This window comes from Ochrobactrum sp. EDr1-4, from assembly GCF_049199085.1.
In the GTDB taxonomy this organism is placed as follows: domain Bacteria; phylum Pseudomonadota; class Alphaproteobacteria; order Rhizobiales; family Rhizobiaceae; genus Brucella.
In genome coordinates, this window is record NZ_JBLZOF010000002.1 from 805,542 (window position 1) to 920,884 (window position 115,343).

A 115,343-nucleotide genomic window follows, 5' to 3' on the forward strand; every position below is an offset into this window, starting at 1 on the left:
AAAAGCGCAAAGAGTATGAAATGTGGCTTAAGCGCCGTGATGACTTCGTAAACAAGGCGCAGGATTCGCTGGTCGATATTATATCGAAAATGAAACCGGATGCGGCGGCAGCGCAGATGTCACTGATTGGCGATGAAGCGGCGGCGGCATTGATCCTCAAGCTCAATCCGCGTGTTTCGAGCATTATCCTCAATGAAATGCCGCCAGAAAAGGCTGCTAAACTTGCGCGCGTTATTGTTGGATCGCAGCGCACTGCCGTAGCAGCGCCGCCCAAACGGGAGCAGCGCGCGCAGGCAGAAAACGGGAGTAGCGTGCAATGAAAACAAGCATGAACAAAGCTCCGTTTGCCGCTTTGCTGATGGTTCTGGTGGCCGGTTGTGCCACTAAACCGGAAGAGATTGGCCGTGCGCCTGATCTTTCACCTGTTGCGGCTAATCTTGGTGTGCAGAACAATCCGCAATATAGCGGCTATCCGGTTCGACCGAGCAAGGCGTCCTATTCGCTATGGGACCAGCGCTCGACGAATTTTTTCAAAGATCCGCGCGCGCAGGAACCCGGCGATGTGCTGACCGTGATCATCTCGATCAATGATCGCGCCAATATGGATAACAAGACGGATCGCGAGCGCATTTCCAAAGGTCTTTATGGCGCTGGCGCATCGTTTGATACCAGCAGCCTGTCGGGCGCTTTTGGCGGTGGTGAAATGGATGCTTCGGTCAACACACGTTCCAACAGTACCTCTAAAGGTAAGGGCACGATTGAGCGCAGCGAGGATATTCGTCTTCAGATCGCAGCCATTGTCACCGACACACTTCCAAACGGGAACCTGATCATTCGCGGTTCGCAGGAAGTCCGCGTGAACAATGAATTGCGCGTGCTCAACGTGGTCGGGGTTGTGCGGCCGCGCGATATTTCGGGTTCCAATACGATCTCGTATGACAAGATCGCTGAGGCACGCATTTCTTACGGTGGTCGCGGACGCTTGAGCGAAATTCAGCAGCCGCCTTATGGTCAGCAAATTCTCGACCAGATTTCTCCGTTCTAAAGCCAATGAGCATGAGCGACACCTCCTCTCAGAAAGATAGTAAGTCAAAAGGGTCTATGATGGGCCTTTTGGCTGCGGTAGCGATACTCACTGCTATTGCGGGCGGTGGTGGCTGGTATCTGGGAGAGATAATTTCTGCCGGACAGAAGGCAAATGCACCTGCCAGCGGCAAGGAAGACAAGCCAAAGCAGGGCGAATTTGAATCGCGCAGCATTGGAACTGTGGTGCCATTGCAGCCGATTGTCACCAATCTTGGCATCCCGCAAAACACATGGGTGCGCCTTGAAGCATCGCTTGTTGCTAAGCCTGGTCGTGAGATTCCGGCGGACATGGCTGCCAGTATCGGTGATGATTTTGTTGCATTCCTGCGCAGTGTTAATCTGATGCAATTGCAAGGCGCGGCAGGTCTTGCCTATTTGCGCGCCGATCTTGAAGAACGGGCGCGTCTGCGATCCGAAGGCGCAGTCGAGCGCATCTTTATTTCGACATTGGTCGTTGAATGAAAAAAGCTCTTGGTCTTGGCGCTCTCCTGACGCTTGTCTTTACTGTTTCGGCCCATGCTCAGCAGGGCTTGTCACTTGAAAACCTGTTGCCTGCGGGCAGTGGTGCTGCAAGCGGTCAGATCGTTCAGCTATTTGGCTTACTTACGGTGCTTTCAATTGCGCCGGGCCTGCTGATTATGGTGACGAGCTTCACGCGCTTTGCCATTGCGTTCTCACTATTGCGTTCTGGCCTTGGCTTGCAAACAGCCCCTGCCAGCATGGTGATGATTTCGCTTGCGCTTTTCATGACGTTTTATGTGATGGCACCGGTTTTTGACCGGGCGTGGAACAATGGCGTTGAGCCGCTGATGCGCAATGAAATTACGCAGGAAGTGGCGTTCAAGGAAATTTCGTCACCGTTTCGCGATTTCATGATGGGCCAGGTCCGCGACAAGGACTTGCGGCTATTTGAAGACCTTGCAGAACCTTCATTCCGCACGGGCGAGGATGGTATTGTTGATTTTCGCGTGCTGGTTCCGGCTTTCATGATCTCGGAATTACGCCGTGGGTTTGAAATCGGCTTCCTGATTGTGCTGCCGTTTCTTGTGATTGATCTTGTTGTGGCAACGCTGACCATGTCGATGGGCATGATGATGCTGCCGCCAACCGTTATATCACTGCCGTTTAAAATCCTGTTTTTCGTGTTGATTGATGGCTGGAATATTCTGGTCGGAAGCCTGATACGATCATTTTCCTAGCATTTTTTTGGGAAAATACGCGATCCGTTAAAATGCGGACCAGCATATTAATATTCTGTTAACAATTGCCGCATAGTAGTGATGGCATGATGGGTCCCGCGCGTTTCGCGGTGACAGGCATGATGCCGCTCCACCATGCCGGTAATTTTTGAATCCGGCCTGTCCCTCATCCTGTTTTTTTACAAGGGGCACTACAATGTCTAGCATTCTTACAAATTCGTCGGCTCTGACCGCTCTCCAGACACTTTCGTCGACCAACAAGTCGCTGGAAACCACGCAGAACCGCATCTCGACCGGCCTTCGTATCGGTGAAGCTGCTGACAACGCTTCTTACTGGTCGATCGCAACTTCGATGAAGTCCGATAACAAGGCCAACTCGGCTGTTCAGGACGCTCTCGGCCTCGGCGCTGGCAAGGTTGACACTGCATACACTGCAATCAACGACATCAAGGACCAGGTTGACAAGATGAAGTCGCTTCTGGTTAGCGCGCAGGGCGCAAGCCTTGAAGACCAGCAGAAGGTCGCAACGGAACTTAAAGCCATCCAGTCGCAGATCAAGTCGTCGGCCAGCAACGCGAACTACGCTGGCTCGAACCTGCTCGTAAGTGCTGCGAACACTGATGGTTCGGATGATCTTAAGGTTGTCGCATCTTACAACCGTACTGGCACCACTGTAACGATCGACACTGTTGACGTTGCCGCTGCTGACGTACAGGTTTTTGCAGCTGCCGACGGTACAGGTGGTATTGCTGGTGGTCTGGTCGCCACAACCTTCTTCGATCCTTCGACGACACGCGTCGATGACGCTGGCATCAAGACTGCACTTGACGCAGTTGAAACGGCTCTGTCGGAACTCACCACTGGTGCGGCTACGCTTGGTGCTGCTAAGGCACGTATCGACACCCAGAAGAGCTTCATTTCGAAGCTTTCTGACTCGGTGGAAAAGGGCGTTGGCGCATTGGTTGATGCTGACATGAACAAGGAATCGGCTCGTTTGTCGGCTCTTCAGGTTCAGCAGCAGCTTGGTGTGCAGGCTCTCTCGATCGCTAACTCGTCGAGCCAGTCGATCATGTCGCTGTTCCGCGGCTAATCAGCTCGTCTATATAATTTACAGTCAGGGGCGCGGGATTTATTCCGCGCCCCTCTCTTTTGCGGCTCTGCATTTCCCGCCGCCACTTTCGCGCAAGCTTCGCGATCTATTTTGCGTTCATCAGGATGGCGGTGGTGTGAATGCAGCAGAATTTCCAACAATTGATCGAACAGCTTAGGGGAACGCTCGGCAAGCTTGGCGCGCGAAAACTTATAGCGCTCGGACTTGTCGGTGCTGCGCTGATGGGCACGATCCTCTACACCAGCTTTTATCTCAGCCGCCCTTCCTATGAGACGCTTTATGTGGGCCTTTCGCGTGATGACGTGAACCGTATGGGTCTGGCGCTTGGCGAAGCGGGAATTGCCTTTGATGTGAAATCGGACGGCTCATCCATTCTGGTGCCAATTGGCAAAGCTGAACAGGCGCGTATGTATCTGGCTGAAAAAGGCCTGCCAACGTCGAACAATGCCGGTTACGAACTGTTTGATAATATGGGGTCTCTTGGCCTCACGTCATTTATGCAGGAAATTACCCATGTGCGGGCGCTTGAAGGCGAGATCGCCCGCACCATTCAGGCTATTCGCGGTGTGAAGGCCGCACGTGTTCATATTGTTCTTGCAGAAAAAGGTTCGTTCCGCCGTGGTGATCAGAAGCCGTCGGCTTCTGTTGTTATTCGTGCGGAGGGTGGTTTTGCAGCCGAATCCGCACAGTCGATCCGCCAGCTCGTGGCTGCGGCTGTCCCGGCACTTGCCGCATCGGATGTAACTGTTCTCGATACCAATGGACGTCTTCTCGCATCTGCGGGTGAAGCCGCGAATGGTGCAGCATTGATGACCGCCTCGCTTGAACAGCAGGTTGCGGGCAATGTCGACGAAAGCATCCGCAAAGCGTTGGCACCCTATCTTGGCATTGGTCATTTCCAGACCAGCGTTCAGGCTTCGCTTGATACAGACCGTCGCCAGACCAATGAAACGAGCTTTGATCCTGAATCGCGTGTAGAGCGCTCAGTGCGCGTTGTGCGTGAAAGCGGCGATAACCGTAATTCACGTAGTGATAATGCCGCTGGCGTCGAGCAAAATATTCCGCAGGAGGAAATAGCGAGCCGCAACGGTGAAAGTTCGACTGAGAAGACGGATCGCCGCGAGGAACTCACCAATTACGAGATGAACACCAAGACTGTATCGACAGTCAGCGATGGTTATTCCGTCAAGCGGCTTTCGATTGCAGTCGTAATTGATCAGGCGCGTTTGCTCGCAACCGCTGGGACAACACCGCCACCAGCCGATTTTGTTGACCAGCAGATCACAAAAATACGCGATCTGGTCGCCACGGCAGCTGGGCTTAATCTGGATCGCGGTGATGTTATCAATGTTACGGCGGTCAATTTCATGAATGCTTCCGGTGCCGATATGGAGCCGGTTTCAACGCCATGGTCAGATACGCTGCTGCGTCAAAGCGGGTCCTATGTGAATGCGCTTGCAATCCTCGGTGCAGTCGCATTGCTGATCTGGTTTGGCCTTCGTCCGCTTTTGCGTGAAACAAGTGCTAAGCCGGCTGGAACGGAAGTTGCAATCCGTGAGCCGGCCGAGGTGGCAGTCCCGAATTTTGTTGCCGACACGCATAATCTCGTGAGTTCTGAATCGACAAAGGCTGTCATTGGTGGGCCAGAAGCCTACGCCGATCAAATGAAGAGCAGCCTTAGTGATCTGCGCCAGCGCATGCGTATGCCTGCAAAGCTGCGCCTTGAGCAGATGATTGAAATGGATGAAGAACGAGTGGCAGCTGTTCTCAAGCAGTGGATTCATGAAACATCTTCCCATCAGCAAGCGAGTCAAACAGGGCGTGCCGCAATGCCGGAGCTTGAGGCAGCCTGACGATGAACACGCTCGCGCTTAGCCGCTATTTGCCTGATTTTTCAACACATCATATCGACGATGAGGTGATTGAAATTATCGCGGCCCCGGTTGCAAGGGCGCCGTTGGTTGCAGACCCGCGCGTTGATTTGTCGTCAAAACCTCTCGCAGATAAGCCGTTTAAAGATGAGCAGGCCGAAATTGCTCAGATCCTCGCTTTTGAGGAAGAAAAGCGTTTGGCGTTTGAGAGCGGGCGTGAAGACGGACACAGGGAGGCGGAAGCGCTTTATGCGGCGGAAAAGGCACGCCTACTGCGCGAGCATGAGGCTGAAATTGAAACACTGCGCGCCGGATTTTCTCGTGAACAAGCAACCCTTCTGGCAGTTGGGCTGACGCAAGGTATGACTTTGCTTGAACGTAATTTATCGCAGCAAATGTCAGAAATTCTTGGTTTTCTTTATGCTGAGAAACTCGAGCAAGATGCTGTTCTGGAATTTGCGCGACGCATTAGTAAGCTTGCACTCGAAGGCGAAGCGCCTGAAATTCATGGTCCCGTGCATTTGCTGGAACCATTGCGTCACCACGCCGATCTATTGCCTTATGGCTGCCAGTTCATTGAGAACACATCCAGCGAAGTTTCATTTTCATTTGGAGAACGGGTGCTTGAAACACGTATTGCTCCAATTCTTGAAGAGTTAAAGGCAACCGTCCGATGAGCATTGATCCGGAGACTAAGCGCGAGATCATCATTGTGCGTCGCGGTAATCGGGACGATGATGACGGACATCATGGTGGCGTCTGGAAAATCGCCTATGCCGACTTCATGACGGCTATGATGGCCTTCTTTCTTGTTATGTGGCTTATCAATGCTGCTAACGAGGAAAGTAAGGCGGCTGTCGCCAGCTATTTTAATCCGGTTAAGCTGATGGATCGACATTCCAGCCCGAAAGGCGTGCAGGATGTTGACCAACAGGAAGGCCGTGTGCGTTTCGATAGTGACCAGAAGGTGGATGATAGCACGAAGGTTATCAATGAAACCTCGTCAAATGCGGTGAGCCAGCAGGAAGAAAGCCGGATGTTCCGCGAACCTTACGCTGTACTTTCTGAACTTGCCCATGAAACGGGTGTTTTGCAAAATCAGTCTGCCAAAGGCGAGGGCGGCATTGCGCAATCCGGACCACAAACTGGCTCGGATGGCGGTGACGCTTATCGAGATCCGTTTAGCCCTGATTATTGGTCTAGCAAAGCTGCGGAAACGCTGACCCAGCCGGAAGCAACACCTGCCACGCCGCCAGAAAAAACAGCGGATGCAGAGGTTGAAGAAAAGCCAGCAGAAAGTCAGGAAGAGCTTATTGCCGAATTAAAGCAAGCAGCGACCGGGGATACATCAAAAGCGGAGGGTGACACTCAGAAAACTGAGCCGATGCCCGATGTCAGCGTCGTGCCAGTGGATGGTGGCGTGATGATCCAGCTGACTGACAAGATTGATTTTGGCATGTTCACAATTGGCTCTGCAAAGCCTGATGCACGCGTCGTGGCCATAATCGAGCGCATTGCACAGGTGATCTCCCGTCAGCCGGGTGAGGTCATTATCAGCGGTCATACCGATGCACGACCGTTCAAGAGCGCGAGCTATGATAACTGGCGGCTTTCTTCAGCACGGGCACAAATGGCTTATTACATGCTGGTCCGTGGAGGGCTTGATGAGAAACGTGTGCTGCGTGTCGAGGGATATGCTGATCGGCAGCCGAAAAATGTGAGCGACCCGAACGCCGCTGAAAATCGACGCATCGATATTTTTCTCAAGTCTAATCCATGAAGAAGATCATTGTTCGCACTGGACTGGCGATGCTTGTGGGATTGCCACTGCTGTCTGGCGCAGTGATCACATCGGCAAAAAGCGCGCCCAATGCTGAACAGCCGCAGTTTCCGGTGCTTGAGCCTTATAAGCTCGTTCGTTCTCTGCGCATGCTTCAGGATCAGCTTGTCACAGGCAAGCCTGAAGCCGTTGTGATGCTCAACAGGCTTCTCAGCTTTGTCAGCGCGGATATGCAGCGTGCTCCCGACGCCTTCTGGGAAAAGCCAGAAAATATCTATGCTGCTATTATCTACCTGTTTAATGGTGGTAATCCGGGCGCTGTACGCACGGTCCTTTCTGGTACGAAGGATGGTGTGGTTCCGGCTGAACTCGTTAAGGGCGCTTTGGCCTATGCTTCCGGGCAAAATATTGAAGTGGTAAAACTTTTTTCAGTGCCACTTGCTGCCGATGTTCCGGTTGAACTTAAAGCTTCTATCGTTTTGGTTACGGCCAATCAGATGGCAGCATTTGATGCTGCCACGGCTTTACAGCGATTGGATCAGGTGAGGCTTAGCAGCCCCGGGACGCTCTTTGAAGAGGCTGCGATCCGCAGATCTATGCCGATTGCAGCAAAGCTTGGTGATGCCGATAAAGTCAGGCTTCTGTCGAGGAACTATCTGCAACGCTTTCCCCGCTCGCCCTATATGCGCGATTTCATGCAACAATTTATTGATGCGGCGCTGAAATTGAATGATCGCATCGACAATGCTGAATTGGTCAAGCTGGTTGGAACTGCTGATCCGGTTATGCAATATTCGCTTTATCTGCAACTCGCGCGCGGAGCACTGGTTGACGGACAGACAGAACGTGCGCGGTTCATGTCGGCAAAGGCACAGAAATTTGCAGATATGCTCAAGGACGACCCGAGCCGGGCTAATCTTTATGCGGCTGCAAGTGGGGTCGCCTCCAATGAGGCCGGGGTCGCCTTGAATGAGCTTTCACAGATTTCGCCAGACCGTTTGCAGGAGCGAGACCGTAAGTTGTTAAATGCAGCGAAAGCGATTGGCTCAGTGGTAACGCGCAAGCCTGATGCGGATAATGAGGAAGCGGAAACTACAAAATTAACCACCGTTCCCGTAATGCCCGTTGCTGATGATAAGCTGCCTTCTGAAACGGTGGTTCGTGCGCAGCCAACACCCTCTGCGAATGCGGGTTGGGCACCCGCGCCCAAGCAATCAGAAGATGATCTTCAAAAGACCTTGGAAGATGCGCGCAACAAGATTGCAGAAATAGATGCTTTGCTGGGAAAGAACGTTCAATGAGCATGGATATTTTGACCGGAGCGGGCGGGCGCGTATCATCACCGACAAAAAGCACTGCCGCTCAGAGCGGTAAAATCGACACGGCTGATCAGGAAATGTCTGATCCGGCAAAACTGTTTGGTGCATTGCTGGAGAAATCAGACAGCAAAGAGACCGATCGATCAGAGCAGAATGACGAAGGCGAGGTGGATGACAGCGATATTGCCTCCCCAGATAGCCCGCGTCAGTCACAAACCTATTTTATATCGCAACCGCTTTTCAGTCTGACAAAAGACTTCTCTGCACATGCTGACAAAGACGCTGCGTTACAAGCCGTTGGCGATAGCAAGACTAACGCTCTCCTGGCGATGCATTCTGGATCAGAAGGCGAGTCTCGCGGTACGGCGATAGCTGATGTGGCTAATACGAATATGCAAGAAAAGGCTGTTGCTTCTGGCATGAATTCGCTGGCGGCTGATTTTGGCAAAAAGTCAGCCACTGCTGCCGCCACACAGAATAAAACCGATGCCAAGTTGGGATCTGAAAGTGCGCCAGACAGAACTCAAGTCAACGGTGCTCTTAATGATGCTTCGCCGATAGAAGGCATGCCAGCAGAGCAAACGGATGCGCCAGATAATAGCTCTGTGGCTGCATCTTTCGCAGATGGGGGCAACGTGTCGGAGCGTATGGGTGTGCAACAACAGCCGCAGGTATCGCGCGCTCCTGTTCCGCTTGAGGTGAAGTCCGCGCCCACAAGCCCTCAGGCTGCGGTTCGCATTGATGATGTTCAGGTGATTTCTGAGCGAAGCTTTGGCGCGGTTAAAACATTGCAGATCAGGCTTGATCCCGTTGATCTTGGTCAGGTAACCGCACGCATTCGCGTGGTTGCCGACACTATTGAAGTGCACTTGATTGCAGATAAGCCGCACGCTGCTGAAGCGCTGGCTGCTGATCGCTCTATGATAGAAAAGGCACTTAAAGTCGCTGGAGTGACGGATGATTCAAAGATTACCGTCAGCGTTGCTGAACGAGGCGCGGTCAATGTGCAGCAATCCTCATCAAGCCAGAATGCAGCACAGCAACAAAGCAATCAATCCCAGGGCCAACAGGGTCAGCAAGGATTTGGTATGCAAAGTGGAATGGATGGCCGCAACGGATCTCAGGGTGGTTCGCAAGCGCAGTTTCTGGGCGGAGAAAGCAGGCAGAATGGTCATTCCGCTCAACAAGAGCGTAGCGATTACGACGCGCGTCGTGGGAGTAGTGAGGCAGCTAACGAAGCTGGTCTTGTTACTAACGGCCGCCGCAACGGTTTGGTTGTGTGAAGCATCTCAAGCGCGTGCTGAGAATGTCTGCGAGCAGGAAATGCATCGCGCATCCGCCCGTTATGACGTGCCTTTGGGGATACTCTATGCCGTCGGTTTGACGGAAACGGGACGAAAAAATTCGCTCCAGCCTTATGCAATGAATATCGAAGGCCGTGCTGAATTTTTCACGTCACAATCGGCTGCGTTGAGGCGCTTTGAAGAAGTGCATTCACACGGCGTTAAGCTCATCGATTTGGGGTGCATGCAGATCAATCACTATTATCATAGTGAGGCTTTCCCATCGGTTGCTGCAATGCTGCAACCATCAATGAATGTCGATTATGCAGCGCGTTTTTTAAAACGCCTTCGCGAACGTGAGGGCAACTGGACAATGGCTGTTGCGCGCTATCATGCAGGGCCGAATAATGACCCGGCTCAGAAGCGATATGTTTGCCGCGTTATGACGAATATGATCGCGACAGGCTTCGGCAACTGGACAGAACCGGCGAAAAAATTTTGTGCGGGGTGATAAGCGGTCGCTAAAAAATAGGCGCCTCAACCAAACAGGGTAATCGCATCAACTTTAGGCTTACAACTTATGAGTGCACTTATCCTTTAGTCCAATTATATCGATTAAATTCGCAAGCCCTTGTAATGAATCGTTAAACTCAATGACGTGTTAACTATTTGTTAACGCTTTGCGCACAGTAATGTCATATGAGATGCAATCTCAGCGATTCCCCCAATATTAAATCTAACTAATTCACCTCCCAATTTATTGGTAGCTAGTAGTTGTAATTGTCGCTGACTCCCCCCGCCAGTTAGGTCTGTAAAAGACGGGTTAACATATTGATTCGGAAGGCGGGCCGATGATCGTAGTTGTAGATGAGCGGGATATTGTGACCGAGGGGTACTCCTCTTGGTTTGGTCGTGAAGGTATCTCCACGACTGGCTTTCGCCCATCTGATTTCAACGATTGGGTAGAAACAGTTCCCCACCATGACATCATGGCCGTTGAAGCATTTCTGATTGGCGAATGTGCTGGACAAAATGGTTTGCCATCCCGCATTCGTGAGCGTTGCAAAGCGCCCGTTATCGCCGTCAATGATCGCCCTTCACTTGAACATACGCTAGAGCTTTTTCAATCAGGCGTTGACGATGTTGTGCGCAAACCCGTTCATGTGCGCGAAATATTGGCCCGCATTAATGCCATACGCCGCCGGGCTGGTGTGTCAGGCTCTAGCACAAATGATGGCACAGTTCTCGGTCCAATCACCGTCTTCTCTGACGGGCGCGATCCGCAAATTAGTGGTGCCGATTTTATCTTGCCGCGCCGCGAGCGTCGCATTCTGGAATACCTGATTGCCAACCGTGGTCGTCGTCTGAACAAATCGCAAATATTCAGCGCGATTTATGGCATTTTCGATAGTGAAGTCGAAGAAAACGTCGTCGAAAGCCATATCAGCAAGCTGCGCAAGAAGTTGCGAGAGAAACTTGGTTTCGATCCGATCGATTCCAAGCGTTTTTTAGGCTACAGCATCAACATAGAATAAGTATCATATCCCCCCAAACTTGCATGAACATGCCAGGACGACAGTTTCACGCAAGCGTGGAGCGCTAGCCTTGTCGCAGATTTACGATTTTTCAGGAGCTGCCAATGAGCCTCTACGGTATGATGCGGACCGGTGTTTCAGGCATGAACGCACAGGCCAATCGCCTGTCAGCGGTCGCAGACAATATCGCGAATGCCAGTACTGTAGGCTATAAACGCGCAGATACGCAGTTCTCCTCGCTGGTGCTGCCGAGCACGTCTGGTCAGTATAACTCCGGCTCCGTTATGACCGATGTTCGCTATGGTATCTCAGATCAGGGCGGGATTAGGTCCACGTCTTCCACGACAGATCTAGCCATTGATGGCAATGGTTTCTTTGTTGTGCAAGGTGCTGATGGTACAAGCTATCTGACACGTGCCGGTTCCTTTGTACCTGATAAGGACGGTTTTCTCGTTAATACAGCAGGATATTATCTGCTGGGCGCCGGTGCTGATGAAAGTGCTGGCGGACTGACCATGGCAGGGCTTGGAAAGATTAATGCCAATGCGGCTGATCTGAAGGCCGAGGCCAGCACATCAGGAACTTTCACCGTTAGTCTGCCATCGGGTAGCGCAGTTCCGGCTGCTGGTGCATATAATCATAAGACTTCGCTCGTTTCTTATAATTCTCAGGGCGAAAAAATCACGCTGGATGTCTATTTTTCGAAATCAGCAGACAATACGTGGGATGTCTCGATTAAGAATGCTGCCGATGGTGTGGAAGTCGGTGCAACGACGCTGACATTTGATCCAGCCAACGGCAATTTGCTGACCGGCGGCAATGCAACCGTTGATCTCACTGGCTATAATGGTTCATCGCTCAGTCTCAACCTTGGGGCGTCAAAAGAAGCTTCAGGCGATTATACAATCTCTCAGGCCGTCATTAACGGTCAGGCAAAGTCCTCAATGAAGAGCGTTGATGTCGCCAATGATGGCTCTGTTGTCGGGATCTATGAAAACGGAACACAGGTGGTTCTGGGGCGCATTCCGCTTGCCAAGGTTGCAAGCCCGGATCGCATGACAGTCGTCAGCGGTAATGTGTTTCTCGCCAGCGCTGACTCTGGCGAAGTGACACTTGGCTTTCCGCAGACCAGCGGTATTGGCAAGGTAATGTCGGGAACGCTTGAAGAGTCCAATGCTGATATTGCGCAGGAGCTCACGGACATGATCGAAGCCCAGCGGAGTTATACGGCCAATTCCAAAGTTTTCCAGACTGGCTCAGAACTCATGGATGTTCTGGTCAATCTCAAGCGCTAATCGAAATGATTTCCCGGGGCAAATATTCGGGAAATCAAGTCATGACTTCGTCGGAATCCATTCTGGCACACGCGTAAAACGGGTTTCGGTCCTACGACTACGAAGTAAATTAACACGTATAGCGGTTCACTCTGTCCAAGCGACAAAGCGTTCCGCCGGTAAATGGGGAAAAAATGTCACTTAGTTCTGCTCTATCGACAGCCAAAAGCTCGCTTGCGGCAACGTCCAAGCAGACTTCGGTTATCTCCCGTAATGTTGCGGGCGTAAACGATCCTGACTATTCTCGTCGCTCGGCATCATTGGTGTCTGGGCCCTATGGTTCCCTTTACGTCAATATAAGCCGCTCGGCCGATACGGCGTTGTTTAACCGCTACATTCAATCCAATAGTGCGGCATCATCTTCTTCTATTCTTGCAGGCGGTCTTGACCGCCTTTCATCAATTTATTCAGCTGATAAATATTCGTCTTCGCCGTCAGCGCTGATCGGTGATTTGCGCGATGCATTGCAGACCTATGCCTCTTCACCGTCCAATTCAGCGCTGGGTAACAGCGTTGTTTCTACCGCTGAAGCACTTGCCAATGCGCTGAACGATGGCACCAAGCAGATACAGTCACTGCGCAATGACGCGGACAATGAGATTGCGGATTCTGTAGCCACAATCAATGATGTGCTGGCTAAATTTGAGAAGGTCAATCAGCAAATTCTTGGCGGAACGCGCGCCGGAACCGATGTTTCAGATTTCCTCGACCAACGCGATTCACTGCTCAAGCAGCTTTCTGGCGAGATCGGCATCACAACGATGACTCGCGGCGATAATGACATGGTCATATTCGCTGAAAACGGCGTGACACTGTTTGAAACCTCGGCGCGGAAGGTGAGTTTTACGCCTTCGAACGGTCTGTCTGCCGGTGCTTTGGGCAATGCTGTTCTGGTCGATGGTGTACCGTTGTCGCATGAGACATTCGACCAGCCATTCGGTACGGGGCGGCTGAGTGGCCTTCTGCAACTGCGTGATCAGATTGCACCGCAGTACCAGATGCAGCTTGATGAAATCGCGCGCGGTCTGGTCAATATGTTCGCCGAAACCGATCAGAGTGGCGCGGGTGGTTTAAGCAAAACGGGTCTGTTTAGCTGGTCAGGTTCTCCAGCGACGCCTGGCGCGGGCTTTTCATCCGGTCTTGCAGGTACAGTGAGTGTTTCGTCTGCCTTTATCTCATCGCAAGGTGGTAGCTCTCTCTTGTTGCGCGATGGTGGTGCGAATGGTGCCGATTATAAATATAATAGTGATGATGCAGCCGGTTTCAGCGACCGGCTTCGGGCTTTGAATGAAGCTTTCAGTGGATCAATGACGTTTACCGGCTCGACGGGGTTGAATTCGACCGCCAGTCTGAACGATTACAGCGCATCATCAATTAGCTGGCTGGAAGGCAAGCGCCAGACCGCCAACTCGAATTTTTCTTATAATCAGACAGTTGCAGTGCAGGCCGACCAGGCTTTGTCCAACGCCAATGGTGTCAATATTGATACCGAGATGGCGTTGCTTCTTGATCTGGAACATTCTTATCAGGCTTCAAGCCGGGTGTTGACGACCATCAACTCCATGCTTGATGACCTTCTCAACGCGGTGTGAGTTTCATGAAAGCGCAATCGATTTCGACATATGGTGCGTCTGCCGCACTCAGGGCTTTGGTGAACCAGAATAAGGCTGAACTGGTCAAAGCCCGTCAGGAAGCGACGACCGGGAGCGTCTTTGATGTAGGCCTGTCGCTGGGCGCGAAATCCGGACAGACGATATCCTTGCGCAAAGAATATGATCGTCTCGACGTGCTCACCGATATGAACAAGCTTGTTCAGCAGCGCATGACAACAACGCAAACCACCACGACCGCGATTATCGAGAAGGTTCAGAATTTTCTTGGCGACCTGACCGGCGCGAGTAACACCGCTGAAAGCATTGCGACGTCGGCACAGTCGGCACGCGCTATGCTTGATTCAGTCACCGGACATCTCAATACCAGCTATAATGGCGAGTATATCTTTTCCGGCGTCAACACCGATGTGAAGCCGCTTAACGACTATACGCAAGGTGGAGACGCTCAGAAGGCTGTCCAAAAAGCGTTTGCAGATCATTTCAACTTTGCGATGGACGATGCCCGCGTTGCTGACATCACAGCAGATCAGATGAAAAGCTTTCTCGAAGGCGATTTCGCTGAACAGTTCAACGACACCAATTGGGATCTGAATTGGTCCAATGCGTCTGATACCGTTATCAAGAGCCGTATTTCGCCAACGGAAACAGCATCAACATCGATTTCTGCCAATGCCGATGGTTTCCGTAAGGCAATCATGTCAGCGGTTATGATTGCAGAATTCGCCAATATCGGTCTTAATAGTTCCGCATTTGGTGCTCTGACATCTCAGGCTTTGACGACGACCTCGCAGGCAATCACCCAGACGACCTCCGAACAGACGACACTTGGTCTCGCTCAGTCGCGCACAACGGATGCGATAACACGCATTGCCGCGCAGCAGAAAATTCTCAATGATTCAGTGAATAATCTTGAAGAGGTCGATCCATATGACGCATCAGTGCGTGTTAACGCATTGATGACCCAGATGGAAACATCCTATGCGCTGACGGTGAAGTTGCAGAATATGAGCCTGCTCAACTACCTCAAATAATCAATGTCAGGCGCGCGAGCGCCGACAAATAAGCCCGGTCTTCGTGAGAGCATGAGGCTCCCGCAAGTAAGGGTATTGATAAGCGGAGATGCCATGTATCAGATGCGCTACGAAGATGTCATGAATGACGATATGGCGAGCGCCAAAGAACGCGAGCAGATGCTTTTTGACCGCTCAATTAGCATGCTTGAGGCGGCAAAGCTGAATGGTTCGGGCTCACGCGAAGGCATCGATGCGGCTTATTTCGTTAACCGGCTTTGGACTGTCATTATTGAAGATCTGGGATCTGTTGAAAATACGCTCCCGAAAGAGCTAAAAGCTGCAATTATTTCAGTCGGCATTTTTATTATTAAAGAAGTCGAGCGAATCCGACAGGGCGAAAGCGACGATTATGATACGGTGATTGAACTCACCAGTTCGATCCGGAACGGTTTGTGAAATGGTCGATAACGCCAAGCCAACAATCCGTCTATCGCTTCGCTCAGGCGAGAAAATTTACATCAATGGCGCAGTTTTGAAGGCAGACCGCAAGGTCTCTCTTGAGCTTCTCAACGATGCGACATTCCTTCTTGAAAACCACGTCTTGCAGCCTGAAGATACAACGACACCGCTGCGTCAGCTTTATTTTGCAGCGCAGATGATCCTGATTGAGCCTGCAATGCGTGAGCAGGCACATAATGCCTTTGCGCATATGCTCAAGAGTATGTTTTCAACGTTCAGCGATGCATCCATTCTCAAAGCTCTCAAAGAAATTGATGAGCTTGTCCATAATGGACGTGTGTTTGAGGCGATGAAATCTATCCGGGCACATTACCCGCGCGAAGCAGAACTTATGAATATCGGGGCACCAATCGTGCCTGTCAGCAAAGCAGATAATGCGGTGGAGGCAAGCTTATGACGACGACGCCTGCTGTCGGAAACAACACGACAAATACGACCAACACTTCCTCCAACAGTTCGGCTGCGGCAAAGGCGAGTGTTGATTATAATTCGTTTCTAAAGCTGCTGGTCACCCAGATGCAAAATCAGGATCCAACGGCTCCGATGGATGCGACGCAATATGTCTCGCAGCTGGCAACCTTCTCAAGCGTAGAGCAGTCTGTGCAGATGAACTCCAAGCTTGAAACGCTGATTGCTAATTCGTCACTGTCACAGGCAGAGGGCTGGATTGGCCGCACGCTGACCAATGCCGATGGTTCTGTTTCGGGTGTGGTAAAGTCTGTAACGATCCAGTCAACGGGTATGCTTGCTGAACTCGCAGACGGCAAAACCATGTTGATCGGGCAGGGCGTCAAAGTAAGCTAGAGCGTGTTTTGATCTGATTTATCAGATCGAAACGTCTCAAGTGTTTGTTTGAACATGTTTCTTATCCGAAAACCGGTTCCCGTTTTTAGGGATGCGCTCTAAAGGCAAAAAAGTGAACGAAGCGGATGCACTAGACATTGTCAATTCGGCGGTTTGGACCGTGTTGATGGCAAGTGGTCCTGCTGTACTGGCTGCGATGCTGGTCGGTATTGGTATTGCATTGTTTCAAGCATTGACCCAGATTCAGGAAATGACGCTGACTTTCGTGCCGAAGATTGTCGTCATTTTCGTTGTTCTGGCTTTGACAGCGCCTTTCGTAGGCGCACAAATCAATGCTTTCACGCTGCTCGTCTATTCGAGGATCGAGAAGGGCTTTTAATATAATCTGCGAGCGCGACGAAGCCCTCGCGCAAGCTTCGCATTCTATGGTCCGTCTGACAATAGGAGACGGACGTGCAGCAGGCAGTAGCTAAGCCTTTCACAAAACGCGGAATTTTGACTGGCAGCGACATGGGTCTGGCTGCTGGTATTATCATTATTCTGACGGTGCTCTTTTTGCCTGTTCCGGCGGTCTTTCTGGATATTGGGCTTGCCTTTTCGATCGCCTTCTCTGTCCTAATTCTGATGGTATCGCTGTGGATTCAGCGCCCACTTGATTTCTCTGCTTTCCCGACGGTGCTGCTAATTGCAACGATGATGCGCTTGTCGCTCAATATTGCGACGACGCGTGTGATCCTCACCCATGGTAATGAGGGTTATCTCGCGGCTGGCCATGTTATTCACGGATTTTCGCAATTCGTGATGGGCGGCGACTTCGTTATCGGCCTTGTTGTTTTCACGATCCTGATCATCGTCAATTTTCTCGTCATCACCAAGGGCGCAACGCGTATTGCGGAAGTAGGCGCACGCTTTACGCTCGATGCTATCCCCGGCAAGCAGATGGCGATTGATGCTGATCTGTCGTCGGGCCTTATTGATGAAAAAGAAGCGCAGCATCGCCGTCGCGAACTCGAAGAAGAAAGCTCGTTTTTCGGTTCGATGGATGGTGCATCGAAGTTTGTTCGTGGTGATGCGATTGCCGGTCTGATTATTACGGCGGTCAATATTTTCGGTGGCATTATCATCGGTGTAACCCGTCACGGAATGGATATTTCGCAAGCGGCGGACGTTTTCACAAAGCTGTCTGTTGGCGATGGTCTCGTGACGCAAATTCCAGCGCTGATCGTGTCACTTGCAGCGGGTCTTCTGGTTTCCAAAGGCGGGACGCGTGGTTCTGCCGATCAGGCGATTTTCGGTCAGCTTGGTGCTTATCCAAAAGCACTTTTGATCGCTTCATTCCTGATGTTTGTGCTGGGCATTTTACCGGGTCTTCCAGCATTCCCATTCTTCTTGCTTGGTAGCGTGATGGCTTTTGTGGGCATTGCAGTTCCGCGCAAGCAGGCAAAGCTGCGTGATGCGCAAGCTGCGGAAGCGGAACTTAAACAGCGCGAAGCGGATGAAAGCGAACGCAACTCCGTCAAGGCGTCGCTGGAAACAAGCCAGATTGAACTCTGCCTTGGCAAGCAGCTCTCAGCCCGCTTGATGGCATCGCAGCAGGAACTGGCGCATCGCGTTGCCAAGATGCGCAAGAAATTTGCACAGGAATACGGCTTCGTCATTCCTGAAATCAAGGTGACAGACGATCTTTCACTGCCGCCCAAAAGCTACCGTATCAAAATCCACGGCACAGCCGTTGCAAACCATGAACTGCGCGTCGGCGAAATTCTGGTCGTGCTGGGCGAACGTCCAATCCCGCAAATTCCGGGCGAAGAAATGCGTGAGCCGGCATTTGGCATGCGCGCTTATTCTGTGCCTGAAACATTTGCATCTGATCTGCGACGCGACGGTTATATGACTGTCGATAATCTCTCGGTGTTGCTGACGCATTTGAGTGAAATCATTCGCAATAACCTCTCACAGCTGCTGTCCTATAAAGACATGCGTATTCTTCTTGACCGTCTTGGTTCGGAATATCGCAAGCTTCTTGAAGATATTTGCCCGGCAAACATTTCCTATTCCGGTCTCCAGGCTGTGCTGAAATTGCTGCTTGCAGAACGTGTTTCAATCCGCAATCTGCATCTGATTCTTGAATCGATTGCAGAGATTGCGCCGCTGGTTCGCCGCCCGGAAATGATTGTCGAGCATGTGCGTATGCGTATGGCGCAACAGATATGTGGTGATCTTTCGGATAATGGCGTGCTGAATGTGCTTCGGCTTGGTAATCGCTGGGATCTGGTTTTCCATCAAAGCCTCAAACGCGACAACAAGGGTGAAATTGTCGAGTTTGATATTGATCCGCGTCAGCTTGAGCAGTTTGGTACAGAGGCTTCGGCGGTTATCCGGCAGCATTTTGATAGCGGTGAGCGATTTGTACTGGTTTCGTCACCTGAAGCGCGGCCCTATATCCGTATGATTATCGAGCGGTTGTTTGCGACCCTACCTGTGCTGTCGCATGTCGAAATTGCGCGCGGTGTGGAAGTGAAATCGCTTGGCGCGATTTCCTGACCTAAGAGAGCCAGTCGCCGATGTTAGCGCAGTTGCCGCTCAATGAGATCGTCCTGGCAGCCATGCTGGCGTTCTGCCGTGTGGGTGCCTGCATCATGTTGATGCCTGGGATTTCTAGCGCGCGTATACCTTTGCAAGTGCGTCTGTTCATAGCGCTCGCATGCTCGTTTGCGGTGCTGCCAATCGTGATCGGTAGTATCACGACCAGCATTGACGGCGGTCAGCCGTGGACAGTGCTTCGCTTGATGCTGAGCGAAATGTTTATCGGCGGTATCATCGGTATCTTGGCGCATATCTATTTCTGGGCATTGCAGTTTATGGCCAATACGATGGCAATGGCCGTCGGCTATTCCGGCTCGCCCGGAGATGCGATCACAGAACCTGAACCGCAAGCAGCACTTGCAACACTTGTCACCTTCAGCGCGCTATTTTTGTTTTTCGTCACCGACATGCATCTTGAGATTTTGCGTGCACTGCTCAATTCCTACACGGCAATTCCGGTTGATGGCCGGTTTCGCCCCGATGCAGCAATGACAGACTTTACCGATACATTGTCTGATGCATTTCTGGTGACGTTGCGCATTGCGGCCCCGTTCATTGTTTTTGCGGTTCTGGTGAATTTTGCGATTGGTCTCATCAATAAGCTTACCCCGACTATTCCGATTTACTTCGTTTCAATGCCTTTCGTTTTGGGCGGCGGATTGTTGTTAGTCTATTTCATTCTTCCCGAATTGCTGCGCTTCTTCACCGGAGAGCTTGCGGCCAATTTGCGCAATTTGTTCTGAGGCACCGATGGCACAAACAAAGGCAAAAAGTTTAAGCAAGCTTGTGGCACTGCAAAAGCTAGGCGCTTCGCGGCTGGAAGCCTCACTCGTGGCTACCAATATGCGTCGTGCTGCGCTGGATGAAGAGCGCGAAGGGTTGATTGCCATGCAGGATCGTCATTACGACAGCAACGCTTTTACCATCGATCCTTCACTGCTGATCCGGCGCATGAGTGCGAATGCATCTGCGCAGGCTCGTGTTGAGCAGGAGCTTGTAAATGCACGCAATGCCTTGTTGAAAGAGCAGCGCCGTGTCGAGCATCTGGAAAAGCGACTTCTCACTGTTCGATCTGAAGACGAACGCAAAGAGTTCTCAATGCAAATCGAAGAATTTATTAGCCGCGCAACTACGCTCAAGACAAAATAGCGGTTTTTTCATTTCAATTCGTGTCGCAAGCTTCAGTCAAGATTGAAAAGCTAGTGTGCAATCAAGAGATGAAGAGGGATTAGTGCATGGCGATCAACCCGCCGTCAGATTTGGTGCTGGATGTAGCGCGTGCCGCTGATCCGCAAGCCTATCGCGTGGCATCAGAGCGCCTGAAATCCATGACGGCCGGTTCGGAAGTTGCGTTTAACAATGTAACTAATGGCTCATCCGAGGGAAGCTTCTCAAGCATCTCTGAGAGCCTTTCCTCTGGTCTGACTATGGGGTCACAGCAACAGAACCCGGCAAGCTCGGCCTATCGGAAGTTTGAAGCTTTCATGCTGCAATCCTTTGTCCAGTCGATGTTTACAAGCGATACATCTGCCACTTTTGGCAAGGGTATTGCTGGTGAGTACTGGAAGTCGATGATGTCGGAGGCCATGGCAAATAAGATGGCGGATACGGGCGGGGTTGGCATTGCACGTATTCTCGAAGATCAGGCACAACGCAAATTACAGGCTGATAATTCAGGGACGCTGGCATTGAATGGCGTCATGAACGATCTGGGAAGTGGAATAAGCGAAAATTCCGTATCGAAGGACATCGTTCATGGATTTGAACGCCAACTCATTCAGCAACAACTTGAAAATAACGACGGCAAAAATAGTGCGGCCATCTGAAACTGCGCATGATCACTATTTGCCGATAAAAGACTGAGGAACCCGACAATGACCGATAGCTCCGAAATTAGCCAGCCAGAACAGGGTATGACCGTTCTGCCTCCAGTGCATGACGCTGAGCAGGAGGCTGCACTGAAGCCGGTTGTACGGGCAATCCGCCATCTTGAAGATGTGATTGATAGCGAGACCCGGCTTCTGCTTGAAGGCGGAAATCCTGATCTTGCAGAAATTAACGCCCGTAAAAGCCGCGGCCTTTACGATTTCAACAAGGCCATGACCAAAGCTTCAGATATTGCCGGCCCGACGATGATGAAGGGGCTGCAACCATTGCTTGATAGCCTCAAGCAGAAGCTGGAAAAGAACTGCGAAGCGCTGCAACTTCATTTGCGTGCGGTTGGTGAGCTTGCGGATCTTATTCGTGGAGCGCTTGAAACACAGGATGCAGATGGTACTTACAGCAGGCAGAGTGCAAGGCTTGGTCACGCTCGATGATCCGTATTATCGCCATTGGCCTCTGGATATGTGCGGTTGCTTTCGGATCGCTGTATTTTTCTTTTCAGAAGGGCATGCTGCCTTCTGATGAAGTGGCAACATCTCCGGCTGGCTTTGGTGGTCTTGATTATGTGAAGACTGACGTGATGAGTGTGCCGATCATCGCCAATGGTTCGGTCGCGGGCTATATTGTTACACAGCTTGTTTATACGCTGGATTCAAATATCCGTAAGAAACTGACGGTGCCGCTTGAGCTTTTTATAAGCGATGAAATATTCCGCAAGTTCTATGGTAGCTATTCGGATACGAAAGAGGTCGAGAAAGTCAGTTTTGAAGATGTTCGCGCATCAATTATTACCGACATTAACTCGCGGTTTCCCGAGCCGGTAATCCAGGATCTTCTGGTTGAACAATTTAATTATATTTCTGCTGCTGAGATTCGCGCGATGAATATGCGCGGCGGTGCAGCCACTTCAGGACAGCAGGCATCGGCAAAACCGGAAGCGTCCGCTCATAGCGAGTAGTATTTACCCGCAAGCTGGCTGAGGCGCTCATCATCGAGTGGTATTACCGTGGCATCAGAGATTAATTGCACGCCAATTTCCCGGCTTGCACGCCAGACGACTTGCGCCAACAAAGCTCGCCCATAGAAATCATCAAACAGCCAAAAGCGCTCTGGCAGGTTTGGCACGTCAGCCGTGCTTAAACGCGCACCATGCGGTGCGATATCTCTGAACTGGCATTCAATAATGAAGCGCCCTTCAAGGCTGACAATCTTGCCTGACCTTAAGCGCGTTTGCTGGCGTTCTTCTTTACGTCGTTCACTTGGCGGCTTTTTACGTACCATAAGAAATCACCTCCCTTTTCCAGAAAGAGCTTTATAGCAGCTTTCGCTTATTCAAGCGTTACCGAGCTGGCTGCACACCGCTTTCTTTGTAATTATGACTAATTTCACGAAAGTGATCAGAACAACTTACCAAAAAGTGGAAACTGTATCCGGAACAAGATGTTCGTCAGAGCAAAGAGATAACGCATTTGTTTTGGTTCAATCAAAACTGGAAATGCTCTAGATGGTGACGCGAGCTGAGTTACCTTGATATGTATAAAGTTCAAAGGCGTTTAATGCGAAGTTTTTGTTGTGGGAGGATGTTATGGTTGAGACGGCAAATTTAGGGAGAGGCGCCACTGCCCTTGTGACCGGAGGTGGGACTGGGGTTGGTCGCGCCATTGCGAAAGCTCTGGGCTCACAAGGCTATCAGGTCGTGATTTCAGGTCGACGCCTAGATGTTTTGGAGCGTGCGGCGGCAGAAATGTCTGCGAATGGCGGTGGAAGCTTTCATGCATATGCCGCAGACGTAAGCGATCCGATCGCCGTGCGGAAACTGTTCGATTTTATTGAAGACAAATTTGGCCGTCTGGATTTGCTTGTTAACAATGCGGGCGTGTTCGTGCGTGGTGTACCACTTGAAGAGTTAAGTGTTGACGAGTGGAATATGATCGTTGGTGCAAATCTGACTGGCGCATTTTTATGCACGCAACAGGCGTTTCGTATCATGAAAGCGCAAAGCCCGCGTGGTGGTCGTATTATTAACAATGGTTCTGTTTCTGCGACGACCCCGCGTCCCAACTCCGCTCCTTACACAGCAACCAAACATGCGATCACCGGCCTTACCAAATCGACTGCGCTTGATGGGCGCGATTTCGATATAGCGTGCGGACAGATTGATATTGGCAATGCGGCCAGTGACATGACGCAGACAATTGCAACGGGTGTTATACAGGCCAATGGTAGCCTGGCTGCCGAGCCCACAATTGATCCTGTGCATGTGGCAGATGCTGTCGTTTATATGGCAGGCCTGCCATTAAACGCGAATGTGCTGACGATGACTGTCATGGCAACGAAGATGCCGTTTGTTGGGCGAGGGTGATCCCTATCTGGGGCCTTGCAGCAATGCGCGTGCAACGCCTTCATTTGTAACCAGACGATTGACATAACCACCGCGCAGAATGGCCCGGATGATAGGAATTTTATTGAGCCCGCCGGACACAAGAATTGAGGCGGGCTTTAGCTTTAGCTTATCCGGTGGCAGCGCAATGATGGATTCATTGAGAAAATGGTCGATAGGCTTGCCTTGAGCGTCGAGGAAATATCCGAGAAACTCACCAACAGCTCCCAGTTTCAGAACGGCGTCGAGATTATCTTTCACCACCCGGATATGTGTGAGCGACGTCTCAGAGTTGAGCGGCCCACACGATACAAGTCCGATATCGGCGATTTCAGTTCTCGCCAGCACATCTGTTAATTCGTCACTCAACAGGATTGCTTCGCGGCTTTCTTTATTGGCGCAATAGATGGGAGCGGTCAGATAGTGGCATTCGACGCCCAAAGCACGTGCAAATGCTGTCGCAACCTCAAATGTATTGGTCGATGAACCGCTGGTGACACCGCCGGTCAAACCCACGACCCAGCTTTCAGGCTTAGGGCGCGCACGCAGACTGCGAACTGCAAAGCTCAATGTCCGTCCCGATGCGATGCCCACACCCATGTCGCGGCCAGCGATCAGCTCGCTCGTCATGGTTCCGGCAGCTTCGCCTATGACGCGTTTTTGGTCAAGATAATCGTCCAGATCAGGGACAACGACTGCATCAGCAAGGCCATATCGAGAGGTAACTTTTTGTGCGAGCTCAATGCAATCAATCAGAGGCAGACTCACATTGACATGCACTTGCCCCGACTCTCGGACCTGTCCGATAATCTTGTTGACCTTCAGGCGCGTTATATCGAGCTGTTGGGCAATTTCCTGTTGGGTCTGACCGCCGATGAAATAGAGCCAGGCAACGCGTGCGCGTTCCAGACTTTCATCGACAGATGCCCAATTCTCGTTCATTTACGGGTCCTTAGCTGTAGATTTTTTCATAGGAGTTTTGGCAGGAAGATTACTATCACTCAACTCTTTTCACGAAATGGCATCATGCTGCAATGGCCTTTGGGGTAAATTCAAAGCCAAATGCTAATCGCGCCTTTGCATTAAGCGTATTTATGTCTGGGGCTGCTTCCTCTGGTAATGTAGAAAGATAATTGCACGTATTACGATTAAACTTGATTTTTATATTCATATTAAATATTGGGAGCGCCGGGGGCTGCTTTTAGTAACGAGCAAAGTTATGCGCTTTAAGAACAGTCAGAGAATTTCATTGACGCGCTTTGTTGAAAGCGACCTGTTTTGGGTCGCCTATGCGCTGGTATTTGCTCTCATAATCACGATTGGCAATCTCTGCGTTTTTTGAAGTCATTCGCTGGCTGGTTGTTGCGCCGAGACAAGCAATTTGTCGATACGGCGTCCATCCAGATCCACGACTTCGAAAACCCAGCCGTTTTTTATGAACATTTCGCCAACTTCGGGAAGGTGCTTAAACTCTTCAAGAGCGAGGCCCGCGACCGTGCTATATTCGGTGTCTTCCTCTACTTCGAAGTTCATAAATGCAGAAAACTCGTCGATAGGCATCCAGCCCGAGACCAGATATGATCCGTCAGCGCGGCGAACTATTGCTTTTTCTTCAAAGTGGTCTTCCTGCATAGCGCCGATGATCGCTTCCATTACGTCGCCTGCGGTGATTACACCTTCGAAATGGCCATATTCATCATAGACCAACACCATGTGGGTTGGAGTGCCACGGATCGCTTCAACCACATCCAGCGCATCGGAAAAGTCTGAAACGACCGGTACGTCTTTCACGATCTCGCGAATATTGACGGTACCGTTTAATGACAGCTGGTTGAAGAAATCCCGCGCCTGCAACACACCAATGATCTCATCGGAATTTTCGCCGCGCACCGGCAGGCGTGAGCGGCTGCTCTGTTGCAATTGATCCCGAATTTCCTCCAAACTGTCATTAATGTCGATCATTTCGACATCAAGGCGCGGGGTCATTAACCCGCGCGCTGTGCGATCTGCGAGGCGCATGACACCGGCAATCATCCGGGATTCTTCGGTTTCAATAACGCCTGTACTATGTGCTTCTGCCAGCAGAGATTTGATTTCTTCATCGGTAACGCCGTCGCTGGTTTTTCCGGACTGTCCGAGCAGCTTGAGGACAAGACGACCAGATGTATCCAATAGCCATACCAGTGGTGCTGCTATTTTAGACAGCATCTTCATTGTTGGTGCGACGCGGCTCGCGATTACTTCTGGTTCGCGCAGGGCAATTTGTTTTGGAACCAGCTCACCGATAATCAGCGACAAATAGGTAATCACGACAACCACTGAACCCACGCCAAGCGCATCGGCGAATGTCGGAGAAACGCCTTGACTGAGTAGCCAGCCGGTCAGACGTGCACCAAGTGTTGCGCCGGAAAATGCGCCCGAAAGAACGCCAACCAGTGTAATTCCGATCTGAACGGTTGATAGAAACCGGCCGGGGTTTTCGGAGAGTTCAATTGCAATGCTCGCGCCCGCACTGCCTTTATCGGCCAAAACACGCAATCGCGCGGGACGAGATGAAACAACTGCGAGTTCTGACATCGCCAGGACACCGTTGAGGACAGTCAGCAGTATCACTGTAATGATTTCAAATAACAAAGTCGTCCCCAGAGCGTTACGTGTTAAGCACTATGATAGAAACTAACGCGGTTTCTTTCCAGAGGCGACTGAATAGAATTTAGAGTTGGTCTCGCAGTGTACCGCTCTTTGGCATGCGCGGCAGGCTTGCCAGCAATTTCTGCGTATAGGCATGTTGAGGATTGGCAAGAATATCGCGCGTATTGCCCTGTTCGACAATCCGGCCTTTTTCGAGCACAATCAACTGTTCGCACAGCAAAGCCACCAGCGCAATGTCGTGCGAAACGACCACGAAGGTGGTGCGTTCGGACAATGTCCGCATGAGATCGATGATACGTGCCCGCGTGGTAAGATCGAGTGCGCTCACCACTTCATCGGCGATAATCAGATCGGGATTGGCGACAATCGCACGCGCAATCGCAATACGCTGACGCTGACCGCCGGAAAACTCGTGCGGGTAGCGGGTGGCCGCATCTTCTGGCAGATCGACAGCAGCCAGTGCCTGAGCGACAGCCTGCGCAATATCCGTTTCGATTTTGAGCGAGCGCAACGGTTCGGCAATGATGTTGAACACCCTTTGACGCGGATCAAGCGATGAATATGGGTCCTGAAAAACCGCCTGAACAGAACGACGAAAGCCACGCATAAAACTGCGGTCTTTGATGTTGAGTTTTTGGCCGCGAAAATTGACGTTGCCGGATGTTGCAACCTGCAACCCCAGCAGCAGTTTGAGCATGGTTGTCTTGCCGGAGCCAGATTCACCCACAATGCCGAGATTGCTACCGCTCTCAAGCCTCAGATCAATGTCGTGCAGTACAGTTTTGCCGCCGCTATAGGCAAACGATACGTTTGAAAGTTCGATAAGGCTCATCGCGCCACCTCCAATGCAGCGTCGAAGGCACGCGCGGCAGCAACCAGCCCTTTTGTATAATCTTCAGCTGGGTGAGCAAAGATTTCACCAACCGGGCCTTGCTCGATCAACTCACCATGTCTAAGCACGAGTGCCCGCTCGGCAATGCTCGAGACGACCGGCAGATCATGGCTGATGAACAAAAGCCCCATGCCTTCATCGCGAACAAGTTGCTCAAGAAGTTTGAGTATTTCCGCCTGCGTTGTCACATCAAGCGCAGTTGTCGGTTCATCAGCGATCAGCAGTTTGGGCCGACAGGCGAGCGCCATAGCAATAGCAGCGCGCTGGCGCTGACCGCCCGAAATTTCATGCGGCCATGCCCGGGCGATGCGCTCCGGTTCCGGCAGGGAAACGCGTTCAAGAAGCTTGATTACTTCGCTATCAAGTTCCACTTTATTAAGCTTGCGACCATCGCGTGATGCACGGCGCTGTACGACTTCGGCTACCTGTTTACCAATACGCATCAAAGGGTCGAGCGCGGTCATCGGTTCCTGAAAGACGGCGGCAACACTTTGCCCGCGCAGGGGAACAAGTTCCCGGTCTCTTGCGCCGATAATCTGATGACCATCCAATGTGATTGAGCCACTAGCTCTCATTCCATCCGCAAGCAGTCCCATGATTGCCAGCGCGGTCAGTGATTTACCAGAGCCTGATTCACCGATAAGCCCGACGCGTTCGCCTTGTGCGACCGAAAAAGACACGCCAGAAACAAGCACACGTCCTGCTGTTTCGATACCAAGATTTTCAACGTTCAGCAGTGAGCTCATCGTTGCCTCCTCCGCGTTGGGTCGGCCACATCGCGCAAGCCATCGGCAAAGAGGTTAAGCCCGATGACGAGCGAAACCAACGCCAGCCCCGGCGCTATCGCGCCAAAAGGTGCTGTATAAACGGAAGCCTGCGCCTCCTGCAAAAGTCGTCCCCATGAAGCATTGGGCGGCGGTGCACCAAGGCCAAGATAGGACAGTGAGGCTTCGGCTATAACAGCCAGCCCGAATAGCAGCGCAAAATTGACAATCAGCGTCGGCCAGATATTCGGCAACACATGAATGCGGACGACACCGAGCCATGACGTGCCAGAAATGCGCGAAGCCGTGACATAATCCATCGCCAGAACGCGTTTGGCGAGAATGCGGGTCAGTCGCGCGACAATCGCAGCACCTGCGATACCGATTGCGAGAATGGCCGTTGATAGGCTGGCGCCATCGCTTGAAGCGACGATCAGCATAGCGAGCAGCAATGTGGGAAAAGCGATCAGAATATCGAGTGTCGCTGCCAGCATATCGTCGAGTGTTTGCGTAGCAAAAGCCGCCAAAATACCGAGTGTTACGCCAATAACAGCGCTGATCGCAACAGCGCCGAGTCCGACCATCAGCGCAATGCGCGAGCCGATCATGATCTGTGTCATCAGATCACGACCGAGGCGGTCTGTGCCTGCCCAATGCGCCCATGAAGGGGCTGCCAGTCGCCCGCCGACCATGTCACCGACACCATAAGGCGTCCAGAACAGCGTAATCAGAGCAACGATCACATGAATGCTGACGAGAATGCCACCAACGACAAATGGCCACGGCAAACGGACGTGTTGTTTAATTTGCGTGCTCATGCTCGGCCTCCGCTCGCACGACTGCGCAATCTTGGGTCGATCAGGCGTTGAGCGAGGTCAGCGGCAAAACCGACGAGCAAAACCAGAAGGGTCGAGACAAACAAAACGCCCTGCACATTGGGGTAATCGCGCTGTTCAATACCCAAAAGCAGCATCGAACCAAGGCCCGGAAGCGAGAAAACACGTTCCACCACCACTGCACCCAAAAGTGTCGAGGCGAGTTCAATACCAAGGATTGAAATTACCGGGACCGCGCCATTGCGGATGCCGTGACGGATCAACGCTTGCGAGAACGTGGAACCCAGCGCGCGTGCTGTTCGTAGATAATCGCTGCCCAAAACATCCTGCGTTGCCGAGCGCACATAGCGGATGAGCGATGCCGACATGACAATCGCGATGGTGATGACGGGCAATGTCAGCGATTGAAATGCAGCAGGTGCGGACTGCCAGCCGCGCGATGGAAAGCCGCCCGATGGAAACATGCGCAATTTTACTGCAAAGACCCAGACCAGCAGAATGCCAATCCAGAAAACCGGCACGGCAATGCCAAGCTGCGAAACAACGGAAATGATCGAGCCATACCAGCTTTTCTGACGCACAACCGACAGGATACCGAGCGGGACCGCGATGATAATTGCCAGCACAAATGCCATTAATGTGAGCGGCAACGTCACGATCAGGCGTTTGCCAATTTCGGTCAAAACAGGCGCACCGCTGACAAAGGAATTACCAAGATCAAAGCGCACAAGTGAGCCGATAAATTGCGTGAACTGCTGATAAAGCGGCAGATCGGAACCGACCTGTTTGCGAGCCGCTTCGATCTGTGCCGCATCGGCACCAACCGACACAAGCGCATTGGCCGGGTCGCCCGGCAACAAGCGCAACAGCAAAAACAGAACGATAGCTGCGATGAATACCGAAACGATCAGAATGGCCGAACGGCGCAGGATATAGGCAAGAATGGCGAATACCTCTCAGGCACGAGGGAGCAGTTTTTGGCCACTCAGAATGCGATAACGCCGCCGGAAAATAATTCAGGCGGCGCTCTGTGTCGAGTATCAGTTCTCGATTATGGACAGCTGATTATTCAGCGGCCTTTGTAATATCATAGGCAAAGAACTGGGAATTCAGACCATTGAGCGGATAGCCGCTGACTGACTTTTTAGAAACCACGATCTGCGGGTAGAGGTAAAACCAGTTGCTGGCTGCGTCTTCGGCAATGATCTTGTTGGCTTCGGTCAGCTTGGCGGTCTGTTCATCGGTTGTGGTGCTGGCTTCCGCTTCCTTGATGAGATCAACGACCTTCGGATTGTTATAACCCCAGTAGAAATCCGGATTGCCATAGAACACGATATCGCGGTGGTTCACATGCTCCTGCAAGGTTGCCTGAAAATCATGGGCCTTATAGACCTTTGTGTACCATTCATTAGCCGTGATCACATTGATGTTCACCTTCACGCCAATTTTGGCCAGTTCGCTCTGGATAAACTGCGCGGCAATCGGGTGCGGGTCATAGTTCGGCGTATCAATGGTGAAGGTAAAGCCATCGGGATAGCCTGCTTCTTTCAAAAGCTCTTTAGCGCTTTCAGGATTATAGGCATCCACCCCGGTCAGATCGACATACCAAGGATCTGTTGGTGGAACGAACGAGCCGATCAGTGTGCCATAATCGCCCCAGACAGCATTCAGCAGCTTCTTGTCGTCGATAGCACGCGCCAGTGCCTTGCGTACCTTCACATTGTCGAAGGGCGCAATTCGGTCGTTATAGGCAAGCAGCAGCTTGGTCGTGGACTTGCCTTCGCTGACGGTAAAATCAGGATTGTCCTTGAACTGAGCCAGCGAATCCGGGCTTTGAACCGAAGTGATAATGTCTACCGAACCCGTCAGAAGCGCATTGTTAAGCGCGCTTGCGTCGGTGAAATACTGGAAGACAACTTCTTCATTCTTTGGCTTTGAGCCCCAGTAGTCATCAAAACGCTTGATCGCCAGCGATGAACCGCGACGCCAGTCTTCCAGCGCATAAGGCCCGGTGCCGTCTTCCTTTGATTGCAGATCGCTTGCTTCGTCATTCACAACCCAGACATAGCTGAGATTGTAAGGCAGCGAGATCGAGCGCGATGAAAGCTTGACGATGACAGTTTCATCATCTGGTGTTTCAATCGCGGTGATCGTCTTGAGGCTGTTCTTGCGCGGGCTTTTGGATTCAGGCGCTGCAACACGCTCGATGGAGAACTTGACATCCTTCGAAGTCAGTGGAGCGCCAGAGTGGAATTTCACACCCGGCTGAAGCTTGAACGTATAGGTCAGACCGTCATCGCTGACCGTATAATCCTTTGAGAGAACAGGTTCGACCGTACCATTATCGTCTAGGCGGAACAGTGCTTCATAGACGTTGCCGTTGAAAGCCTCATTGATGCCCTGACCGGCGCCAGCCGTATTGTCGAGGTTTTGCGGCTCGTAGAGCGATCCGATATTGATCGTCGCGTCTGGGTTGCTGTCCTGCGCATGTGCTTGCGAGAACGCGCCAAATGCGAGCGCAACGCCCAGCGCTGTCGTCAGACCCCAGTTGCGCAACTTCATTTTGCGATTGCGAATATTCAAACCGCTCATTTTATTCTCCTGCTTCGAGGTCGCTATAAAGCCCTCAGTTGATACAGGTTATACAGCGACCGCTGGAACAACGATAAGCGGCGCAGTCAGACCATACGGGGATTCTTTAGAAGTTTATTCTATAATATACAAAATTGGTAGACGATTTGTGCTTCACGATAGCTTGATAGCCATGGAACTGCAAAAATTGCGTTATCAAGCGGCTGCGTTCTATATAAGCGACAACAAACCAAGAGCCTGTGCAGCTGGATTGCTACAAGCTCGCTTCTTGCATCGAGAGAATATGATGAGCCAGATTGATCGCGCCAGAACACAGTCACTTCTCAAAGCAGACGGGCTCGATGCACTCGCGCTGTTTCAGCCGGAAAATTTCCGCTATGCGACTGGCGCCGTTGCTGGTGTCGCGACGATGTGGGGACGCGCGGGTTCGGCAATTGCGCTGGTGCCCGCTGATGAAAATGCAAAGCTTGCAGCGGTTATCAGTGATCATGCTTATGCGGGTGCAGCGCATCTGAGCGACATGATTGATTTTCGCACCCATCGCATCTGGATCGATATGGTGAGTGTCGAAAACGCAAAGAGCATTGAAGACATTAATGTTGCCTATCAGCGGGAAAACAATGTCGGCCCACGCGCTGAGACATTTGATCAGGATGCAGCTTTCAGGCTTTTAGGCGACCTGCTAGCAGAGCGCGGGCTCTCCAAAGCGCGTATCGGTGTTGATCTTGATTTCATGCCAGCGGCTGATTTTACTGCTCTCAAAAAAGCGCTCCCGTTGGTTGATTGGCAGGACGCTTCCATTCTTGTGAAGCGCCTGCGTCTCATCAAGAATGCCCGCGAAATTGAATATCTGCGTGATGCAGCGCGTTATGCAGAAAGCGGGCTGGAAAACATGCTGAGCGAGGCCCGACGCGGCTCCGGCATCGGTGTGCTTTCAGCCTCTTGGCTCGAAGGTGCCACACAGGCTGCTAGCGCGAATGGTCAGGGGCTTTCCGGGCACTGGGCTTATATTTCTGCCGGCCCTGATCTTCAGGACATAAAAGCCGAGTTAAAAGATGGCGATCTCGTCAAAGCCGATGTTGGCACCCTGATAAACGGCTATTCGTCGGACGGTGCACGCACTTATGTCTGTGGAACGCCCGATCCTCTCGCGGTTGAGATTTACAAAGCATTGCAAGAAAGTTTTGCGGTGGGTGAAGCGCTGCTGAGGCCCGGTACACGCTTTTGCGATATTCACGCCGCCATGCTTGGAACGATGCGAAAGCGCGGTTTTAGCGAATATTATCGCGGTCATTTCGGCCATTCGGTGGGGGCTGCCGTTGGTATTGAAGAATGGCCGTTTATCTCTGCCAACAATGAAATGCTGATTGAGCCAAACATGGTGCTGGCGCTTGAAACCCCGTTTTATGCCAATGGGCTTGGCGCGCTAATGATTGAAGAACAGTTTCTGATCACTGAAAACGGTGCTGAAAGCATGAACAAGCTCTCAAGAGAGCTTGTTCAAATTGGTTAAATTCCTGCGCCGCGCAGAAGGTGAAGCGGAGACTTCCGCTGCTTTGGCTTTTCCGGTTCCTGAAAGCGCAGCGAGCGGGCTAGCGCGCTGAGAAGATCCGTCTGTGAAATCAGACCCTGCACGACATTGTCACTATCCGTTACAATAATCGCATGTGCGCGGCCATCGGTCAGTTGCGGCACGAGGCCAACCACCTGATCGTCGGGTGAAGCGGTGATGGCATCAATCATAATTGTGCGAATGTCGGAGCCAGTTTCCTGCAATTCACGCAATCCCACTGTGCCTTTCAGTTTTCCAGCTTCATCAATCACCGGCAGTGTGCGGATGTTGTGATCAAGCAAAAGCACACGCGCTTTTTCCAACGTATCTTTCTCAGTGATCGAGATTACGTCACGCGACATAATATCTTTGGCCTGCGATTTTCCTTGCGTGCGCACCAGCGCTTGCAACTCGACTTGCCGGAGCAACCGATCAAGATCGGATGGGTCAATATCGAATGTCTCATCAATTGATGCGAGCGCTTTGCTCACATCGTCCGAATTAAAGCCGACACGCAAAGAGGCGGGCAGATCGCTGGTCTTATGCGTGTTCACAGGTGCAGCCGCTGGAACATGCGGATATTTGCGGCGAGTGAGCCTGTGAAACGCGATGCCGAGTATAACCAGCATAGCCGAGTTTAAGCCGACAGGTATCAACGCGAATTGATAGCCGAGGTCGGTAACAGCCGGGCCGCCAATAATTGCGGTGAGTGCTGCCGCACCACCAGGCGGATGCAGACAACGGCCAAACGACATGGCCGCTATGGCGAGTCCCACGCCCAGACCAATCGCCAACACTTGATTATCGATGAAGTGTATGACGGTGATGCCGACCAGCGCCGAAATGACATTGCCGCCAATGATTGACCATGGTTGCGCCAGTGGACTCGCAGGCACTGCAAAAAGCAACACAGCAGACGCACCAATCGGGGCCACGATTATCGGCAACGCAATTGATTTGCCCAAAATGGCTGCGGTGATGAAACCTGTAAGGCAAATGCCGAGCAAGGCACCGAAGCAGGCGATCATACGATCACGTAAATTCGCGCCAGCCAAAATGGGTATGAACAGACGAAACCGGCTAAACACCGTCAGTTCCTTTTCAATGCTGCAAAATTTAAGGATTTTACATTGTGCCGATTAAAATAAACGGAATCGGCTGTGATGTCGCGCATACTTATATCGCCGTTTATGCAAATGCGAGAATTCTATTCCGCCTGTCGTATAAGCTATATCAAAAATGAAAACACCGGCCTCGTGTTCGCGAAGCCGGTGTTTTAATGTGTTTCAAAGTATCAGACCTTTCCGGCCTTTTTCTTCAGTGACTTGCCGTGATTTGCAATCCAGTCCATCGCGGCCAGAAGTACGCCCGAGACGACGAAAACCAGATGGATCACAACCATCCATTTGATGTGGTCTGCCGAATATTTTGCCACATCCATGAACACTTTAAGAAGATGGATACCGGAAATCGCAACGATAGAGGCAACCAGCTTGAGCTTGAGCGCCGAGAAATCCACTTCGCCTTGCCAGTCAGGACGATCCTTGTGATCTGCAAGATCCATACGGCTGACGAAGTTCTCATAGCCTGCAAAAATCACGATCATCAGAAGATTGGCGGCAAGGCTGAGATCGATGAGTGCCAGTACTCCAAGAACGGCGTCGTTGACCGTCATGGTTGGGATCATCCAGGCAAGATGCCAGAGCTCAACCATGAAAACCCAGACCAGAATGACCAGCGCTAAAGCCAGCCCTATATACATAGGCGCCATCAGCCAGCGGCTGGCAAAGAGACTGCGCTCAATCAAACGTTCCATAAATGCTCCTGAATTGGCAATAGAATGAGAACTCGATAATGAGTTTCAGCCAGCAAATGGGAATAGCCCGGACAAATTGCGAGTGCAATTTAACGTAAATATCCGATACTCTGCCAATTAGCCATTTACGAGTGACAGCACGAGCTGTTCGACATTGCCGCCTGAACCCATTTCCACGCGGTCAAAATCACGGCCCTGCTGACGCTGAACAGCAACGAGTGCATTGATACGATTTATCAACTCGCGACGCATTTTCTGGCATTTCGGATCGTTTGGGATGGAAAGCCCAACGGTCGTGCGAACGATCTCGCGCGTCATGTCCTTGGCGGTTTCGCCATGCACGAGCTCATGCTTATAGATCCCATCATAGAACCGCTCCCAATTTTCTTTCACGGGAGAAGACAGCTTCTGCGATGGCTTTGGCAGCGTATAAGTGATTTTGAGTTTTGGCTTTGCCGATACAATCGTGCAGCCATTGTTGGAATTATCGAACTTACGGTCCCATGTCAGCACGAAGGTCGTATGCGCTATCACGCGGGATTTTCCAGCTTTGGGACCGCGCTCACCAATGGATTCATAAAGCTGCATGCCGGTATGTCCACTAATCGCGTAGGGCTTTATGATTTCAACGGCTTTCCAGTCGTCCTCTGCCTGCGCCTGACCCGACATCAAAACACCGAAAACAATTCCAACCACAGCTATGCGCACGAGAACTCCAAGCCAATCCAGCAAAATCACTGTGCGCACGCTACATTATCACGGCACGAGGCAGAAGCCCTTTCGCACCCTCAAAGAACCAAAATAAATTTTCTGATATGACAGCACATCGGGAATGATTGACTATATCTTCATATTTTCGTAGATACGTAGCTATGAACAATAGCAACCCAATCGACCCGGGTGTAAAAACCCACCTCGCGGCCGACAAGGCAAGTGAATTTCTCAAAACAATCGCCAACAATCACCGGCTTATGATCCTTTGCCGGCTGCACGGAGGTGAGAAGTCAGTGGGACAGCTTGCCGAGTTGATCGGCCTGCGTGACTCCACTGTTTCGCAACATCTGGCATTGTTGCGGCGCGAAGGCATTATTGCCGGACGACGTGACGGACAAACGATTTGGTATCGCGTTGAAAGCGATATTGCGCAGCAGGTGATGGCGGTGATTTGCAAACATTTTCAGATGCCAGCAAACGGCTAGTTGGTGACTGAAGGCAACTGCTTAAGTGACTATAAAGAAGTAAAGACCATGACTGACCAGACCATCGCCAGACGCAATATTTTCGTGTTGACCGCAGCTCAGGCACTGGGAGCTGCAAGCCCACCGATCATCATTTCCCTGGGCGGGCTGGTCGGCCAGCAGCTTTCTTCCGATCCGGCGCTGGTCACACTTCCCGTCAGCCTGTTTAGCCTTGGCTTAGCGCTTGGCACCTTGCCTGCCGCCTTCATCATGCGATCATTCGGGCGCCGCAACGGCTATCTGCTGGGCGCATGTTTTGGCATCACGTCAGGTCTTGTGGCAGCGCTTGGCATCTTCACAAGCTCGTTCCTCATTTTCTGCCTTGGCACTTTTATCGCAGGCTTTTATGCGTCTTACGTGCAAAGCTATCGCTTTGCGGCAACCGATGCTGCAACGGGCGCACTGAAAGCGCGTGCCATTTCTTGGGTCATGGTGGGTGGGCTGATAGCAGCGATTATCGGGCCGCAACTTGTTATCTGGACGCGGGATGCGCTGCCGGAAACGCCCTATGTCGGCAGCTTTATCAGCCAAGCAGCACTCGCACTGCTCGCTATTCCTGTACTAATGCTGTTTCGCTCGCCAAAGGCCGCAAAAACAGCGGCATCCGGAAACAAGGGACGTCCATTGACGCAAATATTGCGTAGCCCGCGCTATATGCTAGCCGTTGCTGCGGGTGTCGTTTCCTATGGTCTGATGACCTTCGTGATGACCGCAGCACCCATTGCCATGGTCGGCCACGGTCATTCGATCGATCATGCGGCACTCGGCATTCAGTGGCATGTGCTGGCGATGTTTGCGCCGAGCTTCTTCACCGGCCTGCTGATCACCCGTTTTGGCAAAGAGCGCGTCACCGCCATTGGCCTCTTCATCATCGCGCTTTCAGCAATCGTTGCCTTATCAGGGCTTGATCTCACGCATTTCTGGATCTCGCTGATCCTGCTTGGCATTGGCTGGAACTTTGGTTTCATCGGTGCAACGGCTATGGTTGCTGATTGTCATAGGCCAGAAGAGCGCGGCAAAGCACAGGGCGCAAACGACTTCCTCGTTTTCGGAACAGTTGCTTGTGCATCTTTCTTTGCCGGCTCACTGCTGCATTCATCTGGCTGGGAAACGATCAACTGGCTAATCTTCCCGGCAGTCGCACTCATTCTTGTGCCGCTGGTGTGGCAATCTGCACGAAAGCAAAAAGCCAAAGTTATAGCGTAACAAAAAGCCCGCCCTGAGTAATCAGGGCGGGCTTTTCTTTCAATCACCAACAAATCTTATTGTTCGATTGTGCGGTTCCAGCGGCTGTTAAGCTGCTGACGACCTTCGTTCACGGCATCCCAATCCAGCGTGTTGGCTGTTTTCATGTAACCGTTAAACGCATCAAGCTTGGCCTGTGCTTCTGGCGTACCAGCCTTGGCCTTCTGGTTCGACGGGATCACGTTGCCATGATCAAGCGCCTTGCTCTGTGCATCAGCCGAAAGCAGATAATGTGCAAGCTTCTGACTGAGTTCTGGTTCGTTGTTTCCAGCGAGAACACATTCGGTCACTGCGAGAACAACCGAGCCTTCCTTTGGCTGTGCGTATTCAACCGGAATGCCCTTGTCCTTCAGGTTGTTGACGCCGGTTGGTGTCAGCGGGAAGATTGCAGCTTCACCAGTCTGAACCATTTCCGAAATCTTGGCCGATGATGGAATGAATTCCAGAACGTTTTTGCCAATGGTGTCCGGGAACTTTTCAAAACCTGGCTCGAGGTTCTTATCGTCGCCGCCCTGAATGCGGTTGAACATCAGGAATGCATGCAGACCAAAGGTCGAAGCAGAAGCCGACTGGAACACAACAGCCTTGTTGAACTTCTCGTCTGCAAAATCCATCCACGAGGTTGGTGCAGCCCAGCCCTTTTCGTCAAAAAGCTTCTTGTTATACGCAATACCGGTCATGCCCATATCGACGCCGATTGCCATGTCGCCCTTCAGACGCGCTGCTGGCTGAATGTCAGCGAGAACTGCATCATCGGTAATTTTATGGCAAAGACCGCCATTGATCGCACGGACCATCACGCCGTCATCAAGCAGCATGACGTGCATCTGAGGGTTGTCCTTCTGTGCAGTTGCTTTTGCGAGAATATCAGCCGAAGTGCCCGGAACGACAACAACCTTTACGTCGTTTGCCTTCTCGAATTCTGGCAGAACGTTCTCGGTGTAAGCCTTTTCCATGTTGCCGCCATTCATACCGATATAGAGCGTCTTGGTCTGAGCCGACGCGCCCGATACAAAAGCGACCGACAGGCCGAGTGCCATTGCCGTCATTGCGGTAATATGTTGATTTTTCATGCTTAGTTCCCTTCCATGTTAAGCTTGATATTCGTTTGAGTGAAGCGATTGATCGAAAAGGCTTCGATCGGTGTTTCTGTTTCGCCTTTGGTCGCGAGATCGCACAGAACTGCGCCCACAGCGGGTCCGGTCTGAAAGCCCGCACCATTAAAACCAAAGGCGTGATAAAGATTTTTGACACGGCCACTTGGGCCGATCACCGGATTATCATCCGGCATTTCCGCTTCGGTGCCCGACCAGAAGCGAATGACCTGCGCATGTTTGAGATGCGGAAACAGCTCTATCGCCCGCAGCATCACCGATGACGCCGCATTGACCGAAGGCCGCGAGAAATCCGGGTTTTCGAGCGGTGTTCCGCGCCCACCGCCCATCACATAGTTGCCGCGCGTAACCTGACGGCCATAAAAGCCGCCGCCCTCTTCGCCAAGGCTCATCGGCAGACGCTGTGGCATCGGCTCTGTCACAACCATTGTGGGATAAATGCGCTTGAGAGGAACTTGCTCACCGAACGATGCGGCAAACTTATCCGACCACGCACCCGCACAGTTGAATACCATGCCTGCATTAATCTCAATGCCGTCACCGGCCAGTACTGTGAACCCGTCGCCTGTCGAACGCACCTCATGCACAGGCGTATTTTCCAGCACCGTTGCGCCAAGCGCTTTTGCAGCGCGTGCAAAAGCAGGCGACACCAGACGCGGATTGGCATTGCCATCTTCTGCACAAAGCGAAGCACCGGCCACATCACCCGGCAGCCATGGAAAGCGTTCGCGCACGGCATTGCCGCCGATCAGCTCAAGCTCCAGTCCAAGCGGCTTCACTTTGGCTGCATAGGCTTCAAGCTTTGCAAATTGTTCAGGTGTGCGCGCCAGTTTCAGATGGCCGCTACGCATATATTCGCCGTCAATACCGATCAGCTCCGGCAGGCGTCCCCAAAGATCGAACGAACGTTGCGCAAGCGGAATCTGCTCCGGCTCACGGCCCTGTCTGCGCACACCGCCATAATTGACGCCGCTTGCCTGCGCACCGCAAAAGCCTTTATCCAGCAGGATAACCGAGAGCCCCGCTTTGCGCATGAAAAGCGCTGCTGAGCCGCCGACAATACCACCCCCGATAATCAGTGCATCAGCCTGAAGGCGTTTTGTCATGGCAGCACCTCGTGCTGAGACTTCGCACCAAAGCCAAGCGGGATCGGCTTGACTGGTGCCTGCGCACGAATGCGCCCCGCCTGCGAAGGCGACTTATCCTGCATGGATGCAAGCAACTCGGCAGCCGCCGCACTGCACATGCGGCCCTGACAACGGCCCATGCCGACACGACTCAAAGCTTTGAGCCGATTGATTTCCTGCGTCTTCGCATTGCTGATGACATCGCGCGCTTCACCAAGGCTGATTTCTTCGCAACGACAGAGCGTCACATCCTGACCGACGGTTTCAAACCAATCACGCGGGAACGGAAATGCCTTTTCAAGGATAAGACGCTGACGATAGATCGCATCAAGCTCGCGATGAAGACGCTGTTCAAGCGCTGCATCTGCCGTGCCACCGAGATCGCGGATCATGGCGATTGCCGCCAGTTTCCCGCGAATTTCGGCTGCATCCGCACCGGCAATTCCAGCACCATCGCCCGCAACATAAACGCCGCTCTCGCTTGTGCGCCCCAGAGTATCCGCCACCGGCAGCCAAGCACGGTCACGCTCGTTAAAGCCAAAATCACAACCTGCGAGATCGGCAAGCTGGGTTTCAGGCCGCAGCGCAAAACCATAGGCCAGTGCATCGCATGCGATCTCGCGTTGGCGATTGCCGGAGCGATAGCGAATGCCTTCGACATGACCCGCGCCAAGCACTTCATCAGGCCGCACATTATAATGGATTGGAACGCCGCCAAGCTTCAGCCGCAAACCGTAATAAGCGCCGAGCGCCACGATGCGCGGTGCGTGAAGAGCCAAATGCGCCAGATGAAATTTTGAACTGAATGAGGCAGTATCAAGAACCGCTGCAACTTTTGCACCAGCATGGTGATATTGCCATGCCACCAGATAAAGCAGAGGGCCAGAACCCATGAAAACCACGCGCTCGCCAATCGTGCAGCCTTGTGCTTTCAATGCCGTTTGCGATGCGCCAAGCGTATAAACACCGGGCTTTGTCCAGCCGGAAAATGGCAGCACGCGGTCAGTCGCACCCGTTGCAAGCAGCAAGTGGCTATAGGGCAATTGCACATGAGCACCGGCTGACATCAGATCAAGACGATTGGTCTGATCGCGTGAAATGTTCCAGACCAGCGTTTCCGGGCGATAATCAATCGCATCGCGCAAATGATCAAAGGTCTGATGCAGCGCTTGCGCCTTATGTGCTTCCGAACCGTAACGCGCTTTATAGCTGCGGCCATCATCAAATGGCGGACGGCGATAAATCTGTCCGCCAGCGCGCATGCCTTCATCCAGTACAATCGGACGATAACCGGCTTTGACCAGCATTTCCGCTGCACGAATACCAGCAGGACCAGCGCCCACGATTACCGGATTGAGAACCGTACTCATGCGAGTGGCTCCGTCACAAAGGACATGCCCTCTTCAAGCAGCGTCGTGCAGGCGCGCACGCGCCCGCCGCAGCTCATCATGACATGGCAATCCTGACATGCGCCGATCAGACAAAACCCTGCCCGTGGCTCGCCGGTAAATTCAGTATGACGCACTTTGCTCTGTACCGAGAGAATTGCCGTCAGCACCGTATCGCCGCGACGTCCCTGATAAGGGACGCCGTCGAGCAGAAAACCGACCGGCTGTTCATCCAGACGATAACGTCTGCGGAACTGGGGCGTGAGAGGCGAGGTTGAAACCGCCATGTGTATGCCCCTATCAACCCTTGCCCACAAGGACACGGTCGAGACCAAATAGACGGTCGATAATTACCATGGTCACAGTCGCGACAAGGATCATCAGCGCCGAAACGGCCGCCATCATCGGATCGATGGATTCGCTTGCATACATATACATGCGCACAGGCAGCGTAACGGTGGATGGCGAAGTGACGAATATCGACATGGTCAGTTCATCAAACGAATTGATGAAAGCAAGCAGCCAGCCACCCGACAATCCCGGCAGAAGCAACGGCAATGTCACGCGGCGGAACACGGTCCATTCGCCAGCACCCAGCGTACGCGCTGCGTTCTCGGCATTACGATCCATGCTGCTCAATGACGCCAGAATGAGGCGCAGTGCATAAGGTGTAACAACAATAACGTGGGTTGCGACCAGCCAGCCGAACGAACCGGTCAAGCCCATCAGCGAGAAGAGACGCAGGAAGGCGACACCCAGCACCAGATGCGGGATAATCAGCGGGGACAAAAATAACGCGTTCAGCGCATCGCGGCCACGGAAATTATACTGCGCAATCGCAAGGCCTGACGGCACGGCAAGCAATGTCGAAATCGTGGCCGAAAAAATTGCGAGCTTCAGCGAATTCGAGAACGACGTCATGAAGTCGTTATGCGCGAATACGGCATAGAACCAGCGCAACGAAAAGCCGTTCCATGGCATGGTCAGCGTGTTTTCAGGTGTGAAAGCCACAAGACAAACCACGACCATTGGTGCCAGCATGAAAATGACGACCAGCGTGTGAAAGAAGAGTGCGAAAGGACCGTTCTTTGTCATTCGGTTATCCCAGCTTCTTTCTCGCTTGCCCTTCGAGCATGCGATTATAGGCAATCATGATGAAGAGGTTGGCGACGAGAACGATGATCGCAATCGCGGCACCGAGCGGCCAGTTGAGCTCAATGAGAAACTCGTCATATACAACCGTGGCTGCCATCTTGAGACGACGGCCACCCAGCAGACCCGGGATCGCAAATGAGCTTGCCGAGAGTGCAAACACAATCAGGCTACCCGACAGAATGCCGAGAACCGCCTGCGGGAACACTACGCGGCGCAGCGCCGTAAAGCGCGACGCACCAAGGGTAAGCGCTGCCGCTTCAACCGTCGGATCGAGTTTTTGCAGCACGGTCCAGACCGGGATCACCATGAACGGCAGCATGATATGCACAAGGCCGATCACGATTGCCGTTTCTGTATAAAGGATTTGCTGGGCGGGCAGGCCGACAAATTCCAGTGCACTGTTCACAAGCCCGTTGCGGCCTAAAAGCATGCTCCAGCCAAAGGTACGCACAACAACCGAAACCAGCAGAGGACCGATAATCACCAGCAGGAAAATCGAGCGCCATGGCGCGCGCATATTTGACAGAATATAGGCTTCCGGCACGCCGATAATAACCGCAATGACGGTGGTAATCAGCGCAAGGCGCAACGTACGCCAGAAGATGTTCAGGTAATAAGGGTCCTGAAGTACCTGCGTATAATTGGTGATTGTATAGACGGCTTCGATGCCCTTGTCATAGCTGTAGCTGTTGAACGACAGCATGACGGTGAGTGCCAGCGGCAAAAGCACCAGCGCGAAAAACATCAGAGTGGATGGGCCTGTCAGAAAGACCGGCATCCAATTGCGCCGTTCTTTCGTCTCCCCAGAGACTGATTGAGCACCTGTTTGGTGAGCGACACTCATGATCAGTGCGCTCCCTTATTCAGGATGCGGCAATCGTCATGGTTCCACTTGAGGCCAACATTGCTGCCTTCAATCGGCGGCGGGTTGCCGAGGTTTGGCAAGGCTACATTCAGCATACCGGCAGGGGTTAAGACGCCGAGCAGCCACTGCGCGCCCATGAAATAGCGGGTTTTGACTTCACCGCTGACATGGCCTTCATCGGCATCCACCAGATGCACTTTTTCAGGACGGATAAACACCGACACTTCGCCAGAAGCAGATGCATCCTTGGCTGGGAAACGGATCTGCGTATCGGCCAGCGTAATATGCTCGCCATCGGCATGGGCTTTGAGGAAGTTCGATTTCCCAACGAAGTTGGAAATGAAGTGGTTATGCGGATGCTCATAGAGCTTATACGGCGCATCAACCTGCGTAATCAGGCCCTTTTCCATAACTACGACACGGTCGCTAATCGACAGCGCTTCCGCCTGATCATGCGTAACCATAATAGTTGTGATGCCAACCGTGCGCTGAATGCGACGCAGTTCAAACTGCATTTCTTCGCGCAACTGCGCGTCGAGATTGGAAAGCGGCTCATCGAGTAACAGCACCGGCGGGTTGATGACCAGCGCCCGGGCAATCGCCACACGCTGACGCTGACCGCCCGACATTTCACGCGGATAACGATCCGCAAGCGCACTCAGACGCACCAGTTCCAGCACATCGCGAACGCGCTTTTCGCGCTCAGCCTTTGGCACTTTGCGCATCTCAAGCCCGAAGCTCACATTCTGCGCCACTGTCATATGCGGGAAGAGTGCATAGCTCTGGAACACTACGCCCAGTTCGCGCTTGGCTGGTGCAAGACGGGTGATGTCTCGATTATCAAGCGTAATCGTGCCCGATGATGGCGGCACAAGACCGGCGATCATTTGCAATGTCGTGGTTTTGCCACAGCCCGAAGGTCCGAGAAGCGAGATGAACTCTCCCTTTTCAATCTCCAGATTGAAGTCATTTACGGCAGCGAACTTGCCGTAATAACGGGAAATATTGGAAAGGGTCAAAAAGTTCATTGCGTCTCCCTCTCGGCAAGACCTCCGCCATAGGCTGGGGGAACGGAAGCGCCGTGATGTTGTCTCACGTCGCCTCTTCGATAGGGCTTGGCTGGCGGGAGCGGCTCGACCGCGCCTTATTTGGCGCCGATCAGACTTGGTTCGTTTGAACGCATGACAATCCGGTCAGGTTTGCGACCTTAGCGTTCCCCGTACTTCAAGATAAAACCGCCGATCCGCTTATAGCATCTATCCTGATGCCTTTGCCGGACCTTCCCATTGGCGACGGATTTTAAATGGCAGAAAATTTTGAACGATTACAAATTATAATTTTCAATTCCGGAAGAAATTATATATTTATTTTAAAATACAAAATTTGGAAGCAATTTAATGGATGATATATCAGAAAATATGAAATCTGGCACCTCGCTTAACTCAAGTCTGGTGAAGGCAATTCATATTTTGAAAGGTCTAGCCACCAGCCACGAGGACGGCGTCCGCCTGATTGATCTCGCCCGCGATCTGGAATTAAGCCAGCCTTCGACCCATCGTTTGTTGAAAACACTGATTGCCGAAAGCCTTGTCGAGCAGCTTCCCGACAAGAAAGCTTATCGCCTGTCGCTTGAGTTTTTCGCCATGGCCGCACAGGCGCGCCAGCGCGATGGAATTTTAAGCATTGCCCGCCCGTCGCTGCTCAGGCTATCGACAACGTTTAACGACACCGTGTTTCTGCTGGTGCGCAGCAATTTCGATGCCGTCTGTCTCGATCGCGTGGAAGGGCCGTTCCCGATCCGCTCTTATACCGGCGACATTGGCGGCAAGGTGCCGCTCGGTATTGGTCAGGGCAGCCTCGCAATCCTGTCTTTCCTACCGGAAGAAGAGCGCGAAGCCATCATCCGCTTCAACATGCCTCGCATTCTGGACAAGGCAACGCTTGACGAAGTGGACCTGCGCATCATGATCGCAGAAGTGCGCGAAACCGGTGCCTCCACCTACAATTTCAACATGATTGACGGCATGTCGGGCTTGGGCGTTCCAGTATTAAACCGCAATGGCGAAGCGGTGGCAGCACTCAGCATTGGCACGCTGGCTTCGCGACTAACCGAAAAACGTCAGCATACGATCACAGAGCTTTTGCAGCGTGAAGCAGCGACAATTTCTGAAAAACTGAACCCTTTTGACCCGACTTTACGCCATCCTAGCCAAGCACTTGTGAAATAGCTAGGCATTGTAACAGGAAGCACCTATGGCCCGTAAAATCATTATCGATACTGATCCCGGTCAGGATGATGCAGTCGCTATTCTTTTGGCTCTCGCCAGTCCTGAACTCGATATTCTTGGTATTACAACTGTTGCAGGAAATGGCCCGTTAGCGCGCACTGCCGTCAATGCCCGCACCATTTGTGAAGTGGCAAAAAAGCCAGATACCAAAATCTTTGCGGGCTCCATCCGTCCTCTGCTGCGTCCGCTGGTTACGGCTGAGGAGGTTCATGGCAAGACAGGTCTGGATGGTTATGATCTGCCACAGCCCACAATGCCGCTGCAAGCGCAGCATGGTGTTGATTTCATTATTGAAACCTTGATGAGAGAGGAGCCGGGCACTGTTACTCTTTGCCCGCTTGGGCCACTTACAAACATTGCGTCTGCTCTCATTCGAGAGCCGAAGATTGCAGAGCGCGTGAAAGAAATCGTGCTGATGGGCGGCGGGTATTTTGAAGGCGGCAACATTACGCCATCTGCCGAATTTAACATCTATGTTGATCCCCATGCGGCATCGGTCGTCTTCAAGTCGGACATCCCGATAACCATGATGCCGCTCGATGTGACGCACAAAGTTCTGACCACCGAGAAGCGCATCGCAGCAATTCGTGGCATCGGCACCCATGTCGGAGAAGTTGTCGCCGCATGGCTGGGGTTTTTCGAACGCTACGATGAAGCAAAGTATGGCACCGACGGCGGCCCACTGCACGACCCAAACGTCATCGCCTATTTGCTCAAGCCAGAGCTTTACGCAGGCCGTCATTGCAATGTCGAAATCGAGATCAGTTCTGAACTCACAATGGGACAAACGGTCGTTGACTGGTGGGGCGTAACGGATCGTCCGAAGAATGCACTTTTCATCAAAGATGTCGATGCTGATGGCTTCTTCACGCTGCTGACCGAACGTCTCGCAACGCTTTGAACTCATCTATCAATGCTGAAATCAAAGAATTGCCACGAAAAGCCGCAAGATTCACAATCTCGCGGCTTTTTTGGCATCAACGTTTTATTGCATTTTTTGCGTTTAGTGCTGATTTCGTAAAAGTTCAGCGACTTCTTCAGCAGTCGGCGCAGCCGATCCAGCACCCACGCGCGTCACTGCAATGGCACCGGAAGCCGACGCAAAGCGCACGCAATCATGCAGCGACTGACCCTGCGAATAAGCAACCGCAAAACCACCATTGAAGCTGTCGCCCGCCGCAACCGTATCGACCACTTTCACCTTGAATGGTTCGAAGTGCTTAACCTCATCAGCGCTCACGAGCAGTGAGCCGCGGCCACCAAGCTTGACGATTACGATCTTCGGTCCGCGTTCGAGAAGCTTGCGCGCAGCGGCTTCCGCCGACGCAATATCTGTTGGTTCAATGCCGGTAATTTCAGCGGCTTCGGTTTCATTGGGGGAGATTATTTCGCTCAATGAAATCAGATCAGCCATGTGGCTCGCGTCACCCACCGGGGCAGGGTCGAGCAGGACAGTGCCGCCGGCGGCCTTCACGGCTTTAGCAACTGCGAGATTAACCTCATGCGGGACTTCACGCTGCAAAAGCGTGATCTTAGCCTTAGCAATATCTGGCTCGTAAGCCTTCACATCTGAAGCAGTCCAGTTTGCATTGGCGCCAGCGCAAACAACAATCGTGTTCTGCCCGGCCTCTTCAACCTGAATAATTGCAATGCCGGTATCGGCACCATCAACCATCCGAACACTATTGGTATTCAGGCCGAACTGCTGTATTTCTTTGATAGCCAGTTCGCCAAAAGCATCTTTGCCGACGGCACCGACAAAACGAACGTCGCCGCCAAGCTTTGCTGCGGCTACAGCCTGATTGGCGCCCTTGCCGCCAAGGCCGATGCCATAGCCGGACGCATTGATTGTCTGGCCCGGACGCGGCAGTGCGGCCATTCTGGCGCTGACATCCACATTCACGCTGCCAAAAATAAAAATTTTCAACGCAATACTCCCTAACTTCTTTGGAGCAAACCATAACGGTGCTTGGCAAAAACTTCTACGCTGCGGGGAGGACGATTCACAAATAACAATTTCTAGATCAAGCTTATCTAGTCGTGCGGGAAACCATGCGAAGCTCGCTATCATCACGGTCTTAAAAAAAGCGGTCTTCATAACAAAAATTGGTGTGGGGCAATTTTCTACTAATTTTGTCGAATATGAAAAACCGATCCTCGGATGTTAATGACTTGCATGCTACTCATGAGCAAATTTGAGAAGTTTTAGAAGGCTGACCCCATGGCTTCGACGGTGACCTATCTTCGCAATCCGCGCTCCGAAATATCTGAGGATCTGACAGCTCCCGTTGAAGCGGTTGAGCTGAAAACTGCCATGCGCCAATTAGCAGGTGGTGTGAGTGTCGTGACTGCAGGGCGTGGTGAACATAAATCCGGAGCGACGGTTACATCCGCGACCGCACTGTCGATGGATCCACCCACGATCATCGTCAACATCAATCGTGGCTCTTCCGTGTGGCCGGTTATCAGTCGCCACAACCATTTTTGCGTTAATATTCTGTCGTCAACTCAGCAAGAGATTGCGGATCGCTTTGCCGGCAAGGGTGGCATTAAAGGTGCTGCGCGTTATGAAGGCGCAGAGTGGTTTGAATTGGAAAGCGGGGCACTCGCACTTTCTGGCGCGCTGTCATCAATTGACTGCGCAGTCGATGACGTGATCGAACGCCATACACACGCAATTATTATCGGACGCGCATTGAAGATTGTATCAAGCGCTGGTGAACCGCTTGTTTATCACAATGGTGGCTATCGCTCGCTCGTATTCTAGTTCGCAATAGTTGCAACTTGCCTGTGATGCCATGCTGATGTCGGGTTTGTTAATCCTGTAGAATATGCTGCGCGAATGTATCGCCAGCATATTCAGAACGCAGTAGGCCCACTTCAGACAAACGCGGCATCAACTCATCAAGCGCAAGATGCATTGACGATGTCGAGCCGCCAGGCGCGGTGATAAATCCATCGATCGCTCCGGCGTCTGACCATTTCTGGATTTCCTCTACCGCATCATCGACCGTACCAATCACCTGCCAATGTGCAGCGCTGATGACTTCCGGGCGGCGCAAAAGATCATTGATATAGAGCGTTTCTTTTAAAAGAAGCCGCTGCAACAATCCGGCGTGAGTTTTGCTGCGGGTCTTTTCGGGCGGCGGCGGCAAATCGGATGGGCTGATAGGCCGATCTTCGGGCCAGTCAGTCAGATCAAGCCCTGTCATGTCCCGGATATAGGTAATCTTCCGCGTGCGGTCGCCGCGCTTATGCGTATCGTGGAACAACTCCCAAGCCTCGGCGCGTGAAGCGGCAAGATACAGGCTCAAACCGGGAAGCAGGCGAACATCGTCAGCTTGACGACCATGCGTTTCAGCCAATGAACGCAAATCATTGCGCAAGCTGATTGCCGCTTCGATATCAGGCGTTGCAGAGAAAATGCCATTTGCGACGGAAGCTGCAAAATTGCGTCCCGCTGGCGATGCTCCAGCCTGAAACAGCGGAATTGGAACTTCTTCAAGCGAAGGAATATTGAGCGGACCTTTGACTTTGAAGAAGTCGCCTTCGTGATCTATCGGCTTGATTTGCGATGGGTCGGCGTAATGCCCGGTGGCACGGTCGCGTTTCAAAGCAGAGCCTGGAAAGCTCTGCCACAACTCTTTTACGATTTGCGTAAACTCTGCGGCGCGCGCATAGCGCTCGTCTGAGGTTGGCATCTCATCAAGACCGAAATTTACATTGCCGTCGAGCGCGGTAACAATATTCCAACCCGCCCGGCCTTTGCTTAGATGATGCAGCGACAAAACTTGCCGCGCAACCACATAGGGCGGCATAAAGGTAGTTGAAACAGTGGTCAGAAGTCCGATTTTTGAAGTCTCGCGCGCAAGTGCTGCCATCAGCACAGTGGCATCAAGACTTGCAAAACCCGGCGTTGTTTCCATGATTTGGCTGTTGAGAAACAGATTGTCAGGCCGAAATACGAAATCGAGTTTGGCTGCTTCAGCGCGCTGCGCAATATCGACATAAAAATCAGAACCAAACACGCCTTCAATGTCGCTGTTGTCATGTCGCCAACCATCATTGCTCAGCCAGGTCGGAGCGAGAGACATACCAATATGAAGCTTTTTGCGCGTGGTCATGTTTAATTCCGGTTTCTTTTCAAGACAAAAACCGCGGACCCGAAAGCCCGCGGTTGATCAAGCATTATGCAGGTAATCAGAAACTGCCTTTGAGGCCAATCCCAAAAGTACGTGGCAGTGTCATGCTTGCCTGTGTTGTTGCTCCGCTCAGGCCGCGTGTCGCCTGTTTGGAGGTGGGGACGCGTTCGTTGAAGATGTTCTTCACAAAGCCGTAGAGCTGAATTTTCTCATTAAACTCGTAGCTGACGCGTGCGTCTGCGAGTGTGTAGGAGTCAATCCAGTATCCCGGTGTGTTCGCAACATCCGAATAGTAACCATCGATATGACGCACATCACCCGACAGGTTGAGCTTCTCAGTGACATCCCAGCTCGCACCAAAGTTCAGCATATAACCCGGTGACTTGGCAAATTCATTGTCGTCGTAGGCTGGATTCCAAGACATTTCCTCGACTTTTGTACGCATAATGCCCAAGCCGGCCTTAAGCGTAAGATTATCAAGGACCTGATAGTCTGCACCAAGCTCAAGCCCGTAAGCATGCGCTTTTTCAGCATTGACCGTATATGCTTGTGTTACGCCCGGGGAAACAACAACGGGAATGTTGAACTGAGCATTCTTGAAGTCCATGTAGAAAATGTTGCCGTTTATAACGAGCTTATTGTCCAGCAACTCAGCGCGTGTAAACAGCTCATAATTCCAGAGTGTTTCTTCGTCGAAATTCTTCCATGCACTCAAACTTGGATTGGCTGTGTTCAAATAGAGCGAGACACCACCGGGATTGTAACCACGGCTAACAAGACCGCCGACAGTCAGATCAGGAGTGATCGCATAAGCCAATGATACTTTCGGAAGGAAAGCGGAGAAAGACTCGTCGAATTTGACCGGTGTATTTGCATAGACAGATGTACCGTCGCGCTGAATGCTGTCATGCTGGAAGCGAGCACCGCTCGTTAGCGTCCATTGATCATCAATGCGCCAGCTCAATTCACCAAACAGGCCAACATTTGTCTTCTCATCGTCAAATGTTGAGATGTAGTTGTTCGGGGGGCTTTTTGCATTGTTTATCAAGTCGAGAAATTCATCGGTCTTCGTATGCGCATAGTAAAGACCCACCACACCGCTCAGGACATCTTCCTGATTGCCGAAGGTCAGGCGTGTTTCGTTTGAAATATTGGTCTGATCAATATTAGCGTCACCATTATGCGCCATGCCCACGCGGCGCTCGACTGACGAATCCGAATATTGCGTCTGATTATGAAGCTTGAAGCCATTTTCAAACTCATAGCTCAGATCGAGAATGCCAGTATTGGTGTTCTGCTTCCAGCTTGGCAGTGTCGCACCGCTATAGTCCAGCTCATAATAGAGTGGCGTTGCAGCTTCATAGGTCGGGCGTTTGCTTTTGTTGAAGGAGTAAGTCAACTTCGCTTCAAAGCCGGGAAGCTCGGCAGGCTGCCAAAGAAGCTTGGAGCGAATATTGAGTGACTTGAAGTCCTGATCCGTGCCTGAAGAATAAAAACCGGGATTTACATAATCGATAAAGGTATCGCGACCTGAATAGTCGACAGCGATGCGCCCAGCGAGCTCGTCCTTGTAAAGCGGGCTGTTGAGCATGATCGAAGTGCGCTTGGAATTATAATTTCCAATTTCGACCTGATAAGCGCCTTCGCGTTCGAAGGTCGGGTCTTTGGTGTTGACGACAATTGCACCGGCAATCGCATTTGCACCCTGCGACGTAGTTTGCGGGCCGCGGAAAACTTCGATGTTGTCGAGATCCCACACCGATGTGGAGCCAAAAATGAACTCGTTATAGTTCAGATAATGACCATCGAGATTGATCGTGGCACGAGGAACTGTGCCCGAAAAGAAAGCCGTTGCACCATTGTTTGGGCCTTGCGCGTCTTGTCCACGAATAACAGGGGCGCTGACAGTATCGGTATAAACGACATTCGGCGTACCGCGCACAACTTCGGAAACCGAAGTGTCGCCTGTCTTTTGACGACTGATTTCTTTGCCGGTGATGACCGTCACCGAAGAAGCCGTATTTTTGATGTCGCGGGCGACTTTTTCGCCGGTGATGACCAGAGTATCGAGAACCAATCCTTTGGATTCGGTCGTCTTCTGGGCATCCTGCGCGAAAGCGGTTGTTGCAGAAATTGCGACCAGTGTCAGTGCACTGACACTATAGAGAAAGCCGCGGGTAAAATGGATATTCATAGGTCGCCCCAAAACATGAGTATGTAGTTCATGTTCTGTTATCTGCGTTATTGTAATTCCGCAATAAGGAATGCATACCGCAATACGGTATGAATGCAAGCTGATTTAGGTTGTTGCACTTTGGCAACGCTTCGGATTATCACTGCCAGTAGGCAGAGGGTTTTGCGTGTCGTGATCGCATGCGCATTGTGTCGCGTATGATTTTCAACGCGGTTCGCGCTACACATGGCCCCAGCGGAATAGAGGATTACGGATGGGCATACGCCTGTCTGGCGGGAGGCTAGGCATTTGAAAGAACAAGACGGCGTTTCAATCGATGAAACGGAAAGTGCGGGCGATAAGCGTTCCGGCACGATTCAGTCGGTATCCATTGCCGCGAAATTTCTGAAGATTCTGGCGAATGCCGAAAATGAGCTTCCGCTTGGCGAAGTGGCCAAGCGTGCAGGTACAGGCGGATCGACCGCGCATCGTTATATGCAGAGCCTCGTCAAGGAAGGGCTTGCAAAGCAGGATCCGGTCAGTGGCTTTTATGATCTTGGGCCAACAGCTCTGAGCATTGGCATTGGTGCATTGAAGCGAGTCGATGCTGTCGAAATCGCAGCCCAACATATGAAAGCGCTTGCGCAGCGACACGCCATGAGTGGCGGTGTTGCGATCTGGACAGATCGCGGCCCGACTTTGGTGCGCTGGTATCGAAGTGCTTATTTCTCGGTCAATCCTTTGGCGCTCGGTGATACGCTACCGGTGGATAACACGGCTTGCGGATTAGTCTTTCAGTCTTTTCTGCCAAAGAGCAGCATCGATGCGGTGCGCAAGGTTCAGCCCGCAAATTTTCGCGGCACGCCGCCGTCGAAAGCCATTCTGGAAAAGGTGCGTGGAGATCGATGGTATGAGATGACCAGTCACCTTCTTTCAAACGTCACCGGGCAGGCATCACCCGTGCTCGATGCACAGGGCGAAATTGTATGTGTGATGACAACGGTCGCTGATCTTGGCCAGTTGCGCACTGACGAAGAGCGCCGGGCGCTTTTTCATGAAGCCTGTGTGGTCAATGAATCAACCGGCGGATTGCTCGTCGATACAAAGCTGGAGATGCCTGAAAGTTAGGCCACTTCGTCAATGGAGGCGCTGCTTTTCGGCACAATAAGTGGTGTGCCGGAAACAGGGTCCGCAATGATAACCGAAGCCAGTCCGAAGACCTCTTCGACCAGCTTTTCCGTCACAATATCGGCGGGCTTCCCCTGTGCGATCAATGCGCCATCGCGCATAGCGATCAAATGCGACGCATAGCGGCATGCATGATTGAGCTCATGCAGGACAGCAACAACGGTACGCCCCTGCTTGTTAAGCTGAGCCAGAAGATCAAGCAATTCAATCTGATGTGCAATGTCGAGATAGGTCGTTGGCTCATCAAGCAGCAGGATTGGCGTGTCTTGCGCCAGCACCAGTGCGATCCAGACACGTTGCCGTTGGCCGCCAGACAACTCATCCACCGGACGGTTGGCAAGTTCGGTTATCTTGGTTGATGCCATGGCAAGCGCTACAGCGGCCTCATCGGCCTCCGACCATTGCCGCAAAAATGACTGATGCGGATAACGTCCGCGTGCAACGAGATCGGCAACCGTGATCCCTTCCGGCGCAATCGAGCTTTGTGGCAATAGCCCAAGACGACGTGCCGTTTCCTTTGCTGGCAGGCTTGCAATGTCGCCGCCATCCAGCACGATCTTGCCAGTTGATGGCTTTAACAGACGCGACAGCGCCCGCAACAACGTTGATTTTCCGCAAGCATTCGGACCAACAATCACCGTAAAAGATGCGTCTGGAATAGCCACAGACAGATCCCGCGCGACAGTGCGCTCATCATATTTCAACGTTACGGTATCGGCGCGAAGGCGATGCGTCATATATGGAGTCCTAAAGGCAGCAGGTAGAAAATCGGCGGCTCGTCATTATCGCCCCGTATTGCATTGTAGAATGCGTTCTGCAATATGGAGCGCAACATTCATATTTTAGCAAAGTGTCCTCACTTAGCCAGAACCGCAGAATAACGATCTCAGATAAGGATCGGTCGTGAAACCCTCGAAAATCATCGCCTCAGTTCTCGTTGTGCTTGCAGCTCTGATGCTGCCGTTGAAACTTGCCCTTGCTCAGGATGACAGTTGGCCCCGAACCATAAAGCACTATTCGGGCGAACTGACATTAAAGTCAAAGCCTTTACGCATTGTCTCGACCGCACCAAGCCTGACAGGCATTCTGCTGGCGATCAATGCGCCTTTGATTGCCAGCACTGCGACCACGCCAAGCATTCTCAGTGATGATAAAGGCTTTTTCTCGCAATGGGCTAAAGTTGCCGACGAGCGGGGTGTTGAGGTTCTGTATTCTAATCTCGATTTCGATATTGAAGCGATTATTGCCTTTGAGCCTGATCTGGTGATTGCATCGGCAACCGGTGCCGACAGCGTTTTGCAGCATTACCCAGAGCTGAAAGCACAGGGCATTCCGACGATGGTTGTCAATTATTCCAACCAAAGCTGGCAGGACATTGCAGCCGAAATCGGCAGAGCGACTGGTCTTGAACAGGAAGCCATCGCAGCGTCTGCGCGTTTTGACGATTATGCCGCCAAAGTGGCTTCGGAAATGGTAGCTCCCAGCGAGCCCATTACGATCGTGGGCTATAATATCGGCAACAGCTATTCGATCGGCAAGACCGACAGTGCGCAGGGGCAGCTTCTTCAGGCTCTTGGCTTTAAGGTGGAGGGGCTTTCGGCGTCACTCGCCGGGCAGGTGACACGCAGCTCGGACTTCGATTTTATATCGCATGAGAATCTTTCAGCCGCAATTACCGGCAAAAGTGTATTCCTGTTGCGTGGGCTTGATGCCGATGTGAGCGCGTTTTTGAAAGACCCAGTGCTTGCAAATCTTGATGCTGTGAAAAGCAAGCAGGTCTATCCGCTTGGCGCGACCTCATTTCGGATCGACTACTATTCTGGTATTCAGTTGATCGATATTGTGGCTGCCAATTTCCGTAAATGATCGCCGAAAACACCGCTCCCGCTCCCGCCTCTAGGGTGACAGCAACATATCTGCGCAAGCGTCGGGTATGGGGGCTGGGTGTCGGGTTGCTGGTGTTGTTTATCGCAATTATTTTGAGCTTTACGCTCGGCTCCCGCACGATCCCGCTTGGCGATAGTTTGCAAGCTCTATGGAAGCCCGATCTGCAGAATGATCAACATCTGATCGTTCGCGAACTACGTATTCCACGCACGGTAGTTGCGATTCTTGCAGGTCTTGCGCTGGGCGTCGCAGGCGCAATCATGCAGGCGGTAACGCGTAATCCACTCGCGGAGCCGGGGCTGCTCGGCATCAATTCGGGTGCAGCCGTGGCTGTGATCTTAGGGATCGTGGCATTTAATCTAACAAGCATGGCGCAATATGTCTGGTTCGCTTTTGCTGGAGCGGGTCTCGCAGGCGTGGCCGTGTTCATTCTGGGACAAGCCAATGGCACGGGTACCAATCCTGTGCGTCTGGTGTTGGCTGGCGCTGGACTTTCTGTTGTGCTGGCATCAATTACCGGCATTGTCATAATCAATGCACCAACGGACGTGCTGGACCAATTCCGAAACTGGTCGGCAGGCTCGGTTGAAGGCCGAGGCTATGATGTTATTCAGGTACTGGCTGTCTCCGTGGCAGCTGGCTTGCTGATTGCTTTTTCGCTTGCTGGCAAATTGAATGCGATTGCACTCGGAAAAGAACTGGGTGCTGCACTTGGCGTCAATGTTTATGCCACATGGTTCCTGTCATGCCTTTCGGTCATGCTTCTTGCAGGATCAGCAACGGCGGGTGCCGGACCAATTGGATTTGTCGGTCTGGTTGCACCCCATCTTGCAAGAACAATTGTCGGGCCAAATTATCGCTGGATATTGCCTTATTCGGCATTGTTTGCAGCTATTTTGTTGCTCGGCGCAGACATTGTGGGGCGCGTGGTTGCTGCGCCCGCAGAAGTCGCGGCAGGGATCATAGCGATGCTGATTGGCGGGCCATTCTTCATCATCATCGTGCGCCAGTTTCGATTGTCAAAACTATGAGCAATCAACGCAAATTCGTTTTCAGACTGGGAAATATCTCTATCCAATGGAGAGCACGCACGCTGGTCGTTTGCGTTAGTCTGATATGTTTTTTGGTTACGCTTGGCATATTGCATATAGGCACCGGAACGATGTCATTCTCGCCCGGCGAAATCTTCAATAGCCTGTTTGGAGATGCGACCAATCCGACCGCAGAGCGTATTATTATGCGTGTTCGGTTGCCCCGGCTTGTAACGGCGATTTTCGTGGGGGCATCGCTTGGTATGGCGGGATCGATTTTTCAGTCAATCTCGCGCAATGCGCTCGGTTCGCCCGACATTATCGGCTTTACGACGGGTGCTGCGACCGGAGCTATCGTTCAGATCATTCTCTTTAACGCTGGCCCCTTTGAAACAGCGCTTGCGGCAGTACTTTCAGGCTTGGGAACGGCCATGATTGTGTTCCTACTGGCTTTGAAAGGCAGGACGACCGGCGGTTATAGGCTCATTCTGATCGGGCTTGGTGTTGGCGCCGTTCTTTCGGGCGTAAATACCGTATTGCTGGTCGCCGGAGATATTGATCAGGCCGCTTCCGCTCAGCTCTGGCTCGCAGGATCGCTTAACACCAGAACATGGTCACACGCGATCCCGGCAGCAATTGGCTTTTTCATTGTTGTTCCCATTGTCATCTATTTTGCTCAACGCATCAGTCTGCTTGAAATGGGCGATGATGCAGCGCGTCAATTGGGTATTTCTGTTGAGACCACGCGTCTTGCGATGGTGCTTGTCGCTGTTGCGCTCACCTCAGTCGCCACTGCCGCCACAGGGCCGATCGCATTTATTGCACTGGCTGCTCCACAGCTTGTGCGTCGACTGACACACGCGCCGGGAGTGCCCTTGATTGCAAGTGCGCTTATGGGAGCAGTTTTGCTTGTTGGAGCTGATTTATTTGCGCAGCATTTTCCATTGAACATCAAGATGCCGATTGGACTAACTACAGGGTTACTCGGCGGACTTTATCTTTTATGGATTTTGACGAAAAAAGCTAAGTAATCCCATTATTATTCTGGAATTGGAAATATGCGCATTGCTGTATGCTTCAGTTTTTTGTTTGGCGCTTATTTATGTCTGACTGAGCGTGCAAAGCTCATGCTGGCCTATCCCAATTGCCAATAATCGCCGTGTGCTGGTCGAATGCTTTGCAAACGATTTTCTACACGTGTGATTTGTCCTCGTAGGGATACCGGCCAGCAAAAGTTATTTAAGATTCCAGATATTTCACGGTTACGCCGCGCTGGCGAAAATAAGCTTGCATGAGCTTTCTGCCTGAACGGTTATTTTGAACGAGTTTGGCCGGATCGAAGACGGCTTCTTTCGAACCCGTACGAGCCAATGCTGCTTTGAGGGTCGCAATATGCAAGTCGATGTCCAAATTATCTGCCTGGAGCGATTCATAAATAAGGTTTGTTGCTTCTTCTACGGTTATTTCACTCACACTGTCACTCCTGATGTTATTTCGTTGCTGCTTACTATAGTTTTAATTTTATCACTACCGCATTAGAGCGCGCTCCGAAATCTGTGAAATGGTTTTCGCACCAGGCTGCGCTTCTGGCGTTCGAGCTGCCAATTTTTGTGAAGAAGCCAGCTTGCTTAGTCCGGGTTCGAACCAATCAGACGCGAAAATGATGCGTTAAACGGAGCATATTTGCAAATATACTTGAAATTCATTTGGCCCCTGTTCGTCTGAATTATTTGTAAAACTTAAGCATGTCGATGATTTTATGTGATTATAGCCAATTTCAGGGATTACTTATTCTTGTTTAGTAATATTGTATTTTTTGGGGCCCTTTTCAGGGGGGTATTTCATTTGTCGAGTTTTATGGGGCGGGCATGTTTTCTTTTAAGAGTGGGTTGAAATTTCTGCTGCTATCAACGGCACTAATGACGCCGAATTTTGCTTTTGCGCAGAATATGCCTCAAGCCTCCGAAAATCTTGCTGATGCCGAATATTATGCCAATTGGGGGCTTGATATGATCAACGCCCTGCCAGCCTATCAGAAAGGCTTCACAGGCAAGGGTGTGGTCGTTGCGGTTGTCGATTCAGGATTTGATGTGAATCATCCCGAATTTGCCGGGCGTATTTCGCCGTTTTTATATAATTTTGGCAACGATCAGGCTCCTGATAATGTCTTCCCAGAGCGCAAATCTGACACATCGCTGAACGGACATGGTGTTCATGTTGCAGGTATCATTGGTGCAGGCCGTAATGGTTATGGTATGCAAGGCGTGGCCTATGACGCCATGATCATGCCGCTTCGTGCGATTGAAGTCGCCGGCAGACGAGACGATCTTTATCCTTCAGATGAAGCTATTATTTATGCTGCTGACCATGGTGCCCAGGTTTTGAATGGCAGCTATGGTCCACCTTCCTTCCCACTTCCAAAAATTGATGGACAGACAAATCCATATTATCAGGTTCTGGATTATCAACTCCAACTTTCTGACCCCGGCGAACTTGATCAAACATATGAAGCGCTGAAATATGCGGCGGAAAAAGACGTGGTCTTGGTTTTTGCCGCCGGCAACGAGCGTCAGGTCCAGCCAGGGTACTACACGTCCATACCAAGTGGAATTGGTATGCTACCGCTCATCACTCCGGATTTCATCCGCAGCGGGAAAATCAGGTTTATCGACTACGACGCTCCTGGTCGCGATTTCAATGATCCATCAACTTATACCTTTCTAGATCCCGCAGATCCCGACTTCGACGACATGGATTTCTCTGATCTGAAAGGATCCCTTATTGCTGTTGTTTCCGTTGGGCCAGATGGGAAAATGGCCCCCTACAGCAATGAATGTGGTGAGGCGGCAGAATGGTGTCTGGCGGCCCCCGGTGGGGCGATGACAAAACGAGGCGATCCAAAAGGCATCTACTCGACCTGGCCGGCTGGTGACCCGACGAATGACAATCAGGAATATCAATATTTGCATGGCACCTCGATGGCATCGCCGCATGTTGCAGGCGCTGCAGCCGTGGTGCGATCAGCATTTCCTTATCTAAACGCACGTCAGACGATTGAAACCATTCTCACAACAGCGACCAAAGAAGGTTTTGAAGACGAAGCGAAGTTCGGTCAGGGGCTTTTGAATCTCGGTGCTGCTGTCGATGGCCCTATGGCATTTCGCTATACCGGCGTTTTTGACGTCGATACGCAAGGCTATTCTTCGATCTGGTCAAACTCGATCTCGGGCATTGGCGATCTGACCAAGCGTGGCGACGGTATTCTCGTTCTTGATGGCAACAATAGCTATCAGGGTGGAACCAGTATTGTTGGTGGCGTTCTTGAGGTGAATGGCAGCATCACTTCACCCACAGATGTGTCAGAAGAAGGCACGATTGCCGGACTTGGCGCTGTTGGCGAATTGACCTTGTTTGACGGTGGTAACGTCGCGCCGGGCAGTGCATTCAACCCAGACAATGCCATTGGCACGCTGACCGTCAATGGAACATTCACGCAGCAAGCGGGATCAACCTATCTGGCGGATCTCATTGCAGGAAATGGGCCGAATGCTGGCGTTGATCAGATTGTTGTCGATGGAGCCGTTGATCTTCAGGATGGCAGTTCGCTCGAACTGGTGCACAATGGATCTTCTTCTGGTGCACAGGCCTCATCGCGTTCTATTTTGCTCAGTGCGACGGGCGGCGTAAACGGCACTTATGGCGAGATCGCTGGTTCATATGTTCAGGATGCGCGCTTTATCGATTTCGCGCTTGATTATGATGCCAACAACGTCTTCCTCGATACAAGCCGCTCAGATGTTGCATTTGCAGATATTGCAAACAGCCAAAACCAGTTCTCAACCGCTGTAGCATTGGAAAGTCAGGGAAGCGGCGGCACGCTCTATGATCACATCCTGTTTTTGAGACAGCAAGATGCTCGACAGGCTTATGACCAACTCTCTGGCGAAGCTTATGCGTCGATCCAGTCAACATTCATCAACAACAGTGCCTATACGCGTTCAGCAGTTTACAACAATCTGTCTCAAGCTTTCGCTGCCAGCAACCAGCCTTCTGAAAATGGGCGCTTGCCAACCATTTGGGGGCACGGATTTGGCGGTTGGACGAACCTGTCTGGTGATGGCAATGCAGCACGCTCGAAATCCAGTATTGGTGGTTTCGTCTCCGGCATAGATGCGCAGGTTTTTGATAACTGGCGTCTCGGGGTGCTGGCCAGCTACAGCCAGACAAACTTCCGTCTCAGTGAGCGTATGTCGTCCGGTACCAGTGATGATTACACAATCGGCACTTATGCTGGTACCGAAATGCCTGTGGCACAGGGCGTTGCCGCATTCCGCTCGGGCCTGTCCTATACATGGCACAACATTGAGATGAAACGCGCAATTGCATTTGCTGGCTTCGATGACCGTCTGTCATCAAGCTATGATGCTGGCAGTTTCCAGGTGTTTGGGGAATTGGGCTTTAAGCTTCCAGTCACCGAAAAGGCGAGCTTCGAGCCATACGCAAATCTTGCTTATGTTCGACTGAAAACAGATGCTTTCTCAGAAACGGGCACTCAGGGAGCAGGGCTGAACGTCGACGAAAACTCGATGAACACCACGCTTTCGACGCTTGGTTTCCGCGCGACAGCGACTTTGAACGAAAAGGTTATTCCCGTCAAAGCACGGGCAGATCTTGGATGGCGCCATGCATTTGGTGATGACAGATCAAACTCATTTGCAAGCTTTGCCGGATCTGATGGCTTTGTCATTGGAGGAACCAGCATTGGGAAAGACACCGCGTTGGTTTCGGGTGGTTTTGATTTTGAACTGAGCAAATCTGCTTTGTTGAATGTCTCCTATCAGGGACAGTTCGGATCGGGCCTCACGCAAAATGGCGTGAATGCTAATCTAAGAATGAAGTTCTAAGCCTAGCCCTTTCTTTTAACATTTGCGCTGTGTTGTATCGCACACCTATTTTAAGGAGCCGATCATTTGATCATGTCGGCTCCTTTTATGTGTTTCACGCTCAAGAAGGATGATGTTACAGAGTTGTGACTAGCCGATGGGTAGTTTAGCGTTTGATCCGGGAATGTATGCTCTGTTAAATCTGTCATCAGGCATATGGGGAAGGTTATGGTCGAGGCTGAACAGCATTTTGAGAGAATAAGCAACGCCGTTCAGGCTGGAGATGCTGTACGCTCATTTTCGGTTGCATCCTGGCAACGCTGTCTCAATGTTCATAAACTTGACCCATCCAATTCCCGGCGCATGCATGTGTTAAGTCAGATGGAGCTTAACGATGCTCTTGAGCAAAGCGAGATATTGCTGCACGTGTCATCTGTCGCACTGGACGATTTTTTCAACGCTGTAGAGGAGATAGGCTGCTGCGTCCTGCTTTCCGATGCAAATGGCATTCCGCTTTCGCGGCGCGGTTCGCAGGCTGATTTGAAAGACCTCACGCAATGGGGATTGTCTCCCGGAGTAAACTGGAGCGAGCCATTTCAGGGAACGAATGGCATTGGAACTGCTTTGGTCGAAGGGCGCTGCCTCACCGTGCGTCGAGACCAGCATTTCTATGTCGACAAGGTCAATATCAGTTGCATAGCCGCACCGATTTTTGATGCGGAGGCCGGAATAAACGGCGTTTTGAACGTCACATTATACAAAGATGAGCAATATAGTTGGCAGACGCAAATCGTTCAAACTCTGTTGCTGAACACGGTACGTCAAATCGAGGAGCGATTGTTCCGCCATGCATATGCATCGGCGCGCTTTGTGTCTCTTCCTGATGTGCCGGGAACTGGTCTTCGTCTTCTTGCTCTGGACCCCTATGACATGGTTATCGGTGCCACGCGCGCTGCGCGTCATTATCTGGGCATTGTGCCGAAGATGCTCAAAGAGGGATTGGTTGCAGGAGATCTGTTAAATGATCGTGCGTCAGACGATTTCGCGCAGGCGGAATTGGGGGTCATTCAGCGTGGCCTGCGCCGTAACAAAGGCAATGTTTCAGCAACGGCTGACTCGTTGGGTGTAAGCCGTGCGACAATGAAACGGAAAATCACGCAATATGCGGTCAAAAAAAACACGTAATGGCTCAAGCTTGAGCCACTTAAAGACGTAATAGTCTGTTGGCCAGATGACATGCCTGTTTGAGTTCGACATCTTTTCTCTATTGCTGCCTTTGTTGAAGCGCAGCGCAAACTGGAGGAAAGAAATTGACATCACAGACCTCGAAGCGTCCCGTTACAGGCTCTTTTTCAGACAAGGCAGCATCCTATTTAAATTATATTGATGGAAAGTTCGTCGACGACGGATCAAGTTATATAGACGTGCTTAATCCCGCGACAAATGATGTGCTTGGACGGGTGCCAGAAGGCAGTGCTGCAATCGTTGATCAGGCAGTAGAAGCTGCGCGTAAGGCACAACCAGCTTGGGAAGCTTTGCCAGCTATCCAGCGTGCAAATTATCTACGCAAGATTTCCGCCAAGGTGCGGGAGCACCGTGTCGAACTTGCTGATGTGATTGTGAAGGAACAAGGCAAAGTACGCGGGCTCGCGCAAGTCGAAGTCGATTTCACCGCTGACTATATTGATTATATGGCGGAGTGGGCGCGACGTCTTGAGGGTGAGATTCTTACCAGCGATCGTCCAAACGAAACGATGCTTTTGTTCCGTAAACCGCTGGGCGTTGTTGCGGGCATTTTGCCGTGGAATTTCCCGTTCTTTCTTATTGCGAGAAAACTTGCTCCGGCTTTGGTCACAGGCAATACAATTGTCATTAAGCCGAGTGAAGAGACGCCACTCAACGCATTTATCTTCGCACAACTTGTTGCAGAGACGGATCTTCCAGCGGGTGTTTTTAACCTTGTTGGCGGGCGCGGTGCAGTTACAGGTAATGCGCTGATCAACAATCCAGCGGTTGATCTGATCACTTTCACCGGAAGTGTTCAGACAGGTAGCCATATCATGCAGGCAGCCGGCAAGAACCTGACCAGAGTCAATCTTGAATTAGGGGGCAAGGCTCCGGCAATTGTTTTGAAAGACGCTGATCTCGATCTTGCCGCTAAAGCAATTTTTGACTCACGCGTGATCAATACTGGCCAGGTCTGTAACTGTGCTGAGCGCGTTTATGTTGAGCGCGCTGTGCATGACGTCTTTGTTGGAAAACTCAAAGCCTTGTTCGAGAATACGAGATATGGCGATCCCTCAAAGAGCGATGACCTTGATATGGGGCCGCTTATCAACAAGCAGGCTCTGGAGAAGGTTTCAGCCGCAGTAGAAAAAGCCAAGAAACAGGGGGCAGAAGTTCTCACTGGCGGTAAGGTTGCGGACGACCGGCCGGGCTTCCACTACCAGCCAACACTGATTGTCGGAGCCAATTCTGATATGGACATTATGCGGACAGAAACATTTGGCCCAGTTCTGCCAATACAGATTGTCGATAGTCTCGATGAAGCCATCCAATGCGCCAATGATTCAGAATATGGCCTCACCTCGTCTATCTATACCAACAATATCAACGCTGCCTTGAAAGCCAGCCGTGAACTGAAGTTTGGCGAGACATATATTAATCGCGAAAACTTTGAGGCAATGCAGGGTTTCCATGCGGGACGTCGCAAGTCTGGTATTGGTGGCGCTGACGGAAAGCACGGTCTTTACGAGTTTACGGAAACGCATGTCGTTTATATTCAGGGACACTAAAGCCCATCCCGAAAGTGTGAACGTTTTTCGGAAAAGATGCGCGTTAAAACTAATATTTAAAGCGCCGATCTGGTTAGATCAGATCTGTGCTTTCGTTCTTTGTTTAAGACCGTGCTTTACCGGAGACCGCATTGTTTCTTTGAGGATAGGTCTTCGGTATACGATCTATACGTGGCGACGCGGGTCGCCACGTCTTCTCTTGTCATCGGCAAGATGCGCATGGACTAAGTGGGCTAGAATTTGATTTTGACGAGGCCTTTGATAGAGTTCTCAACGAAGCCTTTGCCAAACTGACCATTGTAACCCACACTCAGGCTTACAGCCTCGTTGAGGGAAAGCATCAATGCATTGTCGATGGCAAATACATCGCGCGTGATTGGTAGTCCGCTTATCTCAAAGCTGCTGTTGTCGAATGAAAACAAGGAACGCGCATTTTGATTGCCAAAGCTGTGGCGCCATTCAGGCGTTACATAGAGTTCAAGCTGCATTGCATTTTCGAGCTGCCATTCGCTCTGCAAACGAATGCCAAGCGATGAGATAGTGTTGCGTATCGATGATTGCTCGCCGTTGAGATTGACCGCGAAGGTGCTGTTAAATGCATGCTCGTTGAAACTATCGCGGTTCGTCTGAATATAAGCCAGCCCACCAAATGGCTCGACGGTAATCGCATCCCATTTGAACTTGTAACCGACTTCACTGAAGACCTGAAAGCTATCTGCGCGATATTCACTCTCAAGCGTTTGTGGTGTATCAAAAATTGGAAATGAGCGCTGCATGGAAATGTTATGCCAGCTATAAGCGCTGCCCAAACTCAGCCTCCAATCTTCGTAGTTCCAACTGCCATAAGCACCAATGTGATAGCTTTTTGAATGCGCAGTCGACCCCAAAGCGTCGATGTTAAAGTCAGTGTTGCTGATACCAGCCATAATGCCAGCGCGGATGTCTTCAACAATGGTTGTATCAGCACCTACGAAAAGGGCGGTGCTGTTTTGTTGCAGGTCACTATATTCGGGATAGGATTTGGTCGTGCTTTCCGTATTGATCGCACGTGACCAGACAACGGGACCGTCTTCTGCAAAGGCATCGCGCAGACGGTCATTGATAGTATCTCGTGTGTGTGATGAACTTTGTTGCAGAGCACTGAGAAGAGATTGATGCGCTTCGCCTGTAAGCTGTGACAGTAGCGACCTTACAGCCTTTTGATTGGTTTGTAGCAGTAATGCTCTCCCAAAATTGTCGGATAATCCGCCATAATCAAGGGCCCGACCAACTGCTCGCTCGTTGGGTGTTTCACCGGCGCTGGAGATAAGCACATTGTTGCGCGCAAGCGTGAGGTAAACATTCTGCAGGTCATAGAATAGTGTCGGAGCTACATATATGAAAGGTGATGCACCATTCCAATTCACAAGACCATCATAGGTTGTTCCATTCAAGCCGCCTTGGGCCGATAGTATTGTATAGCGGTGGTTGACGGTGAAACCACTCTCTTGACCTTGCGTTATCAAAGACACATGTCCGCCAAGTGTTGCCGTTCCCGCAATAGTGATGATGTCGTTGTTGCCGTAAGCATCAATTTCAACTTCATAGGCCGAGCTGTCAGAAGCAACGAAGTTACCGCCGACCGTTATGGTTCCTACAGTTGTTCCCGGCGCTATTGTTCCGTCATTTGTGAGGTTTCCGGCAACTGCCCAACTGCCACGCAAGGAGGATGTAGCATCGACAATCATAGTGCCCGCAACGGCAATTGCGCTGGTTGGTGAGCCGCCCGCTACATTTGAGTTGTGACTTAATAGTATATTGCCTTCGACACTCGCTCCGGTCTGATGGAAATTGATATCGGAGCTTATCGCGTGGAAATCGCCATGCAGTCTGGATCCTTCACCAAAACTGATACGACTGCTGCCGCCTGTCGATTTGAAATGACGCACACCTTGTACGCTGCCATTCCATGTCACATTGGCACCGAGAGTTACATCCGTATAACCGCTTGTCTTTGCGTCATTGTCTATAATGTCGCCTATGACGGTGGATTGGTCGGCGATAACTAAATTAACCGCACCTGTCTGGGCTGGTAACACATCGCGCTCGACGTGAAGCAAAACACCGTTGTCGCTCTTTAGATTTGATGTGCCGTCAATGTTCAGATTGATTTGTGCATTATCTTCGGTGAACCGCGCCACTATTGTGCTTAGTTTGCTTTTAACATCTGTGTTCACCAGTGTTACATTGGAACTGTCCGCGACGGCGATGCCATGCGCATTTGTCGAAATAACGCCGTTGGCGAGTGTGAATGCGCCTTTGTTTACCGATGCCCCATCGGCAAATGCGCCATATGTTTTAATCGTCGTATTATCCAGATTAACAGCGCTATCGGTCTCAACAACGACGCCATGGGCATGTGCACCTTGTGTGGTGATGTCTCCCTGTCCGGTAATGGTGGCGCCAGCCTTTGCATAAAGCCCCAGTGCATCATTGCCTTCAGTTTTCACGCTCAGATTGTCAATTCGTAATTTTGCGCCGTCAATGACAGCAGCGTGCGAAGCGTCGCCAAAGGTCTGAATGGAGCCTGAAATATCGAGTTCGGCCGCGTTTTGGGCAAAGGCACCGTAAGCGTCGTCTCCTTTTGTAATGATGCTACCATTCTGCTTAACGCTGTCCGTTTTTCCCGGTACTGCAATCAGTCCAGCTGCAACGCCGTAGGCGTTGTCGCCATTTGTGCTCACGCGGCCTTTGCTATCGATCGTGCCGCCACGGTTTGCAAACAGGCCAATTGCATTGTCGCCAAGTGTTTCAATTGTGGTGTCAATAAGGGTGATCGACGCCTGAACATCAGCAAAAGCACCGAAAGCATTGTCCCCTGTCGTTTTGACAACAGTGGCCGTTGCGGTCAGGTGCCCCGGCGTGTAATCAACGCCGGGCATTATGGAATCTGTGTTTGCTAGAAGGCCGATAGCATTCAGACCATGGGTTTCAATGCTAGAGTTGTCGATCGTAATTGTGCTGTCTTTTTCTGCATGCGCACCGAAACTACTGACACCTTCTGTTACGATATTCGCTGTCCCGCTTATCGTGCCAGTCGCATAGGCATGCAGGCCGTAAGAACCATTGCCAATAGTGTGAACAGAGGTGCCGGATAAGAGAGTTACCTTTGCCGGTCCTGCCGTTGGGTTGGTGTCGCCCGCCTGAATCGCATGGGCTCGCTCTCCGGTGGTGATGATTGTTCCATAGCCAATAACTTGCCCCCCACGAACGGTGTCGATGCCGCGCCCGCGAAAGCCGGATGTGGAAATGTTCGTGCCTTGCCAGTAAATGACACTGCCGGGCTCGGCTGCAAACAGGCCTGTTGCGCTGCTGCCGGATGTTGACACGTTTCCGAGACTCGAATGGATAATGCCGCCGTCGGTAGCATAAAGACCGTAACCATTCGTATTGGATTGCGTCGTGACGACATCTGGCTGGATGTCCACTGTTTCCCCATACCCGGCTTTAATTTGCCCGGTCTGGGCGTAAGTATTTTCAAACGCAGTCGCAAAGTATATTATGAATGTATAAGATGTGTATATTATAATATTATTAATATTCATCTTCAATATCCAAATAAATAAAATTATAATTGCAATTAATATTTCACGTTATTTCAAAATTATCAATTTTATTTTATATTTGTTCTTATTCTGTAGGCAGGAATTTTGCAGATGGTTGCAGGAAGCGTTTGACTTGAAAAGCTGTTAGAATATTCCGGATCTTGGCAAAATATTCAGCCCATGCTCGTCGGGGCGCCTTTTTTAGGCGACCAGATGAAAAGAAAACGAGATGACATTCAGGAAAAATACGTAAAACATATGATAAGAGCGCTGATCTGCTCACGTCAGATCAGCGCTCTAAAATTTTGAACTGGCCTGGCTTACGCTTCAAAGGTCAGTTTAATGGCCGGGGTATCAGCTTGCCCTGAGTTTTACGGGCACGGACTTATAAGCGGGTATCCAGCTTTGTTTATCGACATCTTCCAGCCCGATCAGGCAGTTTGCTTCTGGATAATAAGCTGCGACAGAGCCACGCGAGATCGCATGAGCAACCAGTGTTTGTGAGGACAAAACCCTTTGGCCCGCAATGACGTCGACAACGTCACCATTTGCGAAGCCAAGATCGAGCATGTCGTCTTCGTTTACAAAAATGACATCGCGGCGACCGGTTATACCGCGATAACGATCATTCATGCCGTAGACGGTTGTATTATATTGGTCATGGCTGCGAATTGTCATGAGTGTCAGTTCGGAATCGTCGCGGCCATCATCTTCATCCGTAGTTGCCTCGACAAGGAAGTGGGCTTTTCCGTCTGGAGTGCCCCACTGACGCTCAGATGCACCGACAGGCAAACGGAAGCCTCCTGGAATGCGAATACGGGCATTAAAGTTATGAAAGTCGGGGAATACTTCTTCGATTTTATCCCGAATACGATCGTAATCGGCAATTAGATCGTCCCACTGAATCTTAGTGTTCGGAATAGCAGCTTTTGCAAGTCCGGCAATAATAGCTGGCTCAGATTTAAGCAGATCGGACGCAGGCTTTAACTTACCCGACGATGCATGAACCATCGCCATTGAATCTTCAACAGTGATCGACTGGCGCCCGGTCGCCTGAATGTCGCGCTCTGTACGTCCAAGACAAGGCAGAACAATGCTTTCGCGTGCCGTGAGAAGGCAAGTCCGGTTTAACTTTGTGCAAATCTGAACACTCAGGTCTAATTGTTTGAATGCAGGAAAACTTGCCTGCGGATCACTCATTGCAACTGCCAGATTGCCACCCAATCCTATGAAGGCTTTGGACTGGTGATCGCGCATAGCAGCGACAGCTTTCACTGCATTGTGCCCGTGCGCGCGTGGCGCATTGATACCAAATGCTTTATCCAGGCGATCCAGAAACGCCTCTGTTGGTATTTCAGTGATGCCAACAGTACGATCGCCCTGAACATTCGAGTGTCCGCGCAGCGGGCAAATGCCCGCTCCCTCGCGCCCGATATTCCCGCGCAGCATGAGCAGGTTCGTTAGCTGTTGCACCGCTTCGGTGCCGTGGCGATGTTGTGTTATGCCCATTCCATAGCAAATGATAACGTTCTTTGATGAACAGTAGACCATCGCCATTTGTTCAATGGCTTCACGTTTCAAACCGGAGCGCGCGGTAATTTTTTGCCAGCTGGTAGTTTCAATATCAGCTTTGAGTTCTTCAAAGCCGACCGTGTGCTCCGCTATAAATTCAAGATCAAGCAGGCCCTGTTCACCGCGCTGAACCTGTGCATGATCTTCCTCAAACAGAGCTTTCATCACGCCTTTGATTGCCGCGACATCGCCGCCAACTTTGACCTGATAATAGGAGGATGCGAGTGGTGTCGAGCCAACCGTCAGCATCTGAGTGGGCGATTGTGGATTTTCAAATCGCTCAAGACCGCGCTCGCGCATTGGATTGAGCACTATAATAGGTTTGCCGCGCAAAGACACAGATCGCAATGTCCCGAGCATGCGCGGATGATTGGTTCCCGGATTATGGCCTATGCAGAACACAGCATCAGCATGATCAAAGTCTTCGAGTGTGACCGTGCCCTTGCCGACCCCTATCGATTTTGGCAGCCCAACACTGGTGGCCTCATGGCACATATTGGAGCAATCGGGAAAATTGTTGGTTCCAAACTCACGTGCAAAAAGCTGAAACAGGAATGCGGCTTCGTTGGAAGCGCGGCCAGACGTGTAAAACTCGGCCTTATTGGCATCTCCGAGGGCCTGCAAAGCAGTTCCAGCCCTCTCAAAAGCTTCTTCCCACGATATGGGAACAAAGTGATCGGTCTTTGCATCATAGCGCAATGGCGTGGTGAGGCGTCCCTGCGCTTCCAGCTTGTGATCGCTCCATTCCCATAATTCAGAGACGGTGTGTTGTGCAAAAAACTCTGGATCAACTCTCTTCGGTGTTGCTTCCCATGTAACAGCTTTCGCGCCGTTTTCGCAAAATTCAAAAGACGAAGTGTGTTTTGGATCGGGCCATGCGCAGCCGGGGCAATCAAATCCATCTGGCTGGTTCATTTGCAGCAAAGCACGCGTGTTTGTGCTTGTACCCATCTGATCACGAACTGCCTCTGCGACAGCTTTAAGTGCGCCCCAACCGCCCGCCGGTCCGTGATAATCCTTCACACCCTTTGTTTCGTCAGTCATAATTTTGCCCCTAATAGCTCAAATGGTAATGTTGATAGTTTTATTCACCTTATGTATTTGGATATTGAACAAATCTGCTTTTTAATGAGATTTATCTGTTTTGATCTGCTCGTATTCGCTGTCTTGAGTAAATTATATATTATAATTTCATGAATGATATTAGAATAATGTATAAATAGCCTAGTATGGAGGCACGGAAGTTCGGGTCACTGTAAAGCCGCTTCCCGAGCGAATTTCGGGTTCGGAGCCACACGAGAGCGCGTTTCGATCTGATTGAATCAGATCGGCGCTCTAACTATTTGTTTTGACGCGCATCTTATCCGAAAACCGTTTCACACTTTTCGGGATGCGCTCTAGAAAGAGGCTTTCAAGGTGACGTCAGTTTAGAGGCTGTATTGGCAAGCAGATTCGTTCCCGGAATTTAAATTCCGGGAATAGACAATGTGGTTGTGAATAAGAAACAGCTTTAAATTATTTCATTTCCCGATCAATGTCGCGTCGCAATATGATAGCGGTTGTCAGATCTTCGACAATGTCATGGCCTGCGAGAAGGTCTCTCACGCGATTAAGACCATCAATTGATGCGGCTTCAAGTTCAACGATGAGATCAAGCTGACCACTGACTGATGACACGCGCCGCACTTCAGGGTGCCGGGCAAGTATGTCCAGCAATTCATGCGCAGGCGTTCGACGGAGATTAATCAACAGGGCGGCACGGATTACATTGGCATCAATCTCGCCGATGTCTGCACGATAGCCTCTGATAACGCCGTTTTTTTCGAGATTGGTGACGCGTTCGCTTGTAGCACTGCGCGACAGGCCAATACGTCCGGCCAGCGTTTTAAGCGCAATTCGTGCTTCTTTCGACAAGATTGCCAGTATTTCGCGATCTTTGGCGTCTAGTTCACGCATTCCAATTCCATTCACAGTGCCGGACATATGCCGGTCTATTCCGACAATGTGCCGGTTATCCCGACAGGATACTTGATGCCTGAAAATGGTTGACGTGCCAAGCTGCCGACAACAAATCTAACCCGGAAAACTGTTTATGACCGATCTATCTCATCCAGCGCCCCAGTTCTCTCCAATCGATGCTGAAAAGCTTGCCAAAGAAATATTTGGCGTTACCGGAAGCGCATCTGCACTTGATAGTGAACGGGACTGCAATTATCGGCTGAAAACCGAAAGTGATGCTGGCTGGATTTTGAAAATCGTCAATGCCAGTGAGCCAAAGGTTGAAAGCGAGTTCCAGACAGCGCTTTTCCGTCATCTCGCAAATGGCGCCTCCAAACTGGCTGTGCCTTATCTTAAGCCAAGTCTTTCCGGTGATATGCTTGCATCCACCACTGCTGCCGATGGCGAAAGCTACGCCGTGCGGCTTGTTGGCTGGCTTCCGGGTATCCCAATGGCACAAGTCACGCGCACCTTTGAACTAATGCGCAATCTTGGCCGCTCGCTGGGTGAATTGGATCAGGCGCTTCAGGGCTTCATTCATCCGGGTGCTTTGCGTGAACTTGACTGGGATCTGCGTCATGCTGGACGCGCACGCACGCGTCTGCACTTTGTCGGCGATGCAGACAAGAGGGCATTGCTTGAGCGTTTTATCGTTCGCTTTGAAACACTGGTTGCGCCTAAGCTTGCAGGTCTGCGCGCGCAGGTCATTCATAATGACGCGAATGACTGGAATATTCTGGTCGATAAGCAAGACAATGAGAAGATTGCAGGGCTGATCGATTTTGGCGATGCTGTTCATACGGTGCTGATTGCAGAAGTGGCGATTGCATGTGCTTATGCAGCGCTTGATACGGAAGACCCGATTGGCGCAGCCGCAGCATTAGCTGCAGGTTTCAATGAAAAATATCCGCTGAAAGAAGAAGAAGTCGATCTGCTATTTGATCTCATCGCAATGCGGCTTGTCACCAGCGTGACATTCTCGGCATCGCGCCGCGATCAGACAGAAGACAATCCATATCTCGCTATCAGCGAAGCACCGGCATGGAATTTGCTGGCCAAGATGGATGCAATGAATCCACGCTTTGCTACCGCTATTCTGCGCAAAGCCTGTGGTTTTGATGCGATTTCAGGCGCTGGCGCAATCCGCAAATGGATTTCCGATAACCACAAAACCTTTGCGCCAATCGTGCAGCCTGCACCGGCTACCATGACCAAGGCAATTGTGCCTTATGGCGATGAAACGCACTTTATGACGGTCGCATCTGCTGAGCAGCGTGCAAAAGAGGCAACCGAGTGGTGGGATAATTTCTGCGCCGAAAACAATATCGAGCTTGGTATTGGTTCATGGGGCGAAAAGCGCACTGTTTATACGGATACGGCGTTTGAATCGCGCTTCATCGATGGTCAGCGCCGCATTCATCACCTTGGCGTTGACTTGTTTATGCCTGCTGGAACGCCGCTTTATACGCCGCTTGATGCGACGGTCAAAAGCGTTGAAGTGGAACGCGAACCGCTCGGTTATGGCGGTCTGGTAACGCTGTTGCATAGCCCGGAAGGTTGTCCGCCATTCGTGACCCTTTGGGGGCATATGGCGCAGGAGGCTTTGGATCGTCTGAAGGCAGGGCAAAAGCTCAAAGCCGGTGATCTGGTTGGCTATATGGGTGATATTCATGAGAATGGTGGATGGACTCCGCATCTACATTTCGGCATGACCACCGATCTCAATTTGACTGCAACGGAAGTTCTCGGTGTGGGCGAAACGGCGTATCTGGACGTTTGGGCTGATCTCTTCCCGGATGTCGCTGAACTGGCCGGTATTCCGCCTGAGACTTTCCATCAGGATGGTTACACACGTGCAGAGATTATCGAAAAGCGTAAGCAGATTTTGCTGCCAAACCTTTCAATCTCTTACTCCGAGCCGATCAAGTTCGTGCGCGGCGAGGGTGCATGGCTGATCGACAACACGGGCCGTGCCTATCTCGATTGCTTCAACAATGTCTGTCATATCGGCCATGCGCATCCTGAAGTGGTGGAAGCCATTGCGCGTCAGGCAGCGTTGCTCAACACCAACACCCGTTATCTGCATGATAATATCGTCAATTATGCGGAGCGTTTGACAGCCACATTGCCGGAAGGTCTGACGGTTGCCTCTTTTGCTTGTTCGGGCAGCGAGGCAAACAGTCTGGCGCTACGTATGGCGCGAAACCATACCAACCGCAATGAAGCAATTGTTCTCGACTGGGCCTATCACGGCACCACACAGGAGTTGATTGATCTCAGCCCCTATAAATATAAGCGCAAGGCCGGTAAGGGCCGTCCGGCGCATGTTTATGAAGGCACAATTCCTGACAGCTATCACGCTCCGGAAGACTGGCCAGTCGAGGAACACGCAAAGCGCTTTGCAGCCAATATCGCAGAGCATATTGAATCCATGCGCAAAGAAGGACGTAGTCCAGCATTTTTCATCGCGGAATCCATTCCAAGTGTCGCTGGTCAGGTGTTCCTGCCAGAAGGCTACCTCAAAGAAGTCTATGCGATGGTTCGCGCCGCTGGTGGCGTTTGCATTGCGGATGAAGTGCAGGTTGGCTTTGGCCGTGTCGGCAGCCATTGGTGGGCATTTGAATTGCAGGATGTGGTGCCGGATATCGTCACCATGGGCAAGCCTATCGGTAACGGACATCCAATGTCGGCAGTTGTCACCACGCGGGAAATCGCTGATAGCTTCAACAACGGCATGGAGTACTTCAACACGTTTGGCGGAAATCCGGTCTCCTGTGCTGCTGGTCTCGCGGTTCTTGACGTGATCGAACGTGATAAGCTGCGCGAAAATGCGCTTGATGTCGGTAATTATCTGCTGGACGGTTTCCGTGCGATGCAGAAGCGTTTTGACATTATCGGTGACGTTCGCGGTAGCGGTTTGTTCCTCGGTATTGAGCTGGTAACAGATCGTAAAACCAAAGCCCCTGCAACGGCTTTGGCGCGCGCAATCAATGATGGTGCAAGAGCGCGCGGTATCTTGATGGGTACTGAAGGCCCGCATGATAACGTGCTGAAAATGCGCCCATCGATGGTGTTCAGCCGTGCCAATGCAGACCATCTATTGAGCGTATTAAGCGATAGTTTTGAAGCTGCTTTGAAATAATAAATAGCTCACTCGCTATTCTGAAGGTCGCATCTTTATATCCGCAAGGAATAAAGGTGCGACCTTTTTGTTTTGGAGTTTGGTTGCAAAAATTGAGTGGTAACAGCGCCGACAATATGCCGGTCAATTCCGGCAATGTGTCGGGCTTGCAGACATATTGCTGGATGCTTGAAAACAAAGCCTGTGCCAAGCTCCGTCATGAAGGTTGATGGTGAACCATAGCCCTAAAACAAAAAGACAAATCCAGAGGAAACCGAAAATCATGAATTCCAGGATTAAGAGCCTGATTGCTGTCGCAGCTGTAGCAATCGCTGCAACGTTCTCGATTGCTCCGGTACAGGCGGATGAACTTGCCAAGCTCAAAGACGCTGGCAAAATGCGCATTGCGATGAGCGGTCAGTATCCTCCGTTCAGCTTCACTAATGAGCAGAACGAAGTTGTCGGCTTTGACGTCGCGATTGGTTCTGCGATTGCTGACCGTCTGGGCGTAAAGCCAGAGATCGTCACGACACCATTTGACGGCATTATTGCTGGTCTTCTGGCGAAGAAATATGATGCCGTTGTGGCTTCGATGACCATTACGCCAGAGCGCGAAAAGGCTGTTGATTTCGTCGGCCCATACTACCACGCTGGACGTACAGTCGTTGTCAAGGAAAGCTCGCCTGTTCAGAAGCTCGAAGAGCTGAATGGCAAGACAGTTGGCGTTACGATGGGCGATGCCCATGAAAAATGGGCGAAAGCTCAGGGCGACCTGACCGTGCGCACTTATAAGGGCCTGCCAGAAATGCTGATCGACCTTGAAGCAGGTCGTCTTGATGCGCTGGTTATGGACAGCATTCCGGTGATGATCGCTGTTAAGGAAACTGGCCAGAAGGTTCGCATTCTCGAAACTCCGAATATTGACGGCGCACGTGAAGCGCTCGGCATTGCTATTCGCAAGAACAATCCAGAACTCAAAGCCGCTATGCAGAAAGCATTGGACGATATGCTTGCTGATGGCACTTACGAAAAAATCTCAATGGAATGGATCGGTAGCGACATTCGCTAGCAGGTTTTCCAGCCCGGCCCATTTTGTCATAACCGATAGAATGGGCCGGTTTATATGAGTTTTCGGAGTGGTTTTATGGATCTAGCGTTAATGCAGCGCGTCCTCCCGTTTTTTCTGGAGGCTGCGTGGGTCACGGTGCAGATTTCTGTACTCGCTCTTCTGCTGGGCTTTGTGATTGCCGGTCTTTTGGTGGCTGGTCGCCTGTCAAATAGTATCGTCTTTCGTTCTTTGGCCGGTGCCTATGTCAGCATCTTTCGTGGCACCCCCTGCCTGGTTCAGTTGTTCGTCCTTTATTTTGGTGGGCCGCAGATCGGTCTGGAACTTGAGCCATACGCAGCTGGCGTCATTGGTCTTGGTTTGAACATTGCAGCCTACATGGCTGAGTCCATTCGCGGTGCAATTTCAAGCGTTGATAAAGGGCAGACAGAAGCCGCCCGCTCGATCGGCTTTGATCGCGAACTCACGCTTCGGCTGATTGTTCTGCCGCAGGCAGCGCGCCTGATGATCCGCCCACTGGGCGTCAATGCTGTAGCGCTTGTTAAAGGTTCGGCTCTGGTTTCGACAATCTCTGTTGTGGAACTCACCTATACCGCGCAGCGCTTCATCAGCTCCACATATAAACCCTTTGAGATATTTGCGGTTACGGCCGTTCTCTACATGCTCATCGTCTATGTCGTTGTTATGATTGTCGATCTTCTCGACAAACGTTTTGCGCCACGTTGAGGGAGGATTAAATGCCAGCTCTCGACTTCACTATTGTTCCTCCCTATGCAGAACTGCTTCTCGCCGGATTGTGGTGGACGCTTGTTCTCGCGGTGTCATCCAGCGTTCTAAGCTTTGCCTTTGGCATCTTTTTCGCGCTCGTCGTGCTATATGCGCCGAAAATTCTGGCCTATCCGATCCGCTTCTTCATGTGGCTTTTTATGGGGACGCCGCTGCTGTTGCAGCTTTATCTTATATATTACGGGCTTGTTCAGGTTGGCGTTGATATTCCAGCTCTCTTTGCCGGGATTATTGCTCTTAGCCTGCATTTTGCGGTTTATAATGCCGATGTTTTCCGAGCCGGTATTGTTACGGTTGATCCGGGGCAAACGGAGGGTGCACGTTCAATCGGCCTTAGTCGTGGCCAGACCCTGCGCTACATCATAATCCCGCAGGCAATCCGGAATACGATTCCGCCGATCGGCAACAATATGATCGTTCTCCTTAAGGATACGTCGCTTGTTTCGATTATTGGGATTGCTGAGCTTGTTCATAGTGCACAGATCGCGATCAGCGAAACTTACAGCCCGTTTGAATTTTATCTGACCGCCGCCGTACTTTATTACGCTGCCAATCTCGTTATGGAAGCTGGCCTGCGGCGCATCGAAAGAAAAGTGGAGGTTACGCGATGAGCGCCCTGAACCCAATGGTGGAAGTTAAAGGTGCCCGCAAAGCCTATGGTGCGCTTGAGGTGCTCAAGGGTATTGATCTCTCCGTGTCACGTGGTCAGATTATTGCGATCATCGGCCCGAGCGGCTCGGGCAAAAGCACGCTTTTGCGCTCCATCAACCATCTTGAAACGCTGAATGGCGGCGAAGTCTGGCTTGATGGCGTGCAGGTTAACCAGCCGCTAACCGGCAAGGCTTTCGAAAAGCATATCAACTCTGTTCGTCAGCAGATGGGCATGGTGTTTCAACACTTTAATCTCTTTCCGCACATGACGGTGATGGAGAATATTACGCTGGGGCCAATAAAGCTTAAAGGCATGTCAAAAAATCAGGCGCGGGAACTGGCGTCGGATTTGCTGTCTAAAGTCGGACTATCTAGCAAAGCCGATGTTTATCCATCGCGTCTTTCGGGTGGGCAGAAACAGCGCGTCGCAATCGCGCGCGCATTGGCAATGCAGCCGAAAGTTATGCTTTTTGATGAAGCGACCTCTGCTCTTGACCCGGAACTGGTCGAAGAGGTCAATCTCGTCATGAAACAGCTTGCGGCTGAACATATGACGATGCTGATCGTCACCCATGAAATGCGCTTTGCGGGAGAAGTGGCAGATAAGATCCTGTTTATGGATGGCGGCGTTGTCGTGGAAGAAGGCAAGCCGAAAGACTTGCTTACCAATCCTCAGAATGATCGCACGCGTAGCTTCCTGCGGACGTATCTTGCACCGAATGGAATTTAATGCGTATCCTGAAAAGTGTGAAATCGTATAAAAGCGGCGGGCCAAAGGTCCGCCGCTAATTTTTATTATTTTTACAAAATAAAATCGTAATATTAAGTATTATGAGTTGTGATTATTTTTTTAATTAATCAAAAATATCCACATTATGTATTGTGTGAAGTCAGTAATATGATTGCTGACTTCACTATTGTATCTGCTTAGAAGCTACGCTGGAAGCGGATCATGCCCTGCCAGGCGTCTTTGCCCTTGAGGTAGGACTTATTATCCTGCCATTTCGTGTAGGAGACTTCTGGAGTGACGGTGAAGCCCGGTACGAGTTCGTAAGCTACGTTTGCAGTTGCGGCGAAGGTTTTGCTTGCATCATAAGCCGCTTGTGCATTCATAGTTGCCTGTTCGGATAACTTGAATGCAGTGCCGCCCCATACTGCCCAATCACCGCCCCATGTGCCATAGAAGCTGCTAATTGCACGCACGGAACCAAGGGCATTGCCATCGGCGTCCGACTGAGAGATGTATTGATCCTTCATTGATTTATAGCCGCCCATCGCCCAAACGGAGAGGCGGTCTGTCAAATTGAAGTCAGCGCGAACCTTACCAGCCCATTTCTCATTGCGGGCATCATATGCTGCAACCGCAGCAATTTTACCCCAGCCCTGTTCGAACTTCAGGCCACCAACGATGTGTGGTGTGTAATCCTTAATGGTGCCATCATAACCGTAATCGTAGTCGGTATCTTCCTTATTGCCCTGTTCGAGCGACAGGATGGCGGAGAAACCGTTACCACCAGTAAAGGTATAGCTAATCTGCGTGGTGCGATATCCGCCCGCAAGGATCACGTCATCATTGATCACGTTGCCCAAATAGCCAGGGAAAGTCACGAAAGCAGATTCGTCAAGTCCGATACGCAGGCCACCCAATTGGATATAGCCAAAACGCAGGGAGCCAGAACTACCTTCTTCTCCATTGCCCCAATCATAGCGGGTTTCGGCATAGGTGGACAGCTTACCGAGTTCGGTTTCTGACGCTGTTGCAAAACGAAGTGTGAAGCGGGCTTTATTATCCCAGGTATTGCGTCTCGTATCGAGTTTGCCATCCTTAACGAAGCCGTGGCCAGAGACATTATCACCACCGGTTAGGTCATAACGGGCGTAGCCGGATATTTTGAGGCATGTCTCTGTACCAGGGATGTAAAAATATCCCGCGCCATAAGCATCGCACACCCGAACATATTCAACGGATTCTGGCTCAGGCGCCACGATCGCATCGGCTGCGTAAGCAGTGCTCATTACGATGATCGATGCGGCGGAACCGAGCAGCAGGCTCTTAATATTCATTTTTGCTCTCCTTAAAAATTCAGACCGTATGTCTTTGAATAAATTTTCTGAGTCATTGCAATATCATTTATAATATCGTCATCGTGTATTCTAAATATTGTGTCAATTTTAGCACTATTTAACATTAGCTTTAAAGTACACAATATATTGCTTACTTAATTTTTGTTATAAAATACTTATAATAAATTGTGAGTGGATTTTATATATTTATATAGAATAATAATGCTACCAATATTTTTGTAAATTGTATTATTCGCATCATGTGCGGGTGAAGGGCGGCACGATTATCGGTAGCGGGCGGATGGCCGCAGAGTGATGGCCGCATTCAGATTGCCGATGCAAAATGACAGCAGGAACCTTCAAGAAATTTGTTGAATCACGTAGATATGGTTCTCAGATGTCTGGGTGGATTACGCGAATGCACTCAGATCGATTGCGTCAACGAAGCGACAAAAGGTAGATTTTATGATAGCAGACACCATTCTTTTTAACGGCAAATTCACGACGCTTGATCGGAAAAATCCTATAGCTTCGGCTGTTGCCATTAAGGATGGCGTCTTTATTGCTGTCGGCACCGATGAAGAAGTGCTTGCCCACACAGGCGCGACGACCCGCAAGGTAGACCTGAAAGGTCGCAGTGCATTGCCGGGTCTTATTGATAACCATACCCACGTTGTGCGTGGTGGTCTCAATTTCAATATGGAATTGCGCTGGGATGGTGTGCGCTCGCTGGCCGATGCCATGGACATGCTAAAGCGGCAGGTGGCGGTAACGCCTGCACCGCAATGGGTGCGTGTGGTTGGTGGCTTTACCGAACATCAGTTTGCCGAAAAGCGTCTGCCGACCATTGAAGAAATTAATGCGATAGCCCCCGATACGCCGGTCTTTTTGCTCCATCTTTATGATCGCGCGCTGCTCAATGGCGCAGCGCTCCGTGCCGTCGGCTATGACAAGAACACGCCAAACCCTCCGGGTGGCGAAATCCTGCGTGATGTGAATGGCAATCCGACCGGCCTTTTGCTTGCCAAACCCAATGCCGGCATTCTCTATTCGACGCTCGGAAAAGGTCCGAAACTACCGCTGGATTATCAGGTCAATTCGACCCGTCATTTCATGCGCGAGTTGAACCGTCTTGGGGTGACCGGCGTGATCGATGCTGGCGGCGGCAATCAGAATTATCCTGATGATTATGCCGTTATTCAGCAACTAGCCGATGAAGGCCAGATGACGGTGCGTCTGGCGTATAATCTTTTCACGCAGAAGCCGAAGGAAGAGAAAGAAGACTTCCTCAACTGGACTTCTTCGGTGAAATATAAGCAGGGCAACGATTATTTCCGTCATAATGGTGCTGGCGAAATGCTGGTGTTTTCTGCCGCCGATTTTGAGGATTTCCGTCAGCCGCGCCCGGATATGGGACCGGAAATGGAAGACGATCTGGAAGAGGTCGTCAGGATTCTGGCTGAAAATCGCTGGCCATGGCGGATGCACGCGACCTATGACGAAACCATCAGCCGTTCGCTTGATGTATTTGAAAAGGTTAATAAGGACATCCCACTTGAAGGCCTGAATTGGTTCTTCGACCATGCCGAGACGATCTCGGACCGATCGATTGATCGTATTGCAGCGCTTGGCGGTGGTATCGCCGTGCAGCACCGCATGGCCTATCAGGGCGAATATTTCGTCGAGCAATATGGTCATGCTGCCGCGGAAGCGACACCTCCGATTGGCAAGATGTTGTCTAAAGGCGTCAATGTTTCAGCAGGTACGGATGCGACGCGCGTTGCGTCCTATAATCCTTGGGTTTCGTTGTCATGGATGATTACCGGTAAGACGGTTGGCGGTATGCAGCTTTATCCGCGCCGCAATTGTCTCGATCGTGAAACGGCGCTGCGGATGTGGACGGAAAAGGTCACATGGTTCTCTAATGAAGAGGGTAAAAAAGGCCGCATTGAGAAAGGCCAGTTTGCTGATCTGGTGGTGCCGGACAAAGACTTCTTTAATTGCAGCGAAGACGAAATTTCATTCTTGACGTCAGATCTGACCATGGTTGGTGGCAAGGTTGTCTATGGGGCGAATGCCTTCAAGGATCTGGATGAAAATCCAATTCCGCCCGCAATGCCGGATTGGTCGCCGGCGCGTAAATTCGGCGGCTATGCAGCATGGGGCGAGCCGGAAGGTGCAGGCAAAAATAGCTTGCGCCGCACCGCAATCTCTACATGCGGCTGCGCAAGCAATTGCGGTGTTCACGGACACGATCATGCGGCGGCATGGGGCTCTCAGCTACCAATCGGTGATCTCAAAGGCTTCTTTGGAGCACTCGGCTGCGCCTGCTGGGCCGTCTGATTAAAATTATTAGAAATAAAAACTGTTCAGGCGCCGTCATTGGCGCCTGAATAGCTTTTAGCCTGCATAATGGTGAAGCTTACCAAATTCCAATGTAAAATTTATCGTTAGAACGCCTTCATCTCTGCAGCCTATGCACACGGATTACGGATAACCGCGTTGTCATAATTGCATTTTTAGAAATAGTATCGAAATTATTATTGCAATTGTTTGTGAGGGCGCATTGGCGCAATATTCCCCCATCGAACAACGCAATCATCACACTTTCTAAAATTCGCTCACTAACTCGGCTCTTGCTGCAACAATTCTACGAATAGCCAGTTTGTATTTCGCAGGCAGTGTCAGACCAGAGTCCAACATCTCACCTAGAGGAATTAACACCATGGCCTTTATCACCATACAAGACGGCACCGAAATCTTTTACAAGGATTGGGGCTCGAAGGATGCGCAGCCAATCATGTTCCATCATGGCTGGCCATTGAGCTCAGACGACTGGGACGCGCAGATGCTGTTTTTCCTCTCGAAAGGCTATCGCGTTATCGCTCATGACCGCCGTGGTCACGGTCGTTCGGCGCAGGTTTCCGAAGGTCATGATATGGACCATTACGCTTCCGACGCTTTTGCGGTTGTTGAAGCGCTTGATCTTAGAAATGTAGTGCATATCGGTCACTCGACTGGCGGTGGTGAAGTTGCCCGCTATGTCGCCAAGCATGGTGAACCAGCCGGTCGCGTTTCGAAGGCGGTTCTGGTTTCCGCAGTTCCTCCGCTGATGCTCAAAACTGCATCCAACCCAGAAGGTCTGCCCATCGACGTGTTTGACGGTTTCCGTTCGGCACTGGCTGCTAATCGCGCGCAGTTCTTCCGCGATGTTCCTGCTGGCCCATTCTATGGCTTCAACCGTGATGGTGCGAATGTGCAGGAAGGCGTGATCCAGAATTGGTGGCGTCAGGGCATGATGGGCAGTGCCGTGGCGCATTATGAAGGCATCAAGGCGTTTTCTGAAACCGACCAGACGGAAGACCTCAAGGCTATCGGCGTGCCAACACTCGTTCTGCATGGCGAAGACGACCAGATCGTACCGATTGCCGATGCAGCACTGAAGGCGATCAAGCTTCTCAAGAACGGCACACTCAAGACCTATCCGGGCTTTTCGCATGGTATGCTGACGGTCAATGCCGATGTTCTGAACGCTGATCTTTTAGCATTTGTTCAGGCATAAGTTTGTACGAATGAGGAGGCGGTAGGGAGACCTGTCGCCTCTTTATTAAGTTTTTAGCGTTAGTTTTTGCTGGCTGTTAGCGGGCAGGGGATAGATATGATGAATGCGGGTGCGGAACGCGGCGAATTTGTAAGTTTGATTGCGCCGATATTGGAGCCAATGGCATCTGCGCTCGAGTTTTTTGGTGTATCAGTCATCATCATTGGGGTGGCTGTGGCAACCATCGTCTATCTCAAAGATGTGTTCGTTGTGTCTGGCGAAAATGCCTATACGCGTTACCGCGCAAATCTCGGACGCGGCATTCTGCTTGGCCTTGAAATTCTGATTGGCGCCGATATCATCGCCACGATTATTTCGCCGCTGACATGGGAAAGCGTTGGCTTGCTGGGCCTTATCGTTCTGATCAGAACCTTCCTTAGTTTCTCGCTTGAAGCGGAAATTGATGGCGAATGGCCATGGAAGCGCCGCAGCCGTGAGCATCGCTCTTAGATATTTTTGTTTTTTCACCCACCTGGTTCCCAAAAACCGGCTCTCCCCACCCTAAACCAACGTATAGCAGTAAAAGACTTTCTGCTTGTTTCGCAGACCTTCCAACGCGCCTAATCTCATCAGCATAAACACGATGCACCGGCAACAAACGCCTCGTTTGAAGCTTCCTTCAGAAGCTTAAGTCATGGCCGGTAACACGCTGGGAGGCCTATAATGCTTGAAGATTACCCTGTGCAGGTGCTGCCTGCAGGAACGCGTGCGCCCGATTTTCGGTTGCCTGCAACCGCCGACCAGACGGTTTCGCTGGCGGATTTACGAGGTGCGCCCGTTATACTGGCTTTTTACCCCGCTGACTGGAGCCCTGTTTGTGGCGACCAGATGGGTCTTTACAATGAGATTTTGCCGGAGTTTCACCGTCACGGTGCGCAGCTTTTGGGTATTTCGGTCGATGGTGTGTGGTGCCACGCAGCTTTTGCAGCGGACCGTCATCTTCATTTCACTCTGCTTTCTGATTTTGAGCCCAAGGGTGGCGTTGCTAAACGCTACGGCGTTTATCGGCAAAAGGAAGGTATCGCAGAGCGCGCGCTTTTCGTCATTGATGCGGAAGGTGTGATCCGTTGGAGCTATGTGTCATTGCTTGGCATCAATCCCGGCGCTGACGGTATTCTTGCTGCGCTCGACGATCTGAAATCCAAGAATTGATTGAAAGGAATGATTATGTCACGTCTTACGATCCCGGTAAGTGATGCAGATCATAGATCTGGCCCCGCTTCAGCCCGTTTAACACTTGTTGAATACGGTGATTATGAATGCCCTTATTGTGGCGCAGCCTATCCAGTTCTGAAGGCTGTTCAGCAAGCAATGGGTGACAAATTGAGTTTCGTTTTCCGGAATTTTCCACTGACGGAAATGCATCCTCACGCGCTCCACGCGGCAGAGTTCGCCGAATTGGCAGCAAGTGTTGGGAAGTTTTGGGAAGCTCATGACATGCTTTATGAACATCAGGAAGCTTTGCGCAATGATGATCTTTTCCAATATGGCGAAATCCTAGGGCTCAAAAAAACGCAGATTGCCGCAGCCTTTGAAGGCCAGTTTGACGACAAGATTCAGACAGACTTTTCCGGCGGTATTCGTAGTGGTGTGAATGGTACGCCGAGCTTGTTCATCAATTCTATGCGCTATGATGGCCCATGCGAGTTTAATGCACTGGTCGATGTACTGCGTGAGATAGATGAAGGTTTAACGTCTGGCATTTAAGCGGCGTTTAGTTTTGCGGATATCGTTGAGAAGGCTGTACCCAAACCTAGGTATAGGTTTGCAATTGTCGAAATTGCTCTATGGTCCTAACCACGCGAATGTGGGGAAAATAACGAATGGCCAGCTATGCAGAGGGTTTGCATAAACGAGGCAATCATCTGGCGTTAGGGCTTGCAGCACTAACGCTGGCGCTTGGTGTTTTTTACGTTGATACCTTCACCGATATCGAAGGCGCAATTGCCGTTCTTTATACCATTGTCTTGCTGCTGGCAGCCGAAGTTACTGGACGAACCGGCCTTATAATCAGTGGTATAGCTTGTTTCGTTTTCACCATCGTCTCTTATTATGCTACCCATGGCCCCGAGCCCGATTTTCAAACCACCATCCGTCTTGCTGTCGCTGTTGCCGCCATCCTGGTGACGACGCTTCTTATTCTGAGAAATAAGTCCTCGCGCGAGCAATTGCTCGCTTCCCACACAGCCCTGCAAGACAGTGAAGAACGCTACCGTTCTATTTTTGATCGCACGCGAGTAGCGCTTTTTGAGCGGGACTATTCCCGGCTTCGCCACCAGATGATGAAGCTCAAGGCAGACGGCGTTACAGATGTTGCGGCCTATGCGCAGTTGCATCCCGATTTTGTAACTCAATGCATTCATATGGCGACGACTGTTGCTGCCAATGAGGCCGCTTTTGAACTTCTGGGCACCAATAAAAATGAGACTTCGGTCCATGATGCTCTCGTTTTACCGCAGGACTATCAATTCGTTCCCGTATTGCAGGCGCTGCTTGATGAGCGGCGGTTTTTTGAAGACAAGTCCGAGTTGCGAACGCAAACGGGTGACGAAAAGCTTGTTCTGCTGAGTATTAGTTTTCCCGCTGATCCGGCAGCTTTTAACCGTGTTGTCATTAGCATGGTTGATGTTACGCAGCGTGAACTAGCACAGAAGGCACTGGTCGAAGCTCAGGCCGAACTGACAAAGGCGTCACGCGCAGCGACTGTTGGTGCCTTATCCGCTTCTCTTGCGCACGAGTTAAATCAGCCATTGGGCGCCATCATGCTTAATGCGCAAACCGTGTTGCGGTGGCTGGATCGTAATCCACCTGATTTAAGTGCAGTGCGGCGATCTGCGGAACGGATCATCCGCGACAGCGACCGCGCAAGCGAAATTATGCAGAATACGCGTAACATGTTGAACCGTGCCAAGCGGAAAGTTCACCAGATTAATCTTACTGATCTGGTGCGCGAAACCATTGCTCTCATGGAACATGATTTGCAGCGCAGCACCACGCAGGTAACGATCATCAACAACTGGCGCTGGCCTTCCATCGAAGGCGTGAGAATCGAATTGCAACAAGTGATGATTAACCTGATTTCGAACGCAATTCAGGCTATGGAAGCCTCCAGTATTCCATCGAAAGTCATTACAATTACGATTGACCGTACTGATAATGGGCTCGCTCTCATTGGAGTGCGCGACAATGGCCCCGGCATAGATCAGGACGTGTTGAAGCGGCTTTTTATGCCGTTTCACACAACCAAAGCTGCGGGTATGGGTATGGGTCTTTCGATCTCACGCAGCACGATTGAGGCGAGTGGTGGTACTCTGACTGGTACAAATTATATAACTGGGGGCGCAGAGTTTGAACTGCGCCTGCCAATCAGCTGGGAAGCGCACGATGCCTGACTTACGCAAGCCACAATCGCAAAATGACAAGCCAGTTGTATTCATTATTGACGATGATTCATCAATGCGGGAGTCGCTCAGCGATCTGTTTCTATCAATGCAGTTTGAAGCAGAGGCTTACGAAAGCGCAGCCGGCTTCATGGCGCGATATTCCCAGAATGGTAGAGCTGATAGGCCCGGTTGTATTTTGCTTGATGTGCGTTTGCCGGGCATGAGTGGGCTTGATTTTCAGGGGCAGCTTGAGAAATCTGGCATTGCGTTGCCTGTGGTTTTTATGACTGGCTATGGAGATATTCCAATGACCGTGCGCGCTATGAAAGCGGGTGCAGTTGACTTCCTTGCTAAGCCGTTCAAGGAGCAGGACGTGCTCGATGCTGTCAGTTCTGCCGTGCAGCGCGATACGGTGCGCAGGCAGGAAGCCGCACAAAACCAGTTAGTCGCCGATTTGGTGCAAACTCTTACGCCGCGTGAGCGAGAGGTTATGGATGCTGTGGTGACGGGCAAGATGAATAAGCAGATCGCATTTGATCTGGGCATCAGCGAAGTGACGGTTAAACTGCATCGCGGCAATGTTATGCGGAAAATGGACGTTCGTTCACTTGCAGATCTAGTTCGCATGGCTGAATTGATTGGTGAAATGGCAAGGTGACCTGTATCAAAGTATGGTATATTTCTGCTTTTCGAGGGTGCATAAGTGATCATAAAGCGCATCTGAATGGGTAAGCTGTTCGGGATTGTGCGCCAAATTAAGTCGTTCTCAAATTCAGTATATCAAGGTCCAATATCTTGTCCGCAGCGCATAATCACACCATAGCAATTGTTGATGACGATCAGGGTATTCGCGAAGCTCTTGACGATCTCGTCAAGAGTTGCGGTTACGAAAGCCGTCTCTTTGCATCTGCGGAAGATTACCTTGCATATGACGCTAAGTCAGGCATCGACTGTATGCTGGTTGATGTGAAGATGCCCGGATTGACGGGGATCGAGCTTCAGGCTGTACTCAACAAACAGGCTGCGCGCCCTCCGATGATTTTCATGACATCCTATGAAGACGAGCGCACACGCAATGCGGCTATGGATGGTGGTGCTTTCGCATTCCTTGGGAAGCCTGTTGACGTCGACAGGCTGCTGGCTCATCTCGATAGTGCTTTGAACCATTAATGATGCCGAGGTTGATATAAAACCGCCGATCAGTTGTGAGCTGATCGGCGTTTTTTGTTATTTGTTTTTGAGTGGTTGGGGTTTGGCTTAGCGTCTGCGAAATGCGAAGATTTGAATAGCAAGTGCTGTCAGTGCAAGTGCGCCGCCAAGCAAGCATACGTCGAACCAGCCGCCGTGTTTCCACGCCCATGTGGAAAGTGCAGCGCCTATCGCTCCACCAAAAAACATTGCGGTCATGAAGATCGTATTGAGACGGCTTCTTGCTTCCTGATCAAGCGCATAAATAATGTGCTGGTTGGAAACGAGCGCGCTTTGAATGCCGAAGTCGAGCACAATAACCCCAATTACCAATGCGATGATCGATGACCAGAGACCAAAGATTGCCCAGGAAATCAGTGTGAGAATGGTACCCATTAACACGACAAAAGCGGGGCCTTTGTTATCAGCAATGCGCCCCGCATAAGGGGCTGCAAATACGCCCACGGCGCCAACGACACCGAAAAGCCCGGCAACTCCCGCGCCCATGTTAAATTCTGGCGTTTGTAGATAAAGTGCGAGAATGGTCCAGAATGCAGAAAAAGCCGCAAAAAGTGCAGCTTGAGTGAGTGCCGCAATACGCAAGGCACTGTGTTCATTCCAGATTGTTGCAAGGGAGAGGATTGCTGTTTTGTAGCGAAGCCCGGAGCTTTTGTGGTGTTTTGGTAATGTGAAGAACATTAAAGCGCCAGCGAAAAGCGCCAATGGTACGCCAATCCAGAACATCTCGCGCCAGCCAGCATGTTGTCCAACAAAGCCTGATAGCGCCCGGCTGAATAATATGCCCGAAAGAACACCAGCCATAACAGTGCCGATGGTTGCACCACGTTTTTCAGGCAATGCAAGCGATGCTGCGAAAGGAACAATCTGTTGGGCGACAGTTGAGCATGCCCCAACGATAAGTGAAGTAATGACCAATGCAGATGCTGATGGTGCCATCGCCGCTAAAAGCAGTGCGACTGCCAAAAGGATGAACTGACCAATGATCAGCTTGCGCCTTTCAAGGATGTCGCCAAGTGGCAATAGAAAAAACAAGCCGATTGCATAACCCAACTGGGTGGCGGTGGGAACGAGACCTGTCATGGGGTCGTTGGGGAAGTCGGCTTCTATGATCCCCAACATAGGCTGGTTGTAATAGATATTTGCGACTGCTATTCCACCGGCAACTGCCATCGCAAATAAAGAAAGCTTCTTAAGGCCTGTACTTGTCGTTTGTGCGGTATTGTTTTGAGTGTCCATTTGACGGCTCTTATTCACATCTGAGGATGGGAGGTATCTGATCCAGTTCGATCGAAACGCGCTCTAGTAAATCTCAGCGACTGCGAGATTGGAGGTAATTTCTGGGCGGGTCTGAAAACGGCGCCATGCACTTGGCGTTGTGCCGGTCATGCGACGGAAAACGCGTGATAGGTGTGCCTGATCAGAAAGGCCGCAATCGAGAGCGATCTCACACAGTGGCGCTTTGCTGTTGAGCATTTTATCCTTGGCAAACTCGACGCGGCGCTGGATAACGTAATTATGTGGCGAAACGCCAAAGCTGTTTTTGAAGGCCGCCGAAAAATAGCTCGTGCTCAGCTTAACCTGACGCGCCATTTCATCGAGCGAAACGGTGTAGGCGATCTTTTCATCAATAAAGCGACGCACACGCTTGATTTGCCACGGTGCCAATCCGCCAACAACGATCCTGTCTTCTGCATCTTTGCCATCCGCTGACGGATTACCAAGCAGGCTTGATGCCTGATTAAGCAGATCAATCGCGATGGACTCATCTTTTTCGAGAAGTTTTACGGCATTCAACAGCAGAGCAGATACTTTTATTGATGTTTCGTTTGCGAAGGCATCAAGAGGAAGTTTTGGCTGATAGTGGTGAGCGTTAGCTGCGAATGTTGACATCATCGATCTCCCGTAAAATCGTTGAACAGTGTTGGTGATGGGGGGATATTGCGATGATGTGGCGCTGTTCGTAACCGTACTATAAGTGCAAAACCATACACCTGAGTTTTGATGTTCTATACCTGAGTATAGGGTCTGCTTTAGAGCGCGTTTCGATTTGATTGAATCAGATCGACGCTTCAACGAAAAAAGGGGCCAATGGCCCCTTTCTTAAAAAATGTCGATAATTCTGATTACCCGTTGGTTCCACGCAGGGTCTCGAACAGGAACCAGACGCGGCGTTCGCCTTCATCAATCCAGTTTTCGAGCAGACTTGCGGTTCCCACATCACCATATTCGTCACACAATTCGTGCAAAATACGCATGCTTTCGACCAGAGCTTTGTTATCGTCGCGCAGTTCAGCAAGCATTTCGTGTGGATGTACGAATTCCGCATCATTATCGAGGATGCGCTGGTGACGCGCAATGTCGCCGATGGAGCGAAGTGTGTTGCCACCAAGTTTGCGCGCGCGTTCGGCCAGATCGTCGGTGATTGCAAAGATCTGATCACCCTGTTCATCCAGAAGCAGGTGGTAGTCCCGGAAATGTGCGCCAGACATATGCCAATGGAAATTCTTCGTCTTGAGATAAATGGCAAACACATCTGCAAGAAGTGCGCTGATTCCGCCGGAAATTTCCTTCACGGCTTCTTCCGGGAAACCACTTGGTGTTTTGAGTGAGGCAGAGCGGCGGGATTTGACATTATCGGTCATAATGATGGTCCTTTCATGCGTGACTGTGTTTGATGGGTCGAGAGGCAGAAAGTCGTAGTGGTAGTTTCTGAACAGAGCGGACAGGCTTTCTATACTCTATCCGCTCAGTCTATGATCAAGATGACAGCTAGTCTTGCATATTCCAATTTCATTTGGATGTTTTTTTAAGAAAACATGCAGTTCACAACAGTATATCTTTAAATTGGCTTCAGCATGTGTCTTACGACCGGTGGTGTATCACCGAGATGGAATTTGTTCAGTGTCTTCTGATCAAGTTGGTCTGAATGAGTGACGCGGGCATGCTGGCGCTGGTGTTCGATCCAGCTCTCGACGATGAAGGCTTCGACCACACGACCGGGTTCTGCCACATCTTCCCACACATCCCAGCGGATAGCACCATCGCGGTAACGGACTGCACTGAACTTGCGTAATGCTGCAGTGAATTCTGCAAGACGTTGTGGTTCGATCTTGTATTCGATTTCGATCAGGACAGGACCGCGATCACCTTCAGGACGAACAGCAACAACTGGTTCTGCCCAATGGTTTGAAGGCGCGAGATCTGTGGTTGAGTCTTTTGGCAACTGCCAGATACGAGCCAGCACCAGAGAGATAACCAGAGCAACGGCTGCAACAACAAGGGCTGTTGTGACATTGAAACGCGATGCTATCGTACCCCAGATGATGCTGCCGCTTGTCATGGCACCCTGGAACACCAGAAGATAGACAGCGAGAGCACGTGCCTTGACCCAGCCGGGTGCAGCCATCTGTGCTGCAACATTGAGCGAGGTCAGCATGCCGATCCATGCAAGGCCAGCAAGGAACATGACAGCGCCACCGATCCATGCGTTGGGTACGAGCGCGAGTGTGAGGGTTGCAAAGGCAAACAGCAGCGTTGCCCAGATGGAAATAGTGTTTGCCGCAACGTTTTTGCGCAGTTTTTTCAGAATGAGCGCACCAAGTACGGCACCCGCACCCATACAGCCAAGAAGAGCACCATAGCCAGCAGCATCAAGACCAAGCTCGCGACGGCCAACCAGAGGTAGCATGGCCCACAATGCACTGCCAAACAGGAAGAAACCAGCCGAACGGATAAGAACGAGACGCATTGCAGCCGAGTGACGTGCATAGCGGTATCCTGCGCGAAGAGCGCCGAAGAAATGTTCCGGCGGAAGAGCGGATTCGGTCGGTTTGCGTTTCCAGAAGAAGACGACACCAAGCACCGCGATGACGGAAACCGCATTGAGGGCAAAGACGGCTGGAATACCAGCCAGTGCAACAATTACACCGCCAAGTGCCGGACCGATAGCACGAGAAATATTGACGCCGAGACTGTTGAGAGCAACCGCATCGGGTAGGGCTTGCTTGTCAACGAGTTCTGGAACAATCGCCTGAAACACAGGCGCGCTGAGTGCAGCTGAGATGCCAAGCACGAAGGTCACACCGAGCAATACCCATGGAGTTGTAAGGCCCGCGAGGGTGAGCATTGCAAGTGTTGCCGCGCCGAGAAGACCCAAAATCTGTGCGCCGAGAAGCAGTTTGCGACGATCAACAATATCAGCCATGGCACCGGCAGGTAATGCCAGCAGGAACATTGGCAGTGTTGTTGCGGCCTGAACAAGCGCCACAAACATCGGGCTTGGTGAGAGGGAAGTCATCAGCCATGCAGAGCCAACATCGTTCATCCAGGTGCCGATATTGGAGATGATGGTTGCGATCCAAAGCGCTCTGAAAACGCGGAAGCTCAATGGGCCGGATGTATTATCCTGTTTGGGGGGAGTGGCGGCGGTCATCTTGTTTCCTTTTTCAGAATTCAGATGCTTTGAAAGGGGGAATGGATTTGGGTGTGCAGCTTGGCTGCAAATATCATGCGCCGTGTATGGGTGATTGTACATTCATACCGGCTTCAAGATGGCCCGGCTTTTGTGCCGGGCCGTTCTTGAATTAAAGCGCTGGCTTTGGCTCAAGGCGTGGGCCTGTGTGCTGGCTACGGGATTTTGCACCGTGCACCATCGTGTAGGCATAATCGACGCCCATGCCATAAGCACCGGAGTGCTCGCGTACAATGTTCATGACAGCATCATAGGTTTCGCGGTGTGCCCAGTCGCGCTGCCATTCAAGCAAAACCTGTTGCCAGGTAACAGGTATAACACCGGCCTGAACCATACGGTCCATCGCGTAATTGTGGGCTTCCAGCGAGGTGCCGCCCGAAGCATCAGCGACCATGTAGATTTCATAATCGGTGTCGTTGAGGGCAGAAAGTGCGAAAGTGGTGTTGCAAACTTCGGTCCACAGGCCGGAAACCACGATCTTCTTACGGCCTTCAGCGGCACCTTTTGCGAGTGCTTCGCGGACTTTCAGATCATCCCATGAATTCATTGAGGTGCGTTCTAGAAGCGGTGCATCCGGGAAAACATCGAGCAGTTCCGGGTAGGTCTGACCAGAAAAGCTGTCGGTTTCAACGGTGGTGATAACTGTTGGAATGTTGAAAACCTTGGCGGCCTTTGCCAGTCCAACAGTATTATTCTTCAAAACCTGACGGTCGATGGACTGTACGCCGAAAGCCATCTGTGGCTGATGATCGATGAAGATGATCTGGCTGTTGGATGGGGTGAGAACTTCGAGCTTGTTGGACATGGTTATCTCCGTTTGATTTGGGTTGGTCTGTTGTTGGCTGAGATCGTTTGGTTCAGCCCTGTGATCTCGTTGAACCCAAATTAGCCGGAGTGATAATTGATAACAATTGCTATAATAATTGTGATTATATTGCAAAATATGTAATAATTGTTGTGCGAGCTAAACGTGTAAAGATGCCACGATCCGATACGAAATAGTCCGTGCGTCTTGTCCGAATTGGTGAAAGCGGTGGATGAAGAAAGCTATGATGAACGGTTCATGTTCTCTTTTGTTTCTTTGCCAACCCGGGGGTGAGGCTGGCAAGGCACTAAAGCCCAAACCTGATGACTTTGGTTGGCAGGTTTGGTTAACCGAACGGCTTGTTGATCACCAATTCCACATTCAGGTCTTCCGGTGCGCCGAGTCGGAATGCCCGATCGAGAGCGGGATCATTGAGTGCTAATTCCAAACTCAAAGCGGCAAGTGATGCCTGTGTTTGAGGTCCGCTCCGAACAATGGAATCTGGCGAGGAGTGGTTGATCACGATCCCGAAGATCGAGAGGGTTCCATCTGCATTATCGACGATTTCGATTGTGCGTGATTGTTGCGGGTAATCGATGTGGGAAGCCGTATTGATTTCCCACAGACCGTTGACCGGGTTATGTGGATTGTAGTGGTTCCATATGCGGTTGCAATGTGTATGGCCGTTAACCCAGAGAATAACGTTGGGGTAGCGTGAGACAAGCGCTATGAATGCGTCAGATCCTAATCGCTCCACATCTGGCTGTCCTGCTGGAGCACGTTTGAGATTGTCGAAAGTGATCGAGTTGTGATGTGAGAAGAGCGTCACGATTTGATCGCGGTTTTGTGTTGTCACGCGCGTTCCGTCGGCAGCATAATAACTTGATGAAACAGATTGTAATTGGTCTTCCAGCCACTTGGCCTGATCAATGTCCAGCGAACCGTCAGGGCCACCATTCGGGTTGGTCGTATCGAGCATAATTCCGGTTACGCCATCTGCCATTTGGAAGCGGTAATAAGCGTTTTTTTTGTCCAGATTGTCTTGCGAAAAGCCATGTCCAGCCGGGCCGTGAGGACCATCATTATCGAGATGCATCTGAATGAATTCAGACTTCGTAAAAGGGTTACGCAGTGGGGATGATTTCACGGGTCTTGATGGTAATTCCGAAAGCATCTGGGTAAGTTGAGTTCTATTGCCCTGAATCAGCTCACCCATGAAATCAATAACTTGCATTCCTTTGGGCAATGCAACAGGGATGCGGTCACTGACAGCCATTGCTGCAACGAAGGCACTGAAGTTTCCGCCAGAAAACACCCCAAAGTCCAGCTCATCATGATTGCCGAACCCCGTGTACCAAGGCATGTTCAGCCCTTGCGTGACGACAGGCTGACTAATATGCCCCAGAAAACCTTCAATGACGGGATAGCCGTAAGCGCGTTTCCAAAGATCATCTGCCTGGTTGCCGGTAACGGGTTCGGGATGCCAATAAGCATCATATACGTCGGGTGAGGTCGACACACTGTCCTGAATGCCGATATAGGGCGCATCCGTAGCCGACATCGAGGTGACGCCGCCATTTAATGTGGTTACCACTGCATGTAACTCATGCTTTGCCCGGGTATCGGCATTGTCTCCGGTGGAAATTGCAAAGTCAAAATCACGTCCACAGATCGGCCCCTTGCGGACACTATTGATGCGCCGGACCATAGCATCGAGTACTTGCAATGTTAGTGTATCCTGAGGGCGCCAGGCATTTGATAGCGGTGCTCCGTCGATGACGCCATTGAGGCCGCCATATTGACGGATGAATGCCGCGTGACTTGGTGATGCCGCATCAATAACATGCAGGTCTGTTAAATGAGCAAAAGCCGCGATTGGCTTTCGGCGTGTATCGCGGCCATCTTTCGCGGCGGCAAGGTCTTCTCGCACGATAATTGGCCAAGGATTGTCAGAGGCCAGCATACGGTATCGTTTGCCCTTGCTTAGATATTCGCCCGGCACAATTGAACAATCAAGAGTTGTCACGGCGTCTGTAACCTCTTCACTCGCATAAGCCGTATTCTTTTCGCAGCCACAAGCCATTGATAATGTCGGATAACTTGCTGTTAAGGCAACTCCAGTTTTTAGAAATGACCTTCTTGAAAACAATGTTTCAAATTTCATTTTACAATCCTTAAAATATGAAACGTCATTTGCAGTATAAACCTATTTCTATTAAAAAATAACAAAATTAATTGAATTTTATATTTAGCATCAGTAAATTATATTAAAAAAATATTGGCAGCTATTATAAATGAATTGGAGCGGTTGACGCACAGCAACACGACAATACATTGTCGCGCATGACCCAAATAGCGATTGATCAGAATTATCTTCTCGAAAAATTATCAGCCCTGCTGGCAATTCCAAGCCCCACAGGTTTTACAGATGAAGCGGTGCATTTCGTTGCACGCGAACTCGAGCGTCTGGGCCTTGAGGTGGTGCTTACCCGGCGCGGTGCAATTCGCGCGCGCCGCAGCGGAAAATCAAAAAAGCCAGCGCGTGCTATCGTTTCTCATCTTGATACACTCGGCGCTCAAGTGAAATATCTCAAACCCAACGGTCGGCTTGAGCTTGTTTCCATTGGCAATTGGTCGGCGCGATTTGCCGAAGGCGCACGTGTTTCCATCTTCTCTTCCAAAGGCACCTATCGCGGTTCTATTCTGCCATTGAAAGCCTCCGGCCATACGTTCAATGAAGAAGTGGATACGCTGCCGGTTGGCTGGAATTATATCGAATTACGCGTAGATGCGCTGGCGCGTAACAAGGAAGACCTGATCGAACTTGGCATTGATGTAGGCGATATTGTTGCTGTCGACCCCATGCCTGAATTCATCGATAACGGCTTCATCGTTTCGCGTCATTTGGATGACAAGGCAGGGGTGGCCATTATGCTGGCTTCCCTTGAAGCTATGCAACGCCAAAAGATTGAAACGCCCGTTGATAGCTACTGGATTTTCACAATCGCTGAGGAAGTGGGCGTTGGTGCATCGGCAGCAATCGTGCCGGATATTGCCTCGCTGGTGGCGATTGATAACGGCACCACAGCACCCGGTCAAAACTCGTCAGAGTTCGGCGTAACGCTTGCAATGGCCGACCAGACCGGCCCTTTCGATTATCATCTGACCAAGAAGCTTTACGCGCTTTGCGGAGAGCACGACATTCCGGTTCAGAAAGACGTCTTTCGCTATTATCGCTCCGATGCAGCATCGGCGGTTGAGGCCGGTCACGATGTCCGAACTGCACTGCTGACCTTTGGTGTTGATGCCTCGCATGGCTATGAACGCATACACGCAAGCGCTCTGACTTCAATTGCCAAACTGACCGTTCATTATGCGATGAGTGACGTTGAGATTAAGCGCGACGCTGAAGAAACGACCAAAGGCGTGAAGGGCTTTACCCATCAGACATCGGAAACAGCCGAGCAGGATCTCAAGCCGGACGACAATCCACAAAACGCATAAATTTCGGAACCATACCGGCGCGCATGCATTAGCCAATATGCAGGCCGCCGCCAAAACTCACGCGACGGCCTCATTTTTTGTAGATTACAATGGAGGTTTCGACCCTTTTTATGTGTGGAATTTGCGGAGAAGTCAGGTTCGACGGTGCAACGCCGTCGGTTTCGGCAATCTCGAAAATGGCAGACGTTCTCGCCCCCAGAGGGCCAGATTCAGCTGGCATTATTGTACGTGGCAATGTTGGCTTGGGTCACCGGCGGTTGAGAATTCTCGATCTGTCGGAAAAATCCCAGCAGCCAATGATTGATGCAGATCTTGGCATCAGCGTTGTTTTCAATGGCTGCATTTACAATTTCCGCGAATTGCGCGCTGAGCTCGAAACCAAGGGCTACCGCTTTTTCTCTGATGGCGACACGGAAGTCATTATAAAGGCATGGCACGCGTGGGGCGAAGAATGCGTAACGCGCTTTTATGGCATGTTTGCCTTTGCCATTCATGAGCGCGATACCGGCCGGGTGATTTTTGCCCGCGACCGTTTTGGCATCAAGCCGCTTTATCTGGCAGAGGTTAACGGCGCTCTGCGTTTCGCCTCGACCTTGCCTGCATTGGTAAAAGCTGGCGGTGTTGATACTTCTATCGACCGCGCGGCCCTACATAATTATATGAGCTTTCATGCTGTGGTGCCGGCTCCGCGCACCATTTATAACGGCGTGCGCAAACTGCCAGCGGCCACCATCCGCGTCTATCAGGCCAATGGCGAATTTCGCGACCGCATCTATTGGCAGCCGCCGCATAGCCGTCTGGCTGGCGACCGCGCTATGAGCCGTGAAGATTGGCAGGAGCAGCTTCTTGATATGCTGCGCGTTGCCGTCAAGCGCCGCATGATCTCTGACGTCCCGGTAGGTGTTCTGCTTTCTGGTGGTGTTGATTCAAGCCTTATTGTTGGTCTACTCGCCGAAGCCGGACAAACTGGCCTCATGAGTTTCTCTGTCGGCTTTGAAGAGGCCAACGGCGAAAAGGGCGATGAGTTTGTTTATTCCGACCTGATTGCCAAGCATTTCGGCACTGACCATCATAAGATTTTTGTGCCGTCGTCTGATCTGATGGATGCGCTTCCCGGTACGATTGCCGCCATGTCTGAGCCGATGGTTTCCTATGACAATGTCGGTTTCTATCTGCTGTCGAAGGAAGTTTCAAAGCATATAAAGGTCGTGCAATCCGGTCAGGGTGCCGACGAGGTCTTTGCGGGCTATCACTGGTATCCGCCGCTGGTCGGCTCTAAAGATGTAGTAAGCGATTATGCGAAAGCCTTCTGCGACCGCTCGCACGATGTGCTTGCAAATCAGCTTTCGCCGGAGTGGATGTCAGATCGCGATTATAGCCGTGAGTTTATTGCAGAGCATTTGCTGCGCAATGGCGCAGATACGTCGGTTGATGCAGCACTTCGCCTCGATAGCAATATCATGCTGGTGGATGATCCGGTCAAACGCGTGGACAACATGACCATGGCTTGGGGACTGGAAGCACGCGTGCCTTTCCTCGATCATGAGCTCGCAGAATTTGCCGCGCGTATGCCACCTGAAGAAAAGCTGCGTGATGGCGGCAAGGGTATTCTCAAGGACGTCGCCCGCAAGATCATACCAAGTGAAGTGATTGACCGTAAGAAGGGCTATTTCCCGGTGCCGCAGCTCAAATATATCGCTGGGCCGTATCTGGATATGCTGCGCGACGCGCTGTCATCGCAACAGGCGCGCGAACGCGGATTGTTCCAACGCGACTATTTGGATCGTTTGTTTGCCAACCCTTCCGATCATATTACGCCGCTGCGCGGTTCCGAGCTCTGGCAGGCCGGACTGCTTGAAATGTGGCTTCAGACGCAAGAGGCGGCCTGAAATGAAAAAGACAGCTGAGGTTGAAATGACGCGGCAGAAAGCAAGGGGCAGAAATGCTTTCTCGCACCGGCTTACACGGATGCGCACACCCGAAGGTGCGGGCTTCTATCAGGAGCACCTGCACGGTCACGCGCAGCCGGACGAACGCAACGTTACCCGCAATACAGTGCTTGATTGCGGCTGGGGACGTTTGCTATTCGCCCAGACATTTGAAAGCAATGAAGCGATCATTGAAGCGTTGCGCGCCGAAGCGCCATTAAGCCGCGATATTCTGTTCTATGTCAGTGATCCGCACGTGCTGCTGTCGCAGGCGCCACAGGAAATCTTCCTTGATCCGTCGCACACCTATCGGCTGGAGCTTTCCAACTATCGTGCGAGTAATCGCAGCACGCGCGGCATCACCATTCGCCGTGCTATATCTGAAATCGACGCAGACGGCATCAATGCCGTCTATGCCGCATGTGGTATGGTGCAGTTGCGCGCGGATTTCTTTTCCTGCGAGCGGGATAATCGTGCTGTCACCTATTTTGTAGCCCAAGACGATGCAACGGGCGAGATTGTCGGCACCGTCACCGGCATCAATCATCAGCGCCTGTTCAATGATCCCGCTCAGGGGGGCTCGCTCTGGTGCCTGGCTGTGCATCCACAGGCACGACAGCCCGGCATCGGCGAGAAGCTTGTGCGCAAGCTTGCCGAGCATTTTCAGGCGCGCGGGCTCAATCATGTCGATCTGTCGGTACTTTACGACAATGACAACGCAATCCGGCTTTATGAGAAGTTGAAATTCCGTCGCGTGCCGCTCTTCGCGATCAAACGTAAAAACGCGATCAACGAAAAGTTTTTCGCCCAGCCGATCCAGTCCCTTGATGCGCTTAACCCTTATGCGCGCATCATTGTTGATGAAGCGCTGCGCCGTGGCGTTCATGTGGAAATCACCGATGCGGAAGGCGGCTTCTTCCGCTTATCGCATGGTGGACGCTCTATCCATTGCCGCGAAAGCCTGTCTGAAATGACCTCCGGCGTTGCTATGTCTATTTGTGACGATAAGGCTGTAACGCGCCGTACTGTGGCAAAAGCGGGGCTCAGCGTACCGGAACAGATTGGCGCTGATGCGGATGAGGAAACGCTGGAAGCTTTCCTTACAAAGCACAAGAAACTGGTTGTAAAACCTGCGCGTGGCGAACAGGGGCGTGGCATTTCAGTGGGCATCACCACAATGAAAGATCTGCGCTCAGCCATTAAGCAGGCACGCGAAGTCTGCAATCAAGTGCTGCTTGAAGTCTGCTTTGAGGGTGAAGATCTGCGGCTGGTAATTATCGATTATAAGCTGGTTGCCGCCGCTGTGCGTCGCCCGCCACGCGTAATCGGTGACGGAAAATCAACCATCCGCCGCCTGATCGAAGTTCAGTCGCGCCGTCGAATGGCTGCAACGGGTGGTGAAAGTAGGATTCCGATTGATGCTGAGACAAAACGCTGTCTCGAGCAGCAAAGCCTGACACTTGATGATGTGCTTGACGACCGCCGCGAGATCACGGTGCGTAAGGCCGCTAATCTTCATACCGGCGGGACAATTCATGATGTAACAGCCACAGTGCATCCAACGCTGGTCGATTCCGCCTGCAAGGCTGCAAGCGCAATTGGCATTCCGGTTGTCGGTATTGATTTCATGGTGAAATCGCCTGAGACACCCGACTATGTCTTCATTGAAGCCAATGAACGTCCGGGCCTTGCCAATCATGAACCGCAGCCAACGGCAGCGCGATTTGTCGAGTGCATGTTCCCGCAATTGGGAAACACGATAGTGCTATAAAATAAAGCCCAAATGCAGGATCTGCATTCGGGCTTTGTCATTGAAGAAGTGTGTAAAAGCGTTGTTTAAACCGCCTCGTCGTGAGATGGCTTTTCCCAAAGGTTGACGCCACCTTCCACCGCATAGCGATCAATTTCGGTGAGTTCTTCCGCGGTGAATGCAAGGTTGTTGAGTGCTGCAACGTTCTCTTCAACCTGCTTTGCGGAGCTTGCGCCGATCAGTGCAGAAGTAACGCGTGGATCGCGTAACACCCACGCAAGAGCGAGCTGTGCCAGCGATTGTCCGCGACGCTTTGCAATCTCGTTTAAAGCCTTGGCGCGTTCGATGTTTTCTGGTGCAAGGTGTTCCTGATGCAGGAAGTGACCACCCGGACGATTGACGCGCGAATCTTCTGGCACGCCATTGAGATATTTGTTGGTTAGCAAACCCTGCGCCAGCGGTGTGAAAGCAATGATGCCGGATCCGACTTCATCGCTTGCGGCCAGCAGATCTTTTTCAATCCAGCGATTAAACAGATTGTAAGACGGCTGATTGATCAGCAAGGGCACCTGACGCTCTTCAAGTAGTTTCGCGATTTCGCGGGTCTTATTGCCGGAATAGGATGATATGCCGACATAAAGCGCTTTGCCTTGGCGAACCGCAGACGCCAATGCATCGGCTGTTTCCTCAAGCGGTGTATTCGCGTCAAAGCGGTGTGAATAGAAGATGTCTACATAGTCAACGCCAAGGCGCTTGAGGCTCTGATCAAGGCTTGCAAGCAGCGCTTTGCGTGAGCCGCCACCCGCGCCATATGGTCCCGGCCACATATCCCAGCCCGCTTTGGTCGAAATGATTAGCTCGTCGCGATAGGCCGCAAGCTCATGTTTCAGAATTTGCCCGAAATTGATTTCAGCAGAACCCGCAGGTGGTCCGTAATTATTGGCGAGATCGAAATGAGTGATGCCGAGATCGAACGCCTTAAAGAGAATTTCACGCTGTCGATCGAGCGTCGTTGTGTCACCGAAATTGTGCCACAGACCAAGCGAAATAGGGGGTAATTTCAAACCCCTCTTGCCGACACGGCGAAAGGTTGCGGAATCGTATCGGCGAGCATCAGGAATATAGGTCATTGAATTGTCCGTCAGAGAAATCGGCAGGATTCGGAAAATAGTGTTTTGAGTATGTTACAGTTTATAGAACGTGCTGAAAGTAGCTATCATTCTAATAGGCAGCTATTTTTGGGTATATTTATGGCGTGATGAGCAGGTCTATTCCGCTGCTATCAGCGCAACATGCGGTTCATATGCCGTATCAGCAGGCTTCAGCGACACATAACCATTTTGTATCTCGAGAACATGGGAATAGACGCTTTCGCCGGTTTCGAGCGTTGGCAGCTTTTCCTCATGCATGATCGAGATGACGATTGCTTTCGAGCAATGTGTTTTGAGCGCGGTGTGGAAGCGCAGTTTTGATGCAGGATCGAGTGCGCCCGTTGCTTCATCGAGAAAGATAACGGACGGCTTGTGCAGCAAGAGGCGCGCGAGCATGATTTTCTGCTTCTGCCCACCTGAAAGCACCATGTCCCATGCCGAGCCGTCAGCATTCTCGTCATTCATCCGTAGAATAAACTCTCCGAGTCCTGCTTCATGCAAGACGGAAGCGACCGCAAGATCATTGAACTCGCTCTCAGCTTCAGGAAGGCAGATGAGCTGCTTTAATGACACGTTCGGAAATTTGGCTTCCTGCGGCGTGTAAATGGTTTTCCGGCTTTCAGGATAGATGATTTCACCAGCCCCATAAGCCCAGAGACCATTCAGCGCTTTAATAAAAGACGTTTTTCCGGAACCGGATTCACCACGCATATAGACCCAATCGCCCGACCGGATATTGATAACGCCAGAGCGCAGAAAGGGTGTTTCCGTGTCCGGTCCTTGCATGAGCGCAAGATTGCGCACTGAAAGGCCAAAACGCTGATGTTGCGTTGCAAAGCTAAAGCGATTGACGCCGGACTTGGCATAGAATGCGCCCGGTTCCTGAACAGCTTCGATTGACTGTGCCAGCCCCATGACACGACCCGCATTTGCACGCAAATTTGCGATGGCAGGCATAACCTGAATAAACCATGAGCAATCATTGATCATGGCAGCGACCAGTTCAGCGCCCGTTACGTAATTGCGGAAGCTAACCGCACCGCTCATATAGGGCACGATGCCCGGGATATAGGCGATGATGCGATTGGACAGGAAGCCATAGGCTTGCGAGAAAGCGAGATAGGCGGCATCGAAGCGGTTAAGGCGGTTCCATGTTCCGTCTACATCTTTGTAAAGGCGCTTATTGACTGAGCGCTGAACTCTTTCGCCATCGGACGCAGAAATCTGGAAACTGCGGCGCAGCAATGTGGTCCATTCGCCGCGGTAAGAGCCTTCCGCTTTTTGCATGCCGAGATTGAGCTGTTCCAGCTTGCGACCAATCTTAATGGCAATGAACGTGCCGATAGGCACATAGAGAACAATCGCAGCGAACGCCAAAACAGCTCCGCCATAAGAACCGAGAAACTCAAGGCCGCTGACTTCGGTTGAGATTTCGAGCAGTTTCTGGCCGATAAAGAATGCCGAGAGCACAACTCCGACAATACCCATAACAAGGCCGATGGCACCACCTGTCATGCCCTTGATGGATTCCTGCAAGCGCTGGTCTACGTTGTCGGGAAGGTTTGCACCTTTGCCTTGCTGGAGATGGAAGTGCGTGTGGTTGCGGTCGAGCATCGCATCGGAGAAGCTGTCATTGAGCCACTTGCGCCATTTGCGATGCAAGGTGGTGGATAGAAGATGCCGGAAGCCCACAAGGATCACATCCTTGCCCAGCATGAGCAGGATCAGCACGCCAGCATTGAGCGCAATGGCCAGTAACGGGTTTTGAACCGGCGCGCTTTTAACATTGACGATGGAATTCATCAGATGGCCGGAGGCCTCCGCCACCCAAACCGTCGTCTTGCTGATAAAGGCGGTGAAGATGAAAATCGCAGCCGTTAACGCCCAGGCTTCTTTCCAGCGATCCGACACCCAATAGGCGCGCATCAGACCCCAAAATGACGTCATTTGAGACATGGCAGTGCGATGCCCTGCGTTCAGGGATTGCTGTTTTATCTGCCGGAATGCCTTCAATTCGTAACCACCTTGTCGATAACGCAATGTAACATATTGCAACAAACTGTGGTTAACGAAGTGTTAATAGTCAACGCATTCCGCGATCACGTTTCGGTGGTGAAACTGAAACATTTTTTAAACTGTTGAATTGTTTTAGCGAATTGGAATGGCATAGTTGTGGTTATTGAACGATCTGATGCTGTTGTGACCCCAAAAGCACGGTAATCGGCTCAACAATTCTCGCAAAAACGATGGGCGCTAATGGATTCGTTTTTAAACAGCCCATTCTACATCGGTGGTAAAGGCAATGGTCAGCCAGCGATCGGGGCCTTCACCGCCAAGCGCGTTGCCAATTTCATCACGCAGGGCATCCCATTCCTCAAGCTTCTTTGCTGGCAGGTCACGGGGTACTATGAAATAGAGTTCCATTTGCTTGCCTCGGCCCACTTTTGCGACATAGGCGCGATAGGATTTAAAGCCGTGTCGTTCGACTACTTGCCGCGCCACGGTATCAACGTGTTCCTTCAGATCGAGGGGTGTGACGAGCAGCATATCGGCCAATGCCTGTTTGATCGTTCCGATTGGCATCGGAATAATCACGATACAAACCAGCGCGAGAACCGCTGGATCAATATAAGGCGTTAGCCAGTCAAGATGAGTGCCCTGGATTGCATAGCCCACCGTGAAGGCGATGAGGAGTGCAGCAGTAATGCCGCCGGACATGATCCATGCCTTGGCATCAAGTGCTATAAAATCTGACTTGAGTTTGCGGTTGGCTCGCGTCTCCAGCCACGCCATGCCAAGGCAGGCGATCAGTGCAACCACTGCATAAAAAATCGCATAGCTGAATTCGAGATCGCGCCCGCCATCCATCAAGCTGCCAATCGCATTGATAAGGGCGTAAATCGCCACGCCGGTTAGCATAATACCATTGAGGCCGAGGACCATTGGCTCCAGATGCCAGAAACCCATGGTGAATCGATCACGCAATTTACCGCTTGGCGGTTCAGCAAGCGCAGACAAGGTAATTAGTCGAGCAACCATAAGCGCAAGTCCGCTCATCGCAGCATCTGCCAGCATATAAACACCGTCAAAAACAATTGAAAATGATCCTGACAAAAGGCCAAAGGCGACGCCAAAACCGGCAATAAAAATTGTAACTGCTATTGATGTTTTTAAAATAGATTGTTCACTATGCAATTTTTACTCCAAATTGATTTGTAATAAAGGCAGTCAAAAGGCGGAATGGATCGCGCTTGCCCATATTGAGCTCTAATTTATCGGAATATTATTGAAGAGGCAATTTCTGGCTTTTTATATTTAGGCACTCGATAGTGTTCTTAGATGTGGATGAACCATGCGGCGTCCAGACATGGTGTGCGTTAGCCGCTATGAATCGGTTCGACTCGCTTGCTCGCGCATTGGTGAATGCCCTCCCGCGTTATCCCTGCTATTCACAGGCAAGCCTCAATTTAGCCAAGATTAAATAAATTTGATCCGTCTATCCGTTGACGAGTTTTTAACTTCAGATACTATATCTTGTGTTCAAGGTTCTTGCGATTCGTGAGAATTGAAAGCGAAGATGGGAATACGGTGCGTTATATCCATGATGGATGTGGCTAAGCCGTAGCTGCCCCCGCAACTGTAAGCGGTTAGCCGATGTCCGAATGCCACTGGGTTAAACCGGGAAGGTGGGCAAAGGCGCTAAGCCGTGAGCCAGGAGACCTGCCTTGAACAAGAACGTCAACGGGCGGGGTGTCAGTTGGTGCGTAATAGGATTTTGGCATAGTTTTGCCGTGTCTTTTGCCGCTCCGAATATCCCCTCCAAGCTTCGGGGTGAAAAGCATGTCGATTGATTTAAAGCCGAGTAGTTCCGGTCCGCCCGGTACGGGTTAGTTTACAGGACACGCGCTCTTAAGAGTGTTTTGCCCCGCAGTTTTTGTATTTGTCGCACGCATTTCGCAATGCGTGAATGTTTTTTGCGTGTTCGTTCGCGTAAAGCGCAGCCAGTAAAATCTCATTTTCAAGCGTGATCCGGTGCAATGCGGCCTCGGATTGCTGTTGAAAATCCCTTATCCCCAGTGAGGAAAAAATGAACGTCACCGTCTATAGCAAGCCAGCCTGCGTCCAGTGCACTGCCACCACCCGCGCACTTGATCGTCAGGGCATTGAATATGCTGTCATCGATATTTCCGCAGACAGCGACGCATATGATCTGGTTCAGGGTCTTGGCTATCGTCAGGTGCCGGTTGTTGTTGCTGGTGAAGCCCACTGGGCTGGTTTCCGCCCGGATATGATCAGCTCGCTCGCCTAATCCCAATCGCTGTTAGGGTTTGTGATGGGCCAGATTGTCTATTTTTCCAGCCGTTCGGAGAACACGCATCGCTTCGTGATGCGTCTTGGGATGCGCTCAAAGCGTATTCCGCTGGAAAGCCATGAAGACGATGCTGATCTGTTGCGGGTGAACGAGCCTTATGTGCTCGTGACCCCAACCTATGGCGGCGGTGGCGCGAAAGGCGCTGTTCCCAAGCCGGTCATCCGCTTTCTTAACGATGCGGATAACCGATCCCTCATTCGCGGTGTTATTGCCGCTGGGAACAGCAATTTCGGCGAAGGCTTTGGCCTTGCAGGCAAAATAATTTCGGAAAAATGTCAGGTTCCATACCTCTATCGCTTTGAGCTTTTGGGAACGGACGAAGACCTTGGCAATGTTAAAGACGGGATGGAACGATTTTGGACACGGCAGACACAACCTTGACCCGTGAGCGCGAGACGGTCGCTGCTTCGGAAAAGCATGCGTCATCCTCAGCGACCAGCACCGCAACGAGCGCTGCATCAGGAAGCAAGCCATCAAAGCTCGCTGAAACTTCGCTGGATTATCATGCGCTAAACGCCATGCTGAACCTCTATGATGATGACGGCAAGATTCAGCTGCATCGTGACCGGCAGGCGGCCCAGCAATATTTCCTTCAGCACGTCAATCAGAACACCGTGTTCTTCCATAACCTGCGTGAAAAGCTCGATTATCTGGTAACAGAAGGCTATTACGAGCGGGAAGTGCTGGACCAGTATTCCTTCAATTTCGTGCGCGATCTTTTTGATCATGCCTATGACAAGAAATTCCGCTTTCCGACCTTCCTTGGCGCTTTCAAATATTACACCAGCTATACGCTGAAAACCTTCGACGGTAAGCGCTATCTCGAGCGCTACGAAGATCGCGTTTGCATGGTGGCTTTGGCTCTTGCCCGCGGTAACGAGCAGCACGCACGCGAAATGGTCGATGAGATCATTTCGGGCCGTTATCAGCCAGCAACACCGACCTTCCTCAATGCTGGCAAAAAGCAGCGCGGCGAACTGGTCTCGTGCTTTCTGTTGCGCGTTGAAGACAACATGGAATCGATTGGTCGCTCAATCAATTCCGCGCTCCAGCTTTCAAAGCGCGGCGGCGGCGTGGCACTGAGCCTGACCAATATTCGTGAATCCGGTGCGCCTATCAAGCAAATCCAGAACCAGTCTTCCGGCATTATTCCGGTGATGAAGCTTCTGGAAGATTCATTCTCCTATGCCAATCAGCTTGGTGCGCGTCAGGGCGCGGGCGCGGTTTATCTGCACGCCCATCACCCGGATATTATGCGCTTCCTCGATACCAAGCGTGAAAATGCCGACGAAAAAATCCGCATCAAGACACTGTCGCTTGGTGTTGTGATCCCGGACATTACGTTCGAGCTCGCGAAGAACGACGAGGATATGTACCTGTTCTCGCCTTATGACGTTGAACGCGTCTATGGCGTGCCGATGACCGAGATTTCGATCACTGAAAAATACCGTGAAATGGTCGATAACGGTCGTATCCGCAAGAAGAAGATCAACGCGCGTGATTTCTTCCAGGTGCTGGCGGAAATCCAGTTTGAGTCCGGCTATCCTTACATCATGTTTGAAGATACGGTGAACCGCGCCAATCCGATTGATGGCCGCATCACCATGAGCAATCTCTGCTCAGAAATTCTTCAGGTCAGTGAAGCCAGCATCTTCAACGAAGATCTGTCTTATGAGTATCTCGGCAAGGACATTTCCTGCAATCTCGGCTCGCTCAATATTGCAGCTGCGATGGATAGCCCGGATTTCGGCAAGACGATTGAAACCTCGATCCGTGCACTGACGGCTGTTGCCAACATGAGCCATATCGGTTCGGTTCCTTCGGTTGCGCGCGGCAATGATGAAAGCCATGCCATCGGCCTCGGCCAGATGAACCTGCACGGATACCTCGCTCGTGAGCGCATCTATTATGGTTCAGAAGAAGGTGTCGATTTCACCAATATCTATTTCTACACGGTGGCTTATCACGCTGTCCGCGCTTCCAATCTTTTGGCAGTAGAGCAGGGCAGTTCGTTCAAGGGGTTTGAGAAGTCGAAATATGCGACCGGCGAATATTTTGACAAATATACCGATCAGACTTGGGAGCCTGCAACAGACCGCGTTCGTGAGATGTTCGAGACCGCTGGTATTTCGATCCCGACGCAAGAAGATTGGCAGGCGTTGAAAAAGGCTGTGATGGAAGGTGGGCTCTATAATCAGAACCTGCAAGCCGTGCCGCCAACAGGTTCGATCTCCTACATCAACCACTCGACCTCTTCGATCCACCCGATTGTTTCCAAGATCGAAATCCGTAAAGAAGGCAAGATTGGCCGCGTTTATTACCCGGCTGCCTTCATGACGAATGATAATCTGGAATATTATCAGGATGCCTATGAGATTGGTCCGGAAAAGATCATCGACACTTATGCAGCGGCAACGCAGCACGTCGATCAGGGTCTGTCGCTGACACTGTTCTTCCGTGATACCGCGACGACACGCGATATCAATAAGGCGCAGATTTACGCGTGGAAAAAGGGCATCAAGACGATTTATTACATCCGCCTGCGCCAGATGGCGCTCGAAGGTACGCAGGTTGAAGGCTGCGTATCCTGCGCTCTCTAGGATCGCGAATATTCAGGCTCTGGCAGCCTGCAAATGACGTCGTTCTGCAAGCCGGTGCTCACGTACTTTATGTACGCTGCGCTCCGGTTCTCGAACCCCACCATTTTCGGCATGCCACAGCCAGAATCTCACGCTGATCCCAACCAAGGTAGAGACAAATGAATATGCAGTTTAAAAAAGACAATACCAAAAAGCCGGCTGTGGTTCGTGCCATCAACTGGAACCGGATCGAAGACGATAAAGACCTCGAAGTCTGGAACCGTTTGACCGGCAACTTCTGGCTACCGGAAAAAGTGCCGCTGTCCAACGATATTCAGTCTTGGGAAACGTTGAAAGCCGAAGAAAAGCAGCTCACTATCCGTGTTTTCACAGGCTTGACGCTTCTGGATACGATCCAGAATGCCGTTGGTGCTGTGACACTGATGGACGATGCATCCACCCCACATGAAGAAGCTGTTCTATCGAACATTTCCTTTATGGAAGCGGTTCATGCGCGTTCCTATTCGTCGATCTTTTCGACGCTGTGTTTGACGCCTGATGTGGACGATGCCTATCGCTGGTCGGAAGAAAATGAGTTCTTGCAGAGGAAGTCGCAGCTTATCCTCGACAACTATAATTCCGAAGACCCGCTGAAAAAGAAGATTGCCAGCGTTTTTCTGGAAAGCTTCCTGTTCTATTCGGGCTTCTATCTGCCGATGTATTGGTCGAGCCGCGCAAAGCTTACCAACACGGCTGACCTCATCCGCCTGATCATCCGCGATGAAGCCGTTCATGGCTATTATATCGGCTATAAGTATCAGCGCGCGCTTGAGAAGCTTGATGAAGCGAAAAAGCAGGAAATCAAGGATTTTGCCTTTGATCTGTTGCTTGAGCTTTACGACAATGAAGTGCGTTATACCGAAGCGCTTTATGACGGCGTCGGCTTGACTGAAGACGTCAAAAAGTTCCTGCATTATAATGCAAACAAGGCGCTCATGAACCTCGGTTATGAATCGTTGTTCCCGGCGGAGGCCTGCAAGGTTAATCCGGCGATCCTCTCGGCGCTTTCTCCGAATGCCGATGAGAACCACGACTTCTTCTCAGGATCCGGCTCGTCTTATGTCATTGGTAAAGCTGTTGCGACCGAAGACGACGACTGGGACTTCTAAGCCCGATCTGAATAGATCCAGAAAGCCGTGTGACATTGTCATGCGGCTTTTTTGATGCAATCGATTCCGGTTATGTCAGCGACTTCTTATCAATATGGGTGTTTTGGTTAGCCAAAATGTTGGTTGAGCTGTGTGTTTTGTGCAATTTCACTTATATCGGTTGCCATTGATATGCAGTACCTCTAGGTACAGCTCGGGAGGAGCGCTCTCTTCTTTGACGGAAGTCAGACCAGACATTTCAGCCATAAAAATCCGGCGAAATGGGGATTTAGATCTTGGTCCTCTTACTGTCCTTGACCTGCCATTTCTCCCGCAAGTCCGAAAACATGAGCCGCGAGCGATAGAGCCAAGTTGAAAAATCACCATGACATTTGGGACATTGTTGACGCGAAGAGCGCGGCATATTTCGAACTGAGCGATACAGTTTGGGATAATCCTGAAACCAATTACGAAGAATATAAATCGAGCGACGCGCATGCGGCACAGCTTGAGGCCGAAGGCTTCCGTGTTCAGCTTGGTATTGCTGGCCTGCCGACTGCCGTGATGGGCGAGGCGGGTGAAGACGGTCCGGTCATCGCTATTCTTGGCGAATTTGATGCGCTTCCCGGTTTGAGTCAGTTTGCAGGTGTAGTGGAAGAACAGCCGATTGAAGCGGGCGGCAACGGTCACGGTTGCGGCCATAATTTGCTCGGTTCCGGTTCACTTCTGGCAGCGGCTGCAGTCAAGGATTATCTCGAGGCGAATGGCATCAAGGGCCGAGTTCGCTATTATGGCTGCCCTGCCGAAGAAGGCGGATCTGCCAAGGGCTTTATGGTGCGCGAAGGCTTGTTCGATGATGTCGATATTGCTTTCTGCTGGCACCCAGCACCTTTTGCCGGCGTTAACGATCCTGTTTCACTGGCTTGTAATGAAATCAATTTTAACTTCACGGGTCGCGCGGCGCATGCTGCATCCGCTCCGCATCTTGGGCGCAGCGCGCTCGATGCCGTAGAGCTGATGAATGTCGGTGTGAACTATATGCGCGAGCATATGCCGTCATCCGCACGCATTCACTATGCTGTCACTGATACGGGTGGTTTTGCACCCAATGTCGTGCAAGCGAAAGCCAGCGTGCGTTATTTGATCCGCGCACTCGATTTGCCTCAAATGCAGGTTCTGCTGGAGCGCGTAAAAAAGATCGCAGACGGTGCGGCTCTGATGACTGAAACCACGGTCAAAAGCGAGATTGTCAGTGGTGACGCCAATCTGATTGGCAATCCGGCGCTGGAACAGCTGATGCAGCGGGAGCTTGATCGTCTCGGTCCGCCGGTTTTTGATGATCAGGATCGCGAAACGGCAAAGCGCTTTCAGGCGACACTTACCAAAGATGACATCTCCGATGCATTTCGTCGTTTCGGTGTTCAACCAAAAGCTGAAATAGCGCTTTGCGAAGGTGTTTATGAGCCTTATAAGGGCGATAATTCGCTTGTTGGTTCTACCGACGTGGGAAGCGTAAGCTGGGTCGTTCCAACAGTTCAAATGCGCGGTGCAACCTGCGCAATCGGTACTCCGCTTCATTCATGGCAGATGGTGGCGCAGGGTAAATTGCCTGCGGCGCACAAGGGCATGGCGCATGCGGCGAAAATTATGGGCAGCACAGCGATAGAGTTGTTTCTCAATCCGGAGCAGATCGATAAAGCCAAGCAAGATCATGTCAAGACGTTGAATGGTGCTGTTTTTGTGAACCCGATCCCGGATAATGTTCAACCAGCCTTGCCTGTTTCTGATAAGTAAGCACCAGCCCAAAAGAGATACCCGGAAAACAAGATGACGTTTATTCCCCTATCCCCCACACGGCCTGAGGCATCATGAAGGCTTTTCTCGATATTCTAAGCTTTGGACCTGACGGCTGGGGCCATGTGCTGATGATGGCGGTGCTCGTCACTGTAGCATTGTCTGTCGTCGGCTATCTGCTTGGCGCGATCATTGGTGTGTTTGCGGCTTGGGCCAAAATCTCCGGCGGACGCACGCTTCGTGGCGTTGCAGATGCGTACACCACAATCATTCGCGGCATTCCCGATCTTCTGGTGATCTATCTGTTTTATTTCGGCGGTAGTGCCGCTGTAACAGCAATTGGCCGTTTCTTCGGCGCGCAGGGTTTTGTCGGATTTCCGGCATTCCTCGCTGGTGTGCTTGCAATCGGCATTTCGTGCGGTGCGCATCATACGGAAGTATTCCGTGGTGCATTTCGTGCCGTTTCCAAGGGCGAGCTTGAAGCGGCCTCTGCTTGTGGCATGGGACAGGCGCTCAAATTTCGCCGTATTATTGCACCGTTGGCACTTCGTCATGCGCTGCCGGGCCTCGGCAATGTCTGGCAGGTTGCGCTTAAAGAATCCGCGCTGATTTCCGTTGTCGGCGTTGTTGATATTTTGCGTCAGGCCCAGATTGGGGCAGGTTCTACCGGCTTGCCATTCAACTTCTACCTGATCGCTGGTGCGCTTTACCTGCTGATTTCGTCGGTTTCCGGCACCATTCTGCAAAAAGCTGAGCGCCACTTTTCGCGCGGCGTCCGGAGGGCATCATGAACTTTCAGTTCTATACCGAATCCTTCATGCAGATGATGAGCGGCGTGCCGCTGACCCTTCAGCTTGCGGCGAGCTCGATTGTCTTTGGCGCCATTCTGGCTCTACTTTTTGCGCTGATGCGTCTGTCGGGCATTACTGTTCTCGACTGGATCGCGCGTCTTTATGTGTTCGTATTTCGCGGTACGCCACTTCTGGTTCAGATATTCATTATCTATTATGGTCTCAGCCAGTTTCCGTCAGTCCGTTATTCGTTTCTGTGGCCGATCCTGCGCGAACCCTATTGGTGTGCGATCATCGCGCTGACTTTGAACAACGCAGCTTATGCCAGTGAAATTATCCGTGGTGGTCTGTTGTCAGTTCCAAGTGGTCAGATCGAAGCGGCCAAAGCCTGTGGCATGTCGCGCTTCACAAGCTTTCGTCGCATTGTGATGCCGCTTGCAATCCGTCAGGCGCTGCCGGGCTATGGCAATGAAATGATCTCTATGGTCAAAGCAACGTCGCTGGCCTCCATCATCACCTTGATGGAAGTAACAGGCATCGCCGCCAAGCTGATCGCAGAATCCTATCGTGCGATTGAAGTGTTCGTCATTGCGGGCGCGATCTATCTTGCTATCAACTTCGTTCTGACACGCGTGCTCATGTTCGCTGAATATAAGCTTACGCCTTATCTGCGTCAGCCCGTCGTCAAAACCGCCACCGAAGGAAAATCATCGTGAGTAAACTTGTGTCTCCAACATCCCCGGTGACGTCGAACGTGGCTCTGAAAGTCGAAAATCTGCGCAAGAGCTTCGGTGCTAATGAAGTGCTTAAGGGCATTTCTCTGGAAGCGCGCGAAGGCGAAGTGATTTCGATCCTCGGCTCTTCCGGCTCCGGCAAATCGACATTCCTGCGTTGCATCAATCTGCTGGAAACACCAACGTCTGGCACCGTGACTGTTTCGGGTGAGGCCATTCGCATGGCGAAGAACTCGAAGGGCGAAGCCTACCCAACTGATAAGAAGCAGGTATCGCGTATCCGCTCTGAACTCGGTATGGTCTTCCAAAGCTTCAATCTCTGGTCGCACAAGACCATTCTCGAAAATATCATCGAAGCGCCGATCTATGTGCAGGGCCGTTCGCGTGCCGAATGCGTGGCAGAGGCGGAAGCTTTGCTCGCCAAGGTCGGCATTGCTGACAAGCGCGATTTCTATCCGGCACATTTGTCTGGTGGCCAGCAGCAGCGTGCGGCGATTGCGCGTGCTCTCGCGATGAAGCCGAAGGTTATGCTGTTTGACGAGCCGACTTCGGCACTCGATCCGGAACTGGTTGGCGAAGTACTGCGCGTTATGCGCGGCCTTGCTGAAGAAGGCCGCACGATGCTGGTCGTCACACATGAAATGGGTTTTGCCCGTGATGTTTCCAATCGCGTGGTCTTTGTGCATCAGGGATTGGTCGAAGAAGATGGTGCGCCTGAAGACGTGTTCGGCAATTCAAAATCCGAGCGTTTCCGCAAGTTTATCAGCCACGAAAACGCTGCCTGATTATTTCAAACATTGCTGATCTATGCCACAAGGCGGGGCAGCAGATAACTTTAGTAAGGTAAGTCAAATGAAGACTACAGGTTTGTTCAAAGCCCTGTTCGTTTCGGCACTGGTTCTCACAACTGCTTCTGCACATGCAGAAGGCAAGAAGTGGGACAAGATCACGATTGCGACCGAAGGCGCTTTCCGTCCGTATAACTTCACAAAGCCAGACGGCACGCTGGATGGTTACGAAGTCGATCTCTACAAAGATCTTTGCGCACGTATGAAGGTTGAGTGCACGCTGGTTGCACAGCCTTTTGACGGCATCATTCCAGCGCTCAATGCTGGCAAGTTCGACGCGATCATGGCTGGCCTCACCGCTACGCCAAAGCGCGAAGAAACCATTGACTTCACCGTTTCTTATGGCCTGACACCACAGACCTTTGCAACGCTGAAAGACAGCCCTTTTGCCAAGCTGCCCCACACTGGCGAAACGCTTTATCTTGCTAAAGACGAAGCTGCGTCCCAGAAGGTGATTGATGAGGTTGCAGCTGAAATCAAGGGTCGTACCGTTGGCGTTCAGACCGCTTCGCTCGGTCTTTCGCTTCTCGACAAGTATTTCAAGGATTCAACCGACATCCGCGAATATAAGACCACTGACCAGCACGATCTAGACCTGAAGTCCGGTCGCGTCGATCTGGTTGTTGCTTCGCTTGCTTACCTTTCGGATGCTGCCAAGAAGCCAGGCAATGAAGACCTCGTCATGACTGGTCCTTTCTTCAAGGGCGGCATTCTGGGTCGTGGTGTTGCTGTTGGCATTCGTAAGAACGAGCCAGAACTTCAGGCGATGTTCAACGAAGCCATCGAAGCTGCCAAGGCTGACGGCACGATCAAGAAGCTTTCCGAAAAGTGGTTCGGCTTCGACGTAACGCCATAATCGAGATAATATTTTTGTTTGAAGCGCCGCCCTTTGGGCGGCGTTTTGGTTTTTACTGGGTTTATGGCCTCGGTTTTCAGTGAACAAACACGTGTTGCGACACGACCTTCTATCGAAACACAAGAGTATCGACATCCGTATGTTTTGCGCGGCCTGAAGGATTTGATGATGGGCGGGATTGATGCCGCGAAAACTGATGGCACAATCAAACGACTATCGATGAAATGGTTTGGGTTTGATGTGACACCATGACCATCAGTTTTGGCCACTGGTTCAGCGAAAACCGCGTTTCGATTGGCTATCTGCGGTAGCGTATTGAAAAACTATACCTTATTGTTTGGGAGATTATACATAAGAGTGTTTTGACGAAAGCAGCGCTTGATTGACTGATGATTTTGCTCATACGGAATTGATTGCAGCACTTTGTGCAGTTACTGGCGAACAGCCTCGTATTATGACTGTTCGGCAAGGCATTGCTCTCCCTTCCGGCCCGTTTGAATCGGAGCATAGGTCTCTCCAATCCGGATTGCGCGCCTGGGTGCAGGCCGAAACGGCCCATCCTGTTGGTTATCTTGAACAGCTCTATACATTTGCTGATCGTGATCGGCATAGACAGGGAGAGCGCATAATATCAATCAGCTATCTTGGGCTTGTGCGGGAGGTCGATGTTGCCTCGCATCAGGCGAGCTGGCGCGGCTGGTACGATTATTTGCCATGGGAAGATCACAGGCAGGGCGTGCCAGATGGCGTCCATCAATTGAGTGATCGTCTCACGGCATGGGCGCATACAGCCAAATCTGCGGATGCTGTATCGCAGCGGCTAAGGCGTGTAGCATTTTCGTTTGGGCTTAATGGCGAGCGCTGGAATGAAGATCTTGTGCTTCAGCGCTATGAGCTTCTTTATGAGGCTGGGCTCGTAAGCGAGGCCGGTATCGCGAGTGCTCAAAATGGGCAGCATATGTTTGCCGATCACCGTCGTATTCTGGCGACGGCCATTGCGCGGTTGCGTGCCAAAATCAAATATAGGCCTGTTGTTTTTGAATTAATGCCCGATAATTTTACACTCTTGCAACTTCAAAGAACTGTTGAAGCGCTGGCTGGTTTACGTCTTCACAAGCAGAACTTTCGTCGTTTGATTGAGCAACAGGACTTGGTTGAGGAAACGGGCGAAAGCGATAGTGAAACTGGTGGGCGTCCCGCCAAACTATTCCGGTTTCGTTATTCGATTGTTGAGGAACGGGCACTGACCGAGCGGCATCTTGCTGGGAGCAAGCTGCCTTTATCGCGGGAATAGGGCGTATCCCGAAAAGTATGGAACGGCTTTCGCCCCCAGATGCGCGCTAAACAAAAATTTAGAGCGCTTCATGATGATTTCAAACGGTGTTGCGAGCAGATGTTAGCCGCGAGAAATTCATTATTTCCGCTTCGTAACGCTGGTGAACGGGTTGCTTTATGTGATGAATTATTTCGCTAAAATTACTATGATGTTAGCGCTAATAAATATTTTTATAAATATGTAAAATACTAGGGACGCCGGTTAAATATTTGGATAATTGTATATGTAAGAGATGTAAGCCTAAACTCGAGGGAATTAGCTCTAATGTTAAGCATTCGTAATGGCAATAACAGGCTGTTTATTACGCTGGCTGTCATTATGGGTGCGTTGTTTTCCATTTTCTTGGGGCAGCTTGAATTGGTTCGCCTTTCCTATGCCCAGCTAAGCGAATATCGCGATACTCTTCTCTCGCATGCAATCGACGTTGCTAATGACGGTAAGAATACACTGTCCGCCCTCAATAATCATAATAGCAAAATATGCTCTGATGACGATTTAACAGCAATGCGGCGCATTGCGTTTAACTCCCATTTTATGAGTGATGTCGGGCGTGTACAAGACAATCACTTGTTATGTACCGCTTTGTGGGGGCGGCTTTTGCAACCTGAACCTTTGCCGCCTTCTGATAAAGTTGTGAAGGATGGGCATCAACTATGGGTGAATGCTACAAATATCGGCCAACATTCCAATGGCGTTGACATGCTTGCGAAGGGATCTTCCATCACCTTCACATCGCCATTTGCCTTTGAGAACTCCGAGCGGCTGAAAGATAATTTGAGTGCCTATGTCATCAGCCATGATGGCCAGCATATCTATCGCTCATTTGGCGATGCAAGTATCTTGCAGACCTTTAAACCCAACAAACTGGCTTGGTACGATTTGCGTTCGCGTCGGCTTGTATCCAGTTGTTCTGATGCTGTCGATATATGCGTTATTGTCGGGCGGTCTGGCGTGAGCATGTTGCAGCAACCGATTGGCGTGTTGTTGACGATCGGGGGCCTGGGTGCAGTGGTCGGTGGCGTGCTTGGTATCGCTGCGGTGCGCTGGCGGCGCGGACATTCATCATTGCCACAACAGATCAAACGATCAATCGCCCTTGAGCGGTTTAATGTCGTCTATCAGCCTCTTGTTCGATTGCGCGACGAGAAAATCGTGGGCGCTGAGGTGCTTGCTCGTTTATATGACGATCTCAAAAATCCGATCTCTCCAGAGGTGTTTATTCCAGTTGCAGAGGAGATGGGCATTATTGGCGATGTAACGCGCCTGGTTATACGAAATGCGCTCAATGAGATGGTGTCTG

At 51.2% G+C, this 115,343-nt stretch carries 102 protein-coding genes, 1 pseudogene and 1 riboswitch (2 of these 104 cut by a window edge); of the genes and pseudogenes, 67 read left to right on the plus strand and 36 right to left on the minus strand.

Annotated features, from left to right (window positions below):
• The 25 genes and pseudogenes from ACOZHT_RS10080 to ACOZHT_RS10200 form a co-directional block, all read left to right on the plus strand.
• Positions 1 to 320, plus strand: the 3' portion of a protein-coding gene (locus ACOZHT_RS10080; protein ID WP_339513001.1) for a MotE family protein. The gene continues 283 nt to the left of window position 1, outside the view; 320 of the gene's 603 nt are visible here — the last part of the coding sequence; its start codon lies beyond the left edge, outside the window; it ends in the stop codon at positions 318 to 320.
• Positions 317 to 1,045 (plus strand): flagellar basal body L-ring protein FlgH, encoded by a 729-nt coding sequence (gene flgH / locus ACOZHT_RS10085; protein WP_339512999.1) that lies wholly within the window; start codon positions 317 to 319, stop codon positions 1,043 to 1,045. Before ACOZHT_RS10080 ends, flgH begins: the two co-directional genes overlap by 4 nt.
• Before the next feature lie 11 nt (positions 1,046 to 1,056).
• The gene (locus tag ACOZHT_RS10090) at positions 1,057 to 1,548 is read left to right on the plus strand and encodes a flagellar basal body-associated FliL family protein (protein WP_339512997.1); all 492 of its coding nucleotides are present in this window, start codon (positions 1,057 to 1,059) and stop codon (positions 1,546 to 1,548) included.
• Complete coding sequence (fliP, locus tag ACOZHT_RS10095) at positions 1,545 to 2,285, plus strand: flagellar type III secretion system pore protein FliP (protein WP_339512995.1); 741 nt, start codon at positions 1,545 to 1,547, stop codon at positions 2,283 to 2,285. The genes ACOZHT_RS10090 and fliP overlap by 4 nt, the downstream gene beginning before the upstream one ends.
• Before the next feature lie 196 nt (positions 2,286 to 2,481).
• Positions 2,482 to 3,375, plus strand: coding sequence for a flagellin (locus tag ACOZHT_RS10100; RefSeq protein ID WP_339512993.1), 894 nt, complete (start codon positions 2,482 to 2,484; stop codon positions 3,373 to 3,375).
• Positions 3,376 to 3,515: 140 nt separating this feature from the next.
• Positions 3,516 to 5,249: a flagellar basal-body MS-ring/collar protein FliF gene (gene fliF / locus ACOZHT_RS10105; RefSeq protein ID WP_421565666.1), complete on the plus strand. Its 1,734-nt coding sequence runs from the start codon at positions 3,516 to 3,518 to the stop codon at positions 5,247 to 5,249.
• Positions 5,250 to 5,251: 2 nt separating this feature from the next.
• Entirely contained in the window at positions 5,252 to 5,944 is a 693-nt protein-coding gene (locus tag ACOZHT_RS10110; RefSeq protein WP_339512989.1) for a hypothetical protein, read from the plus strand.
• Positions 5,941 to 7,047 (plus strand): flagellar motor protein MotB, encoded by a 1,107-nt coding sequence (locus ACOZHT_RS10115; protein ID WP_339512987.1) that lies wholly within the window; start codon positions 5,941 to 5,943, stop codon positions 7,045 to 7,047. The genes ACOZHT_RS10110 and ACOZHT_RS10115 overlap by 4 nt, the downstream gene beginning before the upstream one ends.
• 104 nt (positions 7,048 to 7,151) lie before the next feature.
• Positions 7,152 to 8,348, plus strand: a pseudogene (locus ACOZHT_RS10120) (chemotaxis protein); the annotation flags it as partial.
• Complete coding sequence (locus ACOZHT_RS10125) at positions 8,345 to 9,649, plus strand: flagellar hook-length control protein FliK (protein WP_339512983.1); 1,305 nt, start codon at positions 8,345 to 8,347, stop codon at positions 9,647 to 9,649. The pseudogene ACOZHT_RS10120 and the gene ACOZHT_RS10125, both read left to right, overlap by 4 nt.
• Positions 9,650 to 9,689: 40 nt before the next feature.
• The gene (locus ACOZHT_RS10130; protein WP_339512981.1) at positions 9,690 to 10,160 is read left to right on the plus strand and encodes a transglycosylase SLT domain-containing protein; all 471 of its coding nucleotides are present in this window, start codon (positions 9,690 to 9,692) and stop codon (positions 10,158 to 10,160) included.
• A gap of 340 nt (positions 10,161 to 10,500) precedes the next feature.
• On the plus strand, positions 10,501 to 11,184 hold the full coding sequence (gene ftcR / locus ACOZHT_RS10135) for a flagellar transcriptional regulator FtcR (RefSeq protein WP_339512979.1): 684 nt from the start codon (positions 10,501 to 10,503) through the stop codon (positions 11,182 to 11,184).
• Positions 11,185 to 11,288: 104 nt separating this feature from the next.
• Positions 11,289 to 12,479, plus strand: a complete 1,191-nt coding sequence (locus ACOZHT_RS10140; RefSeq protein ID WP_339512977.1) for a flagellar hook protein FlgE — start codon at positions 11,289 to 11,291, stop codon at positions 12,477 to 12,479.
• A gap of 173 nt (positions 12,480 to 12,652) precedes the next feature.
• Positions 12,653 to 14,110, plus strand: a complete 1,458-nt coding sequence (gene flgK, locus ACOZHT_RS10145; RefSeq protein WP_339512975.1) for a flagellar hook-associated protein FlgK — start codon at positions 12,653 to 12,655, stop codon at positions 14,108 to 14,110.
• Between the two features lie 5 nt (positions 14,111 to 14,115).
• Positions 14,116 to 15,162, plus strand: coding sequence for a flagellar hook-associated family protein (locus tag ACOZHT_RS10150; protein WP_339512973.1), 1,047 nt, complete (start codon positions 14,116 to 14,118; stop codon positions 15,160 to 15,162).
• A 93-nt stretch (positions 15,163 to 15,255) separates the two neighbouring features.
• On the plus strand, positions 15,256 to 15,600 hold the full coding sequence (gene flaF / locus ACOZHT_RS10155; protein ID WP_310013606.1) for a flagellar biosynthesis regulator FlaF: 345 nt from the start codon (positions 15,256 to 15,258) through the stop codon (positions 15,598 to 15,600).
• Between the two features lies 1 nt (position 15,601).
• Positions 15,602 to 16,060, plus strand: coding sequence for a flagellar biosynthesis repressor FlbT (gene flbT, locus ACOZHT_RS10160; RefSeq protein WP_339512971.1), 459 nt, complete (start codon positions 15,602 to 15,604; stop codon positions 16,058 to 16,060).
• A complete protein-coding gene (gene flgD, locus ACOZHT_RS10165; RefSeq protein WP_339512969.1) occupies positions 16,057 to 16,467 on the plus strand; it encodes a flagellar hook assembly protein FlgD in 411 nt (136 codons plus the stop codon). The genes flbT and flgD overlap by 4 nt, the downstream gene beginning before the upstream one ends.
• Positions 16,468 to 16,579: 112 nt before the next feature.
• Positions 16,580 to 16,846: a flagellar biosynthesis protein FliQ gene (gene fliQ, locus ACOZHT_RS10170; RefSeq protein ID WP_310013600.1), complete on the plus strand. Its 267-nt coding sequence runs from the start codon at positions 16,580 to 16,582 to the stop codon at positions 16,844 to 16,846.
• A 74-nt stretch (positions 16,847 to 16,920) separates the two neighbouring features.
• On the plus strand, positions 16,921 to 19,011 hold the full coding sequence (gene flhA, locus ACOZHT_RS10175; RefSeq protein WP_421565667.1) for a flagellar biosynthesis protein FlhA: 2,091 nt from the start codon (positions 16,921 to 16,923) through the stop codon (positions 19,009 to 19,011).
• Between the two features lie 20 nt (positions 19,012 to 19,031).
• On the plus strand, positions 19,032 to 19,796 hold the full coding sequence (fliR, locus tag ACOZHT_RS10180) for a flagellar biosynthetic protein FliR (protein ID WP_339512966.1): 765 nt from the start codon (positions 19,032 to 19,034) through the stop codon (positions 19,794 to 19,796).
• Between the two features lie 7 nt (positions 19,797 to 19,803).
• The gene (locus ACOZHT_RS10185; RefSeq protein ID WP_339512964.1) at positions 19,804 to 20,202 is read left to right on the plus strand and encodes a hypothetical protein; all 399 of its coding nucleotides are present in this window, start codon (positions 19,804 to 19,806) and stop codon (positions 20,200 to 20,202) included.
• Positions 20,203 to 20,288: 86 nt separating this feature from the next.
• Positions 20,289 to 20,879 carry a rod-binding protein gene (locus ACOZHT_RS10190; RefSeq protein ID WP_339512963.1) on the plus strand — a complete coding sequence of 197 codons (591 nt, stop codon included), beginning with the start codon at positions 20,289 to 20,291 and terminating at the stop codon, positions 20,877 to 20,879.
• Positions 20,880 to 20,966: 87 nt separating this feature from the next.
• Positions 20,967 to 21,371, plus strand: coding sequence for a flagellar protein FlgN (locus tag ACOZHT_RS10195; protein ID WP_421565702.1), 405 nt, complete (start codon positions 20,967 to 20,969; stop codon positions 21,369 to 21,371).
• On the plus strand, positions 21,368 to 21,895 hold the full coding sequence (locus ACOZHT_RS10200) for a hypothetical protein (RefSeq protein WP_310013588.1): 528 nt from the start codon (positions 21,368 to 21,370) through the stop codon (positions 21,893 to 21,895). The genes ACOZHT_RS10195 and ACOZHT_RS10200 overlap by 4 nt, the downstream gene beginning before the upstream one ends.
• Here the strand turns inward: ACOZHT_RS10200 and ACOZHT_RS10205 are convergent.
• Positions 21,883 to 22,218 carry a PilZ domain-containing protein gene (locus tag ACOZHT_RS10205; protein ID WP_339512958.1) on the minus strand — a complete coding sequence of 112 codons (336 nt, stop codon included), beginning with the start codon at positions 22,216 to 22,218 and terminating at the stop codon, positions 21,883 to 21,885. The genes ACOZHT_RS10200 and ACOZHT_RS10205 overlap by 13 nt on opposite strands.
• Before the next feature lie 304 nt (positions 22,219 to 22,522).
• On the opposite strand from ACOZHT_RS10205, the gene ACOZHT_RS10210 reads away from it, so the two are divergent.
• Entirely contained in the window at positions 22,523 to 23,299 is a 777-nt protein-coding gene (locus tag ACOZHT_RS10210; RefSeq protein WP_339512957.1) for an SDR family oxidoreductase, read from the plus strand.
• 3 nt (positions 23,300 to 23,302) lie between these two features.
• On the opposite strand, the gene ACOZHT_RS10215 is transcribed toward ACOZHT_RS10210, so the two are convergent.
• The 7 genes from ACOZHT_RS10215 to ACOZHT_RS10245 form a co-directional block, all read right to left on the minus strand.
• Positions 23,303 to 24,259: a sugar-binding transcriptional regulator gene (locus tag ACOZHT_RS10215; protein ID WP_339512955.1), complete on the minus strand. Its 957-nt coding sequence runs from the start codon at positions 24,257 to 24,259 to the stop codon at positions 23,303 to 23,305.
• Positions 24,260 to 24,661: 402 nt separating this feature from the next.
• Complete coding sequence (locus ACOZHT_RS10220) at positions 24,662 to 25,951, minus strand: hemolysin family protein (RefSeq protein ID WP_339512953.1); 1,290 nt, start codon at positions 25,949 to 25,951, stop codon at positions 24,662 to 24,664.
• A gap of 79 nt (positions 25,952 to 26,030) precedes the next feature.
• Positions 26,031 to 26,801 carry an ABC transporter ATP-binding protein gene (locus ACOZHT_RS10225; protein WP_339512951.1) on the minus strand — a complete coding sequence of 257 codons (771 nt, stop codon included), beginning with the start codon at positions 26,799 to 26,801 and terminating at the stop codon, positions 26,031 to 26,033.
• Positions 26,798 to 27,607: an ABC transporter ATP-binding protein gene (locus ACOZHT_RS10230; protein ID WP_339512949.1), complete on the minus strand. Its 810-nt coding sequence runs from the start codon at positions 27,605 to 27,607 to the stop codon at positions 26,798 to 26,800. Before ACOZHT_RS10230 ends, ACOZHT_RS10225 begins: the two co-directional genes overlap by 4 nt.
• Positions 27,604 to 28,443, minus strand: a complete 840-nt coding sequence (locus ACOZHT_RS10235; RefSeq protein ID WP_339512947.1) for an ABC transporter permease — start codon at positions 28,441 to 28,443, stop codon at positions 27,604 to 27,606. Before ACOZHT_RS10235 ends, ACOZHT_RS10230 begins: the two co-directional genes overlap by 4 nt.
• A complete protein-coding gene (locus tag ACOZHT_RS10240) occupies positions 28,440 to 29,390 on the minus strand; it encodes an ABC transporter permease (RefSeq protein WP_339513084.1) in 951 nt (316 codons plus the stop codon). Before ACOZHT_RS10240 ends, ACOZHT_RS10235 begins: the two co-directional genes overlap by 4 nt.
• Before the next feature lie 136 nt (positions 29,391 to 29,526).
• On the minus strand, positions 29,527 to 31,053 hold the full coding sequence (locus tag ACOZHT_RS10245) for an ABC transporter substrate-binding protein (RefSeq protein WP_339512946.1): 1,527 nt from the start codon (positions 31,051 to 31,053) through the stop codon (positions 29,527 to 29,529).
• A 286-nt stretch (positions 31,054 to 31,339) separates the two neighbouring features.
• On the opposite strand from ACOZHT_RS10245, the gene ACOZHT_RS10250 reads away from it, so the two are divergent.
• Complete coding sequence (locus ACOZHT_RS10250; RefSeq protein ID WP_339512944.1) at positions 31,340 to 32,566, plus strand: Xaa-Pro peptidase family protein; 1,227 nt, start codon at positions 31,340 to 31,342, stop codon at positions 32,564 to 32,566.
• Here ACOZHT_RS10250 and ACOZHT_RS10255 read toward each other — a convergent pair.
• The 3 genes from ACOZHT_RS10255 to ACOZHT_RS10265 all read right to left on the minus strand — a co-directional run bounded on the left by ACOZHT_RS10255 (position 32,563) and on the right by ACOZHT_RS10265 (position 35,090).
• Positions 32,563 to 33,693 (minus strand): HPP family protein, encoded by a 1,131-nt coding sequence (locus ACOZHT_RS10255; protein WP_421565668.1) that lies wholly within the window; start codon positions 33,691 to 33,693, stop codon positions 32,563 to 32,565. The two genes, ACOZHT_RS10250 and ACOZHT_RS10255, sit on opposite strands and share 4 nt — an antisense overlap.
• A gap of 206 nt (positions 33,694 to 33,899) precedes the next feature.
• Positions 33,900 to 34,421, minus strand: a complete 522-nt coding sequence (locus ACOZHT_RS10260) for a TIGR00645 family protein (RefSeq protein ID WP_310013570.1) — start codon at positions 34,419 to 34,421, stop codon at positions 33,900 to 33,902.
• A gap of 117 nt (positions 34,422 to 34,538) precedes the next feature.
• Positions 34,539 to 35,090 (minus strand): DUF922 domain-containing Zn-dependent protease, encoded by a 552-nt coding sequence (locus tag ACOZHT_RS10265; protein WP_339513080.1) that lies wholly within the window; start codon positions 35,088 to 35,090, stop codon positions 34,539 to 34,541.
• Positions 35,091 to 35,293: 203 nt separating this feature from the next.
• On the opposite strand from ACOZHT_RS10265, the gene ACOZHT_RS10270 reads away from it, so the two are divergent.
• Together ACOZHT_RS10270 and ACOZHT_RS10275 are read left to right on the plus strand one after the other, a co-directional pair.
• Positions 35,294 to 35,620, plus strand: a complete 327-nt coding sequence (locus tag ACOZHT_RS10270; RefSeq protein ID WP_339512941.1) for a metalloregulator ArsR/SmtB family transcription factor — start codon at positions 35,294 to 35,296, stop codon at positions 35,618 to 35,620.
• 48 nt (positions 35,621 to 35,668) lie between these two features.
• Positions 35,669 to 36,865 carry an MFS transporter gene (locus tag ACOZHT_RS10275; RefSeq protein WP_339512939.1) on the plus strand — a complete coding sequence of 399 codons (1,197 nt, stop codon included), beginning with the start codon at positions 35,669 to 35,671 and terminating at the stop codon, positions 36,863 to 36,865.
• Between the two features lie 56 nt (positions 36,866 to 36,921).
• Here the strand turns inward: ACOZHT_RS10275 and ACOZHT_RS10280 are convergent, their stop codons facing one another.
• The 7 genes from ACOZHT_RS10280 to ACOZHT_RS10310 all read right to left on the minus strand — a co-directional run bounded on the left by ACOZHT_RS10280 (position 36,922) and on the right by ACOZHT_RS10310 (position 43,582).
• Entirely contained in the window at positions 36,922 to 37,977 is a 1,056-nt protein-coding gene (locus tag ACOZHT_RS10280) for an ABC transporter substrate-binding protein (protein ID WP_339512937.1), read from the minus strand.
• Positions 37,978 to 37,979: 2 nt separating this feature from the next.
• A complete protein-coding gene (locus ACOZHT_RS10285; protein WP_339512935.1) occupies positions 37,980 to 39,125 on the minus strand; it encodes an FAD-dependent oxidoreductase in 1,146 nt (381 codons plus the stop codon).
• A complete protein-coding gene (locus ACOZHT_RS10290) occupies positions 39,122 to 40,516 on the minus strand; it encodes an FAD/NAD(P)-binding oxidoreductase (RefSeq protein WP_339512933.1) in 1,395 nt (464 codons plus the stop codon). Before ACOZHT_RS10290 ends, ACOZHT_RS10285 begins: the two co-directional genes overlap by 4 nt.
• Entirely contained in the window at positions 40,513 to 40,821 is a 309-nt protein-coding gene (locus ACOZHT_RS10295) for a (2Fe-2S)-binding protein (RefSeq protein WP_339512931.1), read from the minus strand. Before ACOZHT_RS10295 ends, ACOZHT_RS10290 begins: the two co-directional genes overlap by 4 nt.
• A gap of 13 nt (positions 40,822 to 40,834) precedes the next feature.
• Entirely contained in the window at positions 40,835 to 41,629 is a 795-nt protein-coding gene (locus ACOZHT_RS10300) for an ABC transporter permease (protein ID WP_339512929.1), read from the minus strand.
• 4 nt (positions 41,630 to 41,633) lie between these two features.
• Positions 41,634 to 42,467 carry an ABC transporter permease gene (locus tag ACOZHT_RS10305; protein ID WP_339513078.1) on the minus strand — a complete coding sequence of 278 codons (834 nt, stop codon included), beginning with the start codon at positions 42,465 to 42,467 and terminating at the stop codon, positions 41,634 to 41,636.
• Between the two features lie 68 nt (positions 42,468 to 42,535).
• On the minus strand, positions 42,536 to 43,582 hold the full coding sequence (locus tag ACOZHT_RS10310) for an ABC transporter ATP-binding protein (protein WP_339512927.1): 1,047 nt from the start codon (positions 43,580 to 43,582) through the stop codon (positions 42,536 to 42,538).
• Positions 43,583 to 43,951: 369 nt separating this feature from the next.
• Here ACOZHT_RS10310 and ACOZHT_RS10315 point away from each other — a divergent pair, with 369 nt between their 5' ends.
• Together ACOZHT_RS10315 and ACOZHT_RS10320 are read left to right on the plus strand one after the other, a co-directional pair.
• Positions 43,952 to 44,782 (plus strand): IclR family transcriptional regulator, encoded by an 831-nt coding sequence (locus tag ACOZHT_RS10315; protein ID WP_421565669.1) that lies wholly within the window; start codon positions 43,952 to 43,954, stop codon positions 44,780 to 44,782.
• A 25-nt stretch (positions 44,783 to 44,807) separates the two neighbouring features.
• Positions 44,808 to 45,743, plus strand: a complete 936-nt coding sequence (locus ACOZHT_RS10320) for a nucleoside hydrolase (protein ID WP_339512923.1) — start codon at positions 44,808 to 44,810, stop codon at positions 45,741 to 45,743.
• 102 nt (positions 45,744 to 45,845) lie between these two features.
• On the opposite strand, the gene rbsK is transcribed toward ACOZHT_RS10320, so the two are convergent.
• Positions 45,846 to 46,721 carry a ribokinase gene (gene rbsK, locus ACOZHT_RS10325; RefSeq protein WP_339513076.1) on the minus strand — a complete coding sequence of 292 codons (876 nt, stop codon included), beginning with the start codon at positions 46,719 to 46,721 and terminating at the stop codon, positions 45,846 to 45,848.
• Positions 46,722 to 47,063: 342 nt separating this feature from the next.
• Here rbsK and ACOZHT_RS10330 point away from each other — a divergent pair, with 342 nt between their 5' ends.
• Positions 47,064 to 47,609, plus strand: coding sequence for a flavin reductase family protein (locus ACOZHT_RS10330; protein ID WP_339512921.1), 546 nt, complete (start codon positions 47,064 to 47,066; stop codon positions 47,607 to 47,609).
• Positions 47,610 to 47,658: 49 nt separating this feature from the next.
• Here ACOZHT_RS10330 and ACOZHT_RS10335 read toward each other — a convergent pair whose 3' ends face one another.
• Both ACOZHT_RS10335 and ACOZHT_RS10340 read right to left on the minus strand, forming a co-directional pair.
• Positions 47,659 to 48,966 (minus strand): NtaA/DmoA family FMN-dependent monooxygenase, encoded by a 1,308-nt coding sequence (locus ACOZHT_RS10335; protein WP_339512918.1) that lies wholly within the window; start codon positions 48,964 to 48,966, stop codon positions 47,659 to 47,661.
• A 76-nt stretch (positions 48,967 to 49,042) separates the two neighbouring features.
• Positions 49,043 to 51,178, minus strand: a complete 2,136-nt coding sequence (locus ACOZHT_RS10340; protein ID WP_421565670.1) for a TonB-dependent receptor — start codon at positions 51,176 to 51,178, stop codon at positions 49,043 to 49,045.
• Between the two features lie 288 nt (positions 51,179 to 51,466).
• On the opposite strand from ACOZHT_RS10340, the gene ACOZHT_RS10345 reads away from it, so the two are divergent.
• Positions 51,467 to 52,285 (plus strand): IclR family transcriptional regulator, encoded by an 819-nt coding sequence (locus ACOZHT_RS10345; RefSeq protein WP_339512914.1) that lies wholly within the window; start codon positions 51,467 to 51,469, stop codon positions 52,283 to 52,285.
• Here the strand turns inward: ACOZHT_RS10345 and ACOZHT_RS10350 are convergent.
• The gene (locus ACOZHT_RS10350; RefSeq protein ID WP_339512912.1) at positions 52,282 to 53,082 is read right to left on the minus strand and encodes an ABC transporter ATP-binding protein; all 801 of its coding nucleotides are present in this window, start codon (positions 53,080 to 53,082) and stop codon (positions 52,282 to 52,284) included. The genes ACOZHT_RS10345 and ACOZHT_RS10350 overlap by 4 nt on opposite strands.
• A 166-nt stretch (positions 53,083 to 53,248) precedes the next feature.
• On the opposite strand from ACOZHT_RS10350, the gene fepB reads away from it, so the two are divergent.
• From fepB to ACOZHT_RS10365, 3 genes are read left to right on the plus strand one after another with little or no spacing between them, the layout of a single operon-like run.
• Complete coding sequence (gene fepB, locus ACOZHT_RS10355; RefSeq protein ID WP_339512910.1) at positions 53,249 to 54,211, plus strand: Fe2+-enterobactin ABC transporter substrate-binding protein; 963 nt, start codon at positions 53,249 to 53,251, stop codon at positions 54,209 to 54,211.
• Positions 54,208 to 55,263 carry an iron ABC transporter permease gene (locus ACOZHT_RS10360; RefSeq protein ID WP_339512908.1) on the plus strand — a complete coding sequence of 352 codons (1,056 nt, stop codon included), beginning with the start codon at positions 54,208 to 54,210 and terminating at the stop codon, positions 55,261 to 55,263. The genes fepB and ACOZHT_RS10360 overlap by 4 nt, the downstream gene beginning before the upstream one ends.
• Entirely contained in the window at positions 55,260 to 56,294 is a 1,035-nt protein-coding gene (locus ACOZHT_RS10365) for a FecCD family ABC transporter permease (RefSeq protein WP_339512906.1), read from the plus strand. Before ACOZHT_RS10360 ends, ACOZHT_RS10365 begins: the two co-directional genes overlap by 4 nt.
• 208 nt (positions 56,295 to 56,502) lie before the next feature.
• On the opposite strand, the gene ACOZHT_RS10370 is transcribed toward ACOZHT_RS10365, so the two are convergent.
• Complete coding sequence (locus tag ACOZHT_RS10370) at positions 56,503 to 56,736, minus strand: hypothetical protein (protein ID WP_339512904.1); 234 nt, start codon at positions 56,734 to 56,736, stop codon at positions 56,503 to 56,505.
• A gap of 395 nt (positions 56,737 to 57,131) precedes the next feature.
• On the opposite strand from ACOZHT_RS10370, the gene ACOZHT_RS10375 reads away from it, so the two are divergent.
• The 3 genes from ACOZHT_RS10375 (at position 57,132) to aldA (ending at position 62,941) form a co-directional block, all read left to right on the plus strand.
• Positions 57,132 to 60,167, plus strand: a complete 3,036-nt coding sequence (locus ACOZHT_RS10375) for an autotransporter domain-containing protein (protein ID WP_421565671.1) — start codon at positions 57,132 to 57,134, stop codon at positions 60,165 to 60,167.
• 207 nt (positions 60,168 to 60,374) lie between these two features.
• Complete coding sequence (locus ACOZHT_RS10380; protein ID WP_421565672.1) at positions 60,375 to 61,331, plus strand: GAF domain-containing protein; 957 nt, start codon at positions 60,375 to 60,377, stop codon at positions 61,329 to 61,331.
• Between the two features lie 125 nt (positions 61,332 to 61,456).
• Positions 61,457 to 62,941, plus strand: a complete 1,485-nt coding sequence (gene aldA, locus ACOZHT_RS10385) for an aldehyde dehydrogenase (RefSeq protein WP_339512898.1) — start codon at positions 61,457 to 61,459, stop codon at positions 62,939 to 62,941.
• Between the two features lie 233 nt (positions 62,942 to 63,174).
• Here aldA and ACOZHT_RS10390 read toward each other — a convergent pair whose 3' ends face one another.
• The 3 genes from ACOZHT_RS10390 to ACOZHT_RS10400 all read right to left on the minus strand — a co-directional run bounded on the left by ACOZHT_RS10390 (position 63,175) and on the right by ACOZHT_RS10400 (position 70,053).
• Positions 63,175 to 66,408 carry an autotransporter outer membrane beta-barrel domain-containing protein gene (locus ACOZHT_RS10390; protein WP_421565673.1) on the minus strand — a complete coding sequence of 1,078 codons (3,234 nt, stop codon included), beginning with the start codon at positions 66,406 to 66,408 and terminating at the stop codon, positions 63,175 to 63,177.
• 471 nt (positions 66,409 to 66,879) lie between these two features.
• Entirely contained in the window at positions 66,880 to 69,141 is a 2,262-nt protein-coding gene (locus ACOZHT_RS10395; protein WP_339512894.1) for an FdhF/YdeP family oxidoreductase, read from the minus strand.
• A 471-nt stretch (positions 69,142 to 69,612) separates the two neighbouring features.
• Positions 69,613 to 70,053, minus strand: a complete 441-nt coding sequence (locus tag ACOZHT_RS10400; RefSeq protein ID WP_339512892.1) for an Lrp/AsnC family transcriptional regulator — start codon at positions 70,051 to 70,053, stop codon at positions 69,613 to 69,615.
• 136 nt (positions 70,054 to 70,189) lie between these two features.
• On the opposite strand from ACOZHT_RS10400, the gene ACOZHT_RS10405 reads away from it, so the two are divergent.
• The 5 genes from ACOZHT_RS10405 (at position 70,190) to ACOZHT_RS10425 (ending at position 76,449) form a co-directional block, all read left to right on the plus strand.
• On the plus strand, positions 70,190 to 73,237 hold the full coding sequence (locus ACOZHT_RS10405) for an aminotransferase class III-fold pyridoxal phosphate-dependent enzyme (RefSeq protein ID WP_339512890.1): 3,048 nt from the start codon (positions 70,190 to 70,192) through the stop codon (positions 73,235 to 73,237).
• Positions 73,238 to 73,499: 262 nt separating this feature from the next.
• On the plus strand, positions 73,500 to 74,285 hold the full coding sequence (locus ACOZHT_RS10410; RefSeq protein ID WP_339512888.1) for an ABC transporter substrate-binding protein: 786 nt from the start codon (positions 73,500 to 73,502) through the stop codon (positions 74,283 to 74,285).
• A gap of 75 nt (positions 74,286 to 74,360) precedes the next feature.
• Positions 74,361 to 75,008 carry an amino acid ABC transporter permease gene (locus tag ACOZHT_RS10415; protein WP_339512886.1) on the plus strand — a complete coding sequence of 216 codons (648 nt, stop codon included), beginning with the start codon at positions 74,361 to 74,363 and terminating at the stop codon, positions 75,006 to 75,008.
• A gap of 11 nt (positions 75,009 to 75,019) precedes the next feature.
• Complete coding sequence (locus ACOZHT_RS10420; RefSeq protein WP_339512884.1) at positions 75,020 to 75,679, plus strand: amino acid ABC transporter permease; 660 nt, start codon at positions 75,020 to 75,022, stop codon at positions 75,677 to 75,679.
• Positions 75,676 to 76,449 (plus strand): amino acid ABC transporter ATP-binding protein, encoded by a 774-nt coding sequence (locus ACOZHT_RS10425; RefSeq protein ID WP_339512882.1) that lies wholly within the window; start codon positions 75,676 to 75,678, stop codon positions 76,447 to 76,449. The genes ACOZHT_RS10420 and ACOZHT_RS10425 overlap by 4 nt, the downstream gene beginning before the upstream one ends.
• A 197-nt stretch (positions 76,450 to 76,646) precedes the next feature.
• On the opposite strand, the gene ACOZHT_RS10430 is transcribed toward ACOZHT_RS10425, so the two are convergent.
• Positions 76,647 to 77,783, minus strand: a complete 1,137-nt coding sequence (locus ACOZHT_RS10430; RefSeq protein ID WP_339513326.1) for a porin — start codon at positions 77,781 to 77,783, stop codon at positions 76,647 to 76,649.
• 465 nt (positions 77,784 to 78,248) lie between these two features.
• Between ACOZHT_RS10430 and ACOZHT_RS10435 the strand changes: the two genes are divergently transcribed.
• From ACOZHT_RS10435 to ACOZHT_RS10470, 8 genes are all read left to right on the plus strand, one after another.
• Positions 78,249 to 80,126 carry an amidohydrolase gene (locus ACOZHT_RS10435; RefSeq protein WP_339513328.1) on the plus strand — a complete coding sequence of 626 codons (1,878 nt, stop codon included), beginning with the start codon at positions 78,249 to 78,251 and terminating at the stop codon, positions 80,124 to 80,126.
• Positions 80,127 to 80,508: 382 nt separating this feature from the next.
• On the plus strand, positions 80,509 to 81,345 hold the full coding sequence (locus ACOZHT_RS10440) for an alpha/beta hydrolase (RefSeq protein ID WP_339513330.1): 837 nt from the start codon (positions 80,509 to 80,511) through the stop codon (positions 81,343 to 81,345).
• A gap of 99 nt (positions 81,346 to 81,444) precedes the next feature.
• Positions 81,445 to 81,834, plus strand: coding sequence for a DUF1622 domain-containing protein (locus tag ACOZHT_RS10445; RefSeq protein WP_339513459.1), 390 nt, complete (start codon positions 81,445 to 81,447; stop codon positions 81,832 to 81,834).
• Positions 81,835 to 82,047: 213 nt separating this feature from the next.
• Positions 82,048 to 82,536, plus strand: a complete 489-nt coding sequence (locus tag ACOZHT_RS10450) for a peroxiredoxin (RefSeq protein ID WP_339513332.1) — start codon at positions 82,048 to 82,050, stop codon at positions 82,534 to 82,536.
• Between the two features lie 15 nt (positions 82,537 to 82,551).
• A complete protein-coding gene (locus ACOZHT_RS10455; RefSeq protein WP_339513334.1) occupies positions 82,552 to 83,091 on the plus strand; it encodes a DsbA family protein in 540 nt (179 codons plus the stop codon).
• Between the two features lie 116 nt (positions 83,092 to 83,207).
• A complete protein-coding gene (locus ACOZHT_RS10460) occupies positions 83,208 to 84,776 on the plus strand; it encodes a PAS domain-containing sensor histidine kinase (protein WP_339513336.1) in 1,569 nt (522 codons plus the stop codon).
• A complete protein-coding gene (locus tag ACOZHT_RS10465; RefSeq protein WP_339513338.1) occupies positions 84,769 to 85,425 on the plus strand; it encodes a response regulator transcription factor in 657 nt (218 codons plus the stop codon). Before ACOZHT_RS10460 ends, ACOZHT_RS10465 begins: the two co-directional genes overlap by 8 nt.
• Before the next feature lie 137 nt (positions 85,426 to 85,562).
• Positions 85,563 to 85,937, plus strand: a complete 375-nt coding sequence (locus tag ACOZHT_RS10470) for a response regulator transcription factor (RefSeq protein ID WP_339513340.1) — start codon at positions 85,563 to 85,565, stop codon at positions 85,935 to 85,937.
• 87 nt (positions 85,938 to 86,024) lie between these two features.
• On the opposite strand, the gene ACOZHT_RS10475 is transcribed toward ACOZHT_RS10470, so the two are convergent.
• The 6 genes from ACOZHT_RS10475 to ACOZHT_RS10500 form a co-directional block, all read right to left on the minus strand.
• The gene (locus ACOZHT_RS10475; protein ID WP_339513342.1) at positions 86,025 to 87,212 is read right to left on the minus strand and encodes an MFS transporter; all 1,188 of its coding nucleotides are present in this window, start codon (positions 87,210 to 87,212) and stop codon (positions 86,025 to 86,027) included.
• Positions 87,213 to 87,275: 63 nt separating this feature from the next.
• On the minus strand, positions 87,276 to 87,866 hold the full coding sequence (locus ACOZHT_RS10480; RefSeq protein ID WP_421565674.1) for a helix-turn-helix domain-containing protein: 591 nt from the start codon (positions 87,864 to 87,866) through the stop codon (positions 87,276 to 87,278).
• Between the two features lie 233 nt (positions 87,867 to 88,099).
• Positions 88,100 to 88,618 carry a DNA starvation/stationary phase protection protein gene (locus tag ACOZHT_RS10485; RefSeq protein ID WP_310013503.1) on the minus strand — a complete coding sequence of 173 codons (519 nt, stop codon included), beginning with the start codon at positions 88,616 to 88,618 and terminating at the stop codon, positions 88,100 to 88,102.
• 197 nt (positions 88,619 to 88,815) lie between these two features.
• Positions 88,816 to 90,408, minus strand: coding sequence for an MFS transporter (locus tag ACOZHT_RS10490; protein ID WP_339513346.1), 1,593 nt, complete (start codon positions 90,406 to 90,408; stop codon positions 88,816 to 88,818).
• Between the two features lie 151 nt (positions 90,409 to 90,559).
• The gene (locus ACOZHT_RS10495; RefSeq protein WP_339513348.1) at positions 90,560 to 91,252 is read right to left on the minus strand and encodes a hydrolase; all 693 of its coding nucleotides are present in this window, start codon (positions 91,250 to 91,252) and stop codon (positions 90,560 to 90,562) included.
• Positions 91,253 to 91,598: 346 nt separating this feature from the next.
• Positions 91,599 to 93,335, minus strand: a complete 1,737-nt coding sequence (locus ACOZHT_RS10500) for a TIGR03767 family metallophosphoesterase (RefSeq protein WP_421565675.1) — start codon at positions 93,333 to 93,335, stop codon at positions 91,599 to 91,601.
• A 260-nt stretch (positions 93,336 to 93,595) separates the two neighbouring features.
• Between ACOZHT_RS10500 and ACOZHT_RS10505 the strand changes: the two genes are divergently transcribed.
• From ACOZHT_RS10505 to ngg, 3 genes are all read left to right on the plus strand, one after another.
• Positions 93,596 to 94,756: an osmoprotectant NAGGN system M42 family peptidase gene (locus ACOZHT_RS10505; RefSeq protein WP_339513460.1), complete on the plus strand. Its 1,161-nt coding sequence runs from the start codon at positions 93,596 to 93,598 to the stop codon at positions 94,754 to 94,756.
• A gap of 110 nt (positions 94,757 to 94,866) precedes the next feature.
• Positions 94,867 to 96,645 carry an N-acetylglutaminylglutamine amidotransferase gene (locus ACOZHT_RS10510; RefSeq protein ID WP_421565676.1) on the plus strand — a complete coding sequence of 593 codons (1,779 nt, stop codon included), beginning with the start codon at positions 94,867 to 94,869 and terminating at the stop codon, positions 96,643 to 96,645.
• Position 96,646: 1 nt separating this feature from the next.
• Positions 96,647 to 98,455 (plus strand): N-acetylglutaminylglutamine synthetase, encoded by a 1,809-nt coding sequence (ngg, locus tag ACOZHT_RS10515; RefSeq protein WP_339513354.1) that lies wholly within the window; start codon positions 96,647 to 96,649, stop codon positions 98,453 to 98,455.
• A 65-nt stretch (positions 98,456 to 98,520) separates the two neighbouring features.
• Here the strand turns inward: ngg and mgrA are convergent, their stop codons facing one another.
• From mgrA to ACOZHT_RS10530, 3 genes are all read right to left on the minus strand, one after another.
• The gene (gene mgrA / locus ACOZHT_RS10520) at positions 98,521 to 99,564 is read right to left on the minus strand and encodes an L-glyceraldehyde 3-phosphate reductase (RefSeq protein ID WP_339513356.1); all 1,044 of its coding nucleotides are present in this window, start codon (positions 99,562 to 99,564) and stop codon (positions 98,521 to 98,523) included.
• Between the two features lie 138 nt (positions 99,565 to 99,702).
• Complete coding sequence (locus tag ACOZHT_RS10525; protein ID WP_339513358.1) at positions 99,703 to 101,541, minus strand: ABC transporter ATP-binding protein/permease; 1,839 nt, start codon at positions 101,539 to 101,541, stop codon at positions 99,703 to 99,705.
• A gap of 312 nt (positions 101,542 to 101,853) precedes the next feature.
• Complete coding sequence (locus tag ACOZHT_RS10530; protein WP_339513360.1) at positions 101,854 to 102,780, minus strand: cation diffusion facilitator family transporter; 927 nt, start codon at positions 102,778 to 102,780, stop codon at positions 101,854 to 101,856.
• A 331-nt stretch (positions 102,781 to 103,111) separates the two neighbouring features.
• Positions 103,112 to 103,327, plus strand: a riboswitch (cobalamin riboswitch).
• 345 nt (positions 103,328 to 103,672) lie between these two features.
• Between ACOZHT_RS10530 and nrdH the strand changes: the two genes are divergently transcribed.
• The 12 genes from nrdH to ACOZHT_RS10590 form a co-directional block, all read left to right on the plus strand.
• Positions 103,673 to 103,894, plus strand: coding sequence for a glutaredoxin-like protein NrdH (gene nrdH, locus ACOZHT_RS10535; protein ID WP_339513362.1), 222 nt, complete (start codon positions 103,673 to 103,675; stop codon positions 103,892 to 103,894).
• A gap of 24 nt (positions 103,895 to 103,918) precedes the next feature.
• Positions 103,919 to 104,338, plus strand: a complete 420-nt coding sequence (nrdI, locus tag ACOZHT_RS10540) for a class Ib ribonucleoside-diphosphate reductase assembly flavoprotein NrdI (protein WP_339513363.1) — start codon at positions 103,919 to 103,921, stop codon at positions 104,336 to 104,338.
• A gap of 113 nt (positions 104,339 to 104,451) precedes the next feature.
• Positions 104,452 to 106,557: a class 1b ribonucleoside-diphosphate reductase subunit alpha gene (nrdE, locus tag ACOZHT_RS10545; RefSeq protein ID WP_339513462.1), complete on the plus strand. Its 2,106-nt coding sequence runs from the start codon at positions 104,452 to 104,454 to the stop codon at positions 106,555 to 106,557.
• A gap of 158 nt (positions 106,558 to 106,715) precedes the next feature.
• Positions 106,716 to 107,705, plus strand: coding sequence for a class 1b ribonucleoside-diphosphate reductase subunit beta (gene nrdF / locus ACOZHT_RS10550; RefSeq protein WP_421565677.1), 990 nt, complete (start codon positions 106,716 to 106,718; stop codon positions 107,703 to 107,705).
• A gap of 351 nt (positions 107,706 to 108,056) precedes the next feature.
• The gene (locus ACOZHT_RS10555; RefSeq protein WP_339513365.1) at positions 108,057 to 109,478 is read left to right on the plus strand and encodes a M20 family metallopeptidase; all 1,422 of its coding nucleotides are present in this window, start codon (positions 108,057 to 108,059) and stop codon (positions 109,476 to 109,478) included.
• Positions 109,479 to 109,552: 74 nt separating this feature from the next.
• A complete protein-coding gene (locus ACOZHT_RS10560) occupies positions 109,553 to 110,269 on the plus strand; it encodes an ABC transporter permease subunit (RefSeq protein WP_339513366.1) in 717 nt (238 codons plus the stop codon).
• Positions 110,266 to 110,985 carry an ABC transporter permease gene (locus tag ACOZHT_RS10565; RefSeq protein ID WP_339513367.1) on the plus strand — a complete coding sequence of 240 codons (720 nt, stop codon included), beginning with the start codon at positions 110,266 to 110,268 and terminating at the stop codon, positions 110,983 to 110,985. The genes ACOZHT_RS10560 and ACOZHT_RS10565 overlap by 4 nt, the downstream gene beginning before the upstream one ends.
• On the plus strand, positions 110,982 to 111,788 hold the full coding sequence (locus tag ACOZHT_RS10570) for an ABC transporter ATP-binding protein (RefSeq protein ID WP_339513368.1): 807 nt from the start codon (positions 110,982 to 110,984) through the stop codon (positions 111,786 to 111,788). The genes ACOZHT_RS10565 and ACOZHT_RS10570 overlap by 4 nt, the downstream gene beginning before the upstream one ends.
• Before the next feature lie 67 nt (positions 111,789 to 111,855).
• Positions 111,856 to 112,707, plus strand: a complete 852-nt coding sequence (locus ACOZHT_RS10575; protein ID WP_339513369.1) for a transporter substrate-binding domain-containing protein — start codon at positions 111,856 to 111,858, stop codon at positions 112,705 to 112,707.
• An 18-nt stretch (positions 112,708 to 112,725) separates the two neighbouring features.
• Positions 112,726 to 112,959 (plus strand): hypothetical protein, encoded by a 234-nt coding sequence (locus tag ACOZHT_RS10580; RefSeq protein ID WP_421565678.1) that lies wholly within the window; start codon positions 112,726 to 112,728, stop codon positions 112,957 to 112,959.
• A gap of 130 nt (positions 112,960 to 113,089) precedes the next feature.
• Positions 113,090 to 114,001 (plus strand): NUDIX hydrolase, encoded by a 912-nt coding sequence (locus ACOZHT_RS10585; protein ID WP_339513370.1) that lies wholly within the window; start codon positions 113,090 to 113,092, stop codon positions 113,999 to 114,001.
• Positions 114,002 to 114,361: 360 nt separating this feature from the next.
• A protein-coding gene (locus ACOZHT_RS10590) for an EAL domain-containing protein (RefSeq protein ID WP_339513371.1) crosses the window boundary here: on the plus strand, positions 114,362 to 115,343 show its 5' portion. It continues 533 nt past the right edge of the window; the window shows 982 of its 1,515 coding nt (coding positions 1–982); it begins with the start codon at positions 114,362 to 114,364; its stop codon lies beyond the right edge, outside the window.

What these genes read in the sequence shown, in the direction of transcription:
- ACOZHT_RS10405 (WP_339512890.1), top strand. Translation starts at nt 70,190, where the DNA reads ATGACCGATCTATCTCATCCAGCGCCCCAGTTCTCTCCAATCGATGCT.
- ACOZHT_RS10190 (WP_339512963.1), top strand. Translation starts at nt 20,289, where the DNA reads ATGGCGATCAACCCGCCGTCAGATTTGGTGCTGGATGTAGCGCGTGCC.
- ACOZHT_RS10430 (WP_339513326.1), bottom strand. Translation starts at nt 77,783, where the DNA reads ATGAATATTAAGAGCCTGCTGCTCGGTTCCGCCGCATCGATCATCGTA.
- ACOZHT_RS10505 (WP_339513460.1), top strand. Translation starts at nt 93,596, where the DNA reads ATGACCCAAATAGCGATTGATCAGAATTATCTTCTCGAAAAATTATCA.
- ACOZHT_RS10280 (WP_339512937.1), bottom strand. Translation starts at nt 37,977, where the DNA reads ATGAAAAATCAACATATTACCGCAATGACGGCAATGGCACTCGGCCTG.
- ACOZHT_RS10290 (WP_339512933.1), bottom strand. Translation starts at nt 40,516, where the DNA reads ATGAGTACGGTTCTCAATCCGGTAATCGTGGGCGCTGGTCCTGCTGGT.
- ACOZHT_RS10265 (WP_339513080.1), bottom strand. Translation starts at nt 35,090, where the DNA reads ATGTCGGGTCAGGCGCAGGCAGAGGACGACTGGAAAGCCGTTGAAATC.
- nrdF (WP_421565677.1), top strand. Translation starts at nt 106,716, where the DNA reads ATGAATATGCAGTTTAAAAAAGACAATACCAAAAAGCCGGCTGTGGTT.
- ACOZHT_RS10300 (WP_339512929.1), bottom strand. Translation starts at nt 41,629, where the DNA reads ATGACAAAGAACGGTCCTTTCGCACTCTTCTTTCACACGCTGGTCGTC.
- ACOZHT_RS10495 (WP_339513348.1), bottom strand. Translation starts at nt 91,252, where the DNA reads ATGTCCAACAAGCTCGAAGTTCTCACCCCATCCAACAGCCAGATCATC.
- ACOZHT_RS10230 (WP_339512949.1), bottom strand. Translation starts at nt 27,607, where the DNA reads ATGAGCTCACTGCTGAACGTTGAAAATCTTGGTATCGAAACAGCAGGA.
- ACOZHT_RS10195 (WP_421565702.1), top strand. Translation starts at nt 20,967, where the DNA reads ATGACCGTTCTGCCTCCAGTGCATGACGCTGAGCAGGAGGCTGCACTG.
- nrdI (WP_339513363.1), top strand. Translation starts at nt 103,919, where the DNA reads ATGGGCCAGATTGTCTATTTTTCCAGCCGTTCGGAGAACACGCATCGC.
- ACOZHT_RS10395 (WP_339512894.1), bottom strand. Translation starts at nt 69,141, where the DNA reads ATGACTGACGAAACAAAGGGTGTGAAGGATTATCACGGACCGGCGGGC.
- ACOZHT_RS10440 (WP_339513330.1), top strand. Translation starts at nt 80,509, where the DNA reads ATGGCCTTTATCACCATACAAGACGGCACCGAAATCTTTTACAAGGAT.
- ACOZHT_RS10340 (WP_421565670.1), bottom strand. Translation starts at nt 51,178, where the DNA reads ATGAATATCCATTTTACCCGCGGCTTTCTCTATAGTGTCAGTGCACTG.
- ACOZHT_RS10455 (WP_339513334.1), top strand. Translation starts at nt 82,552, where the DNA reads ATGTCACGTCTTACGATCCCGGTAAGTGATGCAGATCATAGATCTGGC.
- ACOZHT_RS10225 (WP_339512951.1), bottom strand. Translation starts at nt 26,801, where the DNA reads ATGAGCCTTATCGAACTTTCAAACGTATCGTTTGCCTATAGCGGCGGC.
- ACOZHT_RS10250 (WP_339512944.1), top strand. Translation starts at nt 31,340, where the DNA reads ATGAGCCAGATTGATCGCGCCAGAACACAGTCACTTCTCAAAGCAGAC.
- ACOZHT_RS10090 (WP_339512997.1), top strand. Translation starts at nt 1,057, where the DNA reads ATGAGCGACACCTCCTCTCAGAAAGATAGTAAGTCAAAAGGGTCTATG.
- flbT (WP_339512971.1), top strand. Translation starts at nt 15,602, where the DNA reads ATGGTCGATAACGCCAAGCCAACAATCCGTCTATCGCTTCGCTCAGGC.
- ACOZHT_RS10560 (WP_339513366.1), top strand. Translation starts at nt 109,553, where the DNA reads ATGAAGGCTTTTCTCGATATTCTAAGCTTTGGACCTGACGGCTGGGGC.
- ACOZHT_RS10365 (WP_339512906.1), top strand. Translation starts at nt 55,260, where the DNA reads ATGAGCAATCAACGCAAATTCGTTTTCAGACTGGGAAATATCTCTATC.
- ftcR (WP_339512979.1), top strand. Translation starts at nt 10,501, where the DNA reads ATGATCGTAGTTGTAGATGAGCGGGATATTGTGACCGAGGGGTACTCC.
- ACOZHT_RS10270 (WP_339512941.1), top strand. Translation starts at nt 35,294, where the DNA reads ATGAACAATAGCAACCCAATCGACCCGGGTGTAAAAACCCACCTCGCG.
- ACOZHT_RS10150 (WP_339512973.1), top strand. Translation starts at nt 14,116, where the DNA reads ATGAAAGCGCAATCGATTTCGACATATGGTGCGTCTGCCGCACTCAGG.
- ACOZHT_RS10205 (WP_339512958.1), bottom strand. Translation starts at nt 22,218, where the DNA reads ATGGTACGTAAAAAGCCGCCAAGTGAACGACGTAAAGAAGAACGCCAG.
- ACOZHT_RS10330 (WP_339512921.1), top strand. Translation starts at nt 47,064, where the DNA reads ATGGCTTCGACGGTGACCTATCTTCGCAATCCGCGCTCCGAAATATCT.
- ACOZHT_RS10285 (WP_339512935.1), bottom strand. Translation starts at nt 39,125, where the DNA reads ATGACAAAACGCCTTCAGGCTGATGCACTGATTATCGGGGGTGGTATT.
- ACOZHT_RS10260 (WP_310013570.1), bottom strand. Translation starts at nt 34,421, where the DNA reads ATGGAACGTTTGATTGAGCGCAGTCTCTTTGCCAGCCGCTGGCTGATG.
- nrdH (WP_339513362.1), top strand. Translation starts at nt 103,673, where the DNA reads ATGAACGTCACCGTCTATAGCAAGCCAGCCTGCGTCCAGTGCACTGCC.
- ACOZHT_RS10185 (WP_339512964.1), top strand. Translation starts at nt 19,804, where the DNA reads ATGGCACAAACAAAGGCAAAAAGTTTAAGCAAGCTTGTGGCACTGCAA.
- ACOZHT_RS10210 (WP_339512957.1), top strand. Translation starts at nt 22,523, where the DNA reads ATGGTTGAGACGGCAAATTTAGGGAGAGGCGCCACTGCCCTTGTGACC.
- ACOZHT_RS10360 (WP_339512908.1), top strand. Translation starts at nt 54,208, where the DNA reads ATGATCGCCGAAAACACCGCTCCCGCTCCCGCCTCTAGGGTGACAGCA.
- ACOZHT_RS10245 (WP_339512946.1), bottom strand. Translation starts at nt 31,053, where the DNA reads ATGAGCGGTTTGAATATTCGCAATCGCAAAATGAAGTTGCGCAACTGG.
- ACOZHT_RS10235 (WP_339512947.1), bottom strand. Translation starts at nt 28,443, where the DNA reads ATGAGCACGCAAATTAAACAACACGTCCGTTTGCCGTGGCCATTTGTC.
- ACOZHT_RS10460 (WP_339513336.1), top strand. Translation starts at nt 83,208, where the DNA reads ATGGCCAGCTATGCAGAGGGTTTGCATAAACGAGGCAATCATCTGGCG.
- ACOZHT_RS10575 (WP_339513369.1), top strand. Translation starts at nt 111,856, where the DNA reads ATGAAGACTACAGGTTTGTTCAAAGCCCTGTTCGTTTCGGCACTGGTT.
- fliP (WP_339512995.1), top strand. Translation starts at nt 1,545, where the DNA reads ATGAAAAAAGCTCTTGGTCTTGGCGCTCTCCTGACGCTTGTCTTTACT.
- fliF (WP_421565666.1), top strand. Translation starts at nt 3,516, where the DNA reads ATGCAGCAGAATTTCCAACAATTGATCGAACAGCTTAGGGGAACGCTC.
- flaF (WP_310013606.1), top strand. Translation starts at nt 15,256, where the DNA reads ATGTATCAGATGCGCTACGAAGATGTCATGAATGACGATATGGCGAGC.
- ACOZHT_RS10400 (WP_339512892.1), bottom strand. Translation starts at nt 70,053, where the DNA reads ATGCGTGAACTAGACGCCAAAGATCGCGAAATACTGGCAATCTTGTCG.
- mgrA (WP_339513356.1), bottom strand. Translation starts at nt 99,564, where the DNA reads ATGACCTATATTCCTGATGCTCGCCGATACGATTCCGCAACCTTTCGC.
- ACOZHT_RS10125 (WP_339512983.1), top strand. Translation starts at nt 8,345, where the DNA reads ATGAGCATGGATATTTTGACCGGAGCGGGCGGGCGCGTATCATCACCG.
- flgH (WP_339512999.1), top strand. Translation starts at nt 317, where the DNA reads ATGAAAACAAGCATGAACAAAGCTCCGTTTGCCGCTTTGCTGATGGTT.
- ACOZHT_RS10445 (WP_339513459.1), top strand. Translation starts at nt 81,445, where the DNA reads ATGAATGCGGGTGCGGAACGCGGCGAATTTGTAAGTTTGATTGCGCCG.
- ACOZHT_RS10200 (WP_310013588.1), top strand. Translation starts at nt 21,368, where the DNA reads ATGATCCGTATTATCGCCATTGGCCTCTGGATATGTGCGGTTGCTTTC.
- ACOZHT_RS10435 (WP_339513328.1), top strand. Translation starts at nt 78,249, where the DNA reads ATGATAGCAGACACCATTCTTTTTAACGGCAAATTCACGACGCTTGAT.
- ACOZHT_RS10410 (WP_339512888.1), top strand. Translation starts at nt 73,500, where the DNA reads ATGAATTCCAGGATTAAGAGCCTGATTGCTGTCGCAGCTGTAGCAATC.
- ACOZHT_RS10565 (WP_339513367.1), top strand. Translation starts at nt 110,266, where the DNA reads ATGAACTTTCAGTTCTATACCGAATCCTTCATGCAGATGATGAGCGGC.
- ACOZHT_RS10450 (WP_339513332.1), top strand. Translation starts at nt 82,048, where the DNA reads ATGCTTGAAGATTACCCTGTGCAGGTGCTGCCTGCAGGAACGCGTGCG.
- ACOZHT_RS10375 (WP_421565671.1), top strand. Translation starts at nt 57,132, where the DNA reads ATGTTTTCTTTTAAGAGTGGGTTGAAATTTCTGCTGCTATCAACGGCA.
- ACOZHT_RS10130 (WP_339512981.1), top strand. Translation starts at nt 9,690, where the DNA reads ATGCATCGCGCATCCGCCCGTTATGACGTGCCTTTGGGGATACTCTAT.
- ACOZHT_RS10275 (WP_339512939.1), top strand. Translation starts at nt 35,669, where the DNA reads ATGACTGACCAGACCATCGCCAGACGCAATATTTTCGTGTTGACCGCA.
- ACOZHT_RS10420 (WP_339512884.1), top strand. Translation starts at nt 75,020, where the DNA reads ATGCCAGCTCTCGACTTCACTATTGTTCCTCCCTATGCAGAACTGCTT.
- ACOZHT_RS10485 (WP_310013503.1), bottom strand. Translation starts at nt 88,618, where the DNA reads ATGACCGATAATGTCAAATCCCGCCGCTCTGCCTCACTCAAAACACCA.
- ACOZHT_RS10315 (WP_421565669.1), top strand. Translation starts at nt 43,952, where the DNA reads ATGGATGATATATCAGAAAATATGAAATCTGGCACCTCGCTTAACTCA.
- ACOZHT_RS10525 (WP_339513358.1), bottom strand. Translation starts at nt 101,541, where the DNA reads ATGTCTCAAATGACGTCATTTTGGGGTCTGATGCGCGCCTATTGGGTG.
- ACOZHT_RS10295 (WP_339512931.1), bottom strand. Translation starts at nt 40,821, where the DNA reads ATGGCGGTTTCAACCTCGCCTCTCACGCCCCAGTTCCGCAGACGTTAT.
- ACOZHT_RS10475 (WP_339513342.1), bottom strand. Translation starts at nt 87,212, where the DNA reads ATGGACACTCAAAACAATACCGCACAAACGACAAGTACAGGCCTTAAG.
- ACOZHT_RS10215 (WP_339512955.1), bottom strand. Translation starts at nt 24,259, where the DNA reads ATGAACGAGAATTGGGCATCTGTCGATGAAAGTCTGGAACGCGCACGC.
- ACOZHT_RS10510 (WP_421565676.1), top strand. Translation starts at nt 94,867, where the DNA reads ATGTGTGGAATTTGCGGAGAAGTCAGGTTCGACGGTGCAACGCCGTCG.
- ACOZHT_RS10350 (WP_339512912.1), bottom strand. Translation starts at nt 53,082, where the DNA reads ATGACGCATCGCCTTCGCGCCGATACCGTAACGTTGAAATATGATGAG.
- ACOZHT_RS10480 (WP_421565674.1), bottom strand. Translation starts at nt 87,866, where the DNA reads ATGTCAACATTCGCAGCTAACGCTCACCACTATCAGCCAAAACTTCCT.
- ACOZHT_RS10100 (WP_339512993.1), top strand. Translation starts at nt 2,482, where the DNA reads ATGTCTAGCATTCTTACAAATTCGTCGGCTCTGACCGCTCTCCAGACA.
- flgK (WP_339512975.1), top strand. Translation starts at nt 12,653, where the DNA reads ATGTCACTTAGTTCTGCTCTATCGACAGCCAAAAGCTCGCTTGCGGCA.
- rbsK (WP_339513076.1), bottom strand. Translation starts at nt 46,721, where the DNA reads ATGGCCGCACTGCCGCGTCCGGGCCAGACAATCAATGCGTCCGGCTAT.
- ACOZHT_RS10380 (WP_421565672.1), top strand. Translation starts at nt 60,375, where the DNA reads ATGGTCGAGGCTGAACAGCATTTTGAGAGAATAAGCAACGCCGTTCAG.
- ACOZHT_RS10465 (WP_339513338.1), top strand. Translation starts at nt 84,769, where the DNA reads ATGCCTGACTTACGCAAGCCACAATCGCAAAATGACAAGCCAGTTGTA.
- ACOZHT_RS10415 (WP_339512886.1), top strand. Translation starts at nt 74,361, where the DNA reads ATGGATCTAGCGTTAATGCAGCGCGTCCTCCCGTTTTTTCTGGAGGCT.
- ACOZHT_RS10490 (WP_339513346.1), bottom strand. Translation starts at nt 90,408, where the DNA reads ATGACCGCCGCCACTCCCCCCAAACAGGATAATACATCCGGCCCATTG.
- ACOZHT_RS10320 (WP_339512923.1), top strand. Translation starts at nt 44,808, where the DNA reads ATGGCCCGTAAAATCATTATCGATACTGATCCCGGTCAGGATGATGCA.
- ngg (WP_339513354.1), top strand. Translation starts at nt 96,647, where the DNA reads ATGAAAAAGACAGCTGAGGTTGAAATGACGCGGCAGAAAGCAAGGGGC.
- ACOZHT_RS10425 (WP_339512882.1), top strand. Translation starts at nt 75,676, where the DNA reads ATGAGCGCCCTGAACCCAATGGTGGAAGTTAAAGGTGCCCGCAAAGCC.
- ACOZHT_RS10335 (WP_339512918.1), bottom strand. Translation starts at nt 48,966, where the DNA reads ATGACCACGCGCAAAAAGCTTCATATTGGTATGTCTCTCGCTCCGACC.
- ACOZHT_RS10110 (WP_339512989.1), top strand. Translation starts at nt 5,252, where the DNA reads ATGAACACGCTCGCGCTTAGCCGCTATTTGCCTGATTTTTCAACACAT.
- ACOZHT_RS10305 (WP_339513078.1), bottom strand. Translation starts at nt 42,467, where the DNA reads ATGCCGGTCTTTCTGACAGGCCCATCCACTCTGATGTTTTTCGCGCTG.
- ACOZHT_RS10140 (WP_339512977.1), top strand. Translation starts at nt 11,289, where the DNA reads ATGAGCCTCTACGGTATGATGCGGACCGGTGTTTCAGGCATGAACGCA.
- fliR (WP_339512966.1), top strand. Translation starts at nt 19,032, where the DNA reads ATGTTAGCGCAGTTGCCGCTCAATGAGATCGTCCTGGCAGCCATGCTG.
- ACOZHT_RS10115 (WP_339512987.1), top strand. Translation starts at nt 5,941, where the DNA reads ATGAGCATTGATCCGGAGACTAAGCGCGAGATCATCATTGTGCGTCGC.
- flgD (WP_339512969.1), top strand. Translation starts at nt 16,057, where the DNA reads ATGACGACGACGCCTGCTGTCGGAAACAACACGACAAATACGACCAAC.
- ACOZHT_RS10500 (WP_421565675.1), bottom strand. Translation starts at nt 93,335, where the DNA reads ATGGCTTGTGGCTGCGAAAAGAATACGGCTTATGCGAGTGAAGAGGTT.
- ACOZHT_RS10310 (WP_339512927.1), bottom strand. Translation starts at nt 43,582, where the DNA reads ATGAACTTTTTGACCCTTTCCAATATTTCCCGTTATTACGGCAAGTTC.